The following is a 115,343-nucleotide window of genomic DNA, read 5'->3' as shown; positions in this document are numbered from 1 at the left end:
CTCAGCGAGTAACTGGGGTCTGGCTCAAAATTGGCGCATTTTCTTGCGTAGAAACCAGCGCTCTCGCCTTTTGTTTTGATCTGGTATGCCGCGGGACCCTTGCAGAAGGTTGTAAACTCCACCTCGAAGAACAAGAAGCCGAATGTTGGTGCGAATCTTGTCAGCAATACGTCACCTTACTGACGCAACGCGTGCGCAGATGTCCGCAATGCAACAGCGATATGCTGAGAATTGTGGCCGATGACGGCTTACAGATTCGACGTATTGAAATAGATGAAACTCCAGCGCCGGATGCCGACGCCTAAGCGTCTTGTCCGGCCTACAGGAATGGCCTGAGTTGTTGGCCGGAAAAGACGAAGCCGCCATCCGGCAACAGATATACCGCAAGATAAAGATCAGGAGTGAGCGATGTGTACGACATGTGGTTGCGCTGAAGGCAACCTTTATATAGAGGGTGATGAGCATAATCCCCACTCGGCGTTTCGCAGCGCGCCATTTGCCCCGGCAGCTCGTCCGGCGCTGAACATAACCGGTGTGAAGACCTCCAGTTTCACGCCAAGCCAGACCGAAGAAGGCGATTTGCACTACGGTCACGGAGAAGCAGGCACCCACGCGCCAGGCATGAGCCAGCGTCGGATGCTGGAAGTGGAAATTGACGTGCTCGATAAAAACAACCGCCTCGCCGAGCGCAACCGCGCCCGCTTTGCTGCCCGTCAACATCTGGTGCTGAACCTTGTCTCAAGCCCTGGCTCCGGTAAAACCACGCTACTGACCGAAACGCTGATGAAGCTTAAAGACAGCGTGCCGTGCGCCGTGATTGAAGGCGACCAGCAGACGGTTAATGATGCCGCCCGTATTCGCGCCACAGGCACCCCAGCCATTCAGGTCAACACCGGTAAAGGCTGTCACCTCGACGCCCAAATGATTGCTGACGCCGCGCCGCGTTTGCCGCTTGAAGACAACGGCATTCTGTTCATTGAAAACGTCGGGAACCTGGTTTGCCCGGCCAGCTTCGACCTCGGCGAGCGTCATAAAGTGGCGGTGCTTTCCGTCACCGAAGGTGAAGACAAGCCGCTAAAATACCCACATATGTTTGCCGCCGCGTCGCTGATGCTGCTCAACAAAGTCGATCTGCTGCCGTACCTCAATTTTGACGTAGAGAAGTGCATCGCCAGCGCCCGGGAAGTGAACCCGGAAATTGAGATTATCCTGATTTCTGCCACCAGCGGCGAAGGCATGGATCAATGGCTCTCCTGGCTGGAGGCGCAGCGATGTGCATAGGTGTTCCGGGTCAAATCCGCACCATTGATGGCAACCAGGCTAAAGTCGACGTTTGCGGTATTCAGCGTGACGTCGACCTGACGCTGGTCGGAAGCTGCGATGAACATGGTCAACCTCGTCTGGGTCAGTGGGTACTGGTCCACGTCGGTTTTGCCATGAGCATCATTAATGAAGCTGAAGCGCGCGACACGCTCGACGCGCTGCAAAATATGTTTGACGTTGAGCCGGATGTCGGCGCATTGCTGTATGGCGAGGAAAAATAATGCGTTTTGTTGACGAATACCGCGCACCAGAACAGGTGATGCAGTTGATAGAGCACCTGTGTGAACGTGCCGCACTCCTCCCCTACACGGCTGAACGCCCGCTGCGCATCATGGAAGTTTGTGGTGGTCATACCCACGCTATCTTCAAGTTCGGTCTCGACCAGTTATTGCCTGAAAATGTCGAGTTTATTCATGGACCAGGCTGCCCGGTTTGCGTTCTGCCGATGGGCAGAATCGACAGCTGTGTTGAAATCGCCAGCCATCCAGAAGTGATTTTCTGCACCTTTGGCGATGCGATGCGCGTCCCGGGTAAACAAGGTTCTTTGCTACAAGCCAAAGCACGCGGCGCAGATATCCGCATCGTCTATTCACCGATGGATGCGCTGAAGCTGGCGCAGGAAAACCCAACGCGTAAGGTAGTGTTCTTTGGCCTGGGTTTTGAAACCACAATGCCAACCACCGCCATCACCCTGCAGCAGGCAAAACAGCGTAACGTGCAGAACTTTTACTTTTTCTGCCAGCACATCACGCTTATTCCTACGCTGCGCAGTCTGCTGGAGCAGCCGGACAACGGCATCGACGCCTTTTTAGCGCCAGGCCACGTCAGCATGGTGATTGGTACCGATGCCTATAACTTCATTGCGTCAGACTTCCATCGTCCGTTAGTGGTCGCCGGTTTCGAACCGCTCGATTTGCTGCAGGGCGTGGTGATGTTGATTGAACAGAAGATTGCCGAGCATAGTCAGGTCGAAAACCAGTACCGCCGCGTGGTGCCGGACGCCGGTAACGCGTTAGCGCAAAAGGCTATCGCCGACGTGTTCTGCGTCAATGGCGACAGTGAATGGCGCGGCCTGGGCGTAATTGAATCCTCTGGCGTTCACCTGACGCCAGACTATCAGCGTTTTGATGCCGAAGCGCATTTCCAGCCAGCGCCGCAGCAGGTGTATGACGATCCGCGCGCCCGTTGCGGAGAGGTATTGACCGGCCGATGCAAACCGCATCAGTGCCCGCTATTTGGCAAAACCTGTAACCCGGAGACCGCGTTTGGCGCCCTGATGGTCTCCTCAGAAGGCGCATGTGCCGCCTGGTATCAGTATCGTCAGCAGGAGTGTGAAGCATGAACAGCGTACAACTCGCCCACGGTAGCGGCGGTCAGGCTATGCAGCAGTTGATCAACAGTCTGTTTATGGAAGCTTTTGCTAATCCGTGGCTGGCAGAACAAGAGGATCAGGCACGTCTGGAACTGGCGCAGCTGGTGGCAGAAGGCGATCGTCTGGCATTTTCAACCGACAGCTATGTTATCGATCCGTTGTTCTTCCCGGGCGGCAATATCGGCAAGCTGGCTATCTGCGGTACGGCTAACGACGTAGCGGTCAGCGGCGCAATCCCGCGCTACCTCTCCTGTGGTTTTATCCTCGAAGAGGGTCTGCCGATGGAGACGCTGAAAACCGTCGTTAACAGCATGGCAGCAACCGCGCGCGAAGCGGGCATCGCCATCGTAACCGGCGATACCAAAGTCGTGCAGCGCGGCGCAGCAGACAAGCTGTTCATCAACACCGCCGGAATGGGGGCGATCCCCGCCAACATCCACTGGGGGGCACAGACCCTCAGCCCGGGCGATGTGCTGCTGGTCAGCGGTACGCTTGGCGATCACGGCGCAACTATCCTTAACCTGCGCGAACAGTTGGGTCTTGATGGTGAACTGGTCAGCGACTGCGCGGTATTAACGCAGCTTATCCAGACGCTACGTGATATTCCCGGCGTGAAGGCGCTGCGTGACGCGACCCGTGGCGGCGTGAATGCGGTAACGCATGAATTTGCCGCCTCATGCGGATTTGGTATTGAGCTGTCTGAAGCGGCCCTGCCCGTGAAGCCCGCGGTGCGCGGCGTTTGCGAACTGCTGGGTCTGGATGCGCTCAACTTTGCTAACGAGGGCAAGCTGGTGATTGCCGTTGAGCGCCAGGCGGCTGAAACGGCGCTTGCCGCGCTGCGCGCGCATCCGTTAGGGCGCGATGCCGCAATGATTGGTGAAGTGGTGGAACGCAAAGGTGTACGTCTTGCCGGACTCTACGGCGTGAAACGAACCCTCGATTTACCGCACACCGAGCCATTGCCTCGTATATGCTAACAGCCGGTTGGCAGCAAGCTGTAGGCCGGATAAGACGCATTTGCGTCGACATCCGGCATTAACGATGCATTTTCGCCCGATGGCGCTTTGCCGATCGGGCCTACGGTTCGTGTAGCCGGACCAATCCGGCAATAAATTACGACTTATACCTATAATTCATTTACCGTTTTCGCACCGTTCTGCGGTGCTTTTCCTGGAAAAGCAATATGTCGTATACACCGATGAGTGACCTTGGACAGCAAGGCCTGTTCGATATTACTCGTACATTATTACAGCAGCCCGATCTCCCGTCTCTCAGCGAGGCGCTTTCGCAGCTGGTCAAGCGTTCAGCGCTGGCCGACTGTGCGGCTATTGTCTTGTGGCAGGCACAAACGCAGCGTGCGCGTTATTTTGCGACGCGTGAAAATGGTAAACCCATCGATTATGAAGACGAAACGGTGCTGGCGCATGGCCCGGTACGCCGTATTTTGTCTCGCCCCGATGCGCTGCACTGCAACTATCATGAGTTTACGGAAACCTGGCCGCAACTGGCCTCAGGCGGGCTGTATTCTGAATTTGGCCACTACTGTCTGTTGCCGCTGGCGGCAGATGGGCGAATCTTTGGCGGCTGCGAATTCATCCGTAATGAAGATCGGCCGTGGAGTGAAAAAGAGTACAACCGGCTGCAGACCTTCACGCAAATAGTCGGCGTTGTTGCTGAACAAATTCAAAGCAGGGTCAGCAACAACGTCGATTACGATTTACTGTGCCGCGAGCGCGACAACTTTCGCATCCTGGTCGCCATCACCAATGCGGTGCTCTCGCGTCTCGACATTGATGAACTGGTTAGCGAAGTCGCCAAGGAGATCCATCACTACTTCGACATTGATGCTATCAGCATCGTGTTACGCAGCGATCGCAAGAATAAACTCAGCATTTATTCCACCCATTATCTGGATGAACATCATCCGGCGCACGAACAAAGTGAGGTGGACGAAGCAGGCACACTCTCTGAACGGGTCTTCAAAAGCAAAGAGATGCTGCTGATTAACCTGAGTGAACGCGATACCCTTGCTCCTTACGAACGGATGCTGTTCGAAACCTGGGGTAACCAGCTACAGACTCTGTGCCTGCTGCCGCTGATGTCCGGCAATACTATGCTCGGCGTACTGAAGCTGGCGCAGTGCGAAGAGAAAGTGTTCACCACCGCCAACCTAAAACTGCTGCGTCAAATCGCCGAACGCGTGGCGATCGCCGTAGATAACGCCCTCGCCTACCAGGAGATCCACCGCCTGAAGGAACGTCTGGTCGACGAAAACCTGGCGTTGACGGAACAACTCAACAACGTGGAGAGTGAGTTCGGCGAAATCATTGGCCGCAGCGAAGCGATGTACAGCGTACTCAAACAGGTCGAAATGGTGGCGCAAAGCGACAGCACCGTCCTGATTCTGGGTGAAACCGGAACGGGTAAGGAGCTAATCGCGCGAGCAATTCACAACCTGAGCGGACGCAACGCCCGCCGAATGGTGAAAATGAACTGCGCGGCAATGCCTGCCGGATTGCTGGAAAGCGATCTGTTTGGCCATGAGCGCGGCGCGTTTACCGGGGCCAGCACGCAGCGGATTGGGCGTTTCGAACTGGCGGACAAAAGTTCGTTGTTCCTCGACGAAGTTGGCGACATGCCGCTGGAACTTCAGCCGAAGCTGCTGCGCGTTCTGCAGGAGCAGGAGTTTGAACGTCTGGGCAGCAATAAGCTGATCCAGACCGACGTTCGCTTGATCGCCGCCACCAACCGCGATCTGAAAAAGATGGTCGCCGATCGCGAGTTTCGTAACGATCTCTACTATCGGCTGAACGTCTTCCCGATCCATCTGCCGCCGCTGCGTGAGCGCCCGGAAGATATTCCGCTACTGGTGAAAGCCTTCACCTTTAAAATTGCCCGCCGAATGGGGCGCAATATCGACAGTATTCCCGCCGAAGCTCTGCGTACGCTGAGCAATATGGAATGGCCGGGTAACGTGCGTGAACTGGAAAACGTGGTAGAGCGCGCGGTTCTGCTCACCCGAGGCAACGTGCTGCAACTGTCCCTGCCGGATGTTGTCGCGTTGACGCCATCCACCCCACCAGTAGCGACCGAAGTCGCGCAGGACGGCGAAGATGAATATCAGCTGATAATGCGCGTGCTAAAAGAGACCAACGGCGTCGTTGCCGGTCCGAAAGGCGCGGCGCAAAGACTGGGGCTGAAACGCACAACGTTACTCTCACGCATGAAACGATTGGGGATTGATAAGGATGCACTGGTTTAGCCAGTGTGGTTATACTGGGTGATATCTCAACGAAAGGAGGCAGTATGGCGGTATCAGCACGTAATCAATTAACCGGTACGGTGAGCGCAGTCGCTACGGGCGCAGTGAATGATGAAGTTGAACTGACGCTGGCTGGCGGCGCAAAACTGGTCGCGATTGTAACCCATAGCAGCCAGCAGGCGTTGGGTCTGGCAAAAGGGAAAGAGGCAATTGCCCTGATTAAAGCGCCGTGGGTAACGCTGGCAACAGAAGACTGCGGCCTGAAGTTCTCCGCCCGTAACCAGTTTGCCGGTAGCGTTTCCCAGGTCACTGAAGGCGCAGTCAACGCCACGGTACATATCAAAACTGACGCAGGCTTTGAGATTGTTGCCGTCGTCACCAACGAAAGTCAGCAAGAGATGAAACTGAGCCAGGGAAGCCGCGTTGTTGCGCTGATCAAAGCCTCAGCCATTCTGATTGCCACCAAAGCGTAATCACCATTCGTCAACGCATGGCCAGTTTGCCCGATAGCGCTGTGCTTATCGGGCCTACGCGGCAGGAGCGCTTGCTCTCGTAGGCCAGATAAAGCATCGCCGCCATCCGGCATAGAATTACTTCTTCCGCTGGTATTTCTCTGGCAATTCCGGTACCGGACGTTTGTCATCAATCAGATGACGCACGGTCAGAATCGGATGACGCCAGAGCATTCTTGGTCCAGCCCAGCGCATAATTTGCTTCATCTCTTCGCGTTTAGCAGGTTGATAACAGTGCACAGGGCACTGTTTACAGGCCGGTTTTTCCTCACCAAATACGCACTTATCGAGGCGCTTTTGCGCATAGGCAAACAACGCATCGTAATGCCCCGGCTCGTCTGAAGCCTGCGGACACTGGCTTTCATACAGCGAGATCATTCTCTGGATCGTCATTTTTTCACGTGCAATACGTTTGCCGGACATGATGCCTCCACAATTAAGTTGCATAAATAATACACCTTAACAGTGAAGGCAACCATCACATGAGATCAATTCCCCACGAGAATGACTAAATTGCCCTGCGTTTATAAGGACGGTAGTGCGGTAGCCAAAAGTTATCGTTGATGCTCTGCAACAGCGCGTCGTCGCTCATCTTCTCTGCCACACCTGACTGCTGCGCCGCCTTGCCGACCTCGAAGGCAATGCGGCGCGTCACGTCGCAGATTGTCCCAATCTCCGGCAACAGAGCGCCTTCCCCGTTACGCACCAGTGGAGAAGCATCGGCCAGCGCACGGCTTGCCGCCATCAACATAGCTTCTGTTATTCGCGCCGCGCCGCTGGCGATAGCCCCCAGACCGATGGCCGGGAAAACATAAACGTTATTACACTGCGCAACCGGAATGGAACACCCATTAAATTCAACCGCATCGCAGGGACTGCCTGTCGCGATGATGGCCCGTCCCTCGGTCCAGCGAACAATATCTTCTGGCCGCGCTTCCATTCTCGAGGTGGGATTCGACAACGGCATAACAATCGGCCGATCGCAGTATTGGTACATCGTGCTAATCACCTCCTGCGAAAATAATCCGGCCTGGCCCGACACACCCAGCATCACCGAAGGTTTGGCATTGTGGATAACCTCCAGTAACGACGGTGTCTGCCCCTCATACAGCCAGTCAGATAAGGCCACAGGAGGCTGCGCCAGCGGTTGCTGGAAATCCGCTAATCCATGATTGGTGGTCATCACCAGACCGTCGCGATCCACCATAAAAATGGTCCGTCGGGCTTCGGCCTGGCTCATTCCTTCAGAGATGCGGCAGGCGATAATATGTCGGGCGATCCCACATCCGGCAGCACCCGCGCCCACAATCACAATCGATTGCTGACGGAAATCGCGGCCGCTGCCACGACAGGCAGCAACCACGGTCGCCAGAGCCACCGACGCCGTGCCCTGAATATCATCATTAAAACAGCACAGCTCATCGCGATAGCGGTCCAGTAACGGTACAGCGGTATGCTGGGCGAAATCTTCAAACTGCAGCAGAACGTTAGGCCAGCGCCGTTTTACGGCAGCAATAAACATACCAATGAATGCGAAGTAGTCTTCGCCAGTTATGCGCGGATGACGCCAGCCGATATAGCGCGGATCGTCCAGCAGTCGCGTATTGTTCGTACCGACATCCAGCAGAATGGGTAGCGTATTCGCCGGATTAACCCCGCCACAGACGGTATAGAGCGACAGTTTCCCGATAGGGATCCCCATACCGCCAACGCCCTGGTCACCTAGTCCCAGAATGCGCTCACCATCAGTGACGACGATGACCTTGATATCGTGTCGTGGAATATCATGCAAAATATCGTCAATACGATCGCGATCGGGCCAGGAAATAAAGACACCACGCGCCCGACGATATATCCAGGAGAATTTTTCGCAGGCAGCCCCGACTACTGGGGTATAAACGATTGGCAACATCTCGGGCAGGTACTTTTTCAACAGGTAATAAAATAAAGTTTCGTTGGTATCCTGGATATTACGCAGGTAAATATGTCGAGCGTTGTGGGATTCAGCCTCAAGATATTGTTGATACGCCCGCTCAGCTTGTTCATCAATATTCTCAATCGCGCAAGGCAGTAGCCCACTCAGGTTAAAGTCATGTCTTTCTTGCTGCGTGAAGCTACTTCCCTTGTTTAATAACGGAGACTCAAGCAGTAACTTCCCCGTAAACGGGACGTATAAAACATCGTTTGTCACGTTGCCATCCATAAATTACAACCAGATAAAAAAATAAGAGCCTGCATTAACAGGCTCTCGGGATTCAAATCAGGACATAGTTGGCAACCAGCATCGCCGCGATACCGGCCAGCGCTGGAAGCAGCGTTCTTCTGACAATCATAAACGGTGAGCATTCCCCTGCCTTGCTTACCGCAATAATGATGCCAGCCACCGGAGACATTGAGCGCCCCATTCCCGCCATCAACTGCATTGGCAGGATCATATTGACAGCGCTCTCACCGAATTTTGCCGCAATCGAAGGTGCCAGGCCGGAGAAAGAGAAAAAGGCTGCAACGCCAGAGCCAGTCAGGACGGCGGTGACGCCCACCAGCGCGGTCATTACCAGCGTCATGCTGGTAAAACCCAGCCCTGCGTTTTGCACGGACTGCAACAGGTAGTCCACCGCACCAATTTTCTGCAGCCCCTGGGCATAAATATCCGCACATACCAGCAAGGAAACGATGCTGGTAAACATGCTGCCCATCCCTTTGAAAAAGACCTGTAATCCTTTGCAGCAGCTTTTGAAATCTCGGGTAGCCACCAGTTCGAAGAAAAACGCGACGACCGCGCCAAGGATCATTGCTGTAACCACGTCAATTTTGATGGATTTGATAACCAAAGGGCTAAAGACCAGCACCAGTACCACAGGCAGGACGGGCAACAGCGCATAAATGACGGGCACCTTACGGCCTTCTTCTTCCGCTTGTGCTACGCTTTGCGCTCCAGGAACAAAGCCATCTTTTTTGTCGAAATACTTCGCGCTGAAGTAAATCACCACCGCCACGGCCAGCATTACGACCACCGCCACTGGCATCTGGTAATGAGCAAAGTAGATAGCGCTTTCCATGCCAGCATGCTTGGCTGCCAGATTCGCCGTACCAACCGCGGGCCCTAAATCCATAAACGCGCACAGACCGATCATCGCGGCCGCGGAGGCTTTACTGACTCCCAGGCGTACCAGGACCGGGAAGAATGTTACCAGCAGCAACATTGCCAGACCTGCCGCACTTGAAATTGCCACGTGCAGAAGCTGTGCGCAGATATACCCTAACGCAAGGATCAGGTATGGCGCTTTAATCACCTGCAGCGGTCGAATGCACATATTCACCATCGCGTTCGACGCTTTAATGTGATCCATATAGCTGGCAAATCCACCCGCCGCCATGATGATAAGACCAATACCCGCGATTTGTGTGGTAAGCGATTCTTTTGCAAAACTAAAGATATCCAGCCAGGTTGACCCCGTGGATTTTGCTTTATCATAAAGAATGCTGTTTTCAGGATAAAACAGTACGGTAATGGTCAATAATGCCAGTCCAGCGAGTAATAGAACAGTTTGCGGCTGATAGTTTTTCACAATTAACCATGCAGCAATAACTGTTATCACTATTGCTATAATAAACGCCGTCATAATAACAATTCCTATGCCATACAAATCGGGTAGGGTTATCTGTCATATCATCATAGCTTATGTAGGATAGTAAAAAATCACACCTATATATAAGCAGCTATAATATGCACGTAAATTTAACGTATTACATACTCAAATATTGAGATTTAATTGTAATGGGTTGTGTGGTTGTAAAATACGGGAAAGGTGTTTTCCCACCACTTTTTGTGAGTAAGATCGCAACTCATCTGAATGCGGTCGCATCCCTTAGAAAAGGCTGGATGCGGGTTTCCAACATATTCATTCTATGATTGACGTCGAAAGCGTATTACCCTATAACAACGTTGATATACAGCAGCCATCGGGTGTTATCTATGTACAAAAAAAACACGTTAAGTCTGGATGAGTATAACTCACTTACTCTTAATATGGGTGATCTGACTGAATCTGAGTGCCGACTTAATGAGTACATTAATAAACACTTCAATGAACTCCCCTATCATGGCATTGTTGATCTCTCGCAAAATGCGATGGTAAGCAAAGCCACCATTGGCCGATTTTTAAATAAAATTGGGTTTACGGGTTATGCTGCTTTTCGCAAAGCATTAGACATTACGCTATCAAAAAATAAAATATCCGCACCCTTTGAGAAAAACATCAAACTACGTAACAACCCCAGCATTACCACTGAAAGTATCGTTACCGATTTCACCCACAAAGTATCAGAATTATTTAATCAATTTAAAAATAATATCGATATTGAAAGCCTTAATGCGTTTATCGATCTGGTATTGAACAATCAACGTCATATTTATGTCGTCGGCCCTTCATCATCTCATGCAATGGCAACGCACTTTTGTACACTGCTAAAGTACTTTCGCAGTGACATCACCCTGTTACCGACGGACATCAGCGAACTCCCCAAATGCCTCCTCAATATTGAGGAGGAGGATGTCTTGATTGTGTTCTCCTACTACCGATTTAACCGGGTAGCGCTCAATATTGCAAAGTGGTTCAGAAAAAAGAATGCCGTCGTGGTCCTGGTTACCAACTCAGAGGCGAATCCTTACGGTAAGTTCTGCGATCTGCAGTTCGTTCTTCCCAGCGACGTACAATCCATTTTTCAAAGCCGTATTCTTGGCTTCTTTTTTATCGAACTTATATTGCATCTGGCGTATGAGAAAGGTGATAGCGAGGGGAATTTTGCCCAACTGGAGGAGTTGTTTGTCTTTTTCGAAACATTTTCAGCATCAGCCCACAATACTTAGACCCACCAGCAGCCAGGAGTGTTCTCACTCCTGGCAACAGGATGCATCAGGCTATCTCTGGGGTTTTCACGCGATCGAACTCAGCTATAGTTTCAGCGATTAGCGCGTCGTTCGCTCCGATATATGACAGCGGCTCGCAGGCGTCGGCAATTTCCTCTACAGATAATGATGCGCGGATTTCCGGGCTAGCCTGGACAATCTCCATGAAACTCTGCTCACCGTTTGCATGCTTCAGCAGGTCTTTAACTAAGTTATAGGCAGACTCTCTGCCAATTTTGGCGGCAAGCCTCATCGTCAGCGATTCCGACATAATAAAGTGCTTCGAACAGTCAAAATTGGCGCGCATCTTCTCTTCATTAATAATGAGATGCGCAAGCAGATTCTTTGCGCGTGTCAGGCTGGTCGATAAAGCATTAGAGGCCTCCGGGAGGATTGTCCAGTTTAATACCCTCATTGAGGCAGCCCGTACGTCCTGTTGATCCAGCATTGCCGGGGCGCCAGACGCATACATCCATCCCATCCTTGCCAGCGTTTGCATCATGTTACTGGCACGCGGATTAACTTTGTGCGGCATCGTGCTCGACCCTCCGCCGCCCTCACCTTCAAGCACTTCAGCAATCGGCGTGCGTCCCATTGTTTCGACATCGTTGGCCAGACGACACAGCGTGCCGTGAATAAGGGCAAAAAATTGCACGACTTCAACAACCGCATCCTGGCTGGCATTATTAATGCCGCAGGGCACGTTCAGACCCAGCGCTCGCATCAGCCGTTCACGCGTTTCCATTCCCTGCTCGCCCACCGAGGCCAGATTACCTACCGCGCCGCCAAAGAGCCCGGTGACCGCGCGCGGGTACAGCTGCTGGAGTCTTATCAGATGGCGGTTAACCTCCGCCAGATAACTACAAACATGTAGCCCCCATGTTGTCGCAGAGGCATCCACCGAATTGGTGCGCGCAACCATCACCGTCCTGGTATGACGTATTGCCATCGCTTTCATCGCTTCGCCAACATCAAGTAATTGCTCGCGCAGCAGATGCAGCGTTTGTTGTAGTCTCATCGCCATGCCAGAGTCCAGCAGGTCCTGAGTGGTACATCCCCAGTGCAGAAACTGGCTGACCAACGGTGTGCCGCAAGCAGAGATCTGATCGATCAACGGTTTTATCGCCATACCAACCGTCTGCGTTTCCTGCGCCAGGGCCGGCCAATCTATCTGTATATCCCTGCACGTTTTTTCAATTTCGACGGCGGCTTGCTCAGGGATAATCCCCAGCTCGCCTTGCACGCGAGCGACAGTCGCCTCAAACCGCAACCAACACCGCAGCAGATTGTCGTCAGACCATATTTCACGCATCCGCCCCTGGGTGAACAATGAAGAATAAAGATCAGAATCAAATACCGTTGTTTGCTTACCGAACATACAGCGCCTCTCCGGCCAATGAATGCGTCAAAATCGAAAATGTGATTAATCAAGTTTGCGGGATCTGTTTTCCAAATTATAGGGGAAAATAGTATTCCCACCCCAAAAATGGCCATGAGAATGCAATATTCCCATTTTCATTTTTATCACCAAGTAGAAGTGCGATGTACTTCACAGTAATTTGTGAATTACATTTTAAACAACTGCAATATTTCCAAAAAAATGCTTATTAAATATAAGAACCATTAATACAATAGTGAAATCGGAGATATTTATGCGTGAACAATCACATTTCATCACGAGAAAAAATGATTCCCATACCGCTGACATTCCATTTCCACAAACAATTACCTCGCTGTGAAATTCATTTTTATGGTCAGGAAATTTATGCTTGTTTGAGGGATGACATGAAGCTAAAAAATTATTCACTAATATTACTTATGGGTATGAGTTCCTCGGCGTTCGCCTTAAACGTCTATAATAAGGATGGCAATACTCTGGATATCTATGGCCGCGTTGAGGGCAAAATAGCAAGTGGCCAGAATTCATTTGCCGGCAGTGAAAGCCGAAGCGATCTGGGTGGCCGTGTAGGTATTTATCTCACCCGAGATTTGGATATTCTGCCAGAAACTAAAATCGTGGGTCGTCTGGAATGGCAGGTGCGTACCGAAAAAAATGATAACAATACCGGTGAAAGCGATATGGAGGCCCGCTATTCCTATGTCGGTCTGTCAAATAAAACATGGGGTGAACTGATCACCGGGAGAACCAAAAACCCGTTGTATCAGGTAATGAAAATGACCGATAAATACAAAAACTTCACTCCCAATATCTATAGTTATGGTATTACAACCATAGATGATTCGTACCAGTTCAACCGCCAGGACGGCACCGTTCAGTGGAACGCCAAATTTGCCGGTAACGAAATTCAACTGGCATGGGTCTCCGGTAATGGCAACAGCGACAACGAAGCCCTGGATTACGGCGCGATGGCCAGCTATCGCAAGTCTTTCAAATTTGGTGATTTTAGAATTACACCAGCACTCGCGGCCAGTCGTTACAAACGACAGGATGGCGTAGTGACCACCGATGGGCGTAACCAAAACGATCAAATTATGGGAGGGTTACAACTCGGTTATAAAGCCTATGAGGTCGCGGTAACCGCATTACGGACTTCTATTTCCCGTGATAACAATAGTGATAATAATTATAAAGGAATGGATTCGCTCATTTCCTACAACTTTGGCACCGTCAAGGTACTCACCGGGTATAGTTTTTTAAATGAAGACGGTAAAGATATTGCTGAAAAAGAAGACTGGCGTGCTGAGGCGCAATTAACATTGGCTGAGGATACGTGGTTATCATTTACTTACGATAAAGAATTCGCCAGTAAGAACAAAAAAACCAATGATGATGCGCTTATCGTTGGGCTCCGTTACGATTTCTAAGAGATAACCGATGAAAAAGATTACTTTGCTTGCCGCAGCAACGGCCCTGGCACTGAGTAGTATCTGCGCTCACGCTGATACATTATTAGCGCCTTCCGCACATGCGAAAATGGATGGCGAGAATAAAATCGTCGCGCTGTATGGCAACTCGTTCACGTTCTATAACAACAATATCAATACCCGATTACGGGATTTGACACAGTCTTTATTGCCTGACCATGCAAAAGGGTATAAGTATCGCGGGATCACGATTTCCAGCGGCCATTTAGGCTGGCAAATTGAGAATATGCGCTACCAGAACACGCTACAGAAATGGGATGTAGTGGTATTACAGGGGAACTCCACAGAAACGATTTCAAAGAAAGAAAGTACCCGACAAAACTTCGTTGATTCTGCAACCCAAATGGCCAACATGGCACATCAAGCGGGTGCAAAAGTCGTCTATTTCATGACCTGGCCGAAAAAAGACAAACCCGAAGATAGCCAAAAACTGGCGGACGCTTATATCTCTATTGCGCAGAAAACGGGAGGTTATGTCGCTCCGGTTGGCCTGGCTTTTGAGAAAGCGCGCAAAACCCATCCGGAGATAAATCTGTATTATCATGATGGTGTACATCCTTCAATTTCTGGAACGTATCTCGCCGCATGCGTATTCTTTGCCACCCTGTATAACCAGTCTCCGGTCGGTGGCGCGCTTCCCGTTGATACGGACATGACCCCTGCTACCGCCAAAACGTTACAACAGATTGCATGGGACACCGTCACTGAGTTCCAGAAGTCGTAATCATCAGGTAATTCATCACCGACACGCCGGCAATTCTGTCGGCGTGAAACGCATTATCCCCCGCCAATTCCTTAGCTCCCTACGCAAATAAGAATTATTTTCATTTATTTATACCTTGTGCTATATAACATAGCAAAGGCTATATTCGTTGATAAATTAACCACTTTGTTGTGAGGGATACTATGCCGCATCTGCCCCATCTGAAATCATTTCTCCTTGCCAGCGCGTTAACGGCGCTGACGCTGTCCCCCGCCTGGGCGAAAGAAAAGTTCAAAGTGATAACCACCTTTACGGTGATTGCCGATATGGCCAGCAACGTAGCGGGTGACGCGGCGGACGTCAGCTCCATCACCAAACCCGGAGCAGAAATTCACGAATATCAACCCACGCCGGGAGATATAAAACGGGCGCAAGGCGCGCAGATTATTCTCTCCAACGGCCTTAACCTCGAACTATGGTTTGCCCGCTTCTACCAAAATTTGTCCGGCGTACCGGAAGTGATGGTCTCAAACGGCGTGCAGCCAATGGGTATCAGCGAAGGGCCGTACAACGGTAAACCAAACCCGCATGCCTGGATGTCAGCGGAGAACGCGCTTATCTACGTGGATAACATTCGCGATGCGCTGATGAAATACGATCCAGACAATGCCGCCACCTACCAGAAAAATGCGCAGAATTATAAAGCAAAAATCCAGCAGACCCTGGCGCCATTGCATGCAGAACTGGCAAAGCTCCCTGCTGATAAACGCTGGCTGGTCACCAGCGAAGGCGCATTCTCTTACCTCGCGCGTGATAACAACCTTCAGGAGCTGTATCTGTGGCCAATCAATGCCGATCAGCAAGGCACGCCCAAACAGGTACGCAAGGTGATCGATGCGATCAGAGCGCATCATATCCCAACGGTATTTAGCGAAAGCACCGTGTCCGACAAACCAGCACGTCAGGTTGCCCGTGAGTCTGGCGCACATTACGGCGGCGTGCTGTATGTCGATTCGCTCAGTGCTGCCGACGGCCCGGTTCCGACCTATCTGGATTTACTGCGCGTTACCACACAAACCATTGTCAACGGCATCAATAAGGGCCTGGAGAGACAACCATGAGTCACTCTGCGATTACCGTAAATCAGGTTACGGTGACGTATCGCAACGGTCACACCGCATTGCGGGACGCCACTTTTCAGATACCGGGCGGCTCAATTGCCGCTCTGGTCGGCGTAAACGGTTCAGGAAAATCAACGCTTTTTAAAGCGCTGATGGGTTTTGTCCGCCTGGCGCAGGGGGAAATATCTATTCTGCAACAGCCGGTTAATAAGGCGCTCAAACAGAATCTGATTGCCTATGTCCCTCAGTCAGAAGAGGTGGACTGGTCGTTTCCGGTATTGGTGGAAGATGTCGTGATGATGGGACGCTTTGGCCATATGGGGTGGCTGCGTCGGCCAAAACAGATTGACCACGCCTGCGTGGATGCGGCGCTGGCGCGGGTGGATATGCTGGACTATCGCCATCGCCAGATAGGTGAATTATCCGGAGGGCAGAAAAAACGCGTTTTTCTGGCAAGAGCCATCGCGCAGGACGGGCAGGTTATTTTACTGGATGAACCCTTCACCGGCGTGGATGTGAAAACCGAGGCCCGGATCATCGACCTGCTGCGTGAACTGCGTGATGAGGGGCGGACCATGCTGGTCTCTACCCATAATCTGGGATCCGTCACCGAGTTTTGTGATTACACGGTGATGATTAAAGGCACGGTGCTGGCAAGTGGACCAACCGAAATCACCTTTACTCACGAGAATCTCGAGCTGGCATTCAGCGGCGTACTGCGTCACGTTGCGCTGAGCGGCGGTGAACAACACGTGATTACCGATGATGAACGCCCGTTTATTTCGCGACGCGCGACAAGCGAGGGTAAATAATCATGAACTGGCTGACGGAGCCGTTTGGCTACCAGTACATGCTCAACGCCATGTGGGTCTCGGCGATGGTCGGCGGCCTGTGCGCGTTTCTCTCCTGCTATCTGATGCTCAAAGGCTGGTCGCTGATTGGCGATGCGCTGTCGCACTCTATCGTTCCGGGCGTTGCCGGAGCTTATATGTTAGGGCTTCCCTTCGCGCTTGGCGCATTTCTTTCCGGCGGACTGGCGGCGGGCAGCATGCTGTTTCTCAATCAACGTTCACGCCTGAAGGAAGATGCCATTATCGGACTGATTTTTTCGTCCTTTTTCGGTATCGGGCTATTTATGGTGTCGCTCAATCCGATGTCGGTGAACATTCAGACCATTATTCTCGGCAACGTGCTGGCGATTGCGCCGGAAGATATTCTGCAACTGGCCATCATCGGCGTTATCTCGCTGACTATCCTGTTTTTGAAGTGGAAAGATCTGATGGTGGTCTTTTTTGATGAAAACCACGCGCGGTCTATCGGTCTGAACCCGGGCCGGTTGAAGCTGTTATTTTTTACGCTGCTCTCCGTTTCCACCGTCGCCGCACTGCAAACCGTCGGCGCATTTCTGGTGATTTGCCTGGTGGTGACGCCCGGAGCAACGGCCTGGCTGCTGACCGATCGTTTTCCTCGCCTGCTCACCATCGCCGTCGCTATCGGCAGCCTGACCAGCTTTTTCGGCGCCTGGCTGAGCTACTGGCTGGACGGCGCAACCGGCGGAATTATTGTCGTTCTGCAAACGCTGCTGTTCCTGCTGGCATTTGTCTTCGCGCCAAAACACGGTCTGCTGGCGAATCGCCGCCGAGCCCGTCTGGTGAACAAGGAGCAAGTATGATCTTAACAATGCTGCTGGAACCTTTTCAGTTCAGCTTTATGGTCAATGCGCTGGTCATCTCCACTATTGTCGCCGTCCCCTGCGCGCTGCTGTCGGTATTTTTAGTACTCAAAGGTTGGGCGCTAATGGGCGATGCCATGAGCCACGCGGTCTTCCCAGGAATTGTGCTGGCATGGATTGCAGGTATCCCGCTGGCAATTGGCGCATTTATCGCCGGGCTGTTCTGTGCGGTGGCGACGGGCTATCTCGACGATAACAGCCGTATCAAACGCGATACTCTGATGGGGATTGTCTTTTCGGGCATGTTTGGTGCGGGACTGGTGCTGTACGTCTCTATCCAGTCAGAAGTCCATCTCGATCATATCCTGTTCGGCGACATGCTGGGCGTATCGTTAAGCGATATCATGCAAACAGCGGTTATCACGCTGGGAATAGCGCTTATCATCGGACTTAAATGGAAAGATCTGCTGCTGCATGCGTTCGACCCGCATCAGGCAAAAGCCAGCGGGCTTAACACCGCACTGCTGCATTACGGCCTGTTATGCATGATAGCCCTGACGATTGTCGCCACGCTAAAATCAGTCGGGATTATTTTGTCGATCTCCTTGCTGATTGCGCCTGGCGCCATTGCGATTCTAATGACGCGAAAGTTTTCTCACGCCTTGTGGCTGGCGGTGGTTATGTCGGTTATTACCTCGTTTATGGGCGTGTATCTGTCATTTTTCATCGACAGTGCTCCGGCCCCTACCATCGTCGTACTATTTTCCCTGCTGTTTGTGATTACCTTTATTTATTCCACCCTGCGCGACCGCCGTTTAGAACGGCGACGCCTGCATGATGTGCTATAGGGCTAATCAGCGCCAGCTTAACAGCGGGCTGAACGCCTCTCGCCCCACCAAAGCGCGCAGCGCAGGCAGATGGCAACTGCGCGCCAGAAGCGGCGGAACGGCAAAAATGGTGTCGCTGGAGAGCATCACGTTCTCCAGCTGTCCCCAAAAGTACCAGCCGGTATCAACGCCGCTGTCAGGAACGCATAAATGCAAGTGTCTGCCCTCCTGCGGCTCATCGGCAATACCCAGCCAGTGACTAAAGCGCGGGATTTCCGGTACAACATGCGTCACCAGCGCGCAACGTCCAACCTGGCTGGCCGGAATATAAAAATTCTGCGAACCCAGCGTGACGCGCACCGCTGCAAGGTTAGTGAGAGCCGTCATCGCCACGGGTCTCCTGATAACGATCAAACACCAGATTCAGGTCGAGCAGCGTGAACCAGGTTTCCGTCACGTTAACCACACCCACTGCGATCGTTTGCAGCACCGAAGGCAGCGAGTCTCCCGGCAAATGAATCTGGCTTTCAACAACGTCCAGCACATCAATCAGTTTGTCTATCAGGATCCCGCTTTGCATTTTTTCGGCACAACCAATCAGGATGGTGCGTTTACCTGCCAGATTGACGGCAGGGGTGTCGATCAGGCTGTCCAGCCTCATCACCGACTCGACTCGCCCGCGGTAATTAATGACCCCTTCAAGCATTGGCGGGCAACAGGGAACCCAGGAGATCGGGCGCTCTGCGAGGATCTCTTTAATCTGCGCGCCGTAAAAAGCAAAATTCTTACCCGCCAGTTGAAATAACACCAGCGTACGCTGCGGCTCATCAACGTTTTCACATTCCGGCTTTTCGCCATGATTCAGCGCGAGAATGTGCTCCAGCTGTTGGCTCATGTTTTCTCCTTTTACTCAGCAACGCAGAAGGTGTTGCGGCCATTTTGCTTCGCGGCGTATAGCGCTTGATCGGCACGTTCGCGCAGCGTTTCGATCCGATCGCCAAACTGCCACTGCGCAATACCCGCGCTGAAGGTGCTGTGAAAGCTGACATCATTGACGGAAAACGTGACCTGTTCGTAATCTCTACGTAATCGTTCGACCACCCGCGCCGCCTTGTCACTGCTGGTATTAGGCATGATGATGACAAATTCTTCACCACCGTAACGCCCCACGATATCGGTGCTGCGTAAGCGATGCGAAAACAGCTGCGAAATACCGACAATCACCTGATCGCCGACCGCATGACCGTAGGTATCGTTAACGCTTTTGAAGCGATCCAGGTCCACCATCACCATGCAAAACGGGTTGCCACTGTAGTTCGACTCGGCAATCGCGCTTTTAAGAAAATGGGTGGTCGTCGAGTGGTTATATAACCCGCTCAGGCTGTCCTGCGACATGCGGGCACGCAGGACGCGCATTCTTTCCGCGCGGATCGATACGGCTCGAATCAACTCCTCTGGATCGGCCTGTTTGAGAATAAAATCCTCCGCGCCAATACTCATCGCTCCCAACTGCGCATGCTTGTTGGTCTCGCTGGAGAGATAAGCGATAGGCAGGCCAATATGTTGCGGTATTTGCCGAATCAGTTTTGTCAGTTCCTCGCCGCTGAACTCCGGCATGTGGTAATCCATCAACACCAGATCGATCGGTTGCGCATTCAGCACGTGCAGTAAATAGTGAGGTTTTTCCAATACATGTACTTCCATTCCCGCCATGCGCAGCATTTCGGCGTTGTACTCCGCCACCGCCGGCTCGTCATCGATCATCAGCACCTGATAAGGTTTTCTCAGCGACGGTTGAGTCAGGCGGTGAAGTTCCTGTACTAAATCGGTAATCGAAGCCGGTTTTACGTAGTAACCATCACAGCCGGATTTAATGGCGTTGATGCGGGCGTTAAAATCGCTATGACACGAGAGAAACAACACCGGGAAAGGTTTACCCACTTTGCGCTTCAGATCCGACATCGCCAGCGGCCCACCGTAGGCGTTGTCCGGAAAGCTGACGTCCATAATCACCACGGCAGGCGGTTGCAACAATACGGCCTGACTAAAATCCTGCGTGCTTGCGAACACATGGCAGGTAAAACCAAAGCAGCGCAGTTGAGTAGCGAGCAGTTCAACCTGGTCGAGGTCATCATCACACAGGTAGATAGGCTTGCTGGCCCGCCGAACATATCCCTCTTCCGGGCGTTGCGCGGCGATCGGTAAAGTAAAATCCGTATCGCTGATACGATGCTCAAGGTTGAGCTGCTCCTGAGTCAGGGTGTACAACCAGCGTATGATTCGCCGCAGCTCATCGTAATGCAGCGTGCCAGGCTCCGTTTCTGGCTCCGTCAGTAAACGCTCACCTTCTGCTGAAGCATTCGCCAGCGGGCTAAAACCAAATGACCCCGCCGAACCGTGGATACTGTGCAACAGAATATGCAACTGTTTACGACAGGCTTCGCTGGGCTCTGCGACCAGTTGAACGAGTAATCTTTCCGCTTGCGCCAGCATGTCGGGGATTCGACGTAAAAACCCCTGGCGCAAACGCGCTATTTTTTCCTGCGCAGCCGCCATCGCTATGTGTTTATTTTCTTGTTTCATCACACGCCCAGGCTTATTTCGTAACCGCAGGTGGCTGCAGTAGCGCGTTCACCGCAGCCCCCAGATTTTCCGCAAGGTTTTCATCTTTTTTAACCCAACGGTCGTACGCAACGTCGCTGGCCGTCACTTCATTGGCACTCAGTAAAATAAAAGGTTTGGACCAGTGCTGAGCGCGTAACAACGCCAGTAAATCCAGTCCGCTAATCTCTGGCATATGCAGATCGCTAATCACCAGGTCGATATTGTTGTCCGAGTCCAGGCTTGCTAAGGCGGAAATCGCGCTTTCCACAATCACCACATCGTAGCCATCCATTTGCAAAAAAATAGACGCTAGTTCGGCCGCAAAAAGATCATCATCAACTAATAAAATTCGCATCTTCTCTCTCGATTTTGCGCCATCAGCACAAAAGCATTTTTAATGTTTTTATCAAACTGTCCTGCTCGAAATCGCCTTTGGCGATGTAGGCATCCGCCCCCACCTGAATCCCTCGCCGCCGGTCCTCTTCCTTTGCGCGGGACGTCACGATGATGATTGGCGTGTGCTGATAATTTTTCTCTCCTCGCAAGGATTTGGTGAAGGTGAAACCATCCATAAACGGCATCTCGACATCCGTCAGTACGGCATCAAACTGGGTCAGTTTCGCTTTTTGCAGTCCAGACAATCCGTCTTCTGCCAGCGTGACCTGATAACCGTGCGCTTCCAGCACATTCTTTTCTATCTCGCGGGTATTGAGGGAGTCGTCAACCACCAGCACGTGCCAGGCATCCGGCGTAACGTTTGTCGCCGGTGCGGGTGCCGTGGTTTGTCGCGATTGCTGCGCCATCGCCATCAGCGCGGGGACTTGCAGAATGCTGACCAGTTGGTTTTCCGGCGTTTGTACCATCCCGGAAACCAGCGACTGCTGCTGCATATGCTTCGGTAACGGTTTGATCATCATCTTGCGTTCATCGAGCAGCTTATCCACCCGCAGCGCCATTTTGCTAAACTGGTTTTGCACCACGATTAACCGCTGCCCAGCCGGTGGAGAACTTCCCTGACGCTCATTAATACCCAGCAAGGCGCCTGTGCAGACCACCGGGATAAACTCGTTATGCAAAATAATGGCGGGTCGCCCGGCAATATCGCTAATTCCCTGCGCCGTGCACTCCACCACCTCGACCACATACTGCGCGGCCAGTCCGAACAGGTGTCCCTGCTCTTCAAATTGCAGAATGCGCATCATCGTTAGCGAAACAGGCAGACGCAGACTAAAGCTGGTTCCGATGCCCGCACGGCTATAAACCTGCAAATCTCCTTGCAGATCGGTCACCACCGTTTTGCGCACCACATCAAGGCCCACGCCGCGACCGGAAAGCTCGGAGACTATCTTGCTGGTAGAAAAGCCTGGATGAAAAATCAGCTCATTACACTCCTGCTCGGAGAGCTGCCCGGCCATGGAAGCAGGAACCAGACCTTTACTGACCGCCTTCGCGCTGATGGCCTCATAGTTCAGACCGCGACCGTCATCTTCGATACGCAGTAGTATCCCACTGCCGTCCTGTTGGGTAGTGATGGTAATGGTGCCACGCGTGGATTTACCGAGCGCCAGACGTTCATCGATCTCGCCAATCCCGTGATCGACGGCGTTACGCAGTAAATGCGTCAGCGACTCCGATAAGCGGTCAATCAGCTGACGATCGATTTCCACTTCTCCGCCGACAAAGCGGCATACCACCTGCTTATTCAGCGTGGAAGCCAGCTCACTGACCTGCAGCGAAATCGGTTCAAACAACGTTGAAAGCGGCAGCATGCGGATCCGTGCCGCCACGTCGTACAGTTCAAACATTTGCAAATGCTGGAGCTGGACGCTCTCTTTCAACTGCGCGCTGAAATCGTGGATCTGCTGGCGAAGCTGTTCGGCACTCAGGCCTGGCAGTCGCGGGACCAGTTGACTCAGATTTTGGATCTGTTGCTCAAGGCGGTCATGCCCGGCGAGAACTTCCCCCAGGATGTCGATCAGGCCATCGAGCTTATTCAGCTTTACCCGCACGAAATCGGCCTGCTTAATGCCGGAATCCATGCTGGCTGCAGCTGCAGGCGTTGGGGTGCCTGGTTTTTCCGTTGCCCCTGCACCTTCGACCGCCAGCGTGACAGCCTCTCCCCGGCTGGCGCGGGCAAGGCGTTCGCACAGCCCGGCGTCCGCCGGTGGCAACTGATTATCCCCTTCACTGACAAAAAGCTGCGTCAACTGGCCGGAGAGATACTCCACGGACTCATGAATCAGATTGCCCAGCGCCCTGTCCGGCGTCAGTTTGTTATCACGCAGCTCACTCAATACATCCTCAAGATGATGAGTGACATCGGCGATACTTTGCAGTTTCAGCATCCGCGCGCCCCCTTTCAGGGTATGCGCGGCGCGAAACATCTCGCCTATCCAGGCTTCCGTATCCTCATCAGCGGAGAGGAGAAACGCCCCTTCGCTGATCGTCTGCAAATGACCTCTCCCTTCATCAATAAAGCGCAGAACGAATTTTTTTAGACAGATAGCCATAATCGCTCTTATTAGCCACTTTGGTGGGCGAATTGCGCCAGTTGATGTTCACACAGGAAACGAAACGTATGGCCTGGAAAAACGATCGGCAAACGCAGACGACAAACCGATGATGGATTGTTCATTTCAGCATTCAGTAACTGCATTACCACGCGATAAGTCCGTTGTGCGGGCTGGCGCAGCTCGCTTTGTCGATACATTTCGGCCAGGTAATAGTGTGCCGGCCAGTAGCCCGGTTCCTGATAAACCACCTGTTTGAACCAGCCGATAGCCTGCTGCGTCTGGTGTTGCCACATCATCGCCAGGCCGAGCAGCATTTTGGCCTCTGCCGACCACTCATCCTGCGCGAGGATCTGCTGGGCGTTGCCGGCTGTCTGAGAAAATTCACGTTGCTCAAGGGCTATCACCCCCTGGATCAGCAGCGCATCCTGATTACGGGGATCGTCGCGTAATACGCAGGCGATACACTTTTCGGCTTCAGAAAAACATTTCTCATCGAGACAGGCGCGTGCTTTCTTCAGCCAGTCATTATTCTGCTGCACCGTTGGCGCGGAAGCGTCCTGTTCAACCATTGTTCTCGGCGGCGCAACGCGCGATGCAGCTAGGGGCACGGGCGCGACCTTCGCCGCTTCGCGATGGTGACAAAAATAGAAAATGCCCTCTTCCTGCTCCAGTTTTAGAATGTCGAAATTGTTGGCCAGCGTTTCTGCATTGCCAAAAAATAAGGCCCCCTGCGGCTGTAACATCTTCAATAAATTACCGTGCAGTTCACGACGCGTTGGCGTGTCGAAATAGATGGACACGTTGCGCAGCAAAATGATGTCCACTTCCGGCAGCAACTGCTCTTTTATAATGTTGGTGCGATGAAAGGAGACTTTCTCACGAATCTCATCATGCAGCCGGTAGAGGTTTCCCGAGCGGGTAAAGTAACGTTGCTGAATACTCGGGTCGACGCCACGAAACGAGTAGCTTGAATAGCAGGCGTTACGGGCTTTTGCGAGGATTGCCGGGTCAATATCACAGCCGTAAATTTCAATACGCTGCGCCATCGCGCCGAGGAATTTCTCATGCAGCTTGATAGCCAGCGAGTAGGCTTCTTCCCCCGAGGAGCATCCGGCACTCAGAATACGCACCGGGCCGCTACGCTGTTGCAGCAGACGTGGGATCCACTTGTCACAGATTAAATCCAGCGTATCGCTTTCACGGAAAAAATAGGTTTCGTTAATCGTAATCAACGTAATGAAGCTATCAAACTCGTTCTGCGAGATACGCAGTTGCTCGTAGTATTCATAGTAATCACTGATTTTTCGCTCAGCCATTCGCCGACTCAGCGCCGTTTTCAGCAGTGCTTCCATGGCGTTATCGAAGTGTAAACCGACCCGTTCTTTGATCAGACGGGCATAATCAGGAAGATTGGGGATCATAGCAATTTACTCTCAAAGCGCCCGTGACACGCCATTGCAAGCAACACTTTGGCAAGGCCATCCAGTGGGATCGTGCGGTGTATCAACTGCTTGTCGATCGCGTTCTTATTCATACCAAATACCACCGAACTCTCTTCGTCCTGCGCCAGCGTTCTGCCGCCTCGCCGGAAAATAAGCTCGATGCCGCGACAGCCATCGCTGCCCATCCCCGTCATAATCAGTCCGACGGCTTTTTCGCGAAACACTTCAGCCACCGACTCCAGCAACAGATTGCAACTGGGATGGTAAACGTCACTTTCCTGTCTGGGGATCGCCGCCAGACGCTGGTTGTTTTTGACGATCAGATGCTGCTCCGGCGGTAATATATATACATACCCGGCCTGTACCCGATCGTCTTCCTGCGCCAGTCGTACCTTCAGCTCGGTCACGCTGTCGAGCCAGCGCACCATATCTTTTGCGAAACCATCAGCTATATGCTGGGCGATTAGCACCGGACACGGGAACGTACCGGGGAGTTCCTGCAATAGCTTACTCAGCGCCTGCGGCCCACCCGTCGAGCAGGCAATCGCCAGCACAAAAGGCCAGTCCTGCGGCGACTGTGCGGCATCCGTTGTCGGTCGTGCAGTTGGCATCACCGGTTCACCTGGATGGCGTAATCCCTTGATATGACGAATAACTTTCACGCCAACCAGCAATTCTACTTTGCGATGCAGGGCGTCCGTTGATAGCGGGAAATCACTGCTATGATGCAGCACCGCCAGCGCACCGCGTGAAATGTAATCATCATCCCATTGTTTTTCTGGGCAAAATCTCATGACCAAAATGGGGATGGCGCTGGTTGCCATAATCGTTTCGACAACCTCGACGTTATCGGCGCTTGAGGTATCCAGCGTCAGAATCAGCAGATCGGGCATCAGCTGTTGCAACAACCGAATCGCCAGCCGGCGATGGGCTGCTTGCCCCACCACCTTAATATGCGGGTGATCCTCCAGTTGTCTGACCAGCTCATTACGCGACGCGCTGCCCAGGTCGAGGATCAGCACCCGAATGTTGCCGCTATTCATGCTTCTGCTTCCGTCAGAGTGAATGAGGACGACGCCTCTTTCAGCGCTTTCGACAACTGCGTCATGTCCTGGCTGACAACCAGAATGTCTTTGATGGACTGCGAGGTATAGTTACTGGCAACGACAATCTCTCGCAGCGCCATAACCACCTGATTACTTGCTGTTTTCTGCTGCTGGGTAGACAGGGATATTTGCAGCGCCGCCGTCGAGGTTTGCTCTGCAGTCACAACGATATCATTCAGATGCTCGGCGCTGACTTTGCACGCTCTGGCGCCCGCTTTGATGCTCTCGCCGCCTTTTTCGGCGTTCAGCACCAGGCGATTGATTGCGTTTTGGATCTCGCTGATCTTATTCTCAATCTCAACCGTCGATTCCGTTACCGAGTCGGCCAGACGGCGGATTTCCGCTGCCACCACCGAGAAACGCTTACCGGCTTCCCCGGCGCTGGCCGCTTCCAGCGCGGCGTTAAAGGCGATCAGTTTCGTTTGATCCGCGACGCTGTTAATGATCACCATCACGCGACTGATTTCCGTCGACTTATTGCCGAGCATCATGATTTCACGCATGTTTTGCTGATTGTCGGTGTCAATATCCGTCATGCGCATCAGCAACTGCGACATCGATTCTGAACCTTTATTGCAATCATCAAGGGTCTGATTGGCGATATCCACAACCGCCCGCGAATGTTCAGCAATTTGCGTGGAAGACGCTGACAGTTCCTCCATGGTAGAGGTAATTTCAGCCACTGAAGAAGAGGTTTCCACGCTGGTTGACGCCTGACCATCTACCGCCTCGGTGATGTGCAGCGACGCCTGATGCACCGAATTCGCATGAGAAACCATACCACCGACCAGCGAGTGCAAACGCTGGCGCATCGTTTCTACCGCGCTCAGCAACTCGCCAATCTCATCGTGATGATCGACCTGCACATCCACCGTTAAGTCGCCTTCAGCGATACTCTGCGCAATCCCCAATACGCGGTTTAAGCGCCGGGAAATCAGGAAGCGGCTGGCAACGGCAATCAGCAATAAAATGATGGGCAGCAGCAGCGCGGTGAATAACAGCAGACCGTTACGCACCAGATTGCTGCTTTTGGCGACATCGTCAACGTAGTTGGTCGTTGCGATTATCCAGTTAATCCCTTCAACATATTCATAAACGGCGACTTTGGTTTTCGGCAATGCGCCATAACCGCTCACCCAGTTGTAATAGGTGATGCCATTTTTATGTTCGAGCATATCGGCAAATAGCTTAAAACCATTGGCATCAGTAATATTAATGGCCTGCTGGTTGTTCAATGAGGGATGGACCAACATCCGACCCGGTTCAAATCCGGCATCCAGTACGTAGGCATAGCCATCTTTGCCAATATGCACATTCAGCAAACGCTGAATAATCGGTTGCAGACTTTGTTTGACGTCAAAACCTACCGCAACCGCCCCAACCACCTGGCCATATTTATCGGCAATCGGTTCATAGTGACTAATAAACTGCTTACCAAATAGCGTCACTACGCCGGAAAAAGGTTTGTTCTTCAAAAGTAACGGTAATGCCGGGTTGTCGCGCCCCAACGCCGTTGCGGTTGCCGTATTGCCTGAACTTGCCAGCAAGGTGCTACTAACGCGCACAAACTGCTCGCCTTGCAAAATAAACGTGCTGGCAAATACGCTGGTTAGTTCGGTGAAATGCGCGTTGGTGTTCGGGTTACTCAGGACCGCTTTTAATTCAGTAGAGTCCATGTAACGCAGCGGTTTATTAGCAACGTTTTGGTAGTTGTTGATATAAACATTGCTGTAATGCTCCGCATCGCGTGTCACTCGCTGGAATTCGTTAGATATGCTGTTGTGGAATATACGCGTGTTGGTCTTAATCATCTCCAGCGCATTGACCTGCAGTTGTCTGGAAAGATAAGACGATAATATAAAAGAGGCGCCAATCAGCAATGTTGCGATACAAACCACCAGAATCATGCCGAGCTTCATCGCTACACCGGGATGGATATTGTGTAGCCAGGATAGCACCCGAACGCGCGGCCCCACACCGCTGGCACCCGCCGTTCGATTTTTCACTTTAATAATGTCACTCATATTTTTTATTCTCTACCTGAGAAGAAATGACTCTTTTTGGTCATAAGAAGTTCGCGCTCTGCTTATTCCAGCGAAAGCAGCGGCGTAGGCTTGCCAATGTGATATCCCTGTAACCACCCCACATCCATTTTTTCCAGACACGCCTGAATCGTAGCGTTTTCAACAAACTCGGCGACAACCTGCATATTTTTCATTTCGGCAACGCGGCAGAATGACTCGACGATGTAATAGCTGATTTCACTTTCGGTGATCCGTCGAATAAAAGAGCCATCGATCTTCAGAATATCTGCTTCGATATTCATCAGGCGGGCATGACTGGCAAACCCGGTACCAAAGTCATCAATGGCTACCCGACATCCCAGCTGGCGTATTAAACGAAGCGTTTCCACGGTTTGCTCTTTGTCTGAAAGCGTATCGGCTTCCGTTATCTCAAAAATAATCCGCTGCGGCTCGACCGCGTAATCGTGCAGGAGCTGGGTGAGCTTCGCGATAATATTGGAGCGACATACCGTCACCGGCGCCAGGTTGATGGAAAAACAGCGCTGCGGATGGTTACGCATAAATTTCAGGGTATTTTCGATAACCCAGAGATCGATATCAGGCGCCAGCCCCGCATCATGGGCAACCGGCAGAAAGCTGTTCGGAGGAATAAATTCCCCCCGTTCGTTGAGCATGCGGATCAATATTTCATGATACGGCGCTTCACCATTGGTACTGACGATTGGCTGCGCCATCAGCACAAACGTGTTGTTATCCAGCGCATTTTGCAGCGCAGTGCGAATTTCCGTTTTATCGACAATGTGGTTGCCGAGGATCCGGCTATGCTGCGCCTCAATGTTTTCCGGCCTGCCGTTGGTCAGCGATAAACCCGCCACCATGCCCAGCTTCCCCACCAACTGATAAATGTCATCACTGAGATCGTTAATCAGGCAATAGCCCAAACCGCTGCGAAAACCCAGCCGATGGTTATTGTAAAAAAGCCGAAAACTATTGGCCGCCTGGTACAAGTCGCATAGCCGTTCCCAGGTACTATTTTCAAGCCGAATCAGCAGATCGTAACCCGCGTGGTAATAGACTTTCTCGCTTTTAACCAGGTGTTGGCGCAGATGGTCGGCGAGGATCTTCTGATAGCGGGCGCGAAAATGAAAGCCATAGCGGCGCGAAAACAGCTCCAGCTCCGGAATTTGTATCAGGCACACCGTCGCGTGCTCAGTCGTAAACAGCTCCGTCTTCAGCGCACGCAGATTCGCCATACCCGTCATCGGATCGGTCAGGCCGAGCAGAAGCGCCTGGTTAAATCGCTGGCGGGTAAATTTGGCCAGCACTCCCATGATCACGATGGTAAGCGTAAAGACAAAGATCAACGTTGAAACCAGCGCCTGATGCTGAATGAAGTCCACATCGCTGGCGAGATAGCTGTCGTTATGTTTGCCTAAAACGATTACCACGATGGTCCACACCAGCATGGTGAACAAATGACCAATTTTAATGGATCCCCACAGCATTAACGGGAACAGCAAGATCAGGCTATAGAGAGAGAAAAAGACGTTCAGATTGTCCGGTGATGTTAAAAAGAACATCAACACAAAGAGTAAGGCACACCATGAAATAGCGCCAAAGGCGCTGATATTGCCTTTACATTGTGCAGCAATTGCCCGCCAGAAAGTCAGCAGGAAAGATGGTCGACGGATGATTCGATATATCTTGTAAAATAAAGGGATACCCGTCAGACAGCCGTTGATGCTCCCCTGAACGCGTACCAGCATACCCAGACTTAACGCCGGAAAGTTATCCACATCCGGGCGTTGACCATGGGTGACAAATATGGCAAAGATTTTACCCAACACCAGATACAGCAGGACGTTATAGCCACACAGCCAGACCAGACGATTAAGGCTGATTTTGATACGACCAAAGCTAACGCAACTGCGTCTGCCCGTGACTCTGCGGTAAGCGGCGTAGCTTAAGGTGGAAGCCACGATCAGGCACAACGCATCTACCCGTTGGTTTTGCGGGCCGATCGCAAACATGACGGTAAGGAACAGAACAAATCCCGGTATCACCCGAAAACCAAACAAGACTAATGCAGCAGAAAATACGGCCAGCCGGAGATCGTAAACTGTTAAAATAGTATTATTGATAATACTGTAACCGTTAAGATATTGTGCCAGCGGGTAAAAAAGGCCAGGTAACGCAAGTGGCAGACACCATTCCCGAATGTTTTTTACCGTGTTTGTATTTATTATTGCGTCCAAATCAATTTATCCGCTATGCACTATACCAATAGGACTTTAATCCAGACTCGAATGTCACAAACAAATCCTTTTGGGTCAGTCGATGCACCATAGCAAAATTGTCAACATTGACCGCGCACTGAGAAAATAAAATAAGGTTCTATATTTAAGTGAGCATCTTATTCATATCAAATCAGGAAATAAATACCCATTTATAGACAAAAATGGACATCCCGCAGGGATAACGCCACGTCCTTCCCTGATAAAATAAAATCTAATTCATTGATGCCACGTAAAAAAACAAGAACTCCAGTGATAAGCCATTAGCACCTCCAACCAGTGTGCACAAAAAAGCTTCGCGGACAGCATTAATGTCAACATTAATATGTTGTCGAGGGCATAACGAAAAATGTATTTTTATGTACACTTTTGCTTGTTGACGAAAAGAGCAGCGTTATCTATATTCGCATACCGTTATTTTTGTCATTACTCACCATGGTTCAATGTTAGTTATTTGTTACGTCATTACGTTTCACATCTTTCATCTACTTGTTTGCAACAATAATATTCCATTAAGTAATAACAGAAATTAAATTTAGTATCGCGTAATCTTTTCAGGAATTAACATAATCCGTGGCAAAGTCTCTGTTTTCCCTTAAAGCAATAAAAGGGTGGCAACATTCCATCACTGGCAAAATAACGCAGTTCTTGCTGGCGGGTATCGTTATTGCTTTTAGCGCTGGCGCCTTTACTAACTGGAGCCTGATAGACAACTTTTCTTATCAGCAGTGGGTACAGCGAGCTGAAGCAAATGCGCAGATTATGACCTACATCATCCGTAGCGTGTATACCACCGTTTCGGTTGAGACCAGCGATGCGGGGCAGATATCCCGCATCGTCTCCGACAGACAGATTGGCGATACCGACTCCATCCTGCAAACCGGTTATAACCCGGTAGACGTCCTGGCGCTGGCGTCAGTTCAGACGCACAGCCCCACCTGGCTGTTTCTCTATACGCCGGAGAAAGGTTTCGTTGGCATCAATAACAAATCAGAAGATGGCGAAGGGATTATCTCCTTCTCAGGCCGACTGCCGCGCGATGTGCTGGTCAATTACTATGTTGGTTTCGCCCAGATTAATGGCGAAGAGTGCTTTATCAGCGCCGTACCTATTTTGACGCCTTCTGGTGAGATCCTCGGGAGCCTGATAAGCAGCATCGGTAAAAAAAGCGAGTTGTATGCCACCTACGACGCGATGCTTAAAAAGAGCAGTATCATTTTTGTTCTGATTTTACTGGTGACGCTGGCCCTGGTCACAATGTTTATGCGCCGCCTGTTCCGTCCTGTTCCGCTGCTGATAAACTCCCTCACCCGCATCGCCCATGAAGAGACGGATTGCATAACCCCCTATCTTGATCAGGACGACGAAATTGGGCATCTGGCCGGGGCTATTGAAAAACTGCGCGTCGCGATGAAAGAGCGTGGCTATCTGCAACGCATGCATGAAATGTCGCAGAAGATGGAGCATATGGCCCATCATGATTCACTCACCGGATTACCCAACCGCGTTTCGTTCGGCCAGGCGTTGGATAAGCGCGTCAGTGAACTGCATCTGGAGGACAGAGCGTTCAATCTGCTATTGATTGACCTCGACAACTTCAAGCCGGTGAACGACACCTTCGGCCATAAAGCGGGCGATGAACTGTTAATCAGCGTTGCCCAACGTCTGCAGTTATTGCTGGGTCCCAACGATATTGCGGCGCGTCTGGGCGGTGATGAATTCGCCATCCTGCAACATGTCGACGACAACGCCATCAAAGAAGCGAATCGGCTGGCGAAGCGTATCATCCGCGCGCTGAGCACCCCGTTTACCTGGAGTTCTCATACTTTTTCTATCAGCTGTAGCATCGGTATTACCACCGCGCCCAGGCAGGGGAATACTACCTCAACGCTCATGATCAATGCCGACCTTGCCATGTACGCGTCTAAACATCATGGCCGGGGTTGCTTCCACTTCTTCGAAGACGGCATGGTGATGATGCAAACCCACAGCCTGTTCATTAATCAGGAAATTATCGATGGTATTGATAACAAGGAGTTCGAACTTCATTACCAGCCGATTATTAATCTGCAAGATGAAAGCGTTTATGGCTACGAATCGCTGATCCGCTGGAATCACCCCACTAAGGGGCTGATTTATCCCGATTATTTTATCAATATCGCCGAAAGCTCCGGCCTGATTGTGCGTTTAGGCGAATGGATTATTCGCCAGTCCTGCGAAGCCGCAGCCAAATGGCCAGAGCATGTCAGAGTTGCCGTTAATATCTCGGCCTACCAGTTGCACAGCCCCGGACTGGTTGACGTGATTAAAGATGCGTTACGCATCAGCCAGATCTCAGCGGAACGCCTGGAAATAGAAATCACCGAATCAGAAAAACTGGATAAATCGATCGCCTTACCCGTACTGAAAGAGATCCGTTCTCTGGGTATCGAAATCGCGATGGACGATTTAGGAACCGGCTACGCGGCGCTGGACTATCTGCTGATCTATCCCTTCACGCGTATCAAGATCGCGCGCACGTTGGTCGATAAGCTCCAGCAGGATAATGCCAGCCAGTATTTGATTGTGATGCTGATTCAGTTTGCCCATAAATACAATATGTCGGTTACCGCTGAAGGGGTGGAAACCGCACAGCAGCGCGACATTTTGCGCGCCATTGAATGCCAGAATGTACAGGGCTATTTCTTTAGCTATCCGCTGCGTGAACGTGAGGTACTTGCCGCGTTTGCCGCAGAGGTCAGTGAAGAAGGACTGTGCCATGTCTGACATCTTGCGCCTGGCAAAACGCATGCTGATGGCGGTTGCCCTGCTGATGGTTGGGGCTACGCCATGCTTAGCGGGAACTCAGTTGCAACTGCACACGCTGGAGCAGATCGCGACTACAAAAACCATTACCCTTGGTTATCAGGATGATGCGTTTCCTTTTTCCTGGCAGAACGGCAACCGCCCTGCGGGTTACTCTATCGATATCTGCAACAGTATCGTCAGCGCGCTCAAGACAAAACTTCAGCTTAAAAAGCTGAATGTAAAGTGGGTAAAAGCCAATTCAGCATCGCAGTTTGTACTGATTAAAAACCACATGGCAGACATCATGTGTATACCTGCCTTTTATTCGAAAAGTCGCCACACTATTAGCGAATTTTCACTGCCGTTTTACTTTTCAAGCACCCGCTTTGTGATGCGTAAAAATGAAAGTAATGACAGTCTGGCAGAACTTTCGGGACATAGTGTGCTGGTAAAAAGCGGTACGATTTACGTTGAACAACTGCAAAAAGTGAATGCCGCTAATGACCTGGATATTAATATTCAGCTCGATACCAATAACATTACAGCCTTCAATGAACTGAAGAACGGCGAGTATTCTGCGCTGATCTCCAGCACCGTTTTACTGAAAGGGATGATTGCGCAAACGCCTAACCCTGAAGACTATGAACTTTCCAACATTGCGCTTAGCGCTCCACTACCGGCAGGCTTGTTACTGCCGTTACACGATAAAGAATTTAAAGAATTCGTTGATGCCACGCTTTCTTCCCTGATGACCAGCAACGAATTTACTGCGCTGTACAATAAATGGTTTCTGTCTCCCATTGCCCCGCAAGCTATTAATTTAAACATCCCCATGTCAGACAACCTGAAAGCATTAACCGCAGCTAAAAAGAAGATCAGTTTTGATTATGAAAAATATAATTAATCGTGAGATGACAAAGATGAAGCGCACGGTGCAATGGCTGTTGTTACTGGCAGGCATCGTCATTTCCCCCGCGCTGATGGCGCAACAGAACGCTGCGACGCTCGACCACATTCAGAACAGCAGCGTGCTAAACGTGGGTTATCGCCAGCTGCCGCCGTTCTCTTTTACAGACAACAGTGGCAAGGTCACGGGGTATACCATCGCGGTATGTAACATGATTGCCGATAAGTTACGCCAATATCTGAAGCTCAACAAATTAACCATTCATTATATTCCCGTGAATTTTGCCGAACGCTTCTCCGCATTAAACACGCGTAAAATTGATATGGACTGTGGCGTAAATACCAATGCGCCGGAGCGAACCTCCAGCGTGTCGTTTTCTGACAACTATTACACCGCAAAGATGCGCATCATCTCTTTGCGTAAAAATAATATCCAGTCAATTGCCGATCTTAAAGGACGCACGGTGAGTCTGACCGGAAGCTCAAAAGATTTGCTGGAATTTAATAAAGCAAACAGAGAGCAACATCTTAATATTTCAACGATTACCAGCACTACCATAAAGGGTGCATTTGAGAAGATGGCGCATAATGAATCCGCCGCGTTCTTTGTTGATGATATTCTCGCCTGGCCGCTGATTAATCATAGCGAGCAACCCGAACTGTTCAGCGTCTCAGCACAGAGCATCGGTAACGATATGCACTATGCCATTATGATGAGGAAAAACGATCCGCAGTTTGTGGCGTTTGTTAACGGTACGCTGAAGGACTTTTTTGCCTCGCCGACCAATATGCAATTACGCAAAAAGTGGTTGTCTCCCTGGACCTGCGAAAAGATGAAAAATCCATCGCCAGGCAGTTGCCAGCATAACCATTGAACATTATCAGCAACAGCTTACGCCACCGCCTGCTTCGCCTGTGGAAAATCCCCGGGATGCTGCTGTTGCTGCTATCGGTCCATTCGCTACGTGCGGCCTGGGATTTTGCCAGTATTCAGCAGAATTCTGATGCGCTTTACGGCCCGGCAACGCCAGAGGCGCAACAACGGATCCGCGCCTGGCAACAGCTTTTGCTTACGTTGCGCAGTGCCGACGAGCAAACGCAATTACGCGCCGTAAATCAATTCTTTAACGATAAAATCCGTTATACCGAAGACATTGATGCCTGGCACAGCGTGGATTACTGGGCCACTCCCATTGAGTCGCTGCGCAAAGGTGAAGCGGATTGTGAAGACTACGCGATCGCCAAATATTTCACCCTCCGCCAGTTGGGCGTCTCCGAAGACAAGCTACGCATCACTTACGTTAAAGCCCTGCGCTTAAACCGCGCGCACATGGTGCTGACCTGGTACGCCACCCCTGAGGCGATTCCTCTGGTGCTCGACAGCCTGACCAGCACTATTTCACCTGCTACGCAGCGCATGGATTTATTACCCGTCTACTCCTTTAACAACACTGGCCTTTGGCTTCCCGGCAATCAGAACAATAAACGTGTTGGGGACAGCAAAAGGCTATCTCGCTGGCAGCAAGTTTTCACCAAAATGCGGGAAGAAGGCTTCCCGATGGATAAATAGGAATCGCCCGTGTCTCTTTTTAAACAGTTACTTCTGGCAATCTCTCTCTTTATGATGGTTGTATTCAGCGGCAATTTTATTGTGACGCTGGAGAGTTCCCGCAATCAATCCAATAACCAACTTCTTTCACATGCCCAGGATGCGGCAACGGCGCTGGGCGTTTCGCTGACGCCCAACGTCAACGACCCGGCAATGATCGAGCTGATGGTGAGCTCTATTTTCGATAGCGGTTACTACAAAAAAATCCGCATCGTCGACCTGGCAAACGGCAAAATGATGCTTGAGCGCAGCGCTGCGACATCTATTCCCGACGTCCCCGGCTGGTTCGTTGATCTGGTGGATGTCACTCCGCAAACCGGTGAGGCAACGATTATGCGCGGCTGGCAGCAGGCTGCACGGGTTGAAGTGACCAGCGATCCTATCTTTGCCGTACAGCGTCTGTGGGACAATACCCTGGGTAATCTGTTGTGGATGCTGTCCTGCAGCCTCGCCTGCTTAATCGCCGGTAGTCTACTGCTGCGCAAGCTGCTACGCCCGCTCAATTATCTGGCAAAGCAGTCGGAAGCGATTACCCGCCGCGAGTTTCTGACGCTCCACGAGTTGCCAAAAACGCCAGAATTGCGCCGCGTTGTGGGCGCTATGAATTTGATGGCTGCGAAGCTCAAGTCGTTATTTGAAGAACAAGCTATCTACAGCGAACGTCTGCACAATGAGGCTTATCTCGACAGCCAGACTGGAATTGCCAACCGCCGGGCGTTCGATATGCAGCTTCAGGCGCGGCTAAGCGACGCCGATACCGCGCCGGGATATCTGTTGCTGGTCCGCGTTCAGGATTTGGGCGGTCTGAATCAGCGTTTTGGCGGGCCGCATACCGATAAGCTGTTGCTCAATATCGCCAACCTGCTGAACGCGCATAAAGAAAAATATGCCTCTCTCGACAGTACGCTGGCCCGCATTCGCGGCGGTGAGTTTGCCCTGCTATGTCCTGGCGTGACCCACGGTGAAATGCTGGACTTGTCCCATTCGCTCGGCCAAAAGCTGACGGCCTTTTACGCCACCGGGATGTCAGACCAACAGCCGGTGGCCTACACCAGCATGGTACCGTTTAGCGCCGGGGATAACGCCCAGTCATTGCTGATTCAGGCCGATCGCCTGCTGGTAGAAGCCGAAACGCGCACCGATCATCAGGTCGTTCCCACCGCAGAGGTACCTGCGAGTACAGAAGATCAGCATTTGTGGTTTGTTCGTCTGGAGCATGCGCTGGAAAACCAGCAGTTCCAGTTGGTTTATCAGCCGGTGGTCGATTGCCGCCAGCCCGACAAAATTCTGCATTACAAGGTGCTGTCGCGCATCATTGATGAACAAGGTAATACCCTTACCGCCGGTCGATTCCTGCCGTGGATCCACCGCTTTGGCTGGAGCCAACGCCTCGATAAAGTGATGCTGAAACTGACGTTGAATCAGTTGAAAACCGCGCCCGGAAAATTGGCATTGAGTATCTCCGGGAGCTCTGTCGCCAGTGCGACCGCCATTGCTGACCTACTCACTCCACTGCGCTATTCACCGAAATTAGCCAGTCAGTTGATTCTGGAACTCGATGAGAACCAACTGCCAGGCCCTTATCAAATGGCGGCGTTTGTTAAAGCCGTCAGTCAGCACCGCTGCGCGCTGGGTCTGCAACACTTCGGTAGTCGTTTCGATATGATCGGCCATCTGTCACAGTGGGGACTTGCTTACCTGAAAATCGACAGCAGGTATATCCGCAATATTGATGAAGAAAACGATAAGCGTTTATTTATTGAAGTGTTATGCAGCGCCACGCGCAGTATTGACTTGCCGCTCATTGCCGAACGGGTTGAAACACAAGGCGAACTGAAGGTATTGCAGGAGTTAGGGATTGATGGCGCAATGGGCCAATTATTAGGTGAACCCGCGCCGCTGTGATAAAAGCAGGCAGTCTTGAGACGCTTGTATATTGCCGGATGGCGCTTCGCTTATCCGGCCAACAAACTCACTGCCTGCGTCAGCTAAAAAATACGATCATCACCGCCTAGTAGTTGTTCTAACCCGCCAAGTTCCTGGCGCGCATTCGCACGATTCAATAATTTAACCTGCGCCATCGGCGGGAGATCGGTAATGGCAATCACGCCTTTACGCATCAACAGGTAAATCAGATCGTCGAGCACGCGCACCATCTCGAGGTCGCTTTTTTGCAACGTCGCTAAAGCCTGCTGGTTGCCATTTTCCGGGCTTTTTGCCCCGCCTTCTGCCTGCACGTTTGCAGCAGATGAATCAGAATTCATATCAATGCCTTTTCATTTTGCAAGATGCTGCTGCCCTGTTTACGCAGGGCAGCAGGCAATCGTTAGTGGGTGTGGTTTTGATCGGGTTTAGCAATCAGGTGATCTAACGAGTAGGTCGGAGAATGCATCTCGCTACTTGCCGGACCAGACAGCGCGGTATCTATTCCATGCGCCACTTTTGCCGGACTGGCGATCAAGTGATGATCGCCGCCGCTTTGAATGTACTTCGCAATATCTACGCCTTCATGCAGTTCGCGCGCCAGATCGCTGAGATCGACTTTTTCGAGTACGCCCTTCGCCTTATCGTCAGCGCTTAGCACGGCTGTCGCCTGGCCGTGCCCGGTTGCTGCTGGCGCGTAAGACAGAGACAATGCATTGTCATCGAACAGGTTATGCAGCGCATGTTGCATCGCAGCATGATTCCCTTTATCCACCGTATGTCCTTTCACTGGCGTGGGATCGTCCATCGTCACGTTCAGCGTTTGGCTATAAGGCGTAGTATTGCCGTGGTCATCATGCGCCTCAACCAATACGTTTACCCGGTTATGACCTGCACGGAATGCGGAGGTATCGGCCTCAATGTCATAGGTCAGCCCATTATTGCCCTGATGAAGAATGGCATCGTACTGGTGACCATTTACCAGCGCTTTAATATGCTCGCCATCATGCACATCACCGCTCACGCTGCCGGTAATATGCGTGACGGTATGCTGTGATTCCGCGCGTGAGATATGGTTATCCCCGGTAACTTTATCGACGATAAGCGTGGCGTCTGCCTGTTGATCAACCGAATAGCTGTGGGACGTTGTCTTTGAATACGGATTGCCCGGCGCATCATGGCCTTTGACCTCCACCGAAAATGTGGTGTTCACTTCCATGACATGACTGTCCACATCAACGTGATAAACCCGATCGCCATTGCTCAGCGTATCTACCGAACCGGTAAATTCCTGACCGCCAATGTTTAATTTGATCGAATCCCACACATCCACATCACCGCCAAGATGCCCGGTTACCCTCACCGTCGCGCCCTGGAGTTCCTGATGATTGAGAACGTTATCCTGGGTGACATTATCAATATCCATCGTTCCCGCAGCGGTCCTGTCGATGGTAATGGTCTTATCGGTATGGATTTCATCACGGTTACCGGCGTCGTCATGGGCGATAACGTGAGCGAGAATCTTTTGATCGTGAAGCAGGTCAATCGTACTGGCATCTACGCTAAAGACCTTCTGACCGCCGCTATTTTTCACATCAGCGACCAGATCTTTACCGTTAACCGTGACAGTCACCTGATCGCCGACGTCCACATCCCCGGTCACATAGCCGCTGATGGTGGTTTTCGCATGCTGAGTTTCCTCATTATTCAGCACATCATCAACTGACACCTTATTCAGCACGATGCTGGCATCGACATGCGTGTCGATAGTGACCGTTTTGTCGTTCACGGCATGCATTGGGTTCAACGCCGAATCCTGTCCTTGCACACTCACATGGATAGTTGGGTCGTTTTGCAGTCCTGTCGTGCTCACCATCGCTTTGTAGCCCAGCTGTCCGTTCATATGCGGCAGCTCAATGACGCGCGTATGTACCGTGAAGCCATCGACGAGAATGGCAACTTTATCACCGAGATGCACATCGCCATCCACCGTACCACTCACCTCAACGCTACCGCCTTTCACTTCATCAGCATTGATAATATCGTCGCCGCCGACGGTGTTGATGGTCACACTGCCGCCTGCCGTTTGATCAATCGAATAGCCCTGCTTGAAACTGGCTGGCTGCACGTTACCGTGATCGTCATATCCTGTAACGGTGGCGACAATGGCGCTATCGGCCAGCAGGTCTTGGGTGTAGATATCCACGCTATAGTGATGATTATTATCGACAGTCGCCGCATAAGGGTTGCCGTTAACCGTCAGCGTCACCTTATCGCCCGGGTGCACATCTCCTGAGACCGACCCCGTTACGGTCATCTTATGCTGCTGCGACTCCTGCGCATTAAGCACATTGTCATCGGCAATTTTATCAATCGTCACGCCAGCATTAGCGCTCAGATCGACCACGACATGGCTGCTGGCGGAGGCACTGCCCTGATTGCCATGAGCATCCGTCGCCAATACCGTCGCGACAACATCCGGATCATTATGCAGGTCGTTGATACTGACCTTCGTCGACCAGGCCCAGTGACCGTGTTTATCATCATGTACTACCGCGGTCAGCGTATTGCCATTAACCTGCAGGCTCACCACGCTGCCGTCATGGATCCCTTCACCGCTTACCGTGCCGCTGATGGTGGTTTTACCACTTTGCGCTTCCGCCGCATTGATAACATCATCACCGGCAATCTTATCCATCGTTATCTGCAGCGGGTTATCCGTGTCGATGGTGATGGTTTTCTGCACCAAGTCTGTCGCAATCCCCGCCGTAACAGAGACATCAAACGTTGGATTCGCCTGCAGTTCACTCGTCGGCACATCCACTTCGTATGCCAGTTGCCCCGGCATCGTCGGGATAGTCATGACGTGCCCGGAGTACTGCACATTATTGATGGTGACAATAACATCGTCCCCGGCCTGAACGTCGCCGGTGACCAGACCTCGGATTGCCGTGGTTCCTTTTTGCGCTTCATCGTGGTTGAGAACGTCATCGCCCGCCACTTTATCAACGGTGAGATGCACGGTCGGTTGGTGCGGCGGTGTGGTGCCAGTACCTGTTGTCGACGGGGTGTGCATACCATAAGGAGTATTGGCTGGAATAAAGGTATTGGTTACCCACGGAAGATCGATAAATTTATGTTCTACTGCTGTCGCCGTATTGCCATGATCATCATGGGTGGTGATGGAGACAGTGATATTGCCGTTGTTATTCCAGTCCTGGAAAAGAATATCCAGCGTGTAACCCAATTGCCCATCAGGGAGGGTAATAACATGTGTTTCCAGGTGCGTGTTGTTACCCACATCAACTGTAACCAAATCATTAAGCTTCGCGTCTGGGGTAACATGCCCTGTTACCGTCACAAATTCGGGGCGGTCTCCAGCGGGTAGCGCCATGCCTTGCCAGCTTAACGCAGAGTCAATCGTTATCCCGGCATCTGCAACGGTATCAACCACCACAGGCATGTCATCGTGCCCGTGTGCAATATTGCCTGCGTCATCTTTTGCCGTTACTTCGGCATGAATCTTCGGATCCATAAGCAGATCCAGAGTCGACACCTTAGTGCTGAAAGCCCGCTGGCCGCCGTGATCTTCCACCTGCGCATAGTAGATCTGATGATTGATGGTCAACTCAACGGTATCGCCGATTTTGACATCGCCTCCCACCGTACCCGTAACCGTCGTTTGCGGCTTCAGGGCTGCGTCGTGGTTAATCACCCCCCCACCGCTACCGGTGAAAATCGGATCAATATGTACAATCGCATCAATCTTGTCGTCAATGACCACGGTACTGTGCGCATCTGCCGTCGCGTTATTACCTGCCGCATCGGTAGTGGTGATGGTTGCAGTAATATGCGGATCGTTTTGCAGCCAATGCGTATCCACCTTAATGGAGTAACCCAACGTTCCCAGATTTGGCAGGTCCACCACGGTGGCATCAACCGTATGGCCACCAATATTCAGGTGCACCACATCATTAATTTTTGCATCGCCACCGACCGTACCGCTGACGATCGTCGTGGTTTGCCCTAATTCAATCTGATTCAATACATCATCGCCCGTTACCGGATCGATAGTGATTGAGGCTTTCGCTTCAGCGTCCAGCGTAACCGTATGATGCGCTGTAATTTGCGCATGGTTCAGGGCATCGTCCGTGATATCCATGGTGACGTCGATATGCGGATCGGCAACCAGATCGGCCGTGGCAACCGGAATATGGAAGCCCATCTGCTGATTGCCACGATCTTCCACCACGCCTGAATAGTTGTGGCCATTGATGGTCATGGTGAACGGATCGCCCGGATGAACTTCACCGCTCACCGAGCCGCTCACTATCGTATAGCCATGCATTTGCTCGGCAAGGTTCAGCGTATTATCCGGCGTCACGGCGTCAATGGTTATCTGCGCATCTACACGGGTATCGATAATAACGGTGGTTTCTGCATTGGCCGTAGCCGGGTTGCCCGCACCATCGGTGGTGCTGACCGTCGCGGTTAAATGCGGATCGGAGATCAGATCGGCAGTACTGACTTTAATGCTGTAGCCGAGAACCCCGCCTCCTACGTCACTCACTTTCCCCGTCAGGACGTGACCATTCACGGTAAGGTAAACAACGTCATTGACGTGAACATCCCCAGCCACTTTCCCGGTTACATAGGTTAATGGCTGTTTTGATTCATCGCCGTTAATCATATTGTCGCCAGTAACGGGATCAATCGTCAGCATGGCTTTGGCATGTAAATCAACCACCAGATCGTGCGATATCTCCGCTTTCTGGAAATTATGCACATTATCCTCGCCGACTACGCGGGCCACGATATGCGGGTCTTTGACCAGATCGCGGCTCAGAACGTCCAGCTTATATCCCAGCGCATTGTTATGCTCCGGGAGTCGCTGAACGGTTGTTTCGTAGGTATGTCCATGTACGATAACCTGAACTTTATCCCCGACATGCACATCGCCGCCCCCAACCGTCCCCATCACCTCAGTGAGGTGTTTCGCGGCTTCTGCGCCGTTGAGCTTGTCATCGCCCGCCACCGTATCAACGGTAATTCTGGCCCCGGCATGGTTATCAATATGGACGTCATGGGTTGCGGTGGTAATGACCTCATTTTTAACCGCATCGTGGGAGATAACCGTGACGCTCACGGTCACATTTTTATCCTGGTTACCTTTGTTATCGCTGAACGCCGTTGATTTGACCGGGACCTGATAGCCTAAGTGACCGCCCCCGAGATCAATCACCTTGCCGTTAAACGTCTGGTGATTGATTTCTACGATCACCGCATCGCCAACCTGCGCATCACCGCCGACCTTACCGCTGATGAGCTGCATCGGCGTATCCAGCTCAAGATGGTTAAGGTTGTTGTCATCAGTGACGCTATCAATAGTGACGGTGCTTTGCGCTTGCGTATCCAGCGTAACGCTTCGATGCTCTACCGCCACCGCCTGATTGCCCGCAGCGTCGTGGCTGACCAGCGTCACCATCACGTCGTTGCTGCCTTCCTGCAACACACCTGTTGGAACAAATACGTCGTAGCGCAGAACGCCGTGATCGTTAACCACCGTGCCGCTAAAGTCCTGATTATGTCCCTGCACGTGAACAGTCACCACGTCACCCGCTTTGGCATCCAGACCTTTCGCGATACCGCTAATCAGCGTCGGCATGCGGTTTTCAATGGCGTTCACCACATCATCCGATGCCACTACATCAGTCGTTACCTCGTTTTTGGCAAAATTATCGATGTGAATTTTATGGCTATCGGTAGCGATGGCAAGGTTACCCGCCGCATCATGAGAGGTGACAGTGACATGCACATCGACATCCGTTAACACATGGACGCTATTGTTCGCAAAGGCTGATGAGTCAACATCAATGCGGTAACCTAGATGCCCGTTACCAAGGTCAATGACCTGGCTTGCGTACTGATGACCATTAACGTCCAGTTGAATGGGATCGCCAACTTTCGCATCTTCACCATCGACGATGCCGGTAATGCGCTGTGTTGCCGCAGACAGTTCCTGGAAATTGATGACATTGTCCGTGGCAATGTTATCCAGTGAGATAGCGTTTTGCGCATGAGTATCAACCGTGATAATCCGGTGCGACGCACTGGTCACTGCGTTGCCCAGCGCGTCATGGCTCAACAGGGTCGCAACTACCGCATTCTTACCTTCATGCAAGGTTCCATGCGGCAGAACCACTTCATAGCGTAGCTGACCGTTATCGTTGACCACCGTGCCGTTAAAGTCTTGCCCATGAACGCTTATTTTTACCGCATCCCCCTCCCGGGCATCGCCACCGGCTACGATACTAATAATGGTGGGCATCCGGTTTTCACTGGCGTTGACCACATTGTCCGTCGCCACTGCGTCAATCTTGAGGGTGTTTTCCGCGTAGTTATCGATATGAACTTTATGGGAATCGGTCGCGATCGCCAGGTTACCCGCGGCGTCATGAGAAGTCACCATTGCGGTAATTTTCACATTCGTCAGCACATGACCGCTGTTATCGGCGAATGCAGACGAGTCTACATCGATGCTGTACCCCAGTTTTCCGCGGCCAAAATCAATCACCTTACCGCTGTACTGATGGCCGTTTATCTCCAGTAGGACCGGATCGTTGACCTTCGCATCTTCACCGCCAACAAAACCGGTAATCGTCTGTTTAGCCGCCGTTAGCTCTTGATAATTCAACGCATTATCTACAGTGACGTCATGTATACGGACAGTATTATGCGCCTGCGTGTCCAGCGTGATGGTGCGATGCGCCAGAGCGGTAACTTCATTCCCCACCGCATCATGGCTGACAAGCGTTACCGCCACCTCATTTTTGCCTTCCAGCAAGGCCGTCTTCGGCAGTGCAACTTCATAGCGCAACTGGCCGTTATCATTAACGACCGTTCCGGTATAGTTTTGCCCACACATGCTAACAGTGACCACATCGCCTGCTCTGGCATCACCGCCGGCTGCACCGCTAATCAGCGTTACCATGCGGTTTTCAATGGCGTTGACTACGTCATCCGTCGCTACCGCGTCGATGCTGACCTGGTTGGTGGCAAAGTTATCAATGTGCACGTTGTGGGTGTCGGTGGCGATCGCCAGGTTACCCGCCGCATCGTGAGAGGTAACCGTGACCTTCACTTCCACATTACCGTCAATCGGTACGCTGTTGTTGGCAAAGTCTGAAGTGTCTACCGTGATACGGTAGCCCAGCGTATTGTTGCCTAAATCGATAACCTCCCCGCGGTACTGGTGACCGTTAATTTCGAGTTGAACCGGATCGCCAGGTTTAGCATCTTCATTGCTGCCGATGAAGCCGGAGATGACCTGGTTACGTGAGAACAGCTCACTCCGATTCAGGGTGTTATCGCTGTCTACATCATTAATTGTCAGAGAGTTGTGCGCCTGAGTGTCCAGCATGATGGTACGGTGCGCGATCGCCGTTACTTCGTTACCTGCCGCATCGTGACTGACCAGGGTCACCACCACATCGTTTTTACCTTCCAGCAGCGTCCCTTTCGGTAATGCCACTTCGTAACGCATCTGGCCGTTATCATCGACCACCGTTCCGGCAAATTTAAGCCCCTGCACGCTAACAGCAACCGCGTCGCCCGCTTTGGCATCACCGCCCGCCACGCCGCTAATCAGCGTGGTCATACGGTTTTCAATGGCGTTGACCACATCGTCCGTCGCTACCGCGCCAATGTTGACCTGATTAGTCGCGAGATTATCAATGTGTACGCTGTGAGTATCGGTGGCAATCGCCAGGTTGCCCGCCGCATCGTGAGAGGTGACTGTAACCTTCACTTCCACGTTACCATCAACCGGCGTGCTGTTATTTGCAAAGTCAGATGAGCTCACCGCAACACGGTATCCCAGCCTGTTATTGCCAAGGGAGATAACCTGAGCGTGGTACTGATGACCGTTAATCTCCAGTTGCAGCGGGTCGCCAACTTTGGCGTCTTCGCCACTCACTGTGCCGGAAATCACCTGATTACGCATATACAGCTCTACACGATTCAGGGTGTTATCGTCGGTCACATTGTCGATGGTCAGCGCGTTATGTGACTGAGTATCCAGCACCACAGTGCGATGCGTTACGGCGGTGGCTTCATTACCTACAGCGTCATGGCTGACCAGCGTCACCTGCACATCGTTCGCACCTTCCTTCAGGGTTGCGGAAGGCACCACAATTTCATAGCGTAGCTGACCATGATCGTCGAAAACCGTGCCGTGAAACGCTTTGCCCTGAATAGTCAGCGTTATCGGATCGCCCGCTTTCGCATCACCGCTGGCAACGCCTGAAATAACGGTCGGCATACGAAACTCATTGGCGTTGACGACATCATCATTCGCCACCGTTTCAATGGTCACGGCATTTTGCGCAAACAGATCGTTGTTGACGTGATGATCGGTAGAAACCGTGGTGCTGTTTCCGGCATCGTCGACAGAGGTTAACGTGGCGTGAATATTCGGGTCATTCAATAATCCCTGAGTCAGCACCGGGATGGTATAAGTCAGAGTCCCTGTTCCCGGGTCGGTAACAACGCCGGTATATTCCCGGCCATCGACCAGTAAGGAAATGAGATCGCCAGGCCTTGCATCACCGCCGACAATCCCGTGGATTAACGTTTGCGGTTGGCGTGACTCTTCGAAGTTTATGAGGTTATCCGGCGTGACATTTTCAACGCTAATGCTGATATTTGGTCCAGTAATATCAATCAGCGCATGGTCAAAACTTTCCGCCGTCCGTCCCGTCACATCGGTCGCGATTGCCACCACTGTTACATTTCCAGGTACCAGTCCTGCCAGATCGGTAGCAATATTCCAGTGCCCGTTGTTCACCGGAACAGTTACGGTGAATGTGTTTTTTTGGCTATCGCTGAAGGTAAGCGTGACGTGATTTTGATTACTGGTGCCACTTAAATGGGTCTGGTGAAATTCGCTTTTGTTAATAAAACCATCGTTGCCGGCAAACTCGGTAATTTGCACTTCTGGCGGGAAAACATTCGCGGAGCCCGCGGTCACGCCTCCTATCGGCAGATTGATATCCCAGCCCGGACTACCGAGACCTTGAGTGTTAAAACCTGCTGTCGGATCAACCACCTGCCCGGTCAATTCAAGCTGCACCAGAGTATGACCGCCTCCGCCGCCCTCTAATGTTATCGGCGCTTCATTACCTGCAGCGGTGGCTTCCAGCACCTGCGTCGGATCAGCGCCTTCGGCAATGGCTTTTTGTGCGGCGGCAATATCCTGGGCGCTACTCTCCGGGTTATGGCTGGCCTGTAGCCCATGCTCGCCCCAGTGGCTGTTACGCCCGATATCCAGCGTTTTTCCGTCTGGTAAAGAGACACTTACCGCGCCGCTGGCGCCGGTCACAATTTCTTCACCGCTATATACCCTGTCGCCTTCATGAACCTGTCGTTGTGCGCCATTGGCATCAACAACGTAAACCTGTCCAATGATTGCTTTGATCACACCGAGTAATTTGCTCACCGTAACCTCACTTAAATATCATCATTATTTTTATAAACTCGCTAATATATTAACGAACAAATATCACATTAATTTAATGTAAACATTAATATCTCAATGTAGAAAAAAACACATTTTATTGAATGCAATTACATGAGACTTGACTGGCAAATGAATATAATAAAAAATAACCAAAAATAAAACACGATGTGACAAAACATGTCGTCGAATAGCTGATAACAGCCATTAATTAAGATAATTCATATTTGTTAATTAATATAACGCATTTGTAAAAATGGATGATAGCGACGACAACTGGATGTCATAACCGTGAGATATAAGGCATTCATGTCATGAAGAAGTTTTTAGTTTTTCTGCTTTCGTGCTTTTCAATAAATGTAGCAATTGCAGAAGACTTACAAAATACCGTTAAAGAAGCATTAGCGAATCATCCAGAAGTTAATGCCGCAATAAATAGCCGTTATTCCTCAGAGCAAGAACTGCGGGCGGCACAAGGCGGCTATTTACCGTCCCTGAATCTGAACGCAGAAGCCGGGCGCAAAAATGTTGATGATGCGACTACCCGCGCGGCAGGTCGCAATAACGGTCTGACTCAATCGCCTAACGAAGCGACTCTCAGCCTTGAGCAAAATGTGTTCAACGGTTTTGCCACCAATAGCGAAGTGGCGCGGCAAAAAGCGACCGTTGACTCGCGCGCCTACGGCGTAATGAACACCAGCGAAAGTACCGCTTATGCCGTAATTCAGGCCTATTTCGATGTGCTGCAACGCGAAGAGTTTGTGCGCCTTGCAGAAGACGACCTGGCGAATCATGAGCGCATTTACGACCAGATAAAACTGCGTACCGATCAGGGCGTTGGTCGCTCCGGAGACTTTATGCAGGCCGAAGCGCGTCTGGCCCAGGCGCGTAACAATCTGCTGACCGAGCAGACCAATCTGGAAGACGCGAAAACCACCTTTGTCAGCGTAACGGGCATGGATCCGCAGGGCTTAAGCCAGCCAGAGAGCATTGACTCTCATCTGCCGACCTCGCTGGAAGAAGCCAAAAGCCGAATGGAGAAAAATAATCCATTACTGAAGTCCGCCAATGCGGATATCGAAGCTGCGCACCAGCAATATGAGGCCTCGAAATCAACTTTCTACCCACGCGTAGACGTAGAGCTTTCCCGCGGCATTAGCAACAACACCGATACCACCCGCGCACACACCGAAGAATGGGAGGCGATGGTTAAACTGCATTACAACCTGTACCAGGGCGGCAGCGACAAAGCCAATATGAACTCCCGCGCTTATCTGCACAAGCAGGCTCAGGATGTGCGCAATAACACGCTTCGCCAGTTGAATCAGGAGCTGCGCCTGGCCTGGACAGCACTGCAAAACGCACGCGCCCAGCTTCCTTCTGCAGAAGAATATGCCGACCGAAGCGTCAAAGTGCGCACGGCTTATCAGGATCAATTCAGTCTTGGCGAACGTACCCTGCTGGATTTACTCGATAGTGAAAATGAAGTGTTCTCCTCTAAACGTCGCCTTGTTGAATTACGTTATCTGGCAATGACCAGCGGCTATCGAATTAGCGAACGCACCGGTGAATTAATGAATATTCTAAAAATCACACCGCCGCCGTCAGGGCAACCGGTAGATTCTGCAGAAGAAAATAGTTTACCGGAACTTAATTAATAATTATTAATACCCATTAAATCTCTGACCTACATGCTTATTATAAGCTTGCTATTATTTAACCGTGTACGGTCAGAATGGTTGCGAAAATGAGTGCACAAGCCGAATTATTAAATGACGTCCCCGAGAATTATGTTCCGCCAGGTTCTCAATATCACGACCCACGTAGCCATAATGACGACCCGTTATTAGATAGCTTACTTATTCTGTGTTCTCTGCATGGTAAACCGGCGAGTCGTTCAACACTCAGCAGCGGTCTGCCATTAGAAAACGATCGGCTCACGCTGAATATATTTCCACGCGCGGCGGCAAGAGCCGGTTTAAAAGCGCGAGTCGTCAGGCGCACGCTCGATAAAATTCCGGCAATGTCTTTGCCAGCAGTGTTGTTATTGAACGCTGGCGGAACCGGCGTATTGTTAGCATGGAACGATGACGGCAGCGCCCGCTTTATGCCCAGCGAAAGCGAAGGTGGAGAAATTTGCGTCGATTTAGCCACGCTTGAGCGCAACTATGCGGGTAAAGTCATTTTTGCGCATCCGCGTCATGAATTCGATTTGCAGGCGGAAGCCTTCCTGCCACGCACTAAATCCTGGTTTAAAGACACGCTGAAGCTATCACGCTTTCTGTATATGGATGCGGTGCTGGCCAGCCTGCTGATCAACCTGATTGCGCTCGGCACGCCGCTTTTTACCATGAACGTCTATGACCGCGTCGTGCCAAACCAGGCAACGGTCACGTTGTGGGTGTTGGCGGTGGGGATTTGTCTGGCCTTTATCTTTGATCTGATCCTGAAAATGCTACGCGGTATCTGTTTGGATCTTGCGGGTAAAAAAAGCGATCTCATCATCTCCTCGACCCTGTTTGAACGCATTATCGGCATGGAGATGAAAGAGCGCCCTGCGCGGGTGGGGAGCTTTGCGCAAAACATTCATGAATTCCAGTCGCTGCGTGATTTCCTCTCATCGCTCACGCTGACGACGATTATCGATCTGCCCTTCACCCTGTTGCTGCTGCTCGTTATCGGCATTATCGGCGGCGCGCTGACATGGATCCCGATACTGACATTGCCGATTGCCTTGCTGTGTAGTTGGGCGCTGCAAAAACCGGTCAACGACGCGGTGGCAAAAACCATGAGCCTCGCCAGCGAACGTCAGGCATTGCTGATTGAAACCCTGGGCAGCCTGGATGCCATCAAAGTGAACAATGCCCAAAGTGAACGCCAGTTCCAGTGGGAACAGACGCTGGGCAGCCTGAGTCGTCTGGAACTGCGCGTCAAAACCTTGTCCAGCCTGGCAAGCAACCTCACCGGCTGGTTCCAGCAAATTTCGGGCGTGGTGATGATCATCGTCGGGGTATACATGATTATCGGCGGTAAGCTGAGTATGGGTGGTTTGATCGCCTGCTACATGCTCAATGGTCGCGCTCTGATGCCGCTGGGCCAGCTTACCGGCCTTATCGCCCGCTATCAGCAGGCGAAGCTCACCATCAAAAATACCGAGAGAATGATGTCGCTGGCGCAGGAGCGTCGCGCGGATGAAAATCCGCTCAAGCGGGAACAGTTACAGGGCAGCATTGAATTTCGCGATGTGGATTTCAGCTATCCGGAACAACAAACCCTGTCGCTGCACAAAATAAACCTGACCATTCAGCCCGGTGAGCGCATCGGCATTATCGGACGCAGCGGTTCCGGTAAAAGTTCACTGAGTAAACTTATCGTCAATTTGTACCAGCCGAGCGCCGGGAATCTGCTGATCGACGGTATCGACTCTCGTCAGTTGGATGTGAACGATCTGCGCCACAGCATCGGCTACGTGCCGCAGGACATCCAGTTGTTCAACGGCACGCTGCGCGACAACCTGCTGTGCGGGGCGCGCTATGTCGACGACGAAACCATGCTGCGAGCGGCAGAACTGGCAGGCGTCAACGATTTCGCCCGTCTGCATCCTGACGGCTATAACCTACAGGTCGGTGAGCGCGGCTCTCAGCTTTCCGGCGGTCAACGGCAGGCGGTGGCGCTCGCGCGCGCGCTGCTGTTGGATCCCCCTCTCCTGCTACTGGATGAACCCACCAGTTCGATGGACAACACCAGCGAAGAGAAGATCAAACACGCGCTGGCTCCCTGCATCGCGGGAAAAACGTTATTACTGGTCACGCACCGCGCCTCCATGCTGTCGCTGGTTGACCGTCTGATTATTGTTGATAAAGGACGCATCATCGCAGACGGCCCGAAAGCGGTAGTGATGGATGCGTTGAAAAAGGGGCAGATTAATGCATCTCGCTGATTTCCTGGCTCGAGCCCGCCGCTACTTACAGCATTACTTTCGCGGCCGTGATGAAAATCAAACCGACAGTATTAATGAGGTCAGCCAGGCCATTATTGATGACGCCCCGAGAGTAATACGACTGACGCTGTGGACGATCCTCGCGCTGGTGGTTTTGTCTTTCGTGTGGGCCGGCTTTGCAAAAATTGATGAAGTTACGCGCGGCGAAGGTAAGGCAATCCCTTCATCTAAGCTGCAAAAAATACAGAACCTGGAAGGGGGGATTGTCACCGAGCTATATGTGCATGAAGGGCAAATCGTTAACGCCGGAACCCCATTACTGCACCTCGATGACACGCGTTTCGCCTCCAACGTTGGCGAAACTGAAGCCGATAAGCTCGGTCTGCGCGCCAAGGTAGAACGCCTGACGGCGGAAGTTGAGAACCGCGACTTTATTATTTCCCCAGAGATAGCCAGCCAGGCGCCGGATGTCGCCCGGGGAGAAACCGAGCTGTACAACAGCCGCCGGGAGCAGTTTCACAACGAAATATCCGGGCTCGAAGAACAGCTGGTGCAGAAAAAACAGGAGTTGCGCGACTTTGAATCGAAGGAGGATCAGTTTAAGCACAGCCTTGGGTTAATCCGTCAGGAAATCAAAATGTCCGAACCGCTGCTCGCCTCAGGCGCCATTTCAAAAGTCGAACTGCTGCGCCTGCATCGTACCGAAGTAGAAACCGCCGGGCAGCTCAATTCTATTAGCCTGTCGCTACCCAAGGCCGCATCAGAAATTAAAGAGATTGAGAATAAAATCGGTGAAAGCCGTGGCCGTTTCCAGAGCGATGCGCTGGCCCAGCTCAACGAGGCGCGTACCAATCTGAGCAAAACCCAGGCCAGCGTAAAAGCGTTAGAAGACCGGGTGAATCGGACCATGGTCACCTCACCGGTGCGCGGTATCGTTCAGCAGGTGATGGTGAACACTATCGGTGGCGTCATTCAGCCGGGCAGCGACCTGGTGGAAATCGTACCGCTGGATGACAAGCTGTTAATCGAAGCCAAAATACAACCGCGCGATATCGCCTTCCTCCATCCAGGCCAGCATGCGATGGTGAAATTTACCGCTTACGATTACACCATCTATGGCGGTCTGCAAGGCGAAGTGGTGCAGATAAGCCCAGACACCGTGACCGACAAGCAGGGGCGAAGCTTTTATGTTGTGCGCCTGCAAACGGACAAAAACTACCTGGGAACAAAAGAGCATCAGATGCTTATCATTCCCGGCATGGTGGCGAGCGTCGATATTCTCACCGGTAAGAAAACGATTCTGAGCTATTTGTTAAAACCGATTATTCGCGCACGCGCGGAGGCACTCAGAGAACGTTGATCGGTTGTGCTCCCTTTCATTATTGTCAGGGAGCGCAGAAATTATAACGGCATGCAAAAGGAAAGTTTTCCGCGATTCAGGGTGATTTTCCCGTCATTAACCAGCTCCTGTAACACCTTATGGATGGCGCTACGTGAGATATGATTGCGGGTCAAAATAAAGGTATACACGGACGTTTTCTCTCGGACATCGGGCTGCATTGCCCAGATATATTTCACGTGTTCAATAATCTGCTCGCGAATAGTGCGGTGCGATTGCAACGCCTCGCGCTGGAAATAACGTTGAAGATGGTGCGTTAAGATATCAAACGCCTGCTTCCATAAGTTTTTAGCGGTAAACAGGAGATCGGCGTTTTGTACGCTCATCGCCCACATCTCGCAATCGGTGTCACAACGTAAATAGTGTCCGGCCACTTCCGTACGCATTTGTGGCAGACCGAGAATAGCCGGTGCAGAAATACTCACCGTGACTAAATCATTTTCCACGCGATAAACAGAGACAGTCCCTTTCTCCAGAAACAAGATATTGCCATCAATCTTCAAATCAATACGCTGACGTTTTTTACGTAACGACAGCCAGGCATTATCTGACTTCTTCATTTCATCGCCAACGAGCACTACAGCATTTTCAATTTCTTTCTGGAACATGGGACTCTCTACCGAAAATTAAGGCTTTGTCAAATGAGGATAAATTTACTTAGCACGAAAAATAAATGTCAGCCTGCAAACAAGCTGACATTTATTCCCTTCTACATCTACCACCAACATTCCCTGGTGCCGTTGACGCGTTCAGGCTTCTGCTCTTTTCGCGTGGTGGTGCCAGGCAGTATAGGGCGCTGTCCATAAAGAATTAATGGCAATCATCTTTGTCGATATTTTTTCATCTTTCTGTTCTTTTCGGTGTAGCCAAAAAGATACAATCAATTGATTTATATATGGTTTATTTTCATTAAAAAGTTATCATTGTTGTTATATTATGATACTAAATTGAAACATTTAGCGGTTCTCGCTGTAGAGTCGGGTCCATACTGGTGGTCTTTATGGGCAAAGTGGTATCATGACTCACCAACCGCCTGGCGCATCAGCAAGAGTAGAGACCTTATGTCTGAGACTGGCAATGTCAGTTATCTGATTGAAAAAATAATAATATTTACGCCAGCGACGCAATGTCTGGCGCGGGTAGATCAACCCAATCAACGGATAAAACTCAAACACTCGGCGTCATTATGTCTTTTATTACTTATTCAACATCGCGGGCAAGTGGTTTCACAAAACGAACTGCTGGAATTCGGCTGGGGTAAAAATCACCGTCAGGTGAGCTTCAACGCCTTTTATCAAAGTATTCTCTCTTTGCGTAAAAGTCTGCTGCAACTAGAGCTGGAACAACCGCTTATCACCACGATCCCCCGCAAAGGGCTAATCATTCAGGATGAATGTGATATTCAGGTGATTGAAACACCAGAAGACAGCCCTTCTTCTACGGTTGAACATTTAGCACCGGATGTCGCCATCGAAGAACTATTGCCTTGCGCACCGCGTCAACCTTTGATGACTACTGCAGAAATGGTAATGCTGACCATTACCCTGATAATTTGTGTGCTTATATTGTATCCGTGGCATACCAGCGATAACTATTTCTCTGGCTATATCACTGTGGGCAAAGCACCCACTGACTGTCAGTATTATTTTAATAACGATGCCAGTAATTTCTCTCGACATACCGCGTTTATCGACAAAAATCCGGGGCTGTGTCAAAGCCATAAATTTATCTATATCACCACCTATCCTGAATCCAAGAAATTGTCCGTGCTTGTGTGTCGCTCACCGATGAAAGCCAGGCAGGAAAATGCCTGTCAGTCGGTTTATTACCCACGGTATGATAGCTAATGAATTTTTATCCCAGAACGTCCCGCATTCAGACAGGTATTATCCTGCTGCTTTGTTTTGTTACGCTAATTGTCGCCATCGTCTATCGGTACAGTAAAAACAATGGCGAGTTACATAATCTGACCTGCCGTTCAGCTATCGAGATTGTACGCAATACCACTTCGTTCCGTGGCATCATTGATATAAAAACCGGCGGCAGCAAAGGTATTGTTAATATTGATGGCATTATCAAAGATGCCGAAAATAATGAGCAGACCGTGCAGCGCATGGTACTTTTTACACAATCCAGCTACGGCTCAAGCCCGGTCTGGATTTCGCAGAAAATCCAGATCTCTAATCGTGAAACGGCACCCGCCACTCTCATTCAGGAATTACTCCCCGACTTTTTCCTGACCAACACCAGCGTATCTAACGTCGATTTTTTTGCGCTGAATAGCGAGACGTATCTGATTACCAAAGAGGGGATCCCCTATCTCTACTGCCAGAACTATGCGTTGCCGGAAAATGAATAATCAATAAGGGTTCTGACGGCAAAACCTACGGGTGAATCTCAGTCGTTGTCGGTGATAAGATAGGCCATTCTGGTCGAACCAAGGCTCGTCGTTACTGCCCTTCAGGCGGCTTTCGAATGACAAATTTGTGGGTTTATGTGAGTTTCCAGGGGCTCACGTGAGACTGCCCAGGTACCCAAAAAGATTAAAAAAAGAGCAAAAACAATATGAAAGAGTCACTTGATACGGACTTCACTAACCATACGCCCATGATGCAGCAGTATCTCAAGCTGAAGGCTCAGCACCCGGAAATACTGCTGTTTTACCGCATGGGCGACTTTTACGAACTGTTTTATGACGATGCGAAACGCGCGTCTCAGCTGCTTGATATCTCCCTGACCAAACGCGGTGCATCTGCGGGCGAGCCAATCCCGATGGCGGGCATTCCTCATCATGCCGTAGAAAACTACCTCGCCAAGCTGGTCAATCAGGGCGAGTCCGTTGCTATTTGTGAGCAAATTGGCGATCCGGCGACCAGCAAAGGTCCGGTAGAACGCAAGGTGGTGCGCATTGTCACGCCAGGCACCATCAGTGATGAAGCACTGCTGCAGGAACGCCAGGACAACCTGCTGGCTGCCATCTGGCAGGACAGTAAAGGTTATGGTTACGCAACGCTTGATATCAGCTCCGGGCGTTTTCGCGTCAGTGAACCTGCTGACCGCGAAACCATGGCCGCAGAATTGCAGCGCACCAACCCCGCGGAACTGCTGTATGCCGAAGATTTCGCCGAAACCTCACTGATTGAAGGGCGTCGCGGCCTGCGTCGTCGCCCGCTGTGGGAATTCGAAATTGATACCGCCCGCCAGCAGTTAAACCTGCAGTTTGGCACGCGGGATTTAATCGGCTTTGGCGTGGAAAACGCGCCCCGCGGACTTTGCGCTGCCGGTTGTCTGTTGCAGTACGTAAAAGATACCCAGCGCACCTCGCTGCCGCATATTCGTTCCATCACCATGGAGCGCCAGCAGGACAGCATCATCATGGACGCCGCCACTCGCCGCAATCTGGAAATTACCCAGAACCTGGCAGGCGGCTTTGAAAACACGCTGGCTTCGGTACTCGACTGCACCGTAACGCCGATGGGTAGCCGTATGCTCAAGCGCTGGCTGCATATGCCGGTGCGCGACACTAAAATCCTCACCGAGCGCCAACAAACCATCGGCGCGCTGCAGGATACCACCAGCGAATTACAACCCGTACTGCGTCAGGTAGGCGACCTGGAACGTATTCTGGCCCGACTGGCCCTGCGTACCGCGCGCCCACGCGATCTGGCCCGGATGCGTCATGCTTTCCAGCAATTACCGGAACTGCGCGCACAGCTGGAAAACGTAGACAGTGCCCCCGTGCAAATGCTGCGCGAGAAAATGGGTGAGTTTACCGAGCTGCGTGAACTGCTGGAACGCGCCGTGGTGGAAGCTCCGCCGGTGCTGGTACGCGACGGCGGCGTCATTGCCCCGGGCTACAACGAAGAGCTGGACGAATGGCGGGCGCTGGCTGATGGCGCAACCGACTACCTCGACAGACTGGAAATCCGCGAACGCGAACGCACCGGTCTGGACACGCTGAAGGTCGGGTTTAACGCCGTACACGGCTACTATATTCAGATCAGCCGCGGGCAAAGTCATCTGGCGCCGATTAACTACGTGCGTCGCCAGACGTTGAAAAACGCCGAACGCTACATTATTCCGGAACTGAAAGAGTACGAAGACAAAGTTCTGACCTCAAAAGGCAAAGCGCTGGCGCTGGAAAAACAGCTGTACGACGAACTGTTCGACATGCTGCTGCCGCACCTGGCTGATTTGCAACAGAGCGCCAGCGCGTTGGCGGAACTGGACGTACTGGTCAACCTCGCGGAACGTGCTTATAGCCTGAATTACACCTGCCCGACCTTCACCGACAAGCCTGGTATTCGTATTACCGAGGGACGTCATCCGGTGGTGGAACAGGTGCTGACCGAGCCGTTTATTGCTAACCCGCTTAACCTCTCGCCTCAGCGACGGATGCTGATCATCACCGGCCCGAACATGGGGGGTAAAAGTACCTATATGCGTCAGACCGCGTTGATTGTTCTGCTGGCCTATATCGGCAGCTACGTTCCGGCGCAGAAAGTGGAGATCGGGCCTATCGATCGCATCTTTACCCGCGTTGGCGCGGCGGATGATCTGGCATCCGGTCGCTCTACCTTCATGGTAGAAATGACCGAAACCGCCAACATTCTGCACAACGCCACCGAGAACAGCCTGGTGCTGATGGATGAGATTGGACGCGGCACCTCCACCTACGACGGCCTGTCGCTGGCGTGGGCGTGCGCAGAAAACCTGGCCAATAAAATCAAAGCATTAACGTTGTTTGCCACCCACTACTTCGAACTGACTCAGTTACCGGAGAAGATGGAGGGCGTAGCAAATGTGCATCTGGATGCGTTAGAGCACGGCGATACCATCGCCTTCATGCACAGCGTACAGGATGGCGCGGCGAGCAAGAGCTATGGCCTGGCGGTCGCAGCCCTGGCAGGTGTGCCGAAAGAGGTTATTAAACGCGCACGGCAAAAACTGCGTGAACTGGAAAGCATAGCGCCGAATGTTGCTGCGACCCAGGTCGACGGCACGCAGATGTCGCTGCTATCGGTTCCGGAAGAAACATCACCCGCCGTTGAAGCGCTGGAAAATCTCGATCCGGATTCGCTAACGCCCCGCCAGGCGCTGGAGTGGATCTACCGGCTGAAGAGTCTGGTGTAACGTTGTAATGCCCGATGGCGCCTGGCTTATCGGGCCTACAACAACTGGCGCGCACTTCGGGAATGGGTGCGAGAGGACAAAACCAGGCCATCAGGACGCGGGGTTTCCCCCGCGTTGTTGCTACTTCTTCGGTTCGTAAGCGAGAACAGCTTTAAACTCCATATTACGCTCTTTAATACTTAACTCGCACAGCGAATCTCGTACCATTAACGTAAATCCCAGCACCGTGAAACACAGCACTACAATCGCCACCAGGGCATATTTTGTCAGCATGTCTTGCCTCCCTGCAAAGAAGAGACTAACATCCAAATGGTCTAGGTTTGAACGCTAGCCTCAGGTTGATAGAACTATCTCCTGGGGCTTTTGTCTTTCCGGGACCTTGCAAATGCTCAAAGCTCAGAAAGCCTCAAGCACCCGCCGCTATTCTATTCCAGGCGCCATCTCCTCGAACAATTTAAGCCATTTGCTACGAGCCTGCTCGCAAAATAACGAACCCCGGATATTCCGAGGCTTAATATTAGTGCGTTGTGACGCTGCGCTTATCGGGCCGACATGAACTACCATTTCCAGGCCCCTCAGCGTTGCGCCATCGGCGTACAAGTCTGAAGAATGACGCCAGAAATAGAATCTTTGCTATATTGCCTGACCGTATAGCTCGGCGGTTCACTAACGGTAATATCTGTATAATTAGCGTACGTAACACGTTGTTCCCGAAAAAGTTCACGCACTGTATTCGCCATTTCAGGATTTCCAGGAAAATCAACCCGCAGGGTTGAAAGATCGAGCTCACTACGTATTTTTCGCTGCTCTTCTTGGATATTTTCTTCCACCGAAACAGACACATACATATAGGGCTTTTCTGCATTAACGATTGAATAGGTTATCGCACTATCATAATAGAGATGATGAAATTGCCGACCCGTTATCGTCATTACGGACATAATCTGTACTGGAATTGTGCCATCCCCACTCTTAACGTCCATGTGGGCCTGACATTTAATAACAGAGCCAACGGACCCGCTATTATAGATTTGCATGATTTGTTCATGTGATGCGCTTTGCGCGCCAGAACTCATTCCCAGTAAAGATAATAAAACGACTCGCCGATAGAGTGACATATTTCTGAAAACATCCTTGTTGTCATGCTGCAAAAAAGAACTTAAGCAATTGTATACCGGGTAAGGCGAAGCCGCACCCGGCTATGTTGATTAGCGCTTATCTTCCGCCAGCAGCGGCGGGATACTCGGCACCATCGGCGCATCATCAATATCTTTTTGCGTCATGCGAAACGCTTGCGGGTAGTGCTCGCGGCTGGTGCGGCGTAGCGGTTCGGTATTACGCCAGGTATACAGACAATGCTGGCACTGATATACCGTCCAGACGCCTTTCACCGGCGAGTTTGCCATCACTTCAATATGTTCATCGGCACAACGTGGACAAATCATCTGCTACTCCTTATTTACGGTTGGCCAGCATGGCGGTCAGCTTTTCAGCCCAGGCTTTCGTTTCCGGTAAATCGCATACCGGCTGGCTGTAGTGCCCACGGTTATCCGGCGCAACCGGCGTGGTCGCATCAATAATTAACTTGTCGGTAATCCCCGCCGGGCTGGAACCCGGATCAAGTTCCAGCACCGACATATTCGGCAGTTGCACCAGATCTCCCGCCGGATTGACCTTCGAAGACAGCGCCCACATCACCTGCGGCAGGTTGAACGGGTCAACATCCTCATCAACCATAATCACCATTTTCACGTAACCCAGGCCATGCGGCGTCGTCATTGCGCGCAGCCCCACCGCGCGGGCAAAGCCGCCGTAACGTTTTTTGGTTGAGATAATCGCCAGCAAACCGTGGGTGTACATGGCGTTTACCGCCTGCACTTCCGGGAATTCAGCTTTCAGCTGTTGATAAAGCGGTACGCAGGTTGCAGGACCCATCAGGTAGTCAATCTCCGTCCACGGCATCCCCAGATACAGCGATTCAAAGATCGGTTTGGTGCGATAAGAGACTTTATCGATACGCACGACGGTCATGTTACGTCCACCGGAATAGTGACCGGTAAACTCACCAAACGGACCTTCGATTTCACGTTTACGGCTTTCAATGACCCCTTCAAGGATCACTTCTGACCCCCAGGGTACGTCAAAGCCGGTGAGCGGTGCGGTAGCGATCGGGTACGGACTTTCACGCAGCGCCCCCGCCATTTCGTATTCCGACTGATCGTACTTCAGCGGCGTAGCTCCCATCAGGGTGATGATCGGATCGTTACCCAGCGTGATGGCGATCGGCAGATCTTCACCACGTTCTTCGGCTTTATGCAGATGCAGCGCAATATCGTGCATCGGCACCGGTTGCAGACCAAGCTTGCGCTTGCCCTTGACTTCCATACGATAGATGCCGACGTTCTGTTTGCCAAAATTGTCAGGATCCAGCGGATCGCGCGACACCACGCAGGCTTTATCAAGATAAAAACCCCCGTCGCCATCGTTGAGGCGAAACAGCGGCAGAATATCAAACAGGTTGATCTCATCACCATCAACACAGTTTTCAGCCCACGCAGGGTTGGCACGACGCTCCGGCGTAACCGGAAATTTATCCCAACGGCGGATAAACTCATCAATCTGTTTTTTCACCGGGGTATTTGGCGGCAGACCTAAAGAGATGGCGTGATTCTGCCACGAGCCGATGGTGTTCATCGCCACGCGGGCGTCGGTAAATCCACGAATATTGTCAAACCACAGCGCCGGGGCGCCGTCGCCAATACGCCCGGTTGCGTTGGCCGCCGCCGCCAGATCCGGCTCGGCGTTGACCTCTTCACTGATTTTCAGCAGTTGTCCCTGGTCGTCCAGCGCCTGCAAAAAGCTGCGCAAATCATCAAATGCCATTATTCATTCTCCTGTGCAAAATTCTGCGCCTGTCGTAATCCCTGCCAGCGACGGGCGTTGGGGTGTTCCAGACCAAACTGATCGAGCACGCGAGCCACAATGTGCTGCGTGATGTCATCGACCGTTTGCGGGTGGTTATAAAACGCGGGCATCGGGGGAACCATCGCGACGCCCATGCGGGAAAGCGCGAGCATGTTTTCCAGATGAATGGTGCTAAGCGGCATTTCACGCGGCACCAGTACCAGCTTGCGCCCTTCTTTCAGCACCACATCAGCGGCACGCCCTACCAGTCCTTCCGCGTAGCCTGCACGAATACCGGCCAGGGTTTTCATACTGCAGGGGATAATGATCATGCCGTCAGTACGAAACGACCCGGAGGAGATGGTTGCCGCCTGGTCTGCCGGGTTGTGGCAAAAATCGGCCAACGCAGACACCTCGCGGACGCTGTACGGCGTTTCCAGTTCAATTGTGGTTTTGGCCCACTTTGACAGCACCAGATGAGTTTCCACCCCCGGCATTTCCCGCAGCGCCTGCAGTAGCGACACGCCAAGCGGTGCGCCGGTTGCCCCGGTCATTCCTACAATCAGTCTCATGCAACCCTCAAATTTGTTCGTGTACGAACATTTTATCAAAATACTCCCTCGATGCATTTCGGGCAAGAGCAACTCGCACTGATTGCTAAAGCAGCAATGGTTAAACTATGACGCGTTACCCGTTATGATAGAGACTGACAGAAATCCCGGAGTTCTCATGCGGTTACGAAATACAGCCTTCCACCTTTTACGCCAGCTTTTTCAGCATCATACGGCTCGCTGGCAACATGAATTACCGGATCTGACCAAACCACAGTATGCGGTGATGCGCGCCATTGCCGAACAGCCCGGCATTGAGCAGGTTACCCTGACCGAGGCAGCAGTCTGTACCAAAGCGACGCTTGCGGAAATGCTGAGCCGGATGGAAAAACGCGATCTGGTCAAGCGTGAGCACGATCCAGCGGATAAGCGTCGGCGGTTTGTTTATTTAACCGCGCAAGGAGAGGCATTACTGGCCAGCGCCACTCCGTTAGGCAATAGCGTGGATGAGGAGTTTCTGGGGCGATTATCCGATGAAGAGCGTGAGCAGTTCACTCGTCTGGTGCGTAAGATGATGAACTAATCTGCCGGATGGCGACATAAATGTCTTATCCGGCCTACAAAGTCCAGCTCCCCGTAGGCCTGATAAACGCAGTGCCATCAGGCAACAAACATAGAAAAAGGCCAGTCCCAATGAGACTGGCCTTTCTTGATAGAACTTGTGCTTACTCGCGGAATAGCGCTTCGATATTCAGCCCTTGAGTCTGCAGAATTTCACGCAGACGACGCAGACCTTCAACCTGAATCTGGCGAACACGTTCACGAGTGAGACCAATTTCACGGCCCACATCTTCCAGTGTCGCAGCTTCGTACCCCAGCAGACCAAAACGACGTGCCAGCACTTCACGCTGTTTGGCGTTCAGTTCGAACAGCCATTTGACGATGCTTTGTTTCATATCATCGTCTTGCGTGGTGTCTTCCGGACCGTTTTCCTTTTCATCGGCCAGAATATCCAGCAACGCTTTTTCGGAATCACCACCCAGAGGGGTGTCTACCGAGGTAATACGCTCGTTGAGTCGGAGCATACGGCTGACGTCATCAACCGGTTTATCCAGTTGTTCAGCAATCTCTTCTGCGCTCGGTTCGTGGTCCAGTTTATGCGACAACTCACGCGCGGTACGCAGATAGACGTTCAGCTCTTTTACAATGTGAATCGGCAGTCGGATCGTACGGGTTTGGTTCATAATCGCCCGTTCGATCGTCTGGCGGATCCACCAGGTTGCGTATGTTGAGAAGCGGAACCCGCGTTCCGGGTCAAACTTCTCGACTGCACGGATAAGTCCCAGATTGCCCTCTTCAATCAGGTCCAGCAATGCCAGACCACGATTGCCATAACGACGAGCAATTTTCACCACCAGACGCAGGTTACTTTCAATCATGCGACGGCGGGATGCGACATCCCCACGCAGTGCGCGACGCGCAAAATAAACTTCTTCTTCGGCTGTTAACAGTGGTGAATAACCAATCTCACCAAGGTAAAGCTGAGTCGCGTCCAACACACGCTGTGTGGCCCCCTGCGATAACAGCTCTTCTTCAGCCAGGTCGTTATCACTGGGTTCCTCTTCACTCAAGGCTTTTTCATCAAAAGCCTCTACTCCGTTCTCATCAAATTCCGCATCTTCATTTAAATCATGAACTTTCAGCGTATTCTGACTCATAAAGGTGGCTCCTACCCGTGATCCCTAACGGAACTAGCACGTGAAAGCCTGGTTCCGCCGAATTATCGCTGCGGTAAATAACGCAGCGGGTTTACGGATTTCCCCTTGTAACGAATTTCAAAATGCAAGCGTGTTGAACTGGTTCCGGTGCTACCCATGGTAGCTATTTTCTGCCCCGCCTTGATTTCTTGTTGTTCCCGGACCAGCATCGTATCGTTATGGGCGTAGGCGCTCAGGTAATCATCGTTATGTTTGATGATAATAAGATTACCGTAACCACGCAGCGCATTACCGGCATAAACGACGCGTCCATCTGCGGTCGCGACAATAGCCTGTCCTTTGCTGCCTGCAATGTCGATCCCTTTATTGCCACCTTCGGTAGCCGCAAAGTTTTCGATCACTTTGCCGTCAGTCGGCCAGCGCCAGGTAGAGATTGGCGAGCTTGTCGACGTTGAGCTTGCAGTTGATTCGGTTGCGCTAACTGCTGGAGCCGTTACAGGCGCTGTGACCACGGTCCCAGCAGGCTTGTTGTTCGGCAACATTTTATTAGCACTTTGTTCACCTGAATCCTCAGAATACGTAATTGTTGGTTTCGAAGCAACAGCAACGGTGGAATTTTGTGCAGGGTTGGTCACAACTCCTTGCTGTGCTGCATCCGCCTGGGTGATGGCATTTCCACCGGTAATCGGTGCGCCAGACGCGTTGCCCACTTGCAGAGTTTGACCGACATTCAGGCCATACGGGGCCGGAACGTTATTGCGTTGTGCGAGGTCACGGAAATCGTTCCCGGTGATCCAGGCAATATAAAAAAGGGTATCGCCTTTCTTAACAGTATAGGTACTGCCGCCCGTGTAGCTACCTTTCGGAATATTCCCATACTTACGGTTGTACACAATACGACCGTTTTCCATCTGTACAGGCTGTTGTGCGACAGGCTGGATTTGCGTTGGCTGCGTGGTTGGTTGCTGCACCGGCTGGATCTGTGGCGTCTGCTGTACTGTCGACGTCGAGCCCATTTTAGGCGGAGGTGTAATCAGCATGCCGGAACTGGTGTTCGTAGATGAACTGCCGTCAACGGAGCTGACTGGCGCTGGTGGATTCGAGGTGTTAGAACAACCTGCCAGCCATAATGAAACCAGTGACAATGCCGCAATACGGCGAACGGTAAATTTTTGGCTTCCCGCGCTCATTTATCCCCCAGGAAAATTTGGTTAAAACCAGTGACGTAATCACCGTGCAAAGCATCGACACGATACGCTGACTAATTCCAGAATATCCAGGAAAACTCCAGGTATTCAGAGCCAGTATCTACGCAAGCTCCCCCTTCACAAGGGGAACGAAACGTACGGCCTCCACGGTATCGATAATAAATTCGCCTCCCCGACGACGCACCCGCTTTAAAAACTGGTGCTCATCGCCCACGGGTAAGACGAGAATGCCGCCCTCATCCAGCTGCATCATCAATGCGGTTGGGATCTCGGGCGGCGCTGCCGTTACAATGATAGCGTCAAACGGGGCTCGCGCCTGCCAGCCTTGCCATCCATCACCATGACGGGTCGAAACATTATGTAAATCAAGCTGCTTGAGGCGACGACGTGCCTGCCACTGCAAACCTTTAATGCGCTCAACGGAGCACACATGATGCACCAGGTGCGCCAGAATCGCCGTCTGGTAGCCAGAGCCGGTACCAATTTCCAGCACCCGGGACTGCGGCGTTAGCTCAAGCAGTTCGGTCATCCGCGCAACCATATAGGGCTGCGAAATCGTCTGCCCCTGGCCAATCGGCAGAGCAATATTGTCCCAGGCCTTATGTTCAAACGCCTCATCAATGAATTTTTCACGCGGCACGGCGGCGAGCGCATCGAGAACAAGCTCATCTCTGATGCCCTGCGCACGTAATTGTTCAAGAAGAGTGTGTACGCGTCTGCTTACCATTGCGTGTCGGCTCCCACGCTGTCTAACCAGTCAGAAACCACCTCATGCGCGCCGTATGCGGTTAAATCGACATGCAGCGGCGTGATGGAAACATAGCCTTCATCGACGGCGGCAAAATCCGTATCCGGCCCGGCGTCGCATTTTTCACCCGGCGGCCCGATCCAGTACAGCGTATTACCGCGCGGATCCTGCTGTGGAATCACCTGATCCGCCGGATGGCGACTGCCGCAGCGGGTGACGCGAATTCCTTTAATTTGAGCCAGCGGTAAATCCGGCACGTTGATATTCAAAATGCGACCGGTGCGCAGCGGTTCACGGCTCAGCGCCCGTAAGATACGACAGGTTACTGCGGCAGCAGTATCGTAATGTTTATGCCCATCGAGCGAGACAGCCAGCGCAGGGAACCCCAGATGACGACCTTCCATCGCCGCCGCAACGGTACCGGAATAAATAACATCATCACCCAGATTAGGACCCGCGTTAATACCAGAAACGACAATGTCCGGACGCGGACGCATTAACGCGTTTACGCCCAGATAGACGCAATCGGTAGGCGTACCCATTTGTACGGCGATATCGCCGTTATCATAGGTAAACGTGCGAAGTGAGGATTCCAGCGTCAGCGAGTTAGACGCGCCACTGCGGTTACGATCCGGGGCAACCACCTGTACGTCAGCAAACTCACGCAGCGCTTTCGCCAGCGTTTGTATACCGGGTGCGTGGACCCCATCATCGTTACTCAGCAATATACGCATAATCACCCATTGTGTTAATAAGTTCCCTTACAACACTGGTGGCGAAGCTACCTGCCGGTAGCCAGAAGCGTAACTCAACGGTTACGTCATCCCACCAGTTCCAGCTTAATTGTTGTGGATACAGCAACATAGCGCGACGCGACGCGTCGACTTTCTCGCGCAATAACAGAGACTGCAGCGCGGTTTCATCAGCAATAGCGGCTTCTTCAAACGCCAGCGCGTCGCGCTGAGTTCCCCACTCACCGCTGCCCGGTAATGCTGCTGTTACCATCAATTCTTTCTCATCGACGCGACGCTGTAATTCAGTTTGTTCTTCCAGTGTGGCGACAAACCAGCTTCCACGTCCCGACAATTGTAGCGCATCGCCGTCAACAACTTGATTAAAGTCTGTTTTTTTCAAGCGTTCACTGACTATCTGATTAAACAACGCGCTACGGGCCGCCGACAACCAAAAACTGCGTTTATTGCGATCGCGCACCGGCGCATCGCTTTGCGCCCAGCGCAGCGCCCCTTGCAGGTTGCTGCCGCCGATACCAAAACGCTGAGCGCCAAAATAGTTCGGTACGCCGCGCTCGCCAATCGCCTGTAAACGCGCTTCAACGTCATTGCGCTCGCTCACTTCACGCAGCACCAGCGTAAATTCGTTGCCCTTCAGCGCCCCTAAACGCAGCTTACGCTTGTGGCGCGCGTACTCCAGCACTTTACAGCCTTCAAGCTCAAATTTGCTTAAATCAGGCATCGCATTGCCGGGGACGCGTGCGCACAGCCACTGTTCCGTAACCGCATGTTTATCTTTCTGCCCGGCAAAGCTTACTTCACGGGCGTGAATTTTCAGGAACTTCGCCAGCGCGTCAGCCACAAAACGGGTATTACAGCCGTTTTTTAGGATGCGCACCAAAATGTGCTCGCCTTCGCCATCCGGTTCGAAGCCTAAATCTTCGACGACGACAAAGTCTTCCGGATTCGCTTTCAGAACGCCATGGCCCAGTGGTTTGCCATGGAGATACGTCAGATCTTCAAACGCAGTCATTTCGTTGCCTTAATGAGTAACGCCACCGCTTCACAGGCAATCCCTTCCCCACGCCCGGTAAAACCGAGTTTTTCCGTGGTGGTCGCTTTCACGTTAACATCATCCATATGGCAGCCGAGATCTTCGGCAATAAACACGCGCATCTGCGGAATGTGCGGCAGCATCTTCGGCGCCTGAGCAATAATCGTCACATCCACATTACCAAGCGTATAGCCTTTGGCCTGAATACGCCGCCAGGCTTCACGCAATAATTCACGGCTATCTGCACCTTTAAAGGCCGGGTCGGTATCCGGGAAGAGTTTACCGATATCCCCCAGCGCCGCCGCGCCCAGCAGAGCATCAGTTAGCGCATGTAACGCCACGTCGCCATCAGAATGCGCCAGCAATCCTTTTTCGTATGGGATGCGTACACCACCAATGATAATTGGGCCAACTCCGCCAAAAGCGTGTACGTCGAAACCGTGTCCAATTCGCATTATGCCTTCTCCTGATATACACAGCATCCTGCAGGCTGCCTCGTTGCAGCGTGAAGGATGAGGTGTCTAGATAGTTCGGGTCAGATAAAATTCCGCCAGCGCCAGATCTTCCGGGCGAGTGACTTTGATGTTGTCAGCGCGTCCTTCAACCAGTTGCGGATGAAAGCCGCAATATTCCAGCGCCGAGGCTTCGTCCGTAATGGTTGCGCCTTCGTTGAGCGCACGGGTCAGGCAGTCGTGCAACAGCTCACGAGGGAAAAACTGTGGCGTCAACGCATGCCATAAATCGGTGCGATCGACCGTATGAGCAATGTCTGTTCGGCCCGGCTCCGCGCGCTTCATCGTGTCGCGTACGGGCGCCGCCAGGATCCCGCCGGTGCGGCTGGTCTCACTTATTGCCAGTAAACGGGATAAATCATCATGGTGCAAACACGGACGCGCGGCATCATGCACCAGTACCCAGTTGGCTTCCCCTGCGGCTTGCAAACCGGCAAGGACAGAATCGGCACGCTCGTTGCCGCCATCCACTACGGTAATTTGCGGATGCGCAGCGAGTGGAAGTTGGGCAAAGCGGCTGTCGCCTGGGCTGATAGCGATGACGACTCGCGTCACCCGGGGATGAGCCAGCAGCGCATCAACCGAGTGTTCAAGAATGGTTTTATTGCCAATAGAGAGGTACTGCTTAGGACACTCTGTTTGCATTCGGCGGCCAAACCCGGCAGCCGGCACCACGGCGCAAACGTCCAATAAAGTGGCTGCCATGTTAAATCCCTGGACGGTTTATCGATTGTTTTGCCCTGCAGTCTGAGCGCGTTTAGACGCGTCAGGTACCAGACGATAAAAGGTTTCGCCCGGCTTAGTCATGCTGAGTTCGTTACGCGCGCGCTCCTCGATAGCCTCTTGTCCACCATTGAGGTCGTCAATTTCGGCAAAGAGCTGATCGTTACGCGCTTTAAGTTTCGCGTTTGTAGCTTGCTGCGCAGCAACATCATCGTTGACGCGACTATAGTCATGTATGCCGTTCTTACCGAACCACAGCGAATACTGCAGCCAGACTAATAAAGCCAGCAACAGCAGCGTTAGTTTACCCATCCTGCCCCCTGAAAAACGGCATTAACATCCCATAACTTCCGCAGACGACTTTACATCAACGGGCGGGAATGCCGCGACAACGCGGGCAAATGTACCACATTTGCCCGTTGTTACGTATACCCCGTGTAAGGAGAACATAATCTCATTGTTGGTTACGGTTTGAATTATGGCCAGAGAGTGAACAACCGCGGCGATTATGCGAAATTGACGTGAGCTTAACCCAATAACCACAAAAATAGTGCGCCAAACATAGCCCCAACCACCAGCAGGGTACAGGTAATGCTCAGCAACAACCGTCCTTTTAATAGCGAGTGCAGGGCAATACCCGCGACGATCGCCACGGGCAACAATGCGAGGAAAAAGGGCCAGGTATAAATAAAGAAAAACAGTGTATTAGGGCCATACATCAGACACGGAAATCCCAGCGCCAGCAACCACGCTGCAAATCCGACCACGGCCCCCGGAAGTGACCAGGTGGTTTCGTCGTCGGCAGCGAAGGTATCTGACTCTGTAATAGTAATGTTATGGCTGTTACGCATATCTAATCCTGTGACCGTGACTGACCGGGCATACAAGCTCGGGTGTCTCAGGATCTGATAATATCTTCCTGCCTCAGCAGGTCTAATAATTGGGGTACCAAATTTGTTACCAATTGTTCACCATCAAGATGAATCTCTGGCGATTCAGGCGCTTCGTATACTGAGTCAATTCCGGTAAAATTGCGCAACTCCCCCGCCCGCGCTTTTTTATACAGCCCTTTTGGATCGCGCGCTTCACACGTTGCTAATGGCGTATCGACAAAAACCTCAATAAAACGCCCCTCTCCCACGCGCTCACGGACCATTTGTCGCTCGGCGCGATGCGGGGAGATAAAAGCGGTCAACACCACCAGACCGGCATCGACCATCAGGTTCGCCACTTCGCCAACGCGCCGGATATTCTCCTTACGATCGGCATCGCTAAACCCGAGATCGCTGCACAGACCGTGACGCACGTTATCGCCATCCAGCAGATAAGTGCTGACGCCCAGCTTGTGCAGCGCTTCTTCCAGCGCTCCCGCTACGGTAGATTTACCGGAGCCAGACAGCCCGGTAAACCACAGCACAACACCACGGTGACCGTGGCGTTGCTCCCGCTGTTGCGGTGTAACTGGATGGGCATGCCAGACGACGTTTTCGTCATGCAGCGCCATTATTTGCCTCCCAGCAGATCGCGCGCACCCCAGTGTGGGAAGTGGCGACGCACCAGCGCATTCAGCTCCAGTTCAAACGCGCTGAACTGAGAAGCCGCGACGTGCTCCTGAATGATAGGCTCGCGCACCAGCCCCGCGCCAACGGTGACGTTAGTCAGGCGGTCAATGATAATTAGCCCACCCGTAACCGGGTTCTGCTGATAGGTATCCAGCACCAGCGGCTCGTCAAAGGTCAAATTAACCAGACCGATGCCGTTTAGCGGCAGCGCTTCAACGTCACGTTGAGTCAGGTTATTAATATCGACCTGATACTGCACGCTATCAACGCGTGCGCGAGTCTTCTTGCCTGCAACTTTGATGTCATAGCTCTGCCCTGCCGACAACGGCTGCTCCGCCATCCACACCACATCAACGGCAGCGCTTTGTACCGCTGGCAATGCTTCACCGGCATCAAGCAGCAGGTCGCCCCGGCTGATGTCGATCTCATCTTTCAGCACCAGGGTGATTGCTTCGCCTGCATGCGCTTCCTGTAAATCGCCATCAAAAGTCACGATCCGCGCCACGCTCGACTCAACGCCAGACGGCAACACTTTGACGCGTTGCCCGACCTTCACGCTACCGGAGGCCAGCGTCCCGGCATAACCACGGAAATCCAGATTCGGTCGGTTCACATACTGCACCGGGAAACGCATCGGCTGAGTATCAACAATGCGCTTGATCTCAACGGTTTCCAGCACTTCCAGCAGCGTTGGACCGCTGTACCACGGCATGCTGGCGCTTTGCGAAGCCACGTTGTCGCCTTCCAGCGCAGAGAGCGGCACAAACCGGATATCCAGGTTACCCGGCAGTTGTTCAGCAAAAGTAAGATAGTCTTCGCGAATGCGATTAAATGTCTCCTCGCTAAAGTCCACCAGATCCATTTTGTTGATCGCCACCACCAGGTGTTTGATCCCAAGCAACGTAGAGATAAAGCTGTGACGACGAGTCTGATCCAGCACGCCTTTACGCGCATCGATCAGCAGGATCGCCAGGTCGCAGGTCGACGCCCCGGTCGCCATGTTGCGGGTGTACTGTTCATGGCCAGGAGTGTCCGCAATAATAAATTTACGCTTCTCGGTAGAGAAATAACGGTACGCCACGTCGATAGTGATGCCCTGCTCGCGCTCGGCCTGCAAGCCGTCAACCAATAACGCCAGATCGAGCTTTTCGCCCTGAGTACCGTGACGTTTACTGTCGTTGTGCAGCGATGAAAGCTGATCTTCATAAATCTGACGCGTGTCGTGCAGCAGACGGCCAATCAGGGTACTTTTCCCGTCATCCACGCTACCGCAGGTTAAAAAACGCAGCAGACTTTTGTGTTGCTGGGCGACCATCCAGGCTTCAACGCCGCCTTCATTAGCAATTTGTTGTGCAAGTGTCGTGTTCATGGCGGCTCCTTAGAAATACCCCTGACGTTTCTTCAGCTCCATGGAGCCCGCCTGGTCGCGGTCAATCACGCGCCCCTGACGTTCACTGGTGGTTGAGACCAGCATCTCTTCGATGATTTCCGGCAGCGTCTGCGCATTCGACTCCACCGCGCCTGTCAGCGGCCAGCAACCAAGCGTACGGAAACGCACCATGCGCTTTTTAATCACTTCCCCAGGTTGCAGATCGATTCTGTCGTCATCAATCATCATCAGCATGCCGTCGCGTTCCAGCACCGGACGCTCCGCCGCCAGGTATAGCGGCACGATATCGATATTTTCCAGCCAGATGTACTGCCAGATATCCTGTTCAGTCCAGTTAGAGAGCGGGAATACGCGAATGCTTTCGCCCTTGTTAATCTGCCCGTTGTAGTTGTGCCACAGCTCCGGGCGCTGATTTTTCGGATCCCAGCGATGAAAACGATCGCGGAAAGAGTAAATGCGCTCTTTGGCCCGCGATTTCTCTTCGTCGCGACGAGCACCACCGAACGCGGCGTCAAAACCGTATTTGTTCAGCGCCTGCTTCAACCCTTCGGTTTTCATAATGTCGGTATGCTTGGCGCTACCGTGGACAAACGGGTTGATGCCCATTGCCACCCCTTCCGGGTTTTTATGCACCAGTAGTTCACAGCCGTAGGCTTTCGCCGTGCGGTCACGAAACTCGTACATCTCGCTGAATTTCCAGCCGGTATCAACGTGCAACAGGGGGAACGGCAGCGTACCAGGATAAAACGCTTTGCGCGCCAGATGCAGCATTACGCTGGAATCTTTGCCGATGGAATACATCATCACCGGATTAGAAAACTCGGCGGCCACCTCACGAATGATATGGATGCTTTCCGCTTCCAGTTGCCGCAGGTGGGTAAGTCGTTTTTGATCCATAACCGTTCCTATGTAATGCCGTTATTTTGCTAACGATGCTCAGATAACCTGACTATAGGGAGGGCAAGGAGGCGAATGAAATTACGAATTGGAATGAGTAGTTCCTCAAAGGAATAACGATCTGGAAAAGCAAATATCAAAAAGTGCTTAAGCTACCGAATTTAGGGCATTTAGGAGCAAATGAAATTGTTTTACCTCGATCACGGTTTCATACTAGCGGCTGAAAATTTTTGCTTGGTATTTAAGGACTCACTATGTTTTCCGCATTGCGCCACCTGACTACCGCCCTGGCGCTCGGCGCGTGCTTCATCCTTCCCGCACAGGCAACATCTTCCAAACCTGGAGATATCGCAAATACCCAGGCTCGATATATCGCAACGTTTTTCCCAGGCCGCGTGACGGGATCTCCGGCAGAAATGTTATCTGCTGATTATATACGTCAGCAATTTCAACAGATGGGCTATAGCAGCGATATTCGGACGTTTAATAGCCGTTATGTTTATACCGCTAAAGATAACCGTAAAAACTGGCATAACGTAACGGGAAGCACCGTTATTGCAGCACATGAAGGTAAAGCGCCGCAGCAGATTATTATCATGGCGCACCTTGACACCTACGCCGCACAAAGCGACGCCGATTCAGATGCCAATCTGGGTGGACTAACCCTGCAGGGTATCGACGACAACGCCGCCGGTGTTGGCGTGATGCTGGAACTGGCGGAAAAACTCAAAAACGTGCCGACGCAATACGGCATCCGATTTATCGCCACCAGCGGCGAGGAAGAAGGCAAACTGGGCGCGGAGAACATTCTGAAGCGAATGAGCGCTGCAGAGAAGAAAAACACGCTGCTGGTTATCAACCTCGATAACCTGATTGTCGGTGATAAGCTCTATTTCAATAGCGGTAAGAAAACCCCGGAAGCGGTGCGAAAATTGACGCGCGACCGGGCACTGGCTATCGCGCACAGTCGCGGTATCGTTGCCAGCACCAATCCAGGTCTGAACAAAGACTATCCGAAAGGCACTGGATGTTGTAACGATGCAGAGGTCTTCGACAACGCGGGCATTTCCGTTCTCTCCGTTGAAGCGACCAACTGGAACCTGGGCAAGAAAGATGGCTATCAACAGCGCGCCAAAAGCGCCTCGTTCCCGGCAGGCAACAGCTGGCACGATGTGCGACTGGATAACCAGCAGCATATCGATAAAGCGTTACCGGGCAGGATAGAACACCGTAGCCGCGACGTGGTACGCATTATGCTGCCGCTGGTAAAGGAACTGGCAAAAGCGGGTAAAAACCCTTAGTCCACTTTTGGTGAAGTCATAAGGCTATTTTTGCCCCAAGCCAGCGGGGAACACAGCATCTGGAAATAATTCTGCTCTAGCGCGTCCGGTTTATCCCCGCTGGCGCGGGGAACACGGCGTAGCCGCCCGGGTTTAGCGTGGATTTGCCGGTTTATCCCCGCTGGCGCGGGGAACACCGGATGATCGGTGTCAAAAAAGTACTGACCGTCGGTTTATCCCCGCTGGCGCGGGGAACACTAAGTCATTGTTTCCCCTAAAACTCATAATCGCGGTTTATCCCCGCTGGCGCGGGGAACACTGCAAGAGAGCCACTTCGCGATCGCGTTTCAGCGGTTTATCCCCGCTGGCGCGGGGAACACCCCCGATAACTCCGATTCACGCTGAATCATTTCGGTTTATCCCCGCTGGCGCGGGGAACACTTACAAACGCGCTTGCAATTAACACCGCCGCCCGGTTTATCCCCGCTGGCGCGGGGAACACTGCAGCGGGCGCGCGTTCAATTGGTGCGGGCGCGGTTTATCCCCGCTGGCGCGGGGAACACAGCTGGACGCCCTACGATTTAACGGGGTGGGCCGGTTTATCCCCGCTGGCGCGGGGAACACAATTTACCAAACGTTGCAAACTCTTTAAAAGCCGGTTTATCCCCGCTGGCGCGGGGAACACTATTCAAATTATCGAAAGAAAGCACTTTCAAACGGTTTATCCCCGCTGGCGCGGGGAACACCAGACGTCGAGTGTCTGAGGGTCGGTGGAGCGCGGTTTATCCCCGCTGGCGCGGGGAACACAGCACCGTCCTGTTGCTGTAAAAATGCAAACACGGTTTATCCCCGCTGGCGCGGGGAACACATAAAAACGGGCGTTGCCGCACAACAAAGTAACGGTTTATCCCCGCTGGCGCGGGGAACACTGAATGACCGTAATTACCGCGCGGGCGATGTCCGGTTTATCCCCGCTGGCGCGGGGAACACACCAGTCAAGCTGACTGATTTTTGAGAATCAACGGTTTATCCCCGCTGGCGCGGGGAACACGAGTGTCTCCGAAACGATAGCAACACGAATTTCGGTTTATCCCCGCTGGCGCGGGGAACACAGATCAATTGGTTTATCGATGAAATCGCTCATCGGTTTATCCCCGCTGGCGCGGGGAACACATCAGGTCACGAACCTGGCGCGCGGTATTCGCCGGTTTATCCCCGCTGGCGCGGGGAACACTGCGTCAACAACGGAACGAATTATGCTATCAGCGGTTTATCCCCGCTGGCGCGGGGAACACGACTGACGGATATGATCGGCCCCCGCGAGCGGCGGTTTATCCCCGCTGGCGCGGGGAACACGGCTGTGAAGCGCGACCACCACGGCTAATAACCGGTTTATCCCCGCTGGCGCGGGGAACACGGCGTCGTTAATCGTGCCAGTATCGACGTTTTCGGTTTATCCCCGCTGGCGCGGGGAACACCGGCTTAGACATTTTGCCGCCGCGGGATACAACGGTTTATCCCCGCTGGCGCGGGGAACACTCGATCATGATAATGTTGTGCAGCGTTTGATCCGGTTTATCCCCGCTGGCGCGGGGAACACCTGGTACAGAATAGGTCGGCATAGGCCGAGCACGGTTTATCCCCGCTGGCGCGGGGAACACTCTTTGGTGAACAGGTTGCAAGTAATGACGGCCGGTTTATCCCCGCTGGCGCGGGGAACACTCTAAAACTATACTCTTGTTCCAAAAGGATTTTTTTAACACAAAACAACCCACCAACCTTTAGATAACAATTCCATATTATTAAAGAACTCGTAATCTATTGATTTTCAACAGGAAGGAAAGAAACCAAACGCAGCCCGTCCAAATCTACCGGAATACGCCGATTCTCACCCCATGTCTGAAACTCAAATCCTGATTCTGTGTTAGTCGCCCAAGCCATAACGGCATTTCCACAACCACCAAGCTGTGTGATCTGTTGCCAAATCATTTCCCGGATACGCTTCGAAGTATCGCCCACATACACACCTGCTCGAATTTCCAGTAGCCAGATGGCAAGGCGGCCCCGCAGACGCGGCGGTACATTTTCTGTGACCACAACCACCATACTCATTAACCATGCCCCCGATGACCGCTATCACCCAGCGACTCTGGCTCCGGTATCGCTGGCGGCAGCATATCCGGTGCAGGCTGAGGCGGTTCAATCTCTCCAGCAGCAAGCACTTCTTCAATAAGTGGGATCAGTTTTCCGGTCAGTTTTGAACTGCGAAAAATATCACGGCAGGCCAGGCGCACTTCTTTATCCGGCTCTGCAGGGTGACGAGCGGCGATCTCAAAAGCTTTGGGCACCACAGATTCAAATTTGATGATATCGGCAATGTCATAAACAAAAGAAAGTGGTTTACCACTATGGATAAAACCGATAGCAGGCGCATAGCCCGCCGCCAGAATGGCCGCTTCTGAAATGCCGTACAGGCATGATGTCGCCGCGCTAATACATCGGTTCGCAACATCCCCCTTTTCCCAGTCTTTTGGATCGTAGTTACGGCCGTGCCATTTCACGCCATACTGCTTCGCTAGTAATGCATAAGTTGCCCGCACACGGGAACCTTCAATACCACGCAGTTGCTCAACAGAACGGCGGGCTGGCGGCGGTTCGCGAAAACGCAATTCATACATTTTGCGGACTACTTTAAGCCGCAGGTCGTCATCTAACGCCAGCTTTGCCTGATAGAGCAACTTATCGGCCCGCGCACCGCCGGGCTGCCCAGAGGAATAAACCCGCACTCCTGCCTCACCCACCCACACCAACAGCGTTCCTACCGTCGATGCCAGACGCACCGCGGCATGCGAAACGCGCGTTCCCGGCTCCAGCATGATGCAGGCGACCGACCCCACGGGAATATGAGTGCGCACTCCCGTTTTATCGATCAACACAAATGCTCCATCCAGTACGTCAATTTGACCGTACTGGAGGAAGATCATCGACGTTCGATCTTTTAACGGGATAGGATTGAGCGGTACAAACGTCACTCACTATCTCCGGGTTTGATCATCATCATTCCGCAGCCAAACGCCCGGCTTTTACCGAATCCCTGCTCCAGACGTTGCAGGAAAAGCGCGGGAACATTAACCACCAGCACGCCGGTATAGTCCACGCTGCTGAACTGAATCAGTTGGCGAGATTTCTCACGGCGTATCTGCTGCTGCCTGTAGGCCTCAACGCTTCCCTCGCGCAGGGTAAAACCATTTTGTTCCCCCTGCCGCGTCAACCAGTTCAACGCCGCTTGCTGCTGATAAGGCCAGATCTCCCGGCTATCCCCCTGAGCTTTGAGCTGGCGTTTCGCTTCCATCAGCAGATCATGACGCTTACCGCCTTTGCAAACGGTCGGGTTGGCACGCAGGCTAAAACGCAGCGTCTGCCCGGCACTCAGTGCTGGTGCGAATGGACGAGTCTGCACGTCAAAAGTCGCGCTGGCGACGGGTTGATGCTGCGACAGAACAAAAAAGCGAAATGCCCCCTGTAACTCTTCACGGCGATAAAGAAACTGCCGCTCCTTCCCGCCGGGAAAGAGCTCCCATAGCCACTGGTGCATCACGTACTCGCCGCGTTCCACCAAATGCAAAAGCTGTGAAGGCAAAAGCTCGCTGGTATGCAACGTTATTCTTGAGAGATACACGCATCCTCCTTGCTAAGCCATAGTCCCTGACTCACAGTCCGTTCACCAAACAGCCACTGCTGACGATTCAACGGCATATCACGACGGCGCAAAATCTTGTTCGCCGTTAAGCCATCGTGTTCACCTTCCCACCAGCATTCGTTCTGCAACCCGGCAAGGGGCAGTCTCAGCGCATTGAATTTATCCTGATACAGACGATACGCTTCGCGTAGCACTTCCGCCGCCCTCCCTTCCAGCAGTTGCGGCGCAAGCGGCAGCGCCAGAGGGTGACTTTTGCGCCCCAGATACAGCGGGAATATAGGATGTTGTAACGACGCTTGAAGCTGTGTGAGCGTGTAAGGCGCGCACGGCGTTGCACTGACAGCGACCATCCACCAGGCGTCGGTGTAGTAGTCGCGTCGGGAAATCAACGCGCTCAGTAGCTCAGGATCATGCAACTCTTCACGGCGGCTGAAGTAACGCGCCTTACGTAACTCTTTCGGCATTTGCACAGTGTGATAATCCCGCGCCCAGCGTGGGTTACCGCTGGCACACAGCAAAAATTCGTAATGACGATTGAAGGCATTTAGCCGTTCCTCTTCATCGCGGCGAATGCCCAACGCCGCCGCCAGTAACCCCAGCAGCGCCGAGTGCGAGGGTAACTCGTGGCTATGGCGCACTTCGCCTGGCGCATCCACACCCCAGGACGCCATCGGCCCGTGAAGCTGAAAAACCAGATATTGGCTCATAAGCCGCCCCTTACGCGCAGATGAAATCAAGCACGTCTTTCATGCTTCCCTGCTGATTCATAACGTTAAAGCCTTGCGACGCGGCCTCCTGCGCATAGACAGTGTTCATGTTTTCGCGCAGCGCGGTAATGCGCTTGACCGCTACATTCAACTGGTCTGTGCCGTTGATCGGTTCATAAAACGCGGCGGCCAGTGAACGCGGCTGATCGGTGCCTTTTTCGGCCAGCGCCCAGGAGGCATAGGCTCGACTGGCAAAGCTGTTCTGTTTACCGGTCGGCGAGACTTTCAGCGCCGCTTCAGTAAAGGCGCGTAGCGTTTTATTAGCCAGCTCTTCGTTGCCGTTAAGATTTTGCACCAGCAGATCTTTGTCGATGCAGATATAGGTATAAAACAACGCGGAACCAAATCCGGTTTCTCCAAGGTGTCCTGCCCCTGCGTCTTCCCCAGAGGCCTGGCGCAGATCATCCACGGCGGTAAAGAAGTCATCTTCTACGATCGTTTCACTGACGCCGAAGGCATGCGCAACCTGGCAAGCTGCTTCAACGTTGAATTCCGGCTTATTGGCCAGCATGCGGCCAAACATGGCGATATCGACGGCCATACGATCGTGACGAAGCAACGCCGCCTCTTCTTCTGTCGCCGGACGTTTTTCTTCTGCCAGACGGTGCGCTAGCGCTTTAACTGCCTCAAATTCCGCGGGGCTGATATGCACCAGTTGTTCAGTTTCGGCGTTGATTAATGGATCGTCAGATTTCTTATCCGCCTTTGCCTTACCAAAGCAGTTGGCGATATTCTTGACATAATCGACTGCTTTTTTCGGCTCAATGCCGCTTTCCACCAGGATCTTCGCCGCCTCACGCGCAATACGCCCGGTACGAATACCAATATTTCCCGCCAACGCCTGTTCAAAAAGCTCAGAAGTGCGCCATGCACGCTTCAGGCTTTGCGAAGAAACGCGCAGACGCGTCGCGCCTCCGAGTACAACGGTTTTCGGCGAGCCGGTGTCGTCGCGGTTCAGGTTAGCGGCCGGATAAGCAGTCAGTAAATGCAGCTGAATAAATGTGGTCATCTGATAGTCCCTTATTGATTGTCGTTGTTGGCTTCACCGGCCTGGTAATATTCCAGCGCCCAGCGGATACGGATAAATTCAGTCGGTCGCTGTCGGCGGCGTATATGGTTAAGCAGCTCGTCGTTTTCCCGACACCAGTGGAAGACATCGTCCGCCAGTGACGGAAAGTTCACCGCACAGTTAAGCAACCGAACAGCACGCAGTAGTTGACGCAGCAGTTCATCAGGAGTTTTCACCGCAGACAGCCGGGAAAAGCGCATTTCGGACATAACCTGGTTATTGCCGGTCATCTGGCCTAGCTGGGCAGCAAACTTCTGCCGTTCATCAATAGATTTAACGTGTGCGCCCAGCGCCGCCGTGATCGCGAGTGCAGTCAAACGCCACTCCTCGTTTTCACATTTCCATAAGGTGTGAGTCTGCATCAGCAAGGAGCGAAATCCCTCCGACAGGCAGGCTTCATTCACCGTTTTGCTGCGCCGCAGGCTGGCGCGCAGGCCGCGTTTTTCCTGCAGCTCGTCATGCCATCGACGCAGCGTGGCCTTATGGTCGTCCTTTACAATACTCATTCAGCAGCCTCCAGCTTTTTCGCTTTGGCGGCTTTAGCGCTCTGCTTCTCCGCCGATTTGGTGAAATATTTTTTACGCGCCAGCATGATGCGTTTGAGATCGGTACTCTCGTAGGGGTTGGTAAAAACGTGGTCGTCAAAGTAGCTGCGAGTAAACAGCCAAATGTTCGTTTGCCAACGCTTCAACCTTTCGTCTGCGTTCTGGCCGTTTTCAAGATCGTGTACCAGTTCAAGAAAGCGTCCCTGCGTGAGATGCCAGAAATCGATATCAATAAAGCTGAAATCACCGCGCGCGCCTTTGGCATCAGAAAACCAGGCCTCTTTTAACGCGCTGCGCAGCAGGCTAAGGTTGCGAGATGCCGTTAGCGCAGCCTTACGCAGGTCAGGAATAATATTTTCGGTTAATAGCAGCGGAAAATGATGCTCATACCAGCAGCGGGCTTTCATGTTGTCGAAATCATAGCCAAAGCCCCACAGCCCGGCTTTTACGTCCTTGAGGCTGCGCGAGCTGGATGTTGTAACGACTAGCGCCGGATATTCAGTATTGTTTTCCGAAGCGCCTTTCTGATTTAAACCCAGCCAGTCGCGCCAGATAAGGCCACCGGGCTGCGGCTTAACAGAATAACGCTCGCTACCTTCTTTCAGAGGCAGACGGTAAGGCGTTAACGGATGCATCCAGCCCGCATAGTTAACGCCGTAGTTTTTCACTGTCATCCCACTAAGCAATTCATCACTTTGGGCTTCACAGAGTTCGCAGCGGCCTGAATGGGTAGTATTAAAATCAAGGCGAATACGTCGCGGCATTCCCCAATAGGCCTGAAGTGGATTTACTTGCTCTGGCGTGGTGACTGCACTTGCCAGTTCGCTAGTACGCGTAGGGGCCAGCCACGGGAAAATCGTTTCATCATACCTTTCTGGCACAGGCATTCCGGCGCTATCCTGCGGCATAATATTCAGCCACAGCTTGCGCCACAGAGGCGTTTGTCGGTTGCCCTGATATTCCTGCAGTTCAATCAGCGTGGTCATCGGCCCGCCGCCGCGTAATCCGGTGCGATAGCCTTTACCGCCCGCTGGCGCATTTAGCTGTAACGAAAATAACGCCAGCGCCGCGCAGTGCGGGCAAAAGCGCTCCGTGACGTCACGCTTAACAAAATGGTCTTTATTAAACTTTGTTGTTTGCCCACCGGGGATTTCTGGTAGAAGAGAAGCGATAGAAACTTTCTCTGCGCTTAGCTGCTCGAAATCCTGCATAAAAGAGGGCGTGTCAGCGCCAAACTGGAATGCAGACTCCAGCGGCTCCAGCGCTCGCTGAAGCACATTTGCGCTAAGTCCATCAAACCAGACATCTTCCCAGCGAGAATAATTTTTGGGCGCAATACTGCACTGCAATAACCCCAGCAGAAACTGCCAGGCTGCCCCCTGTAAATCCGCCCGCGCAGCGGCTATGTCCACCACATTGTCATCTACCAGACTGACTGGCGCCAGCTTACCCGTGGTACCGTCTTTAAAACGCACGGGAAGCCAGGGGGTTGTTAAAAGTGAGAAATTATCCATGTGGGTATTTGCTATACCTCCATTTTTCCGAGCAATCCTTCACTGGCTGAATAACCGTTGTTTTCAACCTCCGATACCACAATCACCACGGCGAACTCCTGATTCTGATGTTGCTCAACACACCATTTCCTCAGCGCGTCACCCTTTACTCGATCAAACTCATCTTTGTGTTTTTCCCACCAGCCTTTGCGCACCCGCAGCACACTCATTTCCCAGGCATGTTCGCCTGGCGCATAAGGCTTAACTGCTCCATCAACAATTTTCGCCAGCCATAGCGTGATGGATTCTTCGGCAAGTCGCGTTGAGAGTTTTTCCGGCAAAAAACCGCTGCTTTCGTGACTGTAGCCCGGCGCGAAATTGATAATATTCTGCTTAGCAAATGCCCGGTCACAGTAGTATTTTCCTTCCTGCAACTGTTCCGTCTTCGCAAACCCCTCAGGCATTTCCACCTCTTCGCCGTAAACGGATTCGATAAGCAGCCGGGCAGACTGCGGCATCCGAATTTCCCCTTGCTGGCGCAGCACACGCTGGGTCAACCACAGGCGACCATGATCGGGGTAGACGTAAGCACTGTTAGGCATTGCGCCTGAGAACCACCCCTCTCGCGGTGCGTCATCCCATTTAGGTGCGAAAATCAACAGTTGCGGCGCATCACGGTCATCTAGTCCGGAGGCTTTTAACAAACCATTGCGATCGCGGATATGCCGCTGTAATCGGCCAGCTCGCTGAATCAACAGGTCCACCGGGGCTAAATCGGAGATCATTTCATCCAGATCGATATCTAAACTTTGTTCAATAACCTGGGTGGCAATCAGTACCTTTCCGGCACGCTGCGTGGCGTCTTTTTTGCCAAACTGCAACAGCGCCTGGTTTTCAATGCGCTGACGATCGTAAAAGGCGAAGCGGCTGTGAAATAACAAGAGGCTTTCGGCAGGGACAGCGCCTCGGGCAAGGAGCAGACGATAAACCCGAATCGCGTCATCCACGGAATTTCGGACCCAGGCTATACATTTGCCGTTACGCACAGCCTGTTCAATACGTTCAATACACACCTGTTCGTCGTGCATCCAGCTAACGTTGACGCTGCGTTGAACTTCTTTACGAGTCTCCACATGCCGGGAAACCACCGCCGAACCGGTCACCTGCGTCAGCCAGGGATAGTCGTCATAACCTAATAACGGTGCTTCAACCCGGCTCTTTGCGCCCTTCGCAAAGGCAGCAACCAGTCTGTCTCTCTGCAGCTGTGATAGCGTGGCGGAAAGTAAAATCGTGGTATTGCCATCGCTGGCCTGTTTTTCAATCAGACTTTCCAGAACCCGTGACATGTAGGCGTCATAGGCGTGAATCTCATCCGCCAGCAGGATCTTATTGTTCAGCCCTAACATCCGCAGGTTATTGTGCTTAAACGGCATCACCGCCATCATCGCCTGGTCGAGCGTGCCAACCCCCACCTCGGCCAACAGCGCTTTTTTATTGCTGTCGGCAAACCAGGCGGCGCAACCCTGGCTTAAGGGCTGCAAATCGTCAGGTTCTTCTGATCCAGATAAATTCCCTGACCAAACCGATTGATTAAACTTGTCCATTAACCCACGTGCGCTGTGCGCCAGTACCAGGCTTGGTCGTGAATCCGGTTGGTACAGCGCTAGCCAGCTCTCCGACATTCGATCAAACATGGCATTCGCCGTCGCCATCGTCGGCAGACCAAAATAGAGCCCCTGCGCCTTGCCAGCAGCCATTAAGCGATGCGTTAAAATCAACGCAGCCTCTGTTTTTCCGGCGCCCGTCACATCTTCAAGAATAAATAATTGTGGGCCATCTTCATCAATATCCAGCTCCAGCGCTTTTTGCTGTAAAGGGGTTGGCTGTTGAATAAAGGGAAAGAGTGTTGTTATTCCGGAAAAAGGGGCTACGTTAGAAGATGAAGGGAAAACAGATACAGCCAATTTTGCTTTAACCAGCGCATGCTGCTGCCAGTACTCATCAACATCCATCGACCTGGCAATACGAGGGAAATATTGAGTTGAAGAACCCACCCAGTCAGCTAGCACAATAGCAGCAGAAATAAACCATGACAGCTGTTTAATGAGTTCAATGCCGTCATCATCATCCCAAAAATCAGGAATCTCAATCAGCGGAAATATCGATTTAATCCTGGCAAGAAACTCACGAGCAGCCTCTTTATCTTGCTGACGGAAATTCTTTAGTTCTGTTATTACTGTAGGTGGATGCCCATGGTGTCCTGTTGTAAGCGGCATCAAAAGTGCCATAACGCGTCTTAACTTACGTTCAGAAAGAGATGAAACAGGAAAAAGCTCAGGACACTCATTTAAATAATTATTCCACAACCAATATCCCAAAGTCGCATGCGGGATAGCTTCATAATGATTGATATATTCATCCTGCGAATTTAAATCATTGTGAATATAAAGCTGCTGAAAAGAATGAGCAAACTTTCCAATATCATGCCAGCATAATAGCCAGGCAAAAAACTGTGCCGCCTGAAGATTATCATGGAGACTTATTTTTTTAAGATAATCAGCAACCCCATGAATATTATACTGCACCATCCAATAACCAACCGCAGCAACATCCAGAGAATGCCAGCACAGCAGATGATAGTCATCACCGCCATCGTTATCTCCGCGCAGGGACTTTCCCCAATAATTAAATAGTGTCAAAATCATCTCATTAGGATGGAATATTTTCTTAAGAAAAGTATTACCATATTCCAAAGCGTGAGATGTGATTTATATCAATAGATTTCCATATTTAGATAATATCGAAAATAACACTAATTACTTATACAGATAAAAGAAATCCCGGCAGCGCCGGGACTCTTAATTTACCCTTCGTGCAGTCCGCACTCGCGCTTCAATCCGAAGAACCGCGTCTCTTCTTCCGCCATTCCCGGCTCCCATTTGCGGGTGGTGTGGGTATCACCGACTGACAGATAGCCCTGATCCCACAACGGATGGTACTTCAGGCCGTGTTTTTGCAGATACTGGTAAACCGTACGGTTATCCCAGTCGATGATCGGCAGCACTTTAAACACGCCGCGCTGGATAGCCAGCACCGGCAAATGCGCTCGACTGCCCGACTGCTCGCGGCGCAGACCGGCAAACCAGGTTTGCGCATGCAGGTCCTGTAGCGCCCGGTTCATCGGCTCGACCTTGTTGATGTCATTGTATTTCTCAATGCCTTCAACGCCCTGCTCCCATAGTTTTCCATAGCGCGCTTCCTGCCAGGCGGCACTCTCTTTTGCCCGGTAGACTTGCAGATTAAGCTTGAGCTTGTCCGTTAACTCATCAATAAACTGGTAGGTTTCCGGGAACAGATAGCCAGTATCGGTGAGGATCACCGGGATATCCGGGCGAACCTGATTTACCAGGTGCAGGCTTACTGCAGCCTGGATACCAAAACTTGATGACAATACATATTCACCAGGCAGGTTTTCCAGCGCCCACGCCACGCGATCCTCGGCGCTCAATTTTTCCAGCTGATCGTTGGTTTGCGCCAACGCCATAACGCGTTCAACTTTCGGCAGCTCGTTCAACGCGTTGAGATCGAGTTTGGACATAAATTCCTCGCTGTTTGCCTTGCCTGATGGCGCTACGCTTATCAGGCCTACAAATTCAGTAGACCCGATAAGTCAATTTCACATTATTCCCAGAAATCCCGGGCAGGATCGAGCACCGGGCGAATAATGCCCGCACGCACCGTAAAGTCACCGAAGCCTTCACCCGCTTCGCGCTCTTTCGCCCAGCGCCCAATCAGTTCATCCAGCGATGCCAGAATTTCCGGCTCGGTGATGTTCTCTTTAAACATCCGGGGAATGCGAGTTCCGATACGATTGCCCCCCAGATGCAGGTTGTAACGTCCGGGTGCTTTACCCACCAGACCAACTTCCGCCAGCATCGCGCGGCCGCAGCCGTTCGGGCAGCCGGTAACACGCATGACAATGTTTTCATCACTCAGGCTGTGCTTCGCCATCAGCGTGTCGATGTTGTCGATAAACGTTGGCAGGAAACGCTCGGCTTCCGCCATCGCCAGCGGACAGGTTGGGAACGAGACGCAGGCCATCGAGTTTTCACGCTGCGGAGTTACCGCGTTCATTAAGCCACTCTTCTGCGCAATCTTTTCGATCTTCGCCTTTTCACTCTCAGGAACACCGGCAATGATCAGGTTCTGGTTCGCGGTAATGCGGAACTCGCCTTTGTGGATCTTCGCGATCTCAAGCAGACCGGTTTTCAACGGTCGGCCCGGATAATCGAGGATGCGTCCGTTTTCAATAAACAACGTCAGATGCCATTTATTGTCGATCCCTTTCACCCAGCCGATACGATCGCCGCGACCAGTGAACTCGTACGGACGGATCGGCTCAAACGTGATCCCCGCCCGGCGCTCAACTTCAGCTTTAAAGGTCTCTACGCCTACGCGTTCCAGCGTGTATTTGGTTTTCGCGTTTTTACGATCGGTACGGTTACCCCAATCACGCTGCGTGGTCACCACAGCCTCCGCCACGGCCAGCGTATGCTCAAGCGGCAGATAACCAAACTCGCTTGCCGTACGGGCATAGGTTTTCTTGTTGCCGTGCTCAATCGACAAACCACCGCCCACCAGCAGGTTAAAGCCCACCAGCTTGCCGTTTTCCGCAACCGCCACAAAGTTCATGTCGTTGGCGTGCAGATCGATGTCGTTCTGCGGCGGGATTACCACGGTAGTTTTAAACTTACGCGGCAGATAGGTTTGACCGAGGATCGGCTCTTCATCGGTGGTCGCGACTTTTTCCTGATCCAGCCAAATCTCTGCATAAGCGCGGGTGCGCGGCAACAGGTGCTCGGAAATTTTCTTCGCCCATTCATAGGCTTCGGCGTGCAGCTCAGATTCATACGGGTTCGAGGTGCACAGCACGTTACGGTTCATGTCATTGGCGGTAGCCAGAGCGTCAAGCCCGACTGAATGCAGCATCTGGTGTACCGGTTTCACGTTCTTCTTCAGAATGCCGTGAAACTGGAAGGTCTGACGGTTGGTCAGACGAATGCTGCCGTAAATGGTGTTGTCATGGGCGAACTTATCGATCGCCTGCCACTGTTTGGTGGTGATCACCCCACCCGGCAGACGACAGCGCAGCAGCATGGCGTGGCGCGGCTCCAGCTTTTGCTCGGCACGTTCGGCGCGGATATCGCGGTCATCCTGCTGGTACATACCGTGAAAACGGATCAGCAGGAAGTTGTCGCCTTTAAAACCGCCGGTCAGACCGTCATTTAAATCTTCGGCAATGGTACCGCGCAGGTAGTTGCTCTCAACCTTCATGCGCTCAGCATCAGTCAGTTTGCCTTCGACCACCAATGGTCCTGGATGTTTTTCGCTCATTAGTAGACATCTCGCTGATAACGGCGCTCAATGCGCAGCTCACTTAAAAATTCATCCGCCGCTTCGATATCCATACCACCGAATTCGGCAATCACTTCCAACAAAGCCTGCTCAACGTCTTTCGCCATACGATTGGCGTCGCCGCAGACATAAATGTGGGCACCGTCATTAATCCAGCGCCACAGTTCCGCGCCCTGTTGGCGCAGTTTATCTTGTACGTAGACTTTTTCTTTTTGATCTCTGGACCAGGCGAGATCGATACGACTCAGTACGCCCTCTTTGACGTAACGCTGCCATTCCACCTGATACAGGAAATCTTCGGTAAAGTGTGGGTTGCCAAAAAACAGCCAGTTTTTGCCTTCGGCTCCGTCAGCCGCACGCTGCTGCATGAATGCACGAAACGGCGCAATACCGGTGCCAGGTCCAATCATGATCACCGGCGTCTGCGGGTTCGCCGGCAGGCGGAAGTTATCGTTGTGTTCAATGAACACGCGAACTTCACCTTCTTCATCTACACGATCGGCAAGGAAGCTGGACGCGCCGCCTGCGCGGGCACGACCTTCAATGTCATAACGCACCACACCCACGGTAACGTGCACTTCGCTTTCCACTTCCGCCTGGGAAGAGGCAATGGAGTACAAACGCGGCGTCAGCGGGCGCAGAAGATCAACCAACGCCTGGGCATCCAGTTGCGCCGGAGAGAAGCGCACCATATCGACGATGGGCGTGGTTGCGGCGTAATGCTGCAACTGCGCTTTGTCACCCACTAACGGCAGCAAAGTTTCGCTGCGGGTCAAGGTGGCATAATTTTCTACGATATTGCCGGTGTTGACCGTCAGTTCAAAGTGCCACTCCAGTGCTTCGGCGAGCGGCAGGGTTTTGCCATCAACAGTGACCGGTTCATCCCCTTTCAGCCACAGCAGTTCTACCAACTCTTTAACCAAAGCCGGATCATTTTGATACCAGACACCCAATGCATCGCCCGGCTGATAGCGCAGGCCGGAATCGCCTAAATCAATCTCAATATGGCGCACGTCTTTTTCAGAGTCGCGGCCGGTAATTTTCTGATTCACCGCAAGCGACGCCGTCAGCGGCGCTTCTTTGGTATACGGACTGGTGTGTACTTCGTTTACCGCACCGCTCGCGGCAACTTGCACAGACGATGCCGCAGGCGCACGTGCTTTCAGGACATCAACCAGACGGGCACGCCACTGGGCAGCCGCGGCCTGGTATTCAACATCAGCGTCGACGCGGTCAAGCAGACGTTCACCGCCCAGCTCAGCCAGTTTCGTATCAAAGTCTTTTCCTGACTGACAGAAAAACTCGTAAGAGGTGTCGCCAAGACCAAACACGGCAAAAGCGGTGTTATCGAGCTTCGGCGCTTTTTTCGAGAACAGGAATTTATGCAACGCCACGGCTTCTTCCGCCGGTTCACCTTCCCCTTGCGTCGACGCCACCACGATCAGCAGTTTTTCATTGGCGATTTGTTTGAATTTATAGTCGCCAGCGTTGATGAGAGTGACGTTGAGCTTCGCGGCGATCAGATCATCGCGCAGGGCTTCCGCCACACGACGCGCATTACCGGTTTGCGAGGCGGAGATAAGCGTAATGCCCGGCATTTGAGCGGCAGGCGCTGGTGACGCCGTATTGCTGCCTGGCTGCTGATTCAGCACGCCCCAGAAATAGCCAGAAACCCACGCAAGCTGTGCGGGAGTGAAATCGGTCGTGGCCGCCTGAAGGCGTGCCAGTTGCTCCGGGTTTAGCGGTAGCAAAGCGGAAGGTGGGGCCTGTGTCGTCATGCGTTGTCATGTTCCAGTAAGCAAAGCGGATTTCAGCAATAAAACCCAAACTGAAGATAAGGTTAACGGCGGGGATAGTAACAATTAAAGAAGTGATGGAAATAACAAATAACCAAATGGACTAACCTGTTTTAGTTATAGTTATTAACAGCAAAATCGATTTAATAAGCATTTGATATATAAATAGTTATTGAACATTATCTTTATGAATGGATTGTTCTGATACTCTGCGCCCTTTTAACTAATGATAAAATTTGCTCTTTACGGTACCCTACGCCGGTTTTTCGCATTCTTGAGAGTAAATAATGTCCACCACCTTGTTTAAAGATTTCACCTTCGAAGCCGCTCACCGCCTGCCACATGTACCGGAAGGGCATAAGTGTGGCCGCCTGCATGGTCACTCATTTATGGTGCGTCTTGAAATTACCGGTGAAGTCGATCCGCATACCGGTTGGATTATGGATTTTTCTGAGTTAAAAGCGGCGTTTAAGCCGACGTACGATAGGCTTGATCACTACTATCTGAACGATATTCCAGGCTTAGAAAACCCAACCAGTGAAGTGCTGGCAAAATGGATTTGGGATCAGGTAAAACCGGTTGTCCCTCTGCTGAGTGCCGTAATGGTGAAAGAGACCTGCACAGCGGGCTGCGTGTATCGCGGCGAGTGATTGTAGCCTTGACGGATGGCGAAACGTCTTCTCCGGCCAGCAACGAACAACAAACTCTGGCCGGGTAAGCGAAACGCTCCCGGCACAGTTATCAGGCAATATTCAGATATTTATGGGTTTGCATCGACAGACGCCAGTTTCGCGCAATACAGGTATCAATGCACAAACGCGTCGCATCCTCTTTCTGGCTGATTGGCTGTAAGGCGATGATTCGTGGTTTGTCGTCACTCAACGTTGCCAGCAGTTCATCCAGCGCTTCAATATCGCGAACGCGACCAACCGGATGTTTGATTTCATTCGCGCGCTCCAGCGCCTGCGACAGCACATCATAACCACCGCGCATATTCACCTTCGGCGATACGGTTACCCAGGTATTCGGCGTACAGCGTACTTCGTGGGTACCACTGGTCTCAATCTGGCAGCTAAAGCCGTTCTTTTCCAGCAGGTCAGTCAGCGGCATCAGGTCATGAATGCAGGGCTCGCCGCCAGTGATCACCACGTGACGGGCGGTATAGCCCTGACGCAAAATGACCGCCAGCAGATCTTCGCTGCTCGCCGCGCCCCATTTGTCGCTCTCTTTAGTCTTGGCCAGGATGCTGTACAGGGAGACTTCCCGATCCTCAAGCTTATCCCAGGTGTGTTTGGTATCGCACCAGGCACAGCCAACCGGGCATCCCTGTAAACGAATAAAAATGGCGGGGACGCCGGTAAAGTAGCCCTCGCCTTGCAGGGTCTGGAACATCTCGTTAATCGGGTACTGCATAGCGCTCTCAATATGGGGATAAACGATAATTATCGCAGATCCCCGCCAAAGTATCATGCCCCATCGATGCTTTACGAGGCGATCGCCGCGACAAAGCGTGCCGTTATCTGCTGCGGACGCGTTATAGCCCCCCCAACCACCACGGTATGAGCGCCTAATGCCAGACAACGTGCGGCGCGTTCCGGGGTATCGACGTTTCCTTCCGCTACGACCGGTATGCTGACCGCAGCCAATACCTCACGTAAAAAACCACAGTCGTTTTCCGCCAGCACATGCCCGGCAGTGTCAGCGGTATAGCCGTAAAGCGTGGTGCCCACGCAGTCAAAACCCAGACGCTCAGCTGTCACCGCCTCGTTTACGGTGGCGATATCCGCCATCAGCAGTACGGACGGGTATCGAGCACGGATTTGCGTGACCAGCTCTTCCAGCGTTTGTCCACCAGGGCGCGGGCGCGCTGTCGCATCCAGAGCAATAATTTCCGGTCCAACTGTCATTAGCTCATCCACTTCCCGTAGAGTAGCCGTAATAAACACATCACTGCCCGGATAATCGCGCTTAATAATCCCAATCACCGGCAGGGAGACGCTCTCTTTGATCGCGCGAATATCCACCACACTGTTCGCACGGATACCTACCGCACCGCCCTGGGCTGCCGCCAGCGCCATACGCGACATTATAAACGAACTGTGCAGGGGCTCATTTTCCAGCGCCTGACAGGAGACGATTAATTTACCTTTTAGGGAATCCAGTACAGTTTTCATTACGATAAGATCTCTTCGACTTCGTTTTTAATGATGGTGACATGCGGGCCATAAATCACCTGAACACCGTTACCGCGAATAATTACGCCACGCGCTCCGGTCGCTTTCAGCGTCGCTTCATCTACCTTGCTGCTCTCTTTCACCGTCACGCGTAAGCGTGTGGCGCAACAGTCCACCTCTTCCAGATTATCTTTGCCTCCCAGCCCGGCGATCACTGCCGCTGCTCGCTCACTTTGCGGCAGGCTGGATTCCATCGGAGTTGCGTTTTCACGGCCAGGCGTTAGCCAGTTAAAGCGGTTAATCAAATAGCGGAAGGTGAAGTAGTAAAGAAAGAACCACGGTACCCCCACCAGGGGGACGTACATCCAGTTGGTTTTCGCTTCCCCCTGTAGCACGCCGAAAAGGAGGAAATCGATAAGCCCACCCGAAAAGGTTTGCCCAATAGTGATATGTAAAATATGAGCCATCATAAACGCCAGACCATCGAAGAAGGCGTGAATGACGTATAACACGGGCGCCACAAACAGAAATGAGAACTCGATAGGCTCAGTGATCCCCGTCAGGAAAGAGGTCAGGGCCGCAGACAACAGCAGGCCAGCAACAAGCTTTCTGTTCTCCGGCCTGGCAGTATGGTACATCGCCAGGCATGCACCAAGCAGGCCAAACATCATGGTGATGAAGCGCCCGGACATAAAGCGCGAGGTGCCCGCATAGAACTGCTGCGTATTCGGATCGGCAAGTTGGGCAAAGAAAATCCGCTGCGTACCTTCAACTAACTGGCCGTTGACGATTTCGCTCCCGCCCAGCGCCGTCGTCCAGAAGGGCAAATAAAAGATATGGTGTAAACCCAATGGGCCGAGCATACGCAGGATGAAGCCGTACAGCAGCGTCCCCAGATAGCCTGTCGCATCAACCAGACCACCCAGTCCAAAAATGAGTTTCTGGAAATGCGGCCAAACCACCGTCATGACCGCCCCCACGACTATCGCGGCAAGGGAGCTAATAATCGGCACAAAGCGCGAGCCGCTGAAGAAACCAAGGAACTGAGGGAGTGAGACTTTATTGAAACGGCCATGCAGCGCACAGGTAACCAGGCCAATCACCACCCCACCAAACACACCTGTTTCCAGCGTCTGAATGCCCAGCGTCATCCCCTGGCCTACGGCACCGGGATTCTCGTGTGCCAGCGTTCCGTTGAGCGTCAATAAGGCATTAATGGTGGCATTCATCACCAGAAATGCCAGCAATGCCGCAAGCCCGGCGGTGCCTTTATCCGTTTTCGCCAGTCCTACTGCGACACCCACCGCAAAGAGCACCGACAGGTTGGCAAATACAATAGAACCTGCGCTGGTCATGATTGTGAAGATTGCCTGTAACCAGTCAACGTCCAAAAACGGATAAGCCGTCAATGTGTTTGGATTCGACAGCGCGCCGCCGATCCCTAGCAACAGCCCCGCGGCGGGCAATACCGCAATCGGCAGCATGAACGATTTGCCGAACCGCTGTGCCTTTTCAAACCATGCCCCCGACGAGGCGCCGCTAAACATTTGCATCATTTTTTCATCTCCCCGATTGATGATGAAAATTTTTACCATATTAATTTTTAAAAGTGAAAATTATCATCAAAATCCAGGAAGCCGATCATACTTTTTTAAAATGACTGGCATCTCTCCCCTGCTTTCCGCCACACTATCAGCAGAGAAACGCATTAAGGATTTTGCATGTCAGAAAATGAAAACCTGCTGCTGAGATTGCGCCAGAGCGTTGACGGATATAGCCGAACACAGCAGAAGCTGGGAGAGTTTGTGCTCAGCGATCCGGCAAAAGTTGTCTACCTGACGATTACCGAACTGGCGCGTGAAAGCGACACCAGCGAGGCGAGCGTTACGCGTCTGTGCCGTACGCTGGGGTGTAAGGGCTACAACGAATTCAAGATGGCGCTGGCACTCGATCTCCAGCAAGAACAGCCGGTAGAGCACTGCGGGGATGAAATTGACAATGTGGTCAATGAATCGGTGCAAGCATTGCAGGACACTGCAAAGTTACTCGACAGGACATTACTTGAAGCCGCCGCCCTTGCGTTGCATCAGGCTCAGTCAGTACAGATTTATGGCGTAGCGGCCAGCGCCATTCTGGGGGAGTATTTACATTACAAACTCCTGCGTCTCGGCAAACCTGCACAATTGTTCAGCGACATGCATCGTGCAGCCATGAATGCCACGACGCTTAACAAAGACACGATCGTGGTAGCGATTTCCAGTTCTGGCTCGACGCGCGATCTGCTGCACGTCGTTAAACTGGCGCGTAAGCAAGGCGTGCGCGTGCTGGCGTTGAGTAATACGCCGCGCAGCCCGTTGGCTTCGCTGAGTGATATTCAACTGGTCGCAGCCAAACCTGAGGGTCCGTTGAGTGCTGGCGCGCTAAACGCCAAGGTGGGAGTGATGCTGTTGGTAGAACTGCTCACCACATCGCTGATTGCGCTGGATGAAAAGTACAGTGATGTGAGCCAGCAAACCGCCAGCGCGACCTTACCACTGCTGCTTTAAAGACATAAAAAAACCCGCCGCAGCGGGTTTTTACGTTAAGAGCTAAAGAACAGGATTACGCCTGGCCTTTGATCTCTTTACGACCGTTGTACGGTGCTTGTTCACCCAGAGCTTCTTCGATACGAATCAGCTGGTTGTATTTAGCAACGCGGTCAGAACGGCTCATAGAACCTGTTTTGATCTGGCCTGCAGCGGTACCAACAGCCAGGTCAGCGATGGTAGCGTCTTCAGTTTCGCCAGAACGGTGAGAGATGACAGCAGTGTAGCCAGCGTCTTTCGCCATTTTGATCGCAGCCAGAGTTTCGGTCAGAGAACCGATCTGGTTGAATTTGATCAGGATGGAGTTAACGATGCCTTTTTCGATGCCTTCTTTCAGGATCTTGGTGTTGGTTACGAACAGATCGTCACCAACCAGCTGGATTTTGTCGCCCAGTACTTTAGTCTGGTATGCAAAACCGTCCCAGTCAGACTCGTCCAGACCATCTTCGATGGACACGATCGGGTACTGTTTGGTCAGTTCTTCCAGGAAGTGGGTGAATTCTTCGGAGGTGAATGCTTTGTTGCCTTCGCCAGCCAGAACGTATTTACCGTCTTTGTAGAATTCAGAAGCTGCACAGTCCATCGCCAGGGTGATGTCTTTGCCCAGCTCGTAGCCAGCTGCTTTTACCGCTTCAGCGATTACAGCCAGAGCTTCAGCGTTGGAACCCAGGTTCGGCGCGTAGCCGCCTTCGTCACCAACAGCAGTGTTCATACCTTTAGCTTTCAGAACTTTAGCCAGGTTGTGGAACACTTCAGAACCCATACGAACGGCTTCTTTCAGAGTCTTAGCGCCAACCGGCTGAATCATGAATTCCTGGATGTCGACGTTGTTGTCAGCGTGCTCACCACCGTTGATGATGTTCATCATCGGAACCGGCATGGAGTATTTACCCGGAGTACCGTTCAGTTCAGCGATGTGTGCATACAGCGGCAGGCCTTTAGCAGCAGCTGCTGCTTTGGCGTTCGCCAGGGACACAGCCAGGATGGCGTTTGCACCGAAGTTGGATTTGTTTTCAGTACCGTCCAGATCGATCATGATCTTGTCGATGCCAGCCTGATCTTTAGCATCTTTACCCAGCAGAGCCTGAGCAATTGGGCCGTTAACAGCTGCAACAGCTTTCAGTACGCCTTTACCCATGAAACGGGATTTGTCGCCATCGCGCAGTTCCAGTGCTTCGCGGGAACCAGTAGAAGCACCTGACGGAGCTGCTGCCATACCTACGAAACCACCTTCCAGGTGTACTTCGGCTTCAACAGTCGGGTTACCACGGGAGTCGATGATTTCACGACCGATGATTTTAACGATTTTGGACATTAGATTTTCCTCAGTACAAGTTAAACTAAAACTCCAGACAAACAATGCACCCGGATGGGTGCATTGCCGTTCTAACTTATTTACTTCTTACTTCGCCTGACGCTTCTGATGTTCACTGGCGGCTTTCACAAAGCCGGCAAACAGCGGGTGCCCATCACGTGGCGTGGAAGTAAATTCCGGGTGGAACTGACAGGCCACGAACCACGGATGATTCGGTACCTCAATGATCTCGACCAACTGATCATCACCGGAACGGCCTGCAATACGCAGACCCGCAGCTTCAATCTGTTTCAACAGCATATTGTTGACTTCGTAACGGTGGCGATGGCGTTCAACAATGGTCGGCGTACCATATAACTTACGCACCAGACTCTCATCGTCCAACTGACACTGCTGCGCGCCAAGGCGCATTGTGCCACCCAGATCGCTCTTCTCGGTACGGACTTCGACGTTGCCGTCTTCATCGCGCCATTCGGTAATCAGGGCCACCACTGGGTACTTACAGTCTGGCACAAATTCCGTGGAGTTGGCGTTGTCCATACCTACTACGTTACGTGCAAACTCAATCAACGCAACCTGCATACCCAGGCAAATGCCCAGATAAGGAATATTGTTCTCACGCGCAAAGCGCGCCGTCGCGATTTTACCTTCAACGCCACGGTAGCCGAAGCCGCCAGGGATCAGGATTGCATCAAGACCTTTCAGGATCTCAACGCCGCGCGTTTCAACATCTTGCGAATCGATCAGCTTGATATTGACGGTGACACGATTCTTCAGACCACCGTGCTTCAGCGCTTCGATAACTGACTTATAGGCATCCGGCAGTTCAATGTACTTGCCAACCATACCGATAGTCACTTCGCCTGCCGGATTCGCTTCTTCATAGATAACCTGTTCCCATTCTGACAGATTAGCTTCCGGACAGTTCAAGCTGAATCGTTTACAAATATAATCGTCAAGGCCCTGGGATTTCAACAGGCCCGGAATTTTATAGATGGAATCGACATCTTTCAGAGAAATCACCGCTTTTTCCGGAACGTTACAGAACAATGCAATTTTCGCACGTTCATTAGCCGGAACTGCGCGATCGGAGCGGCAAATCAGGATATCTGGCTGAATACCGATAGAAAGCAGCTCTTTTACCGAGTGCTGGGTCGGTTTAGTTTTGACTTCACCTGCCGCCGCCATGTACGGAACCAGCGTCAGATGCATAAACAGCGTGTGCTCACGGCCAATTTCTACGGCCATCTGGCGAATCGCTTCAAGGAACGGCAGAGATTCGATATCCCCAACGGTTCCGCCGATTTCGACCAGAACAACATCATGACCTTCGCCGCCTTCCAGAACGCGTTCTTTAATCGCATTCGTGATGTGCGGGATAACCTGAACGGTAGCGCCCAGGTAGTCGCCACGGCGTTCTTTACGCAGAACGTCGGAATAGATACGACCCGTGGTGAAGTTGTTGCGGCGGCTCATTTTGGTACGGATGAAACGCTCATAGTGACCCAGGTCCAGGTCGGTTTCAGCGCCGTCTTCGGTAACGAACACTTCCCCGTGTTGGATTGGGCTCATAGTACCTGGATCGACGTTGATGTACGGATCCAGTTTCATCATGGTCACATTGAGGCCACGGGCTTCAAGAATGGCTGCCAGGGAGGCTGCGGCAATGCCTTTTCCCAGAGAGGATACGACCCCGCCGGTCACAAAAATATAGTTCGTTGTCATGCTGGACCTGAGAAGTTAGGGTGAAACGATGGAATTACCAAGACGGGAAAGTAGTATACCCGAACATGACGAGCGCCACAAACTTTCATTATTCCCTCTCCTTCGTTCTTCAAGCCGCACCGGTGTTGGCTTCCTTCACTCACCCCAGTCACATAGCATTTCTATGTTCCTGAGGATTCTTTCAGTCGCCGCCTTGTTGCGACTCGAATCACTCGATGAGGCAGTATACAAGGTGTTTCATCAACATAACGGGAAGAGAAAATAGCCTCTTTTGGGTAAATGTTTTTGACGTAAATCAAGCGCTTGTTATTTAAAAAATCACACAAATCGCCCTTGACCGACGAAATCCCTTAGAGATCAATTTCCTGCCGTTTTACCTGTTGCCAGACTTCTTCCATAGTTTCCAGATCAACACCAGTCATTTCCAGACCGCGAGCAGCCACAATTCGCTCAACCTCACGAAAACGCCGCTCAAATTTCTCGTTCGCTTTTTGCAATGCGGTCTCTGCTTTGGTGCCTAAATGCCGGGCCATATTGACCGTAGCAAACAGCAGATCGCCCATTTCCTCCTCCAGTTTAGCCTGGTCGACAACAGCCTGCTTCGCCTCAAACATAACTTCGTCGATCTCTTCGTAAACCTTGTCGACAACCGGCCCTAATGTTTTCCAGTCGAAGCCAACATTTGAGCAACGTTTCTGGATTTTTTGGGCGCGCATTAATGCCGGTAAACTACGGGGGATATCGTCGAGCGCGGAATGCTGCGCCTTCTCGGCGCGTTCTTCGCTTTTGATTTGCTCCCAGCGGGTCAATACCTCAGTGCTGTTACTGGCAGAAACATCCGCAAAAACATGCGGGTGGCGGCGTTCAAGCTTATCGCTTATCGCAGCACAGATATCATCAAAGTTGAAGCGCCCTTCTTCCTGCGCCATCTGGGCGTAAAACACCACCTGGAACAGCAGATCACCCAACTCTCCACGCAGGTCGTCGAAATCTTCTCGCGCAATCGCGTCCAGCACTTCATAAGTTTCTTCGAGGGTGTAAGGGGCAATAGTGGCAAATGTCTGCTCTTTGTCCCACGGACAGCCGTTTTCCGGGTCGCGCAGGCGCTGCATAATACCGAGCAGTCGGTCGATTTGATTCATTGGAATATCCTGGAATTTCAATACGGTAGGCCGGATAAGGCGATAGCCTACATCCGGCAACATGGCAATGCCTGATGGCAACGCTAACGCGTTTTATCAGGCCTACAAGATGATCCGGCCTACAAAATAATTAATTACCGTGCAGACGACGTGCGTCGATCACGTCCGGTACCTGGTTCAGCTTGCCAAGCACGCGACCGAGCACCTGCAGGTTATAGATTTCGATGGTCATATCGATGGTAGCAAGCTGTTGTTTGGTATCACTCCGGCTGGCAACCCCCAGTACGTTCACCTTCTCGTTGGCAAGGATCGTGGTGATATCACGCAATAAGCCGCTGCGATCGTTCGCCTGGACGCGAACCACCAGCGAATATCCTGCCGAGTAGCTTTCGCCCCAAACTGCATCAACAATACGCTCCGGCGCATGCGAGCGCAGCTCAGTCAGCTGTTCGCAATCCGCCCGGTGTACGGAAATACCGCGGCCCTGAGTGATAAAACCGACAATTTCATCGCCAGGAATCGGCTGGCAGCAGCGCGCGATGTGGTGCATCAGGTTACCCACCCCTTCAACCACCACGCGACCGTCGTCTTTACGGCGGCTCTGCGGCGCCTGCGTTTTCTGCTGAAGCTGTTTCAGCGCGGCGGCATCCTGTTCGGCAGCGCTTGGCTTATTAAACTGCGCCTGCAGGAAGTTCACCATCTGGTTGAGGCGGATATCGCCCCCGCCAATCGCTGCCAGTAACTCCTCCAGCTCATTGAAGCTGTAGCGCGGTAGCAGGTGTTTTTCCGCTTCTTTCAGGCTAATGCCTAAATGCGCGAGCTCATCGTCAAGGATCTGACGGCCAGCAAGGATGTTTTTGTCGCGGTCCTGTTTACGGAACCAGGCGTGGATCTTCGAGCGCCCACGACTGGTGGTCACGTAGCCGAGGTTAGGGTTCAACCAGTCGCGGCTTGGGTTTGGCTGCTTCTGGGTGATAATTTCAATTTGATCGCCCATCTGCAACTGGTAGGTAAACGGTACAATGCGTCCACCAATTTTCGCGCCAATGCAACGGTGTCCCACATCGCTGTGAATGTGGTAAGCAAAATCGAGCGGCGTGGAGCCCGCCGGTAAGTCCACAACATCACCTTTTGGCGTAAAGACGTACACGCGATCATCAAAGACCTGGCTGCGGACTTCATCCAGCATTTCACCGGAATCCGCCATCTCTTCCTGCCAGGCGATCAGCTTACGCAGCCATGCAATACGATCTTCATGACCAGAACGCGCCGCGCCTGAGACGGTGCCCTCTTTGTATTTCCAGTGTGCCGCGACGCCCAGTTCGGCATCTTCGTGCATCTGTTTGGTACGGATCTGAATTTCGATGGTTTTCCCGCCCGGCCCCAGTACAACCGTATGGATTGACTGGTAGCCGTTAGGTTTCGGATTAGCAACGTAATCATCGAACTCATCCGGCAGATGGCGATAGTGAGTATGTACTATCCCCAACGCGGCGTAGCAGTCCTGTAGACGCTCGGCCACGATACGCACCGCGCGCACATCGAACAGTTCATCGAAGGCTAACTGCTTTTTCTGCATTTTGCGCCAGATGCTGTAGATGTGTTTCGGACGTCCGTACACTTCGGCTTTGACGCCTTCCGTTTTCATCTCTGAGCGCAAATGACCGACGAACTCATCGATGTAATGCTCCCTGTCGATACGACGTTCATGCAGCAGCTTGGCTATACGTTTGTATTCAGCCGGGTGCAGGTAACGGAAGCAGTAATCTTCCAGCTCCCATTTTAACTGCCCAATGCCCAAACGGTTGGCCAGCGGCGCATAGATATTGGTGCACTCTTTTGCCGCCAGTACGCGTTCATCTTCCGGCGCGTCTTTCACTTCGCGCAGATGGGCAATCCGCTCCGCCAGCTTGATGACCACGCAGCGAAAATCGTCCACCATAGCCAGCAGCATGCGGCGGACGTTATCGACCTGCTCGGAAGAGACTGAATCGGTATGCGTGGCTTTAAGCTGGCGTATTGCCGCCATATCCCGCACGCCGTGGATAAGATGAACAATGGATTTACCCACGCTCTCGCGCAGGATGTCTTCACTGACCACGTTGGCATCTGCCAGAGGGAACAGCATTGCTGCGCGCAGCGTGTCGATATCCATGCTCAACATGGAGAGTATTTCTACCATCTCCACGCCACGCCACAGCAGCAGCTCCGCATCAGGGTGACCCTGTGTCTGCTGCTGGCAGTACGCCCAGGTTTCGGCTAAGCGTTCACACGACTGCTGGCTGGAGATCCCCAGACTCGCGATCCATTTCTTTGGATCAAACTCACCAGCTTTATTTATATGTGCACTTCTTACCGCAACCATTGTCCTCTCCTTAAGGGGCCAGGCCTGTCGAAGTCGACAAGCCATACCCATTGTCTTTCATGCTGCGTTACAACCCGAAATTCAATGGGTACAAAATTCATTACATACGCTCAAACAGGACCATTGATTCCAGGTGTCCAGTGTGCGGGAACATATCGAGCATCGCCAGTCGCCGTATGGCATATCCCGCATTGAGCAAAGCGTCGCTGTCACGAGCCAGCGTTGCCGGATTACAGGATACATAAACAACGCGTATAGGTTCCAATTTTATAATATGTTGCATCACACCTGCAGCCCCCGCACGCGCAGGATCGAGCAATACTTTGTCGAATCCGTTTTTCGCCCATGGCTGCCGGGTAACATCTTCCTCAAGGTTTTCATGAAAGAATGTCACATTGTGCAAACCGTTATTCAGCGCATTTTCCCTGCCTTTTTCCACCAGCGCAGGCACCCCTTCCACGCCCACCACGCTTGCTGCCCGGGTGGCCAGCGGCAGGGTAAAATTTCCCATTCCGCAGAACAGATCGAGTACGCGATCTTCTGGTTGCACATCGAGCCATTCCAGCGCACGGGCAACCATTTGTTGGTTTACCCCTTCGTTGACCTGAATAAAATCACGCGGGCTGAAGGTTAACCGTAGCCCATTTGAGTCATACCAGGGCGATTCTTCTGATAATGATTCCAGTATCTCGCTTTGCGGGGCCAGAAACAAAGACAGCCCCTGAGAATGCGAAAAGCATTCCAGTTTTTCTTTATCCGCCGCACTCAAAGGCGCCGTGTGGCGTAAAATCATCAGGGTTCCGCTCCCTGCCTGCACCAGCTCGACATGACCAAGATGGCGTAACCCTTGCAGACTTTCCAGGCATGCCCTGATGTGGGGCAATAACGCGTCAAGCTGGGGCACCAAAATAGGGCATTGTTTGACATCAATAATGTCGCTGGAGCCGGATTTGCGGAATCCCATCTGCAACTTTTGTTCTTTTGGCCGATAGTTCAGGCTTAACCTGGCACGACGACGATAGCCCCACGGGGTATCAGCTATAACATCCGACACTTCACATTTCATTAAACGCGACAACGCCGCGCTTTTGCTACGCTGCTGCAACGAGATGCTGGCATGCTGCTGCTGGCAACCGCCGCACACGCCAAAATGCGGACAACGTGGCACTTCACGCTGCGGGCTGTCGTTTAAACGTCGTTTTACTTGCGCGCGGGCGAACTGTTTTTTATCTTCGGTAATGACTACCTCGGCGCTTTCCTGAGGCAGCAATTCCGGTATAAACAACGCCTTTCCGTCGTGGCGAGCGACGCCCTGACCGAAAGGATCAAGGTCATTGACGGTAACGGTTATGATCTGACGCGTCGTCACGCGTCGTTTTGCAGAGTAGAATTGCGCCATCGACGAGATATTTCTCTATTTAACAGTGTGACCCTAATTGTCCCATAACGGAACTCCATGACCAACTACAGCCTGCGCGCACGCATGATGATTCTGATCCTGGCCCCGACCGTCCTGATTGGTTTGCTGCTCAGTATCTTTTTTGTTGTGCATCGCTATAACGACTTGCAGCGTCAACTGGAAGATGCTGGCGCCAGCATCATTGAGCCACTCGCGGTTTCCAGCGAATATGGCATGAACCTGCAAAACAGGGAATCCATCGGCCAACTTATCAGCGTGCTGCATCGTCGCCATTCCGATATCGTGCGGGCAATTTCTGTCTATGACGAGAACAACCGACTGTTCGTCACATCCAATTTTCATCTCGATCCGTCTGAAATGCAGTTGGCGACGGGTTCACCATTCCCCCGCAAGCTGAGCGTCACCCGGCTCGGGGATATCATGATCCTGCGAACACCCATTATATCGGAAAGCTATTCGCCGGATGAATCCGCCGTCAGCGACGCCAAAAATACGCAAAACATGCTGGGGTACGTGGCGCTTGAGCTGGACCTCAAGTCAGTGCGATTGCAGCAGTATAAAGAGATCTTTATCTCCAGCGTAATGATGTTGTTTTGCATCGGTATTGCGCTAATTTTTGGCTGGCGTCTGATGCGCGACGTGACCGGCCCGATTCGCAATATGGTGAATACCGTTGACCGAATACGTAGAGGACAGCTCGACAGCCGCGTGGAAGGTTTCATGCTGGGCGAGCTGGATATGCTCAAAAATGGCATCAACTCGATGGCGATGTCTCTCGCGGCTTACCATGAAGAGATGCAGCACAACATCGATCAGGCCACCTCTGATCTGCGCGAAACCCTGGAGCAGATGGAAATCCAGAACGTCGAACTGGATTTGGCGAAGAAACGCGCCCAGGAAGCGGCGCGTATTAAGTCTGAGTTTCTGGCTAACATGTCGCACGAGCTGCGCACCCCGCTGAATGGCGTGATTGGCTTCACCCGTCTGACGCTAAAAACCGAGCTCAATACCACACAGCGCGATCACCTGAATACGATTGAGCGTTCGGCCAATAATCTGCTGGCCATCATCAATGATGTGCTCGACTTCTCCAAACTGGAGGCCGGCAAGCTGATTCTGGAAAGCATCCCGTTCCCGCTGCGCAGCACGCTGGATGACGTCGTCACGCTATTAGCGCACTCATCCCATGATAAAGGGCTTGAGCTGACGCTGAATATTAAGAATGACGTGCCGGACAACGTCATCGGCGACCCGCTGCGCTTACAGCAGGTGATCACTAACCTGGTCGGCAATGCCATCAAATTTACCGAAGGCGGCAATATCGATATTCTGGTTGAGAAACGCGCCCTCAGTAACACGAAAGTGCAGATTGAAGTACAAATCCGCGATACCGGGATTGGTATCCCTGAGCGCGATCAGTCACGCCTGTTCCAGGCCTTCCGCCAGGCGGATGCCAGTATTTCCCGACGCCACGGCGGGACGGGGCTGGGTTTGGTGATTACGCAAAAACTGGTCAACGAAATGGGCGGGGATATCTCCTTCCACAGCCAACCGAACCGGGGATCCACGTTCTGGTTCCATATCAGCCTCGATCTCAATCCTAACGTTCTCGTTGATCGTTCAACCACGCTCTGTCTGGCCGGTAAACGACTGGCCTACGTCGAACCTAACGCCACAGCCGCGCAATGTACGTTAGATATCTTGAGTGAAACGCCGCTGGAGGTGATTTACAGCCCTTCGTTCTCCGGGCTGCCGAAGGATCACTACGATATTCTGCTGCTCGGCATTCCGGTCACGTTACGCGAACCGCTCACCATGCAGCATGAGCGGTTGGCAAGCGCTGCGGCGATGACCGACTTTTTGTTACTGGCCCTGCCTTGCCATGCGCAGATTAACGCAGAGAAGTTAAAACAAGGCGGCGCGGCGGCGTGTCTGTTGAAACCTCTCACCTCAACCCGCTTACTGCCTGCGCTGACAGAGTATTGTCAGTTGAACCACCGCGCAGATCCGCTGCTATTAGACGAGAGCAAAATCGCGATGACCGTCATGGCGGTGGACGACAACCCGGCGAACCTCAAGCTGATTGGCGCACTGCTGGAAGATAAAGTGCAGCACGTGGTGCTCTGCGACAGCGGACATCAGGCAGTGGATCGCGCCAAACAGATGCAGTTTGATCTGATCCTGATGGATATTCAAATGCCAGACATGGACGGTATTCGCGCCTGCGAACTGATCCACCAGCTTCCTCATCAACAGCAGACGCCGGTCATTGCGGTCACCGCGCATGCCATGGCCGGGCAGAAAGAGAAGCTGCTCAGCGCCGGGATGAACGATTACCTGGCGAAGCCTATCGAAGAAGATAAGTTGCATAATCTGCTGTTACGCTACAAACCCGGCGCAAGCTCATCGCTTCGGGCGCTCGCGGTTGAACCCGTTGAGCCGGTCGTCAATCCAAATACCACACTCGACTGGCAACTGGCATTAAGACAAGCCGCAGGTAAAAACGATTTGGCGCGCGACATGCTGCAAATGCTGCTCGATTTTCTGCCCGAAGTGCGGAACAGAATTGAAGAACAGCTGGTAGGTGAAAACCCGGAAGGACTGGTAGATATGATCCACAAGCTGCACGGCAGCTGCGGCTATAGCGGCGTTCCCCGTATGAAAAACCTGTGTCAGCTTATTGAGCAGCAATTACGTAGCGGAACCAAAGAAGAAGAGCTGGAGCCTGAGTTTTTAGAGCTTCTGGATGAAATGGATAACGTTGCGCGGGAAGCGAAACGGATATTGGGGTGATATTCGCCGGATGCGGCGTAAACGCCTTATCCGGCCTACAGGTTTCGCTGTTTACCGTAGGCCCGATAAGCGTCGCGCATCGGGCACATCGCCGAATGCGGCTAACAATTCAGCGTAATTGTTGCCCTGCTTTGAGCGTTGCAGCCACGTTTCTCGCCGTCATTCGCACGTTCTCGCTCGCGTTCTTTAGCGCTTCATCCAGCGTACAAATGGTATAGATGACGCTGAAAACCGCATCCAGCCCATGCTCGTGTACCACACCAACATCGGCCGTCAGGCTACCGGCAATGCCGATAACCGGTTTATTGTAACGCTTTGCCACCTTCGCTACGCCAACCGGAACCTTACCGTGAATGGTCTGGCTGTCGATACGTCCTTCGCCCGTGACCACTAAGTCCGCATCCGCAACGCAGTCGTCGAGGTGTAACGCATCCGTCACCACCTCAATACCGCAGCGTAGCTGTGCGCCACAAAACGCATACAGCGCCGCCCCCATGCCGCCAGCCGCGCCACCGCCCGCCAGCTCCAGCACGTTGATATCCAGATCGCGGGCAATGAGTTGGGCATAGTGCGTGAGCGCCCGATCAAGGCGGGTAATCATCTCCGGCGTTGCCCCTTTTTGCGGGCCAAATACCGCAGAGGCCCCCTCTTCACCGGTCAACGGATTAGTCACGTCGCAGGCCACTTCAATACGACACGCGGCAAGTCGCTGGTCTAACTGAGAGATATCAATCCGGGCGAGCGATTCGAGGCCAGCCCCGCCATGAGCAATATCGTTATTTTGCGCATCCAGCAATTTAGCTCCCAGCGCTTGCACCATCCCGGCACCGCCATCATTGGTGGCGCTACCGCCAATCCCAATAATGATATGCTCAACGCCAGCGTCCAGCGCATGGCGGATTAGCTCCCCGGTTCCCCAGGAGGTGGTTTTCAACGGATCGCGTAAATCAGCAGGAACCTGCTCCAGTCCGCTGGCGGCCGCCATTTCGATAAACGCCGACCGCTCATCACCGGACAAACCATAAAATGCCTGAATTGTGTTGCCCAGAGGGCCGGTAACATCAACATGCACAAGGTGGCCTTGCGTTGCGGCAACCATCGCTTCGACCGTTCCTTCACCGCCGTCCGCGACAGGGATCTTCACGTAATCCGCCTCAGGCCAGATCTCACGAAATCCCAGCTCAATAGCCGTTGCCACTTCAAGCGCACTCAAACTTTCCTTATAGGAATCCGGTGCGATTACTATTTTCATAAAGCATCCTTACGCATGTTGACTGTGTTAAGCATATACCAGGATAAAAACCGCCCCTTCATGGGAGCGGTCCCAGTTCGCTTAGCGTACCATGCACGGACGCTTATTATCAAACGTCCAGTTCGGGATCAGATACTGCATCCCCATCGCATCATCACGCGCCCCCAGCCCATGTTGCTGATACAACTCGTGAGCTTTCATGACCTGATCCATATCCAGCTCCACGCCCAGACCCGGTTTCGCCGGTACCTGTACCATGCCGCCTTTGATTTCAAATGGCTCTTTGGTCAGGCGTTGATTGCCTTCCTGCCAGATCCAGTGCGTATCGATCGCGGTAATTTTGCCCGGAGCCGCCGCCGCGACATGCGTAAACATCGCCAGCGAAATATCAAAGTGGTTGTTAGAGTGCGAGCCCCAGGTCAACCCAAACTCATGGCACATCTGCGCCACACGAACCGACCCTTGCATGGTCCAGAAGTGCGGGTCCGCCAGCGGGATATCCACGGACTGTAACGACAGCGTATGCCCCATCTGACGCCAGTCGGTGGCGATCATGTTGGTGGCGGTCGGCAGACCGGTTGCACGACGGAATTCCGCCATGACTTCACGACCAGAGAACCCCTGCTCAGCGCCGCAAGGATCTTCCGCATAAGCCAGCGTTCCTTTCAGGTACTTACCAATTTTAATCGCTTCATTTAACGACCATGCGCCATTGGGATCGAGCGTGACGCGCGCCTGTGGAAAGCGTTTCGCCAGCGCCACAATAGATTCCGCTTCTTCTTCTCCGGCCAATACGCCGCCTTTCAGCTTGAAGTCGTTGAAACCATATTTCTCATACGCCGCTTCCGCCAGGCGCACCACTGCATCCGGGGTCATCGCCTCTTCATGACGCAGGCAATACCAGTCGCATTTCTCATCCGGTTGGCTCTGATACGGCAGCGGTGTCGCGTTGCGGTTGCCGACGAAGAACAGGTAACCCAACATTTCAACTTCGCTACGCTGTTGGCCTTCGCCCAGCAATGAAGCGACGTTGACGCCCAGATGCTGGCCCAGCAGATCCAACATGGCCGCTTCGATCCCGGTAACCACATGAATAGTGGTACGTAAATCGAAGGTCTGCAAACCACGTCCACCGGCATCACGATCGGCAAAGGTATTGCGGACCGCATTCAGTACGTTTTTGTATTCGCCTAACGTTTTGCCTACCACCAGCGGAATGGCATCTTCCAGGGTCTGACGAATTTTTTCGCCGCCGGGTATCTCACCCACGCCGGTATGACCGGAGTTATCTTTAATAATTACAATATTACGCGTGAAGAACGGGGCATGTGCGCCGCTCAGGTTCATCAGCATGCTGTCATGGCCTGCCACCGGAATAACCTGCATGGAAGTCACGACGGGAGTGGTAAATTGTGCGCTCATAATTAAGTCCTTATTCAAAATTAGTGGCGGCCGAAAACAGGACGTTTACGGTCAAAAGTCCATCCGGGGATCAGATACTGCATTGGGCCTGCGTCATTACGCGCGCCGCCGGGCAGCGCCTTATAGGCTTCATGCGCTTTTTGTACCTGTTCCCAGTCCAGTTCCACGCCCAGGCCGGGCGCGTCGGGTACCGCAATTTTTCCGTTTTTAATCTCCAGCGGATTTTTGGTCAGGCGACAATCTCCCTCCTGCCAGATCCAGTGGGTGTCGATAGCCGTCGGGTTGCCCGGCGCGGCGGCGCCGACGTGAGTGAACATCGCCAATGAAATATCAAAATGATTGTTCGAGTGGCAGCCCCAGGTCAGTCCCCAGTCATCGCATAACTGTGCCACGCGCACCGCGCCGGAAAGGGTCCAGAAATGCGGATCGGCCAGCGGAATATCTACTGAGTTCAGCATCACCGCATGGCCCATCTCACGCCAGTTGGTGGCTATCATGTTCGTTGCTACCGGCAGACCGGTCGCGCGGCGGAACTCGGCCATCACTTCACGCCCCGAAAAACCCTGTTCAGCGCCGCACGGATCTTCGGCGTAGGTCAGAACATCGTTCAGCCCTTTACACAGAGAGATGGCTTCATCCAGCAGCCAGGCGCCGTTGGGATCGACCGTAATACGCGCATCCGGGAAGCATTTTTTCAACGCGCGAGCGGTGTCGATTTCCTGCTCGCCAGGCAGCACGCCGCCTTTAAGTTTGAAATCTTTAAAACCGTAGCGATCCTGCGACGCCTGAGCCAGACGCACCACCGCCTCACTGTTCATCGCTTGCTGGTGACGCAGGTGATACCACTCATGGTTACCCGGCGTGCTTTCCAGATACGGCAGATCGGTTTTGCTGCGATCGCCTACATAAAACAGATAGCCGAGCACGGTGACCGCATCGCGCTGTTTGCCAGGCCCTAACAATTCACAGACCGGCACGTTCAGCGCCTTGCCCAGCAGGTCGAGCAGCGCGGCTTCCAGCGCCGCCACCGCGTTGACCCGTAGTTCAAAGGTCCAGGCGCCTTTGCCGAAAGTGTCAAAATCAGCGGCCTGATTGCCTTTATGCACCTGCTGAACCACCTTATTCAGGCGTGCGACCTCCTGGCCTAACACCTGTGGAATCGCCTCAACCAGCGTCTGATAAATCACTTCACCGCCCGGCGCTTCACCAACCCCGGTATTGCCGGCGTTATCGGTGAGCACCACGATATTGCGGGTAAAGTATGCGTTATGCGCCCCGCCTATATTGAGTAGCATGCTGTCATGCCCGGCCACCGGGATGACCTTCATATCGGTAATAACGGGACTCGATTGTGTTGTCATCATCATTGTCCTGCGACAGGTTTCAGTTCGATACGTTTAATATCACCCACCAGCACCAGATAGCTCACTACCGCAATCAGCGCATGCACCCCGACGTAAATCAACGCGCCGTTAAATGAGCCGGTGGTCCCCACGATGTAGCCGATAGCAATTGGTGTGACAATCCCGGAGATGTTGCCAAACATATTGAACAGACCGCCGCTCAGACCGCTGATCTCTTTTGGCGCGGTATCCGCCATCACCGCCCATCCCAACGCACCGATGCCTTTACCGAAGAAGGCCAGCGCCATAAAGCCGATGATCATCCACTCCACGTTGACGTAGTTACAGAACACCATCACCATCGACAACAGCATACCCAGCACGATTGGCGTTTTACGGGCGATATTTAGCGAGCCGGTACGGCGCATCAGCCAGTCGGAAATAATGCCGCCGAGCACGCCGCCTGCGAATCCGCATATGGCCGGGACCGAGGCAACAAAACCGGCTTTCAAAATCGACATGCCGCGCGCCTGTACCAGATAAACCGGGAACCAGGTGATAAAGAAGTAGGTCAACGCGTTTATGCAGTATTGGCCGATGTAAATACCGATCATCATCCGTGAACCCAGCAGTTGCTTGATCTGCCCCCACTTCACGCTGAACGGCACTTTGGCTTTGGCGGCCGCCTGATCCATGTTGATCAGCGCCCCACCTTCGGCAATGTACTCCAGCTCTTTTTGGTTTACGCCCGGATGCTGATTCGGTTCATGAATCACCTTCAGCCAGATAAAGCTGATAACAATCCCAAGACCGCCCATAAAGAAGAACACGTGTGACCAGCCCACTTCGTGGGTCAGCCACCCCATGATTGGCGCGAAAATAACGGTGGCAAAGTATTGCGCAGAGTTAAAGATAGCGACCGCCGTGCCCCTTTCCTGCGCAGGGAACCACGCCGCCACAATCCGACTGTTGCCGGGGAAGGAGGGTGCTTCAGCTAGTCCCACGAGGAAGCGCAGGGTAAACAGCGCAACGATAATGCCGAAGCCACTGAAGATATCAACGAAGCCCTGCAGCAGGGTAAACATGGACCAGATAAAGATGGACCAGAAGTAGACGCGTTTTGAACCGAAGCGGTCGAGCAGCCAGCCGCCGGGGATCTGGCCGATAACATAGGCCCATGAGAAAGCGGAGAATACATACCCCATACCTACGGCATCCAGGCCAATGTCTTTGGCCATCTCCGAACCGGCAATGGATAAGGTGGCGCGATCGCCGTAGTTGAAGGATGTGACGATAAACAGCATCACCACTATCCAGTAGCGAGCGTTAGTGCGTTTTTCCGCGCTGCTCGCCGCCTGACTTAATGAACTCATTGTTGCACTCCTGAATCTTGGCTGTCGCCAGTTCATTCTGTACAGCACCTGTAGGGTGATCAGAATGAGAGGTTAGTGTGTGGCAGTTTTGGTACAGCTCAGGGCCGTTTTATTCTGACTCGCTGCCTTTTCGGGAACTGACGGGAAAAGTATATGAAGGAGTGCCACTGACCCTCACCGTGCATGAACACAACATTAGGGAGGCAGTGAGAAGTTGTTTGGGGCATAAGCCCAAAGCAGTGGAAGTTAGTTCACGTAATTGGGGTTTTATTGCCGGGTGGCGGCTGCGCCAGACCCGGCCTACGGTTCAAATGGGGATTGAATGCCCGTGCAGGCGAGGGGTTATTTAAGCAAGGTTCCCCAGTTTTCTACCCAGGGATTAGATTCGCTTTCCGGTTCAGGATGTTCGCTGGCGTCAATCAGCAGCATTTCACCTACGCGTTGAGCGCTTTGCTCCTGCAACAGCGCATCGAACTGCTTACCGCCATTGCAAAAATTAACGTAGCTACTGTCGCCCAGCGCAATGACCCCGTAATGCAGATTTGGCTGAAAACCGAGATTATCTTTGATTCCCTGAAACAGCGGCACAATGCTATCCGGCAAATCGCCCTGCCCGGTCGTTGAGGTCACGACCAGCACATATTTATCCTGATATGCCTGCCAGTCGCTGAGCTCCGGATCTTCGAACACCGTGGCTTTATGACCCTGCGCCGTCAAAATAGCTTCGGCCTCTTCGGCAACCAGCAGTGCGTTTCCGTACATCGTGCCGACAAAAATTCCAATTTCCGCCATAACCGTAATCTCCTGGACTTAAGAATCTATTTGCTCATCCTGACCTGACAGCCCGCTGAACTCAACCCTTTCATTCTCAGGGAGAAGTCCACGCCAGCCAAACTGTGATAGCGCCTGCATCCAGACATCATCCAGCCCGGCGCGAATCACCAGCGGTTCGCCGGTAAAAGGATGAGTCAGCGCAAGCTGGCTGGCATGCAGCATCAGGCGCTGACAGCCAAAATGCTCTGCAGCGCTGCGGTTTTGCCGCAAATCACCGTGCTTGCTGTCACCGATAATCGGATGGCGCAAGTGTGCCAGATGGCGTCTGAGCTGGTGTTTTCGACCGGTTTTAGGGTCCAGCTCCACCAGTCCGTAGCGGGTAGTCGGATAACGCCCGGTCGCTACCGGCATCTCCACCGTCGCCAGACCGCGATAATGGGTGATGGCAGGCTGCGGGCCTTTATCATCACGAGCAAACTTATCGGCGATCTTATCCAGTTCTTCGACTAACGGATAATCCAGTACGGCATCCTCCATCAGCCAGCCACGCACAATCGCATGATAGCGTTTCTGAATTTGATGATGTTCAAACTGCTGAGACAACAAACGCCCGGCTTCGCTGGACAACCCCATCAGCAGCACGCCGGAGGTCGGCCTGTCGAGTCGGTGGGCGGTAAAAACGTGCTGACCAATCTGGTCGCGTACCGTTTGCATCACCACCACTTTCTCATCCCGGTCGAGCCAACTGCGGTGAACTAACCAGCCCGAAGGTTTATTGACTGCGACCAGCCATTCGTCCTGATAGAGGATCTCCAGCATCAGGTGTTATCACTTGTAAACAGCGCATCCAGCTCCTGCAATGCAGTCAGGAGGATGTCGCGTTGCGGATGATCGGCAGCCAGCGCCATTTCGTAATACGGTGCGACGGCAAAAGCCTGTGGAAGCGGCTGCGCGTTATCAATCAACGTATGCATGCGGGGAATCAATACCCATTGCAGCCATTCAACCGGCTCCATGGTATCCATACAAAAAGGCTGCGTGCTGGTAAACAGATGGTCTGCAGGCTCATCCATCCGCCAATGATGATGTTCACGCAGTAGCGCTTCAAGCGCGTGTAACTGCTGGCGCACACGGTCATGAGTCGTCATGAAATTAACCTCAATGATGAAAAATCTGGCGCGAAGAATAGCACTAGTGAAGGGAAATAAAAAAAGGGAGCACTGTAAAAACAGTGCTCCCGGTTCGTTTCGCAGCATTCCAGCTACTTTTAGTGCTCCCTGCTCATCCGTGACAACTTTTCCTGTGGTCTTGCGACCGTGTTCATCCTGAACTTTTGCATCCTGCTCACATCACCCCGATGTGAAAACTTCATCCTGAAGTGTCCTGGCCATCCTGACCCGCCGAACATCCTGACCGGCTCTCATTCTCCGTCCTGGAGGTGTCCTTTAACGCATCCAGCGTTTTCCGCTTTGCTTCATCCTGAAGCCTGTCCTTGTAACACCGTCCTGGTGTGTCCTGGCGAAGAGCCATCATCCTGATGTTCTCTTCGTTGTGCGACTCCTTGTCGACAGATATAGAATCGCCTGTTTCGCCTTGTCTTACAAGACGCTTACAGACATACCCTTAAGATTATTTTCGTATGAAAGTTGACATCGAATCATTAACAAACTGAATAATAAGGAATTATCATTTTATCCGTTGATTAAGTCTTCGCTTATTACCTGGCAATGTCCTACAGGGTTTGTAAGAGATCTCTCACAAGGTTCAGGGCAAACTGGATTACAGAACTGGCTTAAGTTGAGTGAGGAATTCCGCAAGTGAGGCCGCCAGCACCTTTCTTTGACGGGTTCCCAGCGTTTCTTTGCACACTTCACCGGACAGATTGCACACCGAAATGACATCGAGCTCATTGTCCTGTGTGGCAATAAAAAGCGTAGGCGATAGCTTGAGGCGCTTTTGCGTGACCAGATGACCAATCAGGTTTTCCTGAACGCGCCTGAAGTCATCTTCACTCCAGGTTTGCAGCAGCGTTAACTTTTCATCCGCAAACTGCGCGTGCATGTCCCCGGCAAACTGGGTGGTGTAAAAAGCGTGAACCGCAGGTTGTATCACGATATCAAAGGCCCGTTCAACCGCGTTGAGGTTTTTTTCGCCAACAAAAGGCTGAGGTTGCCAGTAAACCGCATCGTTTGTGGAAGAAATGATGCACGGAGAAGGTACGCCATACAGCTCTTCACTGAGCGGCCAGCTGTTGTTTTTTTCATGCCATGTGTCGCAATAACGTGTCGTAAAGGCTGTCAACGCCTGCGCTGTCAATTCGTCCACTGATTTCTCTCTTCACAAAAGCCAGGATACACTTGTCGCATAGTGTATCTGGTTTATGACGGTGAAACATGTCCTCTTATGAAAATCATCAGGCGCTTGATGGCCTGACTCTCGGTAAATCAACAGATTACCGTGACAATTACGATGCCAGCCTGCTGCAGGGCGTCCCGCGCAGCCTGAACCGCGACCCACTGGATTTAAAGGCCGATAATCTGCCTTTTCACGGTGCCGATATCTGGACGCTGTATGAACTGTCGTGGCTGAATGCCAACGGTTTACCGCAGGTCGCGGTCGGTCATGTAGAACTGGATTACACCAGCGTAAATCTGATTGAATCGAAAAGCTTTAAGCTTTACCTGAACAGTTTTAACCAGACGCGTTTTGACTCCTGGGAAGCGGTACGCCAGACGCTGGAAAACGATCTGCGCACTTGTGCTGAGGGCGATGTCAGCGTGGCGCTGTACCGTCTTGACGAACTGGAAGGACAGCCGATTGCCCACTTTAACGGCACCTGTATCGATAATCAGGATATCGTCATCGATAACTACCAGTTCAGCACTGAGTATCTGGAAAACGCCGTGAGCGGTGAAAAAGCGGTGGAAGAGACGCTGGTCAGCCATCTGCTGAAATCTAACTGCCTGATCACCCACCAGCCAGACTGGGGCTCCATACAAATTCAGTATCGCGGACGCAAAATCGACCGGGAGAAGCTGCTGCGTTATCTGGTCTCCTTCCGCCACCATAATGAATTTCACGAGCAGTGCGTGGAGCGCATTTTCAATGACATTCTGCGCTTCTGCCAGCCGGAGAAACTGAGCGTCTACGCGCGCTACACGCGACGTGGCGGTCTGGACATTAACCCATGGCGCACCAACACCGACTTCACTCCGGCAACGGGTCGTCTGGTGCGTCAGTAATCTTTTTTCTCAATTTTGCGTGCCCGATTCCGTGCACAAGGTTGTGAAAGGTCATAAGCCAGGGCTATTGTAATCAGTAGAGGATGATGTCTCTCGTCCCGTAAGGAGTTTACTTGATTACACATATTAGCCCGCTTGGCTCAATGGACATGTTGTCGCAGCTGGAAGTCGATATGCTTAAACGCACGGCCAGCAGCGACCTGTATCAACTGTTTCGTAACTGTTCGCTTGCCGTTCTGAACTCCGGCAGTTTGACCGATAACAGCAAAGAGCTGCTGTCCCGCTTTGAAAGTTTCGACATTAACGTGCTGCGCCGCGAACGGGGCGTGAAGCTGGAACTGATCAACCCGCCTGAAGATGCGTTTGTTGATGGACGCATTATTCGCGCGCTACAGGCCAACTTGTTTGCCGTGCTGCGCGACATTCTGTTCGTCAATGGCCAGATCCATAACGCCGGTCGTTTTCAGCATCTGGATCTCGAAAGCTCGGTGCATATTACCAACCTCGTATTCTCGATCCTGCGTAATGCCCGGGCACTGCACGTTGGCGAAGCGCCGAACATGGTCGTCTGCTGGGGCGGTCACTCAATCAACGAGAATGAATACCTGTACGCCCGTCGCGTAGGCACCCAGTTGGGCCTGCGTGAACTGAACATCTGTACCGGCTGTGGTCCGGGGGCGATGGAAGCGCCAATGAAAGGCGCTGCAGTCGGTCACGCCCAGCAGCGATACAAAGACAGTCGCTTTATTGGTATGACCGAACCGTCAATCATTGCCGCAGAGCCGCCTAATCCGCTGGTTAACGAACTGATCATCATGCCAGACATTGAAAAACGTCTGGAGGCGTTCGTGCGTATCGCCCACGGTATTATCATCTTCCCGGGCGGCGTAGGGACAGCAGAAGAGCTGCTGTATCTGCTGGGGATCCTGATGAATCCGGCCAACAAAGATCAGGTTTTACCGCTGATCCTGACCGGACCAAAAGAGAGCGCCGATTACTTCCGCGTGCTGGACGAATTTATCGTGCACACGCTGGGGGAAGATGCGCGTCGCCACTATCGCATTATCATTGACGATGCAGCGGAAGTGGCGCGTCTGATGAAAAAAGCGATGCCGCTGGTGAAAGAGAACCGCCGCGACACTGGCGATGCCTACAGCTTTAACTGGTCGATTCGTATCGCACCGGATTTGCAGATGCCGTTCGAGCCGTCCCATGAAAACATGGCTAACCTTAAGCTGTACCCGGATCAGCCCGTTGAAGTACTGGCGGCCGACCTGCGTCGTGCGTTCTCGGGTATTGTGGCGGGGAACGTGAAGGAAGTTGGGATCCGCGCCATTGAAGAGTTTGGCCCGTACAAAATCCACGGTGACCGTGAGATGATGCGCCGCATGGACGATCTCCTGCAGGGCTTTGTTGCACAGCATCGTATGAAGTTACCAGGCTCTGCGTATATCCCTTGCTACGAGATCTGCGCCTAACCTTCAACAGCCGCCAGCAGACGCTATCGCGGTGACAGTTTTGTCCATATTAAAGCCGGGTCTGGCGCATTAGCCTCCCGGCTTTTTTTAGTGATACCAGTCACATAGCCCAGAGGATCATATAAATATCAGTGATATTTCATTAAAAAAGAAGCGGTACGCAAACGATTACCTTTAAAACCCAACCGTGATTTATCTTAGGAAATTATTATTAGTCGCCAAAATCCTCTAAAAACAACAGTTTTTACAGCTTAACACGCCTATCTTCGCGCCTTCGCTTTCATGAGATATGTCGTTAATGTTAGCCTTCGCGCCCGTAAATTCGCTTTGACTATTTTTTAACAGATTAATGGCCCAAATTTATCCACATAAAAGGTGGATTATTGCATTTGGGATCCCGATCACTGATACATCCATTACTAAAATGTATCTTTCCGCCCGCAAATTATTACGGCGAAAAATTATATAAAAAATCGCTCAACGAATTTCGATTTACAGTCGGGTGCTTTCTCATTGGATTGAACCCAAACCCGACTTTTTAAGCTTCCTCCAGGAGAAATAGATGGAAAACACTCAAACCAGCACTATCGTTACGGGCCAGACCCGCAGCGCATGGCGCAAGACAGACACCATGTGGATGCTGGGCCTTTACGGCACGGCGATTGGCGCGGGTGTATTGTTCCTGCCGATTAACGCAGGCGTAGGCGGCATGATCCCGCTTATCATCATGGCGATCCTTGCTTTCCCAATGACCTTCTTTGCACACCGCGGTCTGACTCGCTTCGTGCTGTCCGGTAAAAATCCGGGTGAAGACATCACCGAAGTTGTAGAAGAACACTTTGGTGTCGGCGCGGGTAAGCTGATTACCCTGCTCTATTTCTTCGCTATTTACCCAATTCTGTTGGTCTACAGCGTTGCAATCACCAACACCGTTGAAAGCTTCCTGACCCACCAGTTGGCGATTACGCCGCCGCCGCGCGCAATCCTGTCTCTGATCCTGATTGTTGGCATGATGACCATCGTGCGCTTCGGTGAGCAGATGATCGTGAAGGCGATGAGCATCCTGGTATTCCCGTTCGTTGCGGCTCTGATGCTG

93 protein-coding genes and 1 CRISPR repeat array (2 of these 94 running past the window's edge) are annotated in these 115,343 nt (G+C 52.4%); of the genes, 33 read left to right on the top strand and 60 right to left on the bottom strand.

Annotated elements, in window-relative coordinates; translation table 11 throughout:
- The 7 genes from hypA to WHR59_RS05055 form a co-directional block, all read left to right on the top strand.
- On the top strand, window positions 1-305 hold the 3' portion of the coding sequence (gene hypA, locus WHR59_RS05085; protein ID WP_016154191.1) for a hydrogenase maturation nickel metallochaperone HypA. The gene continues 67 nt to the left of window position 1, outside the view; 305 of the gene's 372 nt are visible here — the last part of the coding sequence; the start codon falls outside the window, past its left edge; its stop codon occupies window positions 303-305.
- A 103-nt stretch (window positions 306-408) separates the two neighbouring features.
- A complete protein-coding gene (hypB, locus tag WHR59_RS05080; RefSeq protein WP_043017343.1) occupies window positions 409-1,281 on the top strand; it encodes a hydrogenase nickel incorporation protein HypB in 873 nt (290 codons plus the stop codon).
- A complete protein-coding gene (hypC, locus tag WHR59_RS05075; RefSeq protein ID WP_003037411.1) occupies window positions 1,272-1,544 on the top strand; it encodes a hydrogenase 3 maturation protein HypC in 273 nt (90 codons plus the stop codon). Before hypB ends, hypC begins: the two co-directional genes overlap by 10 nt.
- Window positions 1,544-2,665 carry a hydrogenase formation protein HypD gene (gene hypD, locus WHR59_RS05070; protein ID WP_043017344.1) on the top strand — a complete coding sequence of 374 codons (1,122 nt, stop codon included), beginning with the start codon at window positions 1,544-1,546 and terminating at the stop codon, window positions 2,663-2,665. Before hypC ends, hypD begins: the two co-directional genes overlap by 1 nt.
- On the top strand, window positions 2,662-3,672 hold the full coding sequence (gene hypE / locus WHR59_RS05065; protein WP_338843666.1) for a hydrogenase expression/formation protein HypE: 1,011 nt from the start codon (window positions 2,662-2,664) through the stop codon (window positions 3,670-3,672). The genes hypD and hypE overlap by 4 nt, the downstream gene beginning before the upstream one ends.
- Before the next feature lie 206 nt (window positions 3,673-3,878).
- On the top strand, window positions 3,879-5,957 hold the full coding sequence (gene flhA, locus WHR59_RS05060) for a formate hydrogenlyase transcriptional activator FlhA (protein WP_043017346.1): 2,079 nt from the start codon (window positions 3,879-3,881) through the stop codon (window positions 5,955-5,957).
- Window positions 5,958-6,001: 44 nt separating this feature from the next.
- Window positions 6,002-6,430, top strand: a complete 429-nt coding sequence (locus WHR59_RS05055; RefSeq protein ID WP_003825890.1) for a TOBE domain-containing protein — start codon at window positions 6,002-6,004, stop codon at window positions 6,428-6,430.
- A gap of 117 nt (window positions 6,431-6,547) precedes the next feature.
- Here the strand turns inward: WHR59_RS05055 and WHR59_RS05050 are convergent, their stop codons facing one another.
- The 3 genes from WHR59_RS05050 to dcuC all read right to left on the bottom strand — a co-directional run bounded on the left by WHR59_RS05050 (window position 6,548) and on the right by dcuC (window position 10,092).
- Complete coding sequence (locus WHR59_RS05050) at window positions 6,548-6,892, bottom strand: nitrous oxide-stimulated promoter family protein (RefSeq protein ID WP_003825888.1); 345 nt, start codon at window positions 6,890-6,892, stop codon at window positions 6,548-6,550.
- Window positions 6,893-6,977: 85 nt separating this feature from the next.
- Window positions 6,978-8,672: an oxaloacetate-decarboxylating malate dehydrogenase gene (locus WHR59_RS05045; protein WP_193145238.1), complete on the bottom strand. Its 1,695-nt coding sequence runs from the start codon at window positions 8,670-8,672 to the stop codon at window positions 6,978-6,980.
- 52 nt (window positions 8,673-8,724) lie between these two features.
- Window positions 8,725-10,092 (bottom strand): C4-dicarboxylate transporter DcuC, encoded by a 1,368-nt coding sequence (gene dcuC / locus WHR59_RS05040; RefSeq protein WP_043017348.1) that lies wholly within the window; start codon window positions 10,090-10,092, stop codon window positions 8,725-8,727.
- A 353-nt stretch (window positions 10,093-10,445) separates the two neighbouring features.
- Here dcuC and WHR59_RS05035 point away from each other — a divergent pair, with 353 nt between their 5' ends.
- Window positions 10,446-11,339, top strand: coding sequence for a MurR/RpiR family transcriptional regulator (locus tag WHR59_RS05035; RefSeq protein ID WP_080626186.1), 894 nt, complete (start codon window positions 10,446-10,448; stop codon window positions 11,337-11,339).
- A gap of 46 nt (window positions 11,340-11,385) precedes the next feature.
- Here WHR59_RS05035 and WHR59_RS05030 read toward each other — a convergent pair whose 3' ends face one another.
- Window positions 11,386-12,756, bottom strand: coding sequence for a class-II fumarase/aspartase family protein (locus WHR59_RS05030; RefSeq protein WP_213732301.1), 1,371 nt, complete (start codon window positions 12,754-12,756; stop codon window positions 11,386-11,388).
- Between the two features lie 407 nt (window positions 12,757-13,163).
- Here WHR59_RS05030 and WHR59_RS05025 point away from each other — a divergent pair, with 407 nt between their 5' ends.
- The 6 genes from WHR59_RS05025 (at window position 13,164) to sitD (ending at window position 18,608) form a co-directional block, all read left to right on the top strand.
- The gene (locus tag WHR59_RS05025; protein ID WP_047409196.1) at window positions 13,164-14,204 is read left to right on the top strand and encodes a porin; all 1,041 of its coding nucleotides are present in this window, start codon (window positions 13,164-13,166) and stop codon (window positions 14,202-14,204) included.
- Between the two features lie 10 nt (window positions 14,205-14,214).
- The gene (locus tag WHR59_RS05020) at window positions 14,215-14,988 is read left to right on the top strand and encodes an SGNH/GDSL hydrolase family protein (protein ID WP_087051254.1); all 774 of its coding nucleotides are present in this window, start codon (window positions 14,215-14,217) and stop codon (window positions 14,986-14,988) included.
- Window positions 14,989-15,170: 182 nt separating this feature from the next.
- Complete coding sequence (locus WHR59_RS05015; RefSeq protein ID WP_338843662.1) at window positions 15,171-16,088, top strand: metal ABC transporter substrate-binding protein; 918 nt, start codon at window positions 15,171-15,173, stop codon at window positions 16,086-16,088.
- Entirely contained in the window at window positions 16,085-16,900 is an 816-nt protein-coding gene (gene sitB, locus WHR59_RS05010) for an iron/manganese ABC transporter ATP-binding protein SitB (protein WP_043017354.1), read from the top strand. Before WHR59_RS05015 ends, sitB begins: the two co-directional genes overlap by 4 nt.
- Before the next feature lie 2 nt (window positions 16,901-16,902).
- On the top strand, window positions 16,903-17,760 hold the full coding sequence (gene sitC, locus WHR59_RS05005) for an iron/manganese ABC transporter permease subunit SitC (protein ID WP_047409186.1): 858 nt from the start codon (window positions 16,903-16,905) through the stop codon (window positions 17,758-17,760).
- On the top strand, window positions 17,757-18,608 hold the full coding sequence (sitD, locus tag WHR59_RS05000) for an iron/manganese ABC transporter permease subunit SitD (RefSeq protein WP_047409183.1): 852 nt from the start codon (window positions 17,757-17,759) through the stop codon (window positions 18,606-18,608). The genes sitC and sitD overlap by 4 nt, the downstream gene beginning before the upstream one ends.
- Before the next feature lie 6 nt (window positions 18,609-18,614).
- Here the strand turns inward: sitD and WHR59_RS04995 are convergent, their stop codons facing one another.
- The 9 genes from WHR59_RS04995 to WHR59_RS04955 form a co-directional block, all read right to left on the bottom strand.
- Window positions 18,615-18,974 carry a hypothetical protein gene (locus WHR59_RS04995; protein WP_043017357.1) on the bottom strand — a complete coding sequence of 120 codons (360 nt, stop codon included), beginning with the start codon at window positions 18,972-18,974 and terminating at the stop codon, window positions 18,615-18,617.
- The gene (locus WHR59_RS04990; RefSeq protein WP_080626183.1) at window positions 18,958-19,482 is read right to left on the bottom strand and encodes a chemotaxis protein CheW; all 525 of its coding nucleotides are present in this window, start codon (window positions 19,480-19,482) and stop codon (window positions 18,958-18,960) included. Before WHR59_RS04990 ends, WHR59_RS04995 begins: the two co-directional genes overlap by 17 nt.
- Window positions 19,483-19,493: 11 nt before the next feature.
- Entirely contained in the window at window positions 19,494-21,170 is a 1,677-nt protein-coding gene (locus WHR59_RS04985; protein ID WP_075145719.1) for a diguanylate cyclase, read from the bottom strand.
- A gap of 13 nt (window positions 21,171-21,183) precedes the next feature.
- Window positions 21,184-21,546, bottom strand: a complete 363-nt coding sequence (locus WHR59_RS04980; protein ID WP_043017360.1) for a response regulator — start codon at window positions 21,544-21,546, stop codon at window positions 21,184-21,186.
- 22 nt (window positions 21,547-21,568) lie between these two features.
- Entirely contained in the window at window positions 21,569-23,701 is a 2,133-nt protein-coding gene (locus WHR59_RS04975; RefSeq protein WP_080626182.1) for a hybrid sensor histidine kinase/response regulator, read from the bottom strand.
- An 11-nt stretch (window positions 23,702-23,712) separates the two neighbouring features.
- Window positions 23,713-25,125 carry a CheR family methyltransferase gene (locus tag WHR59_RS04970; protein ID WP_080626181.1) on the bottom strand — a complete coding sequence of 471 codons (1,413 nt, stop codon included), beginning with the start codon at window positions 25,123-25,125 and terminating at the stop codon, window positions 23,713-23,715.
- The gene (locus tag WHR59_RS04965; protein WP_075145716.1) at window positions 25,122-26,189 is read right to left on the bottom strand and encodes a chemotaxis protein CheB; all 1,068 of its coding nucleotides are present in this window, start codon (window positions 26,187-26,189) and stop codon (window positions 25,122-25,124) included. The genes WHR59_RS04970 and WHR59_RS04965 overlap by 4 nt, the downstream gene beginning before the upstream one ends.
- Entirely contained in the window at window positions 26,186-28,276 is a 2,091-nt protein-coding gene (locus WHR59_RS04960; RefSeq protein WP_047409170.1) for a methyl-accepting chemotaxis protein, read from the bottom strand. Before WHR59_RS04960 ends, WHR59_RS04965 begins: the two co-directional genes overlap by 4 nt.
- Before the next feature lie 62 nt (window positions 28,277-28,338).
- On the bottom strand, window positions 28,339-30,531 hold the full coding sequence (locus WHR59_RS04955; RefSeq protein WP_338843655.1) for an EAL domain-containing protein: 2,193 nt from the start codon (window positions 30,529-30,531) through the stop codon (window positions 28,339-28,341).
- A 612-nt stretch (window positions 30,532-31,143) separates the two neighbouring features.
- Between WHR59_RS04955 and WHR59_RS04950 the strand changes: the two genes are divergently transcribed.
- The 5 genes from WHR59_RS04950 to WHR59_RS04930 are packed head-to-tail and all read left to right on the top strand — an operon-like array spanning window position 31,144 to window position 37,777.
- Window positions 31,144-33,336, top strand: coding sequence for a putative bifunctional diguanylate cyclase/phosphodiesterase (locus WHR59_RS04950; RefSeq protein WP_338843654.1), 2,193 nt, complete (start codon window positions 31,144-31,146; stop codon window positions 33,334-33,336).
- Window positions 33,329-34,261: a transporter substrate-binding domain-containing protein gene (locus WHR59_RS04945; RefSeq protein ID WP_181231126.1), complete on the top strand. Its 933-nt coding sequence runs from the start codon at window positions 33,329-33,331 to the stop codon at window positions 34,259-34,261. Before WHR59_RS04950 ends, WHR59_RS04945 begins: the two co-directional genes overlap by 8 nt.
- A 16-nt stretch (window positions 34,262-34,277) precedes the next feature.
- Window positions 34,278-35,138, top strand: coding sequence for a transporter substrate-binding domain-containing protein (locus WHR59_RS04940; RefSeq protein WP_233602720.1), 861 nt, complete (start codon window positions 34,278-34,280; stop codon window positions 35,136-35,138).
- 56 nt (window positions 35,139-35,194) lie between these two features.
- On the top strand, window positions 35,195-35,833 hold the full coding sequence (gene lapG, locus WHR59_RS04935) for a cysteine protease LapG (protein WP_286523623.1): 639 nt from the start codon (window positions 35,195-35,197) through the stop codon (window positions 35,831-35,833).
- 9 nt (window positions 35,834-35,842) lie between these two features.
- Window positions 35,843-37,777, top strand: a complete 1,935-nt coding sequence (locus WHR59_RS04930) for a bifunctional diguanylate cyclase/phosphodiesterase (RefSeq protein ID WP_338843653.1) — start codon at window positions 35,843-35,845, stop codon at window positions 37,775-37,777.
- An 83-nt stretch (window positions 37,778-37,860) separates the two neighbouring features.
- Here WHR59_RS04930 and WHR59_RS04925 read toward each other — a convergent pair whose 3' ends face one another.
- Both WHR59_RS04925 and WHR59_RS04920 read right to left on the bottom strand, forming a co-directional pair.
- Window positions 37,861-38,136 (bottom strand): hypothetical protein, encoded by a 276-nt coding sequence (locus tag WHR59_RS04925; RefSeq protein ID WP_075145710.1) that lies wholly within the window; start codon window positions 38,134-38,136, stop codon window positions 37,861-37,863.
- 62 nt (window positions 38,137-38,198) lie between these two features.
- On the bottom strand, window positions 38,199-47,291 hold the full coding sequence (locus tag WHR59_RS04920; RefSeq protein ID WP_338843652.1) for a retention module-containing protein: 9,093 nt from the start codon (window positions 47,289-47,291) through the stop codon (window positions 38,199-38,201).
- A gap of 332 nt (window positions 47,292-47,623) precedes the next feature.
- On the opposite strand from WHR59_RS04920, the gene WHR59_RS04915 reads away from it, so the two are divergent.
- From WHR59_RS04915 to WHR59_RS04905, 3 genes are all read left to right on the top strand, one after another.
- The gene (locus WHR59_RS04915) at window positions 47,624-48,967 is read left to right on the top strand and encodes a TolC family outer membrane protein (RefSeq protein ID WP_181231122.1); all 1,344 of its coding nucleotides are present in this window, start codon (window positions 47,624-47,626) and stop codon (window positions 48,965-48,967) included.
- 89 nt (window positions 48,968-49,056) lie between these two features.
- Window positions 49,057-51,249: a type I secretion system permease/ATPase gene (locus WHR59_RS04910; protein WP_286502984.1), complete on the top strand. Its 2,193-nt coding sequence runs from the start codon at window positions 49,057-49,059 to the stop codon at window positions 51,247-51,249.
- Window positions 51,236-52,609 (top strand): HlyD family type I secretion periplasmic adaptor subunit, encoded by a 1,374-nt coding sequence (locus WHR59_RS04905; RefSeq protein WP_181231120.1) that lies wholly within the window; start codon window positions 51,236-51,238, stop codon window positions 52,607-52,609. Before WHR59_RS04910 ends, WHR59_RS04905 begins: the two co-directional genes overlap by 14 nt.
- Before the next feature lie 41 nt (window positions 52,610-52,650).
- On the opposite strand, the gene WHR59_RS04900 is transcribed toward WHR59_RS04905, so the two are convergent.
- Complete coding sequence (locus tag WHR59_RS04900; RefSeq protein WP_043017374.1) at window positions 52,651-53,256, bottom strand: helix-turn-helix domain-containing protein; 606 nt, start codon at window positions 53,254-53,256, stop codon at window positions 52,651-52,653.
- A gap of 276 nt (window positions 53,257-53,532) precedes the next feature.
- Between WHR59_RS04900 and WHR59_RS04895 the strand changes: the two genes are divergently transcribed.
- The 3 genes from WHR59_RS04895 to mutS all read left to right on the top strand — a co-directional run bounded on the left by WHR59_RS04895 (window position 53,533) and on the right by mutS (window position 57,781).
- Window positions 53,533-54,495: a winged helix-turn-helix domain-containing protein gene (locus WHR59_RS04895; protein WP_338843650.1), complete on the top strand. Its 963-nt coding sequence runs from the start codon at window positions 53,533-53,535 to the stop codon at window positions 54,493-54,495.
- Complete coding sequence (locus tag WHR59_RS04890) at window positions 54,495-55,007, top strand: hypothetical protein (RefSeq protein ID WP_047409137.1); 513 nt, start codon at window positions 54,495-54,497, stop codon at window positions 55,005-55,007. The genes WHR59_RS04895 and WHR59_RS04890 overlap by 1 nt, the downstream gene beginning before the upstream one ends.
- 206 nt (window positions 55,008-55,213) lie before the next feature.
- Window positions 55,214-57,781, top strand: coding sequence for a DNA mismatch repair protein MutS (mutS, locus tag WHR59_RS04885; protein WP_338843649.1), 2,568 nt, complete (start codon window positions 55,214-55,216; stop codon window positions 57,779-57,781).
- A 120-nt stretch (window positions 57,782-57,901) separates the two neighbouring features.
- On the opposite strand, the gene WHR59_RS04880 is transcribed toward mutS, so the two are convergent.
- The 5 genes from WHR59_RS04880 to WHR59_RS04860 all read right to left on the bottom strand — a co-directional run bounded on the left by WHR59_RS04880 (window position 57,902) and on the right by WHR59_RS04860 (window position 61,257).
- Window positions 57,902-58,054 (bottom strand): Hok/Gef family protein, encoded by a 153-nt coding sequence (locus WHR59_RS04880; protein ID WP_043017378.1) that lies wholly within the window; start codon window positions 58,052-58,054, stop codon window positions 57,902-57,904.
- 302 nt (window positions 58,055-58,356) lie between these two features.
- Window positions 58,357-58,899 (bottom strand): hypothetical protein, encoded by a 543-nt coding sequence (locus WHR59_RS04875; RefSeq protein ID WP_140389833.1) that lies wholly within the window; start codon window positions 58,897-58,899, stop codon window positions 58,357-58,359.
- Window positions 58,900-58,989: 90 nt separating this feature from the next.
- On the bottom strand, window positions 58,990-59,226 hold the full coding sequence (locus WHR59_RS04870) for a non-oxidative hydroxyarylic acid decarboxylases subunit D (RefSeq protein WP_038633131.1): 237 nt from the start codon (window positions 59,224-59,226) through the stop codon (window positions 58,990-58,992).
- A gap of 10 nt (window positions 59,227-59,236) precedes the next feature.
- Complete coding sequence (locus WHR59_RS04865; RefSeq protein WP_003825816.1) at window positions 59,237-60,664, bottom strand: non-oxidative hydroxyarylic acid decarboxylases subunit C; 1,428 nt, start codon at window positions 60,662-60,664, stop codon at window positions 59,237-59,239.
- Window positions 60,664-61,257 (bottom strand): non-oxidative hydroxyarylic acid decarboxylases subunit B, encoded by a 594-nt coding sequence (locus WHR59_RS04860; protein WP_043017381.1) that lies wholly within the window; start codon window positions 61,255-61,257, stop codon window positions 60,664-60,666. The genes WHR59_RS04865 and WHR59_RS04860 overlap by 1 nt, the downstream gene beginning before the upstream one ends.
- Before the next feature lie 157 nt (window positions 61,258-61,414).
- Between WHR59_RS04860 and WHR59_RS04855 the strand changes: the two genes are divergently transcribed.
- On the top strand, window positions 61,415-61,819 hold the full coding sequence (locus WHR59_RS04855; protein WP_043017382.1) for a MarR family winged helix-turn-helix transcriptional regulator: 405 nt from the start codon (window positions 61,415-61,417) through the stop codon (window positions 61,817-61,819).
- Window positions 61,820-61,961: 142 nt separating this feature from the next.
- Here the strand turns inward: WHR59_RS04855 and rpoS are convergent, their stop codons facing one another.
- The 12 genes from rpoS to cysD all read right to left on the bottom strand — a co-directional run bounded on the left by rpoS (window position 61,962) and on the right by cysD (window position 71,779).
- A complete protein-coding gene (gene rpoS, locus WHR59_RS04850; protein ID WP_000081498.1) occupies window positions 61,962-62,954 on the bottom strand; it encodes an RNA polymerase sigma factor RpoS in 993 nt (330 codons plus the stop codon).
- Between the two features lie 62 nt (window positions 62,955-63,016).
- On the bottom strand, window positions 63,017-64,099 hold the full coding sequence (nlpD, locus tag WHR59_RS04845; protein WP_226791959.1) for a murein hydrolase activator NlpD: 1,083 nt from the start codon (window positions 64,097-64,099) through the stop codon (window positions 63,017-63,019).
- A 163-nt stretch (window positions 64,100-64,262) separates the two neighbouring features.
- On the bottom strand, window positions 64,263-64,889 hold the full coding sequence (locus tag WHR59_RS04840) for a protein-L-isoaspartate(D-aspartate) O-methyltransferase (protein WP_003034172.1): 627 nt from the start codon (window positions 64,887-64,889) through the stop codon (window positions 64,263-64,265).
- The gene (gene surE / locus WHR59_RS04835; RefSeq protein ID WP_043017384.1) at window positions 64,883-65,644 is read right to left on the bottom strand and encodes a 5'/3'-nucleotidase SurE; all 762 of its coding nucleotides are present in this window, start codon (window positions 65,642-65,644) and stop codon (window positions 64,883-64,885) included. Before surE ends, WHR59_RS04840 begins: the two co-directional genes overlap by 7 nt.
- Entirely contained in the window at window positions 65,625-66,674 is a 1,050-nt protein-coding gene (gene truD / locus WHR59_RS04830) for a tRNA pseudouridine(13) synthase TruD (RefSeq protein WP_043017385.1), read from the bottom strand. The genes surE and truD overlap by 20 nt, the downstream gene beginning before the upstream one ends.
- Entirely contained in the window at window positions 66,671-67,150 is a 480-nt protein-coding gene (gene ispF / locus WHR59_RS04825; RefSeq protein ID WP_003034167.1) for a 2-C-methyl-D-erythritol 2,4-cyclodiphosphate synthase, read from the bottom strand. Before ispF ends, truD begins: the two co-directional genes overlap by 4 nt.
- Window positions 67,151-67,216: 66 nt before the next feature.
- Window positions 67,217-67,912 carry a 2-C-methyl-D-erythritol 4-phosphate cytidylyltransferase gene (gene ispD, locus WHR59_RS04820; RefSeq protein WP_043017386.1) on the bottom strand — a complete coding sequence of 232 codons (696 nt, stop codon included), beginning with the start codon at window positions 67,910-67,912 and terminating at the stop codon, window positions 67,217-67,219.
- 18 nt (window positions 67,913-67,930) lie between these two features.
- On the bottom strand, window positions 67,931-68,242 hold the full coding sequence (gene ftsB, locus WHR59_RS04815) for a cell division protein FtsB (protein WP_003034163.1): 312 nt from the start codon (window positions 68,240-68,242) through the stop codon (window positions 67,931-67,933).
- 215 nt (window positions 68,243-68,457) lie between these two features.
- Complete coding sequence (locus WHR59_RS04810) at window positions 68,458-68,781, bottom strand: DUF3561 family protein (protein WP_043017387.1); 324 nt, start codon at window positions 68,779-68,781, stop codon at window positions 68,458-68,460.
- A 47-nt stretch (window positions 68,782-68,828) separates the two neighbouring features.
- Window positions 68,829-69,434 (bottom strand): adenylyl-sulfate kinase, encoded by a 606-nt coding sequence (gene cysC, locus WHR59_RS04805; RefSeq protein ID WP_043017388.1) that lies wholly within the window; start codon window positions 69,432-69,434, stop codon window positions 68,829-68,831.
- Entirely contained in the window at window positions 69,434-70,861 is a 1,428-nt protein-coding gene (gene cysN / locus WHR59_RS04800; protein ID WP_172862354.1) for a sulfate adenylyltransferase subunit CysN, read from the bottom strand. The genes cysC and cysN overlap by 1 nt, the downstream gene beginning before the upstream one ends.
- 9 nt (window positions 70,862-70,870) lie before the next feature.
- On the bottom strand, window positions 70,871-71,779 hold the full coding sequence (cysD, locus tag WHR59_RS04795; RefSeq protein WP_003034152.1) for a sulfate adenylyltransferase subunit CysD: 909 nt from the start codon (window positions 71,777-71,779) through the stop codon (window positions 70,871-70,873).
- Window positions 71,780-72,033: 254 nt separating this feature from the next.
- On the opposite strand from cysD, the gene WHR59_RS04790 reads away from it, so the two are divergent.
- Window positions 72,034-73,080 (top strand): aminopeptidase, encoded by a 1,047-nt coding sequence (locus WHR59_RS04790; protein ID WP_172862355.1) that lies wholly within the window; start codon window positions 72,034-72,036, stop codon window positions 73,078-73,080.
- Between the two features lie 86 nt (window positions 73,081-73,166).
- Window positions 73,167-74,781: direct repeats of the CRISPR family, unit length 29 nt; unit sequence CGGTTTATCCCCGCTGGCGCGGGGAACAC.
- A gap of 96 nt (window positions 74,782-74,877) precedes the next feature.
- On the opposite strand, the gene cas2e is transcribed toward WHR59_RS04790, so the two are convergent.
- From cas2e to cysJ, 11 genes are all read right to left on the bottom strand, one after another.
- A complete protein-coding gene (gene cas2e, locus WHR59_RS04785; RefSeq protein WP_172862356.1) occupies window positions 74,878-75,171 on the bottom strand; it encodes a type I-E CRISPR-associated endoribonuclease Cas2e in 294 nt (97 codons plus the stop codon).
- A complete protein-coding gene (gene cas1e, locus WHR59_RS04780) occupies window positions 75,171-76,091 on the bottom strand; it encodes a type I-E CRISPR-associated endonuclease Cas1e (RefSeq protein ID WP_172862357.1) in 921 nt (306 codons plus the stop codon). Before cas1e ends, cas2e begins: the two co-directional genes overlap by 1 nt.
- Window positions 76,088-76,738, bottom strand: coding sequence for a type I-E CRISPR-associated protein Cas6/Cse3/CasE (gene cas6e / locus WHR59_RS04775; RefSeq protein WP_193145267.1), 651 nt, complete (start codon window positions 76,736-76,738; stop codon window positions 76,088-76,090). The genes cas1e and cas6e overlap by 4 nt, the downstream gene beginning before the upstream one ends.
- The gene (gene cas5e, locus WHR59_RS04770) at window positions 76,720-77,466 is read right to left on the bottom strand and encodes a type I-E CRISPR-associated protein Cas5/CasD (protein WP_338843645.1); all 747 of its coding nucleotides are present in this window, start codon (window positions 77,464-77,466) and stop codon (window positions 76,720-76,722) included. The genes cas6e and cas5e overlap by 19 nt, the downstream gene beginning before the upstream one ends.
- Window positions 77,467-77,476: 10 nt before the next feature.
- Entirely contained in the window at window positions 77,477-78,535 is a 1,059-nt protein-coding gene (gene cas7e / locus WHR59_RS04765; RefSeq protein ID WP_172862360.1) for a type I-E CRISPR-associated protein Cas7/Cse4/CasC, read from the bottom strand.
- Window positions 78,536-78,546: 11 nt separating this feature from the next.
- A complete protein-coding gene (gene casB, locus WHR59_RS04760) occupies window positions 78,547-79,101 on the bottom strand; it encodes a type I-E CRISPR-associated protein Cse2/CasB (RefSeq protein ID WP_172862361.1) in 555 nt (184 codons plus the stop codon).
- Window positions 79,098-80,654, bottom strand: coding sequence for a type I-E CRISPR-associated protein Cse1/CasA (gene casA, locus WHR59_RS04755; RefSeq protein ID WP_338843643.1), 1,557 nt, complete (start codon window positions 80,652-80,654; stop codon window positions 79,098-79,100). The genes casB and casA overlap by 4 nt, the downstream gene beginning before the upstream one ends.
- 11 nt (window positions 80,655-80,665) lie before the next feature.
- A complete protein-coding gene (gene cas3 / locus WHR59_RS04750; protein WP_370638290.1) occupies window positions 80,666-83,338 on the bottom strand; it encodes a CRISPR-associated helicase Cas3' in 2,673 nt (890 codons plus the stop codon).
- Window positions 83,339-83,496: 158 nt separating this feature from the next.
- Window positions 83,497-84,231: a phosphoadenosine phosphosulfate reductase gene (gene cysH / locus WHR59_RS04745; protein WP_043017391.1), complete on the bottom strand. Its 735-nt coding sequence runs from the start codon at window positions 84,229-84,231 to the stop codon at window positions 83,497-83,499.
- 83 nt (window positions 84,232-84,314) lie between these two features.
- Window positions 84,315-86,027, bottom strand: coding sequence for an assimilatory sulfite reductase (NADPH) hemoprotein subunit (cysI, locus tag WHR59_RS04740; protein ID WP_047409056.1), 1,713 nt, complete (start codon window positions 86,025-86,027; stop codon window positions 84,315-84,317).
- The gene (cysJ, locus tag WHR59_RS04735; RefSeq protein WP_080626160.1) at window positions 86,027-87,826 is read right to left on the bottom strand and encodes an NADPH-dependent assimilatory sulfite reductase flavoprotein subunit; all 1,800 of its coding nucleotides are present in this window, start codon (window positions 87,824-87,826) and stop codon (window positions 86,027-86,029) included. The genes cysI and cysJ overlap by 1 nt, the downstream gene beginning before the upstream one ends.
- 305 nt (window positions 87,827-88,131) lie before the next feature.
- Between cysJ and queD the strand changes: the two genes are divergently transcribed.
- Window positions 88,132-88,494 (top strand): 6-carboxytetrahydropterin synthase QueD, encoded by a 363-nt coding sequence (queD, locus tag WHR59_RS04730; RefSeq protein ID WP_043017394.1) that lies wholly within the window; start codon window positions 88,132-88,134, stop codon window positions 88,492-88,494.
- Window positions 88,495-88,585: 91 nt separating this feature from the next.
- Here the strand turns inward: queD and queE are convergent, their stop codons facing one another.
- From queE to WHR59_RS04715, 3 genes are all read right to left on the bottom strand, one after another.
- Complete coding sequence (gene queE, locus WHR59_RS04725; RefSeq protein ID WP_043017395.1) at window positions 88,586-89,257, bottom strand: 7-carboxy-7-deazaguanine synthase QueE; 672 nt, start codon at window positions 89,255-89,257, stop codon at window positions 88,586-88,588.
- Between the two features lie 71 nt (window positions 89,258-89,328).
- Window positions 89,329-90,018, bottom strand: a complete 690-nt coding sequence (locus tag WHR59_RS04720) for an N-acetylmannosamine-6-phosphate 2-epimerase (RefSeq protein WP_047409050.1) — start codon at window positions 90,016-90,018, stop codon at window positions 89,329-89,331.
- Window positions 90,018-91,574 carry a maltose/glucose-specific PTS transporter subunit IIC gene (locus WHR59_RS04715; protein ID WP_075146365.1) on the bottom strand — a complete coding sequence of 519 codons (1,557 nt, stop codon included), beginning with the start codon at window positions 91,572-91,574 and terminating at the stop codon, window positions 90,018-90,020. Before WHR59_RS04715 ends, WHR59_RS04720 begins: the two co-directional genes overlap by 1 nt.
- A 165-nt stretch (window positions 91,575-91,739) precedes the next feature.
- Here WHR59_RS04715 and WHR59_RS04710 point away from each other — a divergent pair, with 165 nt between their 5' ends.
- On the top strand, window positions 91,740-92,564 hold the full coding sequence (locus WHR59_RS04710) for a MurR/RpiR family transcriptional regulator (protein WP_043017397.1): 825 nt from the start codon (window positions 91,740-91,742) through the stop codon (window positions 92,562-92,564).
- A 55-nt stretch (window positions 92,565-92,619) separates the two neighbouring features.
- Here the strand turns inward: WHR59_RS04710 and eno are convergent, their stop codons facing one another.
- The 5 genes from eno to rlmD form a co-directional block, all read right to left on the bottom strand.
- Entirely contained in the window at window positions 92,620-93,918 is a 1,299-nt protein-coding gene (gene eno, locus WHR59_RS04705; RefSeq protein WP_003034129.1) for a phosphopyruvate hydratase, read from the bottom strand.
- An 87-nt stretch (window positions 93,919-94,005) separates the two neighbouring features.
- Window positions 94,006-95,643, bottom strand: coding sequence for a glutamine hydrolyzing CTP synthase (pyrG, locus tag WHR59_RS04700; protein ID WP_043017398.1), 1,638 nt, complete (start codon window positions 95,641-95,643; stop codon window positions 94,006-94,008).
- A gap of 350 nt (window positions 95,644-95,993) precedes the next feature.
- A complete protein-coding gene (gene mazG / locus WHR59_RS04695; RefSeq protein WP_043017399.1) occupies window positions 95,994-96,785 on the bottom strand; it encodes a nucleoside triphosphate pyrophosphohydrolase in 792 nt (263 codons plus the stop codon).
- 130 nt (window positions 96,786-96,915) lie between these two features.
- On the bottom strand, window positions 96,916-99,150 hold the full coding sequence (relA, locus tag WHR59_RS04690) for a GTP diphosphokinase (protein WP_043017400.1): 2,235 nt from the start codon (window positions 99,148-99,150) through the stop codon (window positions 96,916-96,918).
- Window positions 99,151-99,250: 100 nt separating this feature from the next.
- Window positions 99,251-100,549 (bottom strand): 23S rRNA (uracil(1939)-C(5))-methyltransferase RlmD, encoded by a 1,299-nt coding sequence (rlmD, locus tag WHR59_RS04685; RefSeq protein ID WP_043017401.1) that lies wholly within the window; start codon window positions 100,547-100,549, stop codon window positions 99,251-99,253.
- A 57-nt stretch (window positions 100,550-100,606) separates the two neighbouring features.
- Here rlmD and barA point away from each other — a divergent pair, with 57 nt between their 5' ends.
- Window positions 100,607-103,363 (top strand): two-component sensor histidine kinase BarA, encoded by a 2,757-nt coding sequence (barA, locus tag WHR59_RS04680; RefSeq protein ID WP_043017402.1) that lies wholly within the window; start codon window positions 100,607-100,609, stop codon window positions 103,361-103,363.
- Between the two features lie 109 nt (window positions 103,364-103,472).
- Here barA and WHR59_RS04675 read toward each other — a convergent pair whose 3' ends face one another.
- The 8 genes from WHR59_RS04675 to syd all read right to left on the bottom strand — a co-directional run bounded on the left by WHR59_RS04675 (window position 103,473) and on the right by syd (window position 111,852).
- A complete protein-coding gene (locus tag WHR59_RS04675; RefSeq protein WP_047409042.1) occupies window positions 103,473-104,615 on the bottom strand; it encodes a glycerate kinase in 1,143 nt (380 codons plus the stop codon).
- Window positions 104,616-104,696: 81 nt separating this feature from the next.
- Window positions 104,697-106,037, bottom strand: a complete 1,341-nt coding sequence (gudD, locus tag WHR59_RS04670) for a glucarate dehydratase (RefSeq protein WP_172862364.1) — start codon at window positions 106,035-106,037, stop codon at window positions 104,697-104,699.
- Between the two features lie 20 nt (window positions 106,038-106,057).
- A complete protein-coding gene (locus WHR59_RS04665) occupies window positions 106,058-107,398 on the bottom strand; it encodes an enolase C-terminal domain-like protein (protein ID WP_043017405.1) in 1,341 nt (446 codons plus the stop codon).
- Window positions 107,399-107,400: 2 nt separating this feature from the next.
- Window positions 107,401-108,753: a galactarate/glucarate/glycerate transporter GudP gene (gene gudP, locus WHR59_RS04660; protein ID WP_003034105.1), complete on the bottom strand. Its 1,353-nt coding sequence runs from the start codon at window positions 108,751-108,753 to the stop codon at window positions 107,401-107,403.
- A gap of 342 nt (window positions 108,754-109,095) precedes the next feature.
- Complete coding sequence (locus tag WHR59_RS04655) at window positions 109,096-109,545, bottom strand: flavodoxin (RefSeq protein WP_003034096.1); 450 nt, start codon at window positions 109,543-109,545, stop codon at window positions 109,096-109,098.
- 18 nt (window positions 109,546-109,563) lie between these two features.
- Window positions 109,564-110,346 carry a tRNA pseudouridine(65) synthase TruC gene (gene truC / locus WHR59_RS04650; RefSeq protein WP_080626157.1) on the bottom strand — a complete coding sequence of 261 codons (783 nt, stop codon included), beginning with the start codon at window positions 110,344-110,346 and terminating at the stop codon, window positions 109,564-109,566.
- A complete protein-coding gene (locus tag WHR59_RS04645) occupies window positions 110,346-110,675 on the bottom strand; it encodes a YqcC family protein (RefSeq protein ID WP_047413389.1) in 330 nt (109 codons plus the stop codon). The genes truC and WHR59_RS04645 overlap by 1 nt, the downstream gene beginning before the upstream one ends.
- A gap of 631 nt (window positions 110,676-111,306) precedes the next feature.
- Window positions 111,307-111,852 (bottom strand): SecY-interacting protein, encoded by a 546-nt coding sequence (gene syd / locus WHR59_RS04640; RefSeq protein WP_043017407.1) that lies wholly within the window; start codon window positions 111,850-111,852, stop codon window positions 111,307-111,309.
- Between the two features lie 68 nt (window positions 111,853-111,920).
- Here syd and queF point away from each other — a divergent pair, with 68 nt between their 5' ends.
- The 3 genes from queF to WHR59_RS04625 form a co-directional block, all read left to right on the top strand.
- Window positions 111,921-112,769, top strand: a complete 849-nt coding sequence (gene queF, locus WHR59_RS04635) for an NADPH-dependent 7-cyano-7-deazaguanine reductase QueF (protein ID WP_043017408.1) — start codon at window positions 111,921-111,923, stop codon at window positions 112,767-112,769.
- Window positions 112,770-112,882: 113 nt separating this feature from the next.
- Window positions 112,883-114,247, top strand: coding sequence for a nucleotide 5'-monophosphate nucleosidase PpnN (gene ppnN / locus WHR59_RS04630; RefSeq protein WP_003840366.1), 1,365 nt, complete (start codon window positions 112,883-112,885; stop codon window positions 114,245-114,247).
- Window positions 114,248-114,809: 562 nt separating this feature from the next.
- A protein-coding gene (locus tag WHR59_RS04625; protein WP_043017409.1) for an HAAAP family serine/threonine permease crosses the window boundary here: on the top strand, window positions 114,810-115,343 show its 5' end (the start). Its footprint extends 756 nt past the window's final position; 534 of the gene's 1,290 nt are visible here — the first part of the coding sequence; its start codon is at window positions 114,810-114,812; its stop codon lies off the right edge, out of view.

The organism is Citrobacter europaeus (assembly GCF_037482245.1).
In the GTDB taxonomy this organism is placed as follows: domain Bacteria; phylum Pseudomonadota; class Gammaproteobacteria; order Enterobacterales; family Enterobacteriaceae; genus Citrobacter; species Citrobacter europaeus.
This window is presented reverse-complemented; position numbering and strand designations above follow the sequence as displayed.

Coding starts and splice junctions, on each gene's coding strand:
- hypB (WP_043017343.1), top strand. CDS start 409: ATGTGTACGACATGTGGTTGCGCTGAAGGCAACCTTTATATAGAGGGT.
- hypC (WP_003037411.1), top strand. CDS start 1,272: ATGTGCATAGGTGTTCCGGGTCAAATCCGCACCATTGATGGCAACCAG.
- hypD (WP_043017344.1), top strand. CDS start 1,544: ATGCGTTTTGTTGACGAATACCGCGCACCAGAACAGGTGATGCAGTTG.
- hypE (WP_338843666.1), top strand. CDS start 2,662: ATGAACAGCGTACAACTCGCCCACGGTAGCGGCGGTCAGGCTATGCAG.
- flhA (WP_043017346.1), top strand. CDS start 3,879: ATGTCGTATACACCGATGAGTGACCTTGGACAGCAAGGCCTGTTCGAT.
- WHR59_RS05055 (WP_003825890.1), top strand. CDS start 6,002: ATGGCGGTATCAGCACGTAATCAATTAACCGGTACGGTGAGCGCAGTC.
- WHR59_RS05050 (WP_003825888.1), bottom strand. CDS start 6,892: ATGTCCGGCAAACGTATTGCACGTGAAAAAATGACGATCCAGAGAATG.
- WHR59_RS05045 (WP_193145238.1), bottom strand. CDS start 8,672: ATGGATGGCAACGTGACAAACGATGTTTTATACGTCCCGTTTACGGGG.
- dcuC (WP_043017348.1), bottom strand. CDS start 10,092: ATGACGGCGTTTATTATAGCAATAGTGATAACAGTTATTGCTGCATGG.
- WHR59_RS05035 (WP_080626186.1), top strand. CDS start 10,446: ATGTACAAAAAAAACACGTTAAGTCTGGATGAGTATAACTCACTTACT.
- WHR59_RS05030 (WP_213732301.1), bottom strand. CDS start 12,756: ATGTTCGGTAAGCAAACAACGGTATTTGATTCTGATCTTTATTCTTCA.
- WHR59_RS05025 (WP_047409196.1), top strand. CDS start 13,164: ATGAAGCTAAAAAATTATTCACTAATATTACTTATGGGTATGAGTTCC.
- WHR59_RS05020 (WP_087051254.1), top strand. CDS start 14,215: ATGAAAAAGATTACTTTGCTTGCCGCAGCAACGGCCCTGGCACTGAGT.
- WHR59_RS05015 (WP_338843662.1), top strand. CDS start 15,171: ATGCCGCATCTGCCCCATCTGAAATCATTTCTCCTTGCCAGCGCGTTA.
- sitB (WP_043017354.1), top strand. CDS start 16,085: ATGAGTCACTCTGCGATTACCGTAAATCAGGTTACGGTGACGTATCGC.
- sitC (WP_047409186.1), top strand. CDS start 16,903: ATGAACTGGCTGACGGAGCCGTTTGGCTACCAGTACATGCTCAACGCC.
- sitD (WP_047409183.1), top strand. CDS start 17,757: ATGATCTTAACAATGCTGCTGGAACCTTTTCAGTTCAGCTTTATGGTC.
- WHR59_RS04995 (WP_043017357.1), bottom strand. CDS start 18,974: ATGACGGCTCTCACTAACCTTGCAGCGGTGCGCGTCACGCTGGGTTCG.
- WHR59_RS04990 (WP_080626183.1), bottom strand. CDS start 19,482: ATGAGCCAACAGCTGGAGCACATTCTCGCGCTGAATCATGGCGAAAAG.
- WHR59_RS04985 (WP_075145719.1), bottom strand. CDS start 21,170: ATGAAACAAGAAAATAAACACATAGCGATGGCGGCTGCGCAGGAAAAA.
- WHR59_RS04980 (WP_043017360.1), bottom strand. CDS start 21,546: ATGCGAATTTTATTAGTTGATGATGATCTTTTTGCGGCCGAACTAGCG.
- WHR59_RS04975 (WP_080626182.1), bottom strand. CDS start 23,701: ATGGCTATCTGTCTAAAAAAATTCGTTCTGCGCTTTATTGATGAAGGG.
- WHR59_RS04970 (WP_080626181.1), bottom strand. CDS start 25,125: ATGATCCCCAATCTTCCTGATTATGCCCGTCTGATCAAAGAACGGGTC.
- WHR59_RS04965 (WP_075145716.1), bottom strand. CDS start 26,189: ATGAATAGCGGCAACATTCGGGTGCTGATCCTCGACCTGGGCAGCGCG.
- WHR59_RS04960 (WP_047409170.1), bottom strand. CDS start 28,276: ATGAGTGACATTATTAAAGTGAAAAATCGAACGGCGGGTGCCAGCGGT.
- WHR59_RS04945 (WP_181231126.1), top strand. CDS start 33,329: ATGTCTGACATCTTGCGCCTGGCAAAACGCATGCTGATGGCGGTTGCC.
- WHR59_RS04940 (WP_233602720.1), top strand. CDS start 34,278: ATGAAGCGCACGGTGCAATGGCTGTTGTTACTGGCAGGCATCGTCATT.
- lapG (WP_286523623.1), top strand. CDS start 35,195: ATGCTGCTGTTGCTGCTATCGGTCCATTCGCTACGTGCGGCCTGGGAT.
- WHR59_RS04925 (WP_075145710.1), bottom strand. CDS start 38,136: ATGAATTCTGATTCATCTGCTGCAAACGTGCAGGCAGAAGGCGGGGCA.
- WHR59_RS04915 (WP_181231122.1), top strand. CDS start 47,624: ATGAAGAAGTTTTTAGTTTTTCTGCTTTCGTGCTTTTCAATAAATGTA.
- WHR59_RS04910 (WP_286502984.1), top strand. CDS start 49,057: ATGAGTGCACAAGCCGAATTATTAAATGACGTCCCCGAGAATTATGTT.
- WHR59_RS04905 (WP_181231120.1), top strand. CDS start 51,236: ATGCATCTCGCTGATTTCCTGGCTCGAGCCCGCCGCTACTTACAGCAT.
- WHR59_RS04900 (WP_043017374.1), bottom strand. CDS start 53,256: ATGTTCCAGAAAGAAATTGAAAATGCTGTAGTGCTCGTTGGCGATGAA.
- WHR59_RS04890 (WP_047409137.1), top strand. CDS start 54,495: ATGAATTTTTATCCCAGAACGTCCCGCATTCAGACAGGTATTATCCTG.
- mutS (WP_338843649.1), top strand. CDS start 55,214: ATGAAAGAGTCACTTGATACGGACTTCACTAACCATACGCCCATGATG.
- WHR59_RS04880 (WP_043017378.1), bottom strand. CDS start 58,054: ATGCTGACAAAATATGCCCTGGTGGCGATTGTAGTGCTGTGTTTCACG.
- WHR59_RS04875 (WP_140389833.1), bottom strand. CDS start 58,899: ATGTCACTCTATCGGCGAGTCGTTTTATTATCTTTACTGGGAATGAGT.
- WHR59_RS04870 (WP_038633131.1), bottom strand. CDS start 59,226: ATGATTTGTCCACGTTGTGCCGATGAACATATTGAAGTGATGGCAAAC.
- WHR59_RS04865 (WP_003825816.1), bottom strand. CDS start 60,664: ATGGCATTTGATGATTTGCGCAGCTTTTTGCAGGCGCTGGACGACCAG.
- WHR59_RS04860 (WP_043017381.1), bottom strand. CDS start 61,257: ATGAGACTGATTGTAGGAATGACCGGGGCAACCGGCGCACCGCTTGGC.
- WHR59_RS04855 (WP_043017382.1), top strand. CDS start 61,415: ATGCGGTTACGAAATACAGCCTTCCACCTTTTACGCCAGCTTTTTCAG.
- rpoS (WP_000081498.1), bottom strand. CDS start 62,954: ATGAGTCAGAATACGCTGAAAGTTCATGATTTAAATGAAGATGCGGAA.
- WHR59_RS04840 (WP_003034172.1), bottom strand. CDS start 64,889: ATGGTAAGCAGACGCGTACACACTCTTCTTGAACAATTACGTGCGCAG.
- surE (WP_043017384.1), bottom strand. CDS start 65,644: ATGCGTATATTGCTGAGTAACGATGATGGGGTCCACGCACCCGGTATA.
- truD (WP_043017385.1), bottom strand. CDS start 66,674: ATGACTGCGTTTGAAGATCTGACGTATCTCCATGGCAAACCACTGGGC.
- ispF (WP_003034167.1), bottom strand. CDS start 67,150: ATGCGAATTGGACACGGTTTCGACGTACACGCTTTTGGCGGAGTTGGC.
- ispD (WP_043017386.1), bottom strand. CDS start 67,912: ATGGCAGCCACTTTATTGGACGTTTGCGCCGTGGTGCCGGCTGCCGGG.
- ftsB (WP_003034163.1), bottom strand. CDS start 68,242: ATGGGTAAACTAACGCTGCTGTTGCTGGCTTTATTAGTCTGGCTGCAG.
- WHR59_RS04810 (WP_043017387.1), bottom strand. CDS start 68,781: ATGCGTAACAGCCATAACATTACTATTACAGAGTCAGATACCTTCGCT.
- cysC (WP_043017388.1), bottom strand. CDS start 69,434: ATGGCGCTGCATGACGAAAACGTCGTCTGGCATGCCCATCCAGTTACA.
- cysN (WP_172862354.1), bottom strand. CDS start 70,861: ATGAACACGACACTTGCACAACAAATTGCTAATGAAGGCGGCGTTGAA.
- cysD (WP_003034152.1), bottom strand. CDS start 71,779: ATGGATCAAAAACGACTTACCCACCTGCGGCAACTGGAAGCGGAAAGC.
- WHR59_RS04790 (WP_172862355.1), top strand. CDS start 72,034: ATGTTTTCCGCATTGCGCCACCTGACTACCGCCCTGGCGCTCGGCGCG.
- cas2e (WP_172862356.1), bottom strand. CDS start 75,171: ATGAGTATGGTGGTTGTGGTCACAGAAAATGTACCGCCGCGTCTGCGG.
- cas5e (WP_338843645.1), bottom strand. CDS start 77,466: ATGAGCCAATATCTGGTTTTTCAGCTTCACGGGCCGATGGCGTCCTGG.
- cas7e (WP_172862360.1), bottom strand. CDS start 78,535: ATGACCACATTTATTCAGCTGCATTTACTGACTGCTTATCCGGCCGCT.
- casB (WP_172862361.1), bottom strand. CDS start 79,101: ATGAGTATTGTAAAGGACGACCATAAGGCCACGCTGCGTCGATGGCAT.
- casA (WP_338843643.1), bottom strand. CDS start 80,654: ATGGATAATTTCTCACTTTTAACAACCCCCTGGCTTCCCGTGCGTTTT.
- cas3 (WP_370638290.1), bottom strand. CDS start 83,338: ATGATTTTGACACTATTTAATTATTGGGGAAAGTCCCTGCGCGGAGAT.
- cysH (WP_043017391.1), bottom strand. CDS start 84,231: ATGTCCAAACTCGATCTCAACGCGTTGAACGAGCTGCCGAAAGTTGAA.
- cysI (WP_047409056.1), bottom strand. CDS start 86,027: ATGAGCGAAAAACATCCAGGACCATTGGTGGTCGAAGGCAAACTGACT.
- cysJ (WP_080626160.1), bottom strand. CDS start 87,826: ATGACGACACAGGCCCCACCTTCCGCTTTGCTACCGCTAAACCCGGAG.
- queD (WP_043017394.1), top strand. CDS start 88,132: ATGTCCACCACCTTGTTTAAAGATTTCACCTTCGAAGCCGCTCACCGC.
- queE (WP_043017395.1), bottom strand. CDS start 89,257: ATGCAGTACCCGATTAACGAGATGTTCCAGACCCTGCAAGGCGAGGGC.
- WHR59_RS04720 (WP_047409050.1), bottom strand. CDS start 90,018: ATGAAAACTGTACTGGATTCCCTAAAAGGTAAATTAATCGTCTCCTGT.
- WHR59_RS04715 (WP_075146365.1), bottom strand. CDS start 91,574: ATGATGCAAATGTTTAGCGGCGCCTCGTCGGGGGCATGGTTTGAAAAG.
- WHR59_RS04710 (WP_043017397.1), top strand. CDS start 91,740: ATGTCAGAAAATGAAAACCTGCTGCTGAGATTGCGCCAGAGCGTTGAC.
- eno (WP_003034129.1), bottom strand. CDS start 93,918: ATGTCCAAAATCGTTAAAATCATCGGTCGTGAAATCATCGACTCCCGT.
- pyrG (WP_043017398.1), bottom strand. CDS start 95,643: ATGACAACGAACTATATTTTTGTGACCGGCGGGGTCGTATCCTCTCTG.
- mazG (WP_043017399.1), bottom strand. CDS start 96,785: ATGAATCAAATCGACCGACTGCTCGGTATTATGCAGCGCCTGCGCGAC.
- relA (WP_043017400.1), bottom strand. CDS start 99,150: ATGGTTGCGGTAAGAAGTGCACATATAAATAAAGCTGGTGAGTTTGAT.
- rlmD (WP_043017401.1), bottom strand. CDS start 100,549: ATGGCGCAATTCTACTCTGCAAAACGACGCGTGACGACGCGTCAGATC.
- barA (WP_043017402.1), top strand. CDS start 100,607: ATGACCAACTACAGCCTGCGCGCACGCATGATGATTCTGATCCTGGCC.
- WHR59_RS04675 (WP_047409042.1), bottom strand. CDS start 104,615: ATGAAAATAGTAATCGCACCGGATTCCTATAAGGAAAGTTTGAGTGCG.
- gudD (WP_172862364.1), bottom strand. CDS start 106,037: ATGAGCGCACAATTTACCACTCCCGTCGTGACTTCCATGCAGGTTATT.
- WHR59_RS04665 (WP_043017405.1), bottom strand. CDS start 107,398: ATGACAACACAATCGAGTCCCGTTATTACCGATATGAAGGTCATCCCG.
- gudP (WP_003034105.1), bottom strand. CDS start 108,753: ATGAGTTCATTAAGTCAGGCGGCGAGCAGCGCGGAAAAACGCACTAAC.
- WHR59_RS04655 (WP_003034096.1), bottom strand. CDS start 109,545: ATGGCGGAAATTGGAATTTTTGTCGGCACGATGTACGGAAACGCACTG.
- truC (WP_080626157.1), bottom strand. CDS start 110,346: ATGCTGGAGATCCTCTATCAGGACGAATGGCTGGTCGCAGTCAATAAA.
- WHR59_RS04645 (WP_047413389.1), bottom strand. CDS start 110,675: ATGACGACTCATGACCGTGTGCGCCAGCAGTTACACGCGCTTGAAGCG.
- queF (WP_043017408.1), top strand. CDS start 111,921: ATGTCCTCTTATGAAAATCATCAGGCGCTTGATGGCCTGACTCTCGGT.